108 protein-coding genes, 1 tRNA gene and 2 pseudogenes (2 of these 111 only partly in view) are annotated in these 113216 nt (G+C 72.0%); 71 read left to right on the forward strand and 40 right to left on the reverse strand.

The features are described from left to right. Positions 1-822: the 3' portion of a LysR family transcriptional regulator gene (locus LN042_RS06190; protein WP_308191770.1), read on the forward strand. It extends 144 nt beyond the left edge of the window; only the last 822 of its 966 coding nucleotides appear in the window; its start codon lies off the left edge, out of view; its stop codon occupies positions 820-822. Positions 823-861: 39 nt separating this feature from the next. Here the strand turns inward: LN042_RS06190 and LN042_RS06195 are convergent, their stop codons facing one another. Beyond that, positions 862-1071 carry a hypothetical protein gene (locus tag LN042_RS06195; RefSeq protein WP_230049214.1) on the reverse strand — a complete coding sequence of 70 codons (210 nt, stop codon included), beginning with the start codon at positions 1069-1071 and terminating at the stop codon, positions 862-864. Continuing rightward, positions 1047-1181 (reverse strand): hypothetical protein, encoded by a 135-nt coding sequence (locus tag LN042_RS37175; RefSeq protein ID WP_283843583.1) that lies wholly within the window; start codon positions 1179-1181, stop codon positions 1047-1049. The genes LN042_RS06195 and LN042_RS37175 overlap by 25 nt, the downstream gene beginning before the upstream one ends. 275 nt (positions 1182-1456) lie before the next feature. Between LN042_RS37175 and LN042_RS06200 the strand changes: the two genes are divergently transcribed. The 7 genes from LN042_RS06200 to LN042_RS06225 all read left to right on the forward strand — a co-directional run bounded on the left by LN042_RS06200 (position 1457) and on the right by LN042_RS06225 (position 5302). Continuing rightward, complete coding sequence (locus tag LN042_RS06200) at positions 1457-2452, forward strand: helix-turn-helix domain-containing protein (RefSeq protein ID WP_230049216.1); 996 nt, start codon at positions 1457-1459, stop codon at positions 2450-2452. After that, a complete protein-coding gene (locus LN042_RS06205) occupies positions 2364-2549 on the forward strand; it encodes a DUF397 domain-containing protein (protein ID WP_230049485.1) in 186 nt (61 codons plus the stop codon). The genes LN042_RS06200 and LN042_RS06205 overlap by 89 nt, the downstream gene beginning before the upstream one ends. A gap of 199 nt (positions 2550-2748) precedes the next feature. After that, complete coding sequence (locus tag LN042_RS06210) at positions 2749-3648, forward strand: hypothetical protein (protein WP_230049217.1); 900 nt, start codon at positions 2749-2751, stop codon at positions 3646-3648. Between the two features lie 173 nt (positions 3649-3821). Beyond that, positions 3822-4094 carry a hypothetical protein gene (locus LN042_RS06215; protein ID WP_230049218.1) on the forward strand — a complete coding sequence of 91 codons (273 nt, stop codon included), beginning with the start codon at positions 3822-3824 and terminating at the stop codon, positions 4092-4094. Next, entirely contained in the window at positions 4087-4695 is a 609-nt protein-coding gene (locus LN042_RS06220; protein ID WP_230049219.1) for a DUF6879 family protein, read from the forward strand. Before LN042_RS06215 ends, LN042_RS06220 begins: the two co-directional genes overlap by 8 nt. Before the next feature lie 53 nt (positions 4696-4748). Further along, the gene (locus LN042_RS37180; protein ID WP_283843584.1) at positions 4749-4883 is read left to right on the forward strand and encodes a hypothetical protein; all 135 of its coding nucleotides are present in this window, start codon (positions 4749-4751) and stop codon (positions 4881-4883) included. Positions 4884-4891: 8 nt separating this feature from the next. Continuing rightward, complete coding sequence (locus LN042_RS06225) at positions 4892-5302, forward strand: hypothetical protein (protein WP_230049220.1); 411 nt, start codon at positions 4892-4894, stop codon at positions 5300-5302. Between the two features lie 116 nt (positions 5303-5418). Here the strand turns inward: LN042_RS06225 and LN042_RS06230 are convergent, their stop codons facing one another. Both LN042_RS06230 and LN042_RS06235 read right to left on the reverse strand, forming a co-directional pair. Then, entirely contained in the window at positions 5419-6042 is a 624-nt protein-coding gene (locus LN042_RS06230; protein WP_230049221.1) for a hypothetical protein, read from the reverse strand. Positions 6043-6691: 649 nt separating this feature from the next. Continuing rightward, positions 6692-7279, reverse strand: coding sequence for a TetR/AcrR family transcriptional regulator (locus tag LN042_RS06235; RefSeq protein WP_230049223.1), 588 nt, complete (start codon positions 7277-7279; stop codon positions 6692-6694). Between the two features lie 79 nt (positions 7280-7358). On the opposite strand from LN042_RS06235, the gene LN042_RS06240 reads away from it, so the two are divergent. Next, positions 7359-8126 carry an SDR family oxidoreductase gene (locus LN042_RS06240; RefSeq protein WP_230049225.1) on the forward strand — a complete coding sequence of 256 codons (768 nt, stop codon included), beginning with the start codon at positions 7359-7361 and terminating at the stop codon, positions 8124-8126. Positions 8127-8321: 195 nt separating this feature from the next. Here the strand turns inward: LN042_RS06240 and serC are convergent, their stop codons facing one another. After that, on the reverse strand, positions 8322-9443 hold the full coding sequence (serC, locus tag LN042_RS06245; protein WP_230049227.1) for a phosphoserine transaminase: 1122 nt from the start codon (positions 9441-9443) through the stop codon (positions 8322-8324). Positions 9444-9676: 233 nt separating this feature from the next. Further along, on the reverse strand, positions 9677-10777 hold the full coding sequence (locus tag LN042_RS06250) for a citrate synthase 2 (protein WP_230049229.1): 1101 nt from the start codon (positions 10775-10777) through the stop codon (positions 9677-9679). A 386-nt stretch (positions 10778-11163) separates the two neighbouring features. On the opposite strand from LN042_RS06250, the gene pdxH reads away from it, so the two are divergent. From pdxH to fxsT, 6 genes are all read left to right on the forward strand, one after another. Beyond that, a complete protein-coding gene (gene pdxH, locus LN042_RS06255) occupies positions 11164-11787 on the forward strand; it encodes a pyridoxamine 5'-phosphate oxidase (RefSeq protein WP_230049487.1) in 624 nt (207 codons plus the stop codon). Positions 11788-12087: 300 nt separating this feature from the next. Then, a complete protein-coding gene (gene fxsA / locus LN042_RS06260) occupies positions 12088-12267 on the forward strand; it encodes an FxSxx-COOH cyclophane-containing RiPP peptide (protein WP_230049231.1) in 180 nt (59 codons plus the stop codon). A 42-nt stretch (positions 12268-12309) separates the two neighbouring features. Continuing rightward, a complete protein-coding gene (locus LN042_RS06265) occupies positions 12310-14730 on the forward strand; it encodes an FxsB family cyclophane-forming radical SAM/SPASM peptide maturase (RefSeq protein ID WP_230049232.1) in 2421 nt (806 codons plus the stop codon). After that, positions 14730-15551 carry an AAC(3) family N-acetyltransferase gene (locus tag LN042_RS06270; RefSeq protein WP_230049234.1) on the forward strand — a complete coding sequence of 274 codons (822 nt, stop codon included), beginning with the start codon at positions 14730-14732 and terminating at the stop codon, positions 15549-15551. Before LN042_RS06265 ends, LN042_RS06270 begins: the two co-directional genes overlap by 1 nt. 132 nt (positions 15552-15683) lie before the next feature. Continuing rightward, a complete protein-coding gene (locus tag LN042_RS37630) occupies positions 15684-17039 on the forward strand; it encodes a TIR-like protein FxsC (RefSeq protein WP_230049236.1) in 1356 nt (451 codons plus the stop codon). Beyond that, on the forward strand, positions 17032-21093 hold the full coding sequence (gene fxsT, locus LN042_RS06280; protein WP_283843585.1) for an FxSxx-COOH system tetratricopeptide repeat protein: 4062 nt from the start codon (positions 17032-17034) through the stop codon (positions 21091-21093). The genes LN042_RS37630 and fxsT overlap by 8 nt, the downstream gene beginning before the upstream one ends. An 11-nt stretch (positions 21094-21104) precedes the next feature. Here fxsT and LN042_RS06285 read toward each other — a convergent pair whose 3' ends face one another. The 3 genes from LN042_RS06285 to LN042_RS06295 form a co-directional block, all read right to left on the reverse strand. Continuing rightward, complete coding sequence (locus tag LN042_RS06285) at positions 21105-21980, reverse strand: alpha/beta fold hydrolase (protein ID WP_230049238.1); 876 nt, start codon at positions 21978-21980, stop codon at positions 21105-21107. Positions 21981-22018: 38 nt separating this feature from the next. Next, the gene (locus LN042_RS06290) at positions 22019-22942 is read right to left on the reverse strand and encodes a DUF4231 domain-containing protein (RefSeq protein ID WP_230049240.1); all 924 of its coding nucleotides are present in this window, start codon (positions 22940-22942) and stop codon (positions 22019-22021) included. Positions 22943-23055: 113 nt separating this feature from the next. After that, positions 23056-23805 carry a sugar isomerase domain-containing protein gene (locus tag LN042_RS06295; RefSeq protein ID WP_230049242.1) on the reverse strand — a complete coding sequence of 250 codons (750 nt, stop codon included), beginning with the start codon at positions 23803-23805 and terminating at the stop codon, positions 23056-23058. Between the two features lie 179 nt (positions 23806-23984). Between LN042_RS06295 and LN042_RS06300 the strand changes: the two genes are divergently transcribed. Continuing rightward, entirely contained in the window at positions 23985-24677 is a 693-nt protein-coding gene (locus LN042_RS06300; protein WP_230049244.1) for an iron-dependent transcriptional repressor DtxR, read from the forward strand. Positions 24678-25021: 344 nt separating this feature from the next. On the opposite strand, the gene LN042_RS06305 is transcribed toward LN042_RS06300, so the two are convergent. Next, entirely contained in the window at positions 25022-25720 is a 699-nt protein-coding gene (locus tag LN042_RS06305; protein WP_230049246.1) for a bifunctional DNA primase/polymerase, read from the reverse strand. A gap of 447 nt (positions 25721-26167) precedes the next feature. On the opposite strand from LN042_RS06305, the gene LN042_RS06310 reads away from it, so the two are divergent. Then, complete coding sequence (locus LN042_RS06310) at positions 26168-27544, forward strand: NsdA family TPR-like regulatory protein (protein ID WP_230049247.1); 1377 nt, start codon at positions 26168-26170, stop codon at positions 27542-27544. 261 nt (positions 27545-27805) lie between these two features. Continuing rightward, entirely contained in the window at positions 27806-29020 is a 1215-nt protein-coding gene (locus tag LN042_RS37195; protein ID WP_283843586.1) for a hypothetical protein, read from the forward strand. A gap of 71 nt (positions 29021-29091) precedes the next feature. On the opposite strand, the gene LN042_RS06320 is transcribed toward LN042_RS37195, so the two are convergent. Beyond that, positions 29092-30378, reverse strand: coding sequence for an ABC transporter substrate-binding protein (locus tag LN042_RS06320; protein ID WP_230049249.1), 1287 nt, complete (start codon positions 30376-30378; stop codon positions 29092-29094). A 158-nt stretch (positions 30379-30536) separates the two neighbouring features. On the opposite strand from LN042_RS06320, the gene LN042_RS06325 reads away from it, so the two are divergent. Then, on the forward strand, positions 30537-31055 hold the full coding sequence (locus LN042_RS06325; RefSeq protein WP_230049251.1) for an SCO4402 family protein: 519 nt from the start codon (positions 30537-30539) through the stop codon (positions 31053-31055). Between the two features lie 157 nt (positions 31056-31212). Continuing rightward, positions 31213-32112, forward strand: coding sequence for a formyltetrahydrofolate deformylase (gene purU, locus LN042_RS06330; protein WP_230049252.1), 900 nt, complete (start codon positions 31213-31215; stop codon positions 32110-32112). Positions 32113-32212: 100 nt separating this feature from the next. On the opposite strand, the gene LN042_RS06335 is transcribed toward purU, so the two are convergent. Both LN042_RS06335 and LN042_RS06340 read right to left on the reverse strand, forming a co-directional pair. After that, positions 32213-33370, reverse strand: coding sequence for a maleylpyruvate isomerase N-terminal domain-containing protein (locus tag LN042_RS06335; RefSeq protein ID WP_230049254.1), 1158 nt, complete (start codon positions 33368-33370; stop codon positions 32213-32215). A gap of 15 nt (positions 33371-33385) precedes the next feature. Further along, complete coding sequence (locus LN042_RS06340; protein WP_230049256.1) at positions 33386-33883, reverse strand: sigma-70 family RNA polymerase sigma factor; 498 nt, start codon at positions 33881-33883, stop codon at positions 33386-33388. Between the two features lie 312 nt (positions 33884-34195). Here LN042_RS06340 and LN042_RS06345 point away from each other — a divergent pair, with 312 nt between their 5' ends. The 4 genes from LN042_RS06345 (at position 34196) to LN042_RS06360 (ending at position 37179) form a co-directional block, all read left to right on the forward strand. Next, positions 34196-34732 (forward strand): ATP-binding protein, encoded by a 537-nt coding sequence (locus LN042_RS06345; RefSeq protein WP_230049258.1) that lies wholly within the window; start codon positions 34196-34198, stop codon positions 34730-34732. A 341-nt stretch (positions 34733-35073) separates the two neighbouring features. Next, positions 35074-35604 (forward strand): GNAT family N-acetyltransferase, encoded by a 531-nt coding sequence (locus tag LN042_RS06350; protein ID WP_230049260.1) that lies wholly within the window; start codon positions 35074-35076, stop codon positions 35602-35604. Positions 35605-35845: 241 nt separating this feature from the next. Further along, the gene (locus tag LN042_RS06355; RefSeq protein ID WP_230049262.1) at positions 35846-36175 is read left to right on the forward strand and encodes a DUF4229 domain-containing protein; all 330 of its coding nucleotides are present in this window, start codon (positions 35846-35848) and stop codon (positions 36173-36175) included. Positions 36176-36180: 5 nt separating this feature from the next. Next, entirely contained in the window at positions 36181-37179 is a 999-nt protein-coding gene (locus LN042_RS06360; protein ID WP_230049264.1) for a LacI family DNA-binding transcriptional regulator, read from the forward strand. 217 nt (positions 37180-37396) lie between these two features. On the opposite strand, the gene LN042_RS06365 is transcribed toward LN042_RS06360, so the two are convergent. Next, complete coding sequence (locus tag LN042_RS06365; protein ID WP_230049266.1) at positions 37397-38605, reverse strand: MFS transporter; 1209 nt, start codon at positions 38603-38605, stop codon at positions 37397-37399. Between the two features lie 415 nt (positions 38606-39020). On the opposite strand from LN042_RS06365, the gene LN042_RS06370 reads away from it, so the two are divergent. After that, positions 39021-40331, forward strand: a complete 1311-nt coding sequence (locus LN042_RS06370) for a dicarboxylate/amino acid:cation symporter (RefSeq protein ID WP_230049268.1) — start codon at positions 39021-39023, stop codon at positions 40329-40331. A 127-nt stretch (positions 40332-40458) separates the two neighbouring features. Further along, positions 40459-41016: a Uma2 family endonuclease gene (locus tag LN042_RS06375; RefSeq protein ID WP_230049269.1), complete on the forward strand. Its 558-nt coding sequence runs from the start codon at positions 40459-40461 to the stop codon at positions 41014-41016. 126 nt (positions 41017-41142) lie between these two features. Here the strand turns inward: LN042_RS06375 and LN042_RS06380 are convergent, their stop codons facing one another. After that, positions 41143-41346: a cold-shock protein gene (locus LN042_RS06380; RefSeq protein WP_101381817.1), complete on the reverse strand. Its 204-nt coding sequence runs from the start codon at positions 41344-41346 to the stop codon at positions 41143-41145. A 436-nt stretch (positions 41347-41782) separates the two neighbouring features. Here LN042_RS06380 and LN042_RS06385 point away from each other — a divergent pair, with 436 nt between their 5' ends. The 5 genes from LN042_RS06385 to LN042_RS06405 all read left to right on the forward strand — a co-directional run bounded on the left by LN042_RS06385 (position 41783) and on the right by LN042_RS06405 (position 46074). After that, positions 41783-42685: a menaquinone biosynthetic enzyme MqnA/MqnD family protein gene (locus tag LN042_RS06385; protein ID WP_230049491.1), complete on the forward strand. Its 903-nt coding sequence runs from the start codon at positions 41783-41785 to the stop codon at positions 42683-42685. Positions 42686-42817: 132 nt separating this feature from the next. Further along, positions 42818-44038 (forward strand): cyclic dehypoxanthinyl futalosine synthase, encoded by a 1221-nt coding sequence (gene mqnC / locus LN042_RS06390; RefSeq protein ID WP_230049271.1) that lies wholly within the window; start codon positions 42818-42820, stop codon positions 44036-44038. Positions 44039-44041: 3 nt separating this feature from the next. Further along, positions 44042-44560, forward strand: coding sequence for an imidazolonepropionase-like domain-containing protein (locus LN042_RS06395; RefSeq protein WP_230049273.1), 519 nt, complete (start codon positions 44042-44044; stop codon positions 44558-44560). A 180-nt stretch (positions 44561-44740) separates the two neighbouring features. After that, entirely contained in the window at positions 44741-45322 is a 582-nt protein-coding gene (locus LN042_RS06400; protein ID WP_230049275.1) for a hypothetical protein, read from the forward strand. A 56-nt stretch (positions 45323-45378) separates the two neighbouring features. Further along, complete coding sequence (locus LN042_RS06405; protein WP_230049277.1) at positions 45379-46074, forward strand: demethylmenaquinone methyltransferase; 696 nt, start codon at positions 45379-45381, stop codon at positions 46072-46074. A gap of 2 nt (positions 46075-46076) precedes the next feature. On the opposite strand, the gene LN042_RS06410 is transcribed toward LN042_RS06405, so the two are convergent. Further along, positions 46077-46226 (reverse strand): N-acetyltransferase, encoded by a 150-nt coding sequence (locus tag LN042_RS06410; protein WP_230049279.1) that lies wholly within the window; start codon positions 46224-46226, stop codon positions 46077-46079. A gap of 362 nt (positions 46227-46588) precedes the next feature. Here LN042_RS06410 and LN042_RS06415 point away from each other — a divergent pair, with 362 nt between their 5' ends. Beyond that, a complete protein-coding gene (locus LN042_RS06415) occupies positions 46589-47872 on the forward strand; it encodes a geranylgeranyl reductase family protein (RefSeq protein WP_230049281.1) in 1284 nt (427 codons plus the stop codon). Positions 47873-48178: 306 nt separating this feature from the next. Next, a complete protein-coding gene (locus LN042_RS06420; RefSeq protein WP_230049283.1) occupies positions 48179-49051 on the forward strand; it encodes an MBL fold metallo-hydrolase in 873 nt (290 codons plus the stop codon). Between the two features lie 30 nt (positions 49052-49081). Here the strand turns inward: LN042_RS06420 and LN042_RS06425 are convergent, their stop codons facing one another. Next, positions 49082-49249 carry a hypothetical protein gene (locus LN042_RS06425; RefSeq protein WP_230049285.1) on the reverse strand — a complete coding sequence of 56 codons (168 nt, stop codon included), beginning with the start codon at positions 49247-49249 and terminating at the stop codon, positions 49082-49084. A 134-nt stretch (positions 49250-49383) separates the two neighbouring features. Between LN042_RS06425 and LN042_RS06430 the strand changes: the two genes are divergently transcribed. Next, positions 49384-50280: an aldo/keto reductase gene (locus tag LN042_RS06430; protein WP_230049287.1), complete on the forward strand. Its 897-nt coding sequence runs from the start codon at positions 49384-49386 to the stop codon at positions 50278-50280. Positions 50281-50307: 27 nt separating this feature from the next. Then, positions 50308-50952, forward strand: coding sequence for a dihydrofolate reductase family protein (locus LN042_RS06435; RefSeq protein ID WP_230049289.1), 645 nt, complete (start codon positions 50308-50310; stop codon positions 50950-50952). A 266-nt stretch (positions 50953-51218) separates the two neighbouring features. On the opposite strand, the gene LN042_RS37200 is transcribed toward LN042_RS06435, so the two are convergent. Beyond that, entirely contained in the window at positions 51219-51905 is a 687-nt protein-coding gene (locus LN042_RS37200) for a peptidylprolyl isomerase (RefSeq protein WP_283843589.1), read from the reverse strand. A gap of 815 nt (positions 51906-52720) precedes the next feature. On the opposite strand from LN042_RS37200, the gene LN042_RS06450 reads away from it, so the two are divergent. The 21 genes from LN042_RS06450 to rarD all read left to right on the forward strand — a co-directional run bounded on the left by LN042_RS06450 (position 52721) and on the right by rarD (position 76709). Continuing rightward, positions 52721-53080 (forward strand): NADH-quinone oxidoreductase subunit A, encoded by a 360-nt coding sequence (locus tag LN042_RS06450; RefSeq protein WP_101381835.1) that lies wholly within the window; start codon positions 52721-52723, stop codon positions 53078-53080. Between the two features lie 48 nt (positions 53081-53128). Beyond that, the gene (locus tag LN042_RS06455; RefSeq protein WP_230049291.1) at positions 53129-53683 is read left to right on the forward strand and encodes a NuoB/complex I 20 kDa subunit family protein; all 555 of its coding nucleotides are present in this window, start codon (positions 53129-53131) and stop codon (positions 53681-53683) included. Continuing rightward, on the forward strand, positions 53680-54381 hold the full coding sequence (locus LN042_RS06460) for an NADH-quinone oxidoreductase subunit C (protein ID WP_230049293.1): 702 nt from the start codon (positions 53680-53682) through the stop codon (positions 54379-54381). Before LN042_RS06455 ends, LN042_RS06460 begins: the two co-directional genes overlap by 4 nt. Next, a complete protein-coding gene (locus tag LN042_RS06465; RefSeq protein ID WP_230049295.1) occupies positions 54381-55727 on the forward strand; it encodes an NADH-quinone oxidoreductase subunit D in 1347 nt (448 codons plus the stop codon). The genes LN042_RS06460 and LN042_RS06465 overlap by 1 nt, the downstream gene beginning before the upstream one ends. Positions 55728-55744: 17 nt before the next feature. Further along, complete coding sequence (gene nuoE / locus LN042_RS06470; protein ID WP_230049493.1) at positions 55745-56464, forward strand: NADH-quinone oxidoreductase subunit NuoE; 720 nt, start codon at positions 55745-55747, stop codon at positions 56462-56464. Beyond that, positions 56464-57828, forward strand: a complete 1365-nt coding sequence (nuoF, locus tag LN042_RS06475; protein WP_230049297.1) for an NADH-quinone oxidoreductase subunit NuoF — start codon at positions 56464-56466, stop codon at positions 57826-57828. Before nuoE ends, nuoF begins: the two co-directional genes overlap by 1 nt. Beyond that, positions 57825-60287: an NADH-quinone oxidoreductase subunit G gene (locus LN042_RS06480; RefSeq protein ID WP_230049299.1), complete on the forward strand. Its 2463-nt coding sequence runs from the start codon at positions 57825-57827 to the stop codon at positions 60285-60287. The genes nuoF and LN042_RS06480 overlap by 4 nt, the downstream gene beginning before the upstream one ends. Next, positions 60287-61699: an NADH-quinone oxidoreductase subunit NuoH gene (nuoH, locus tag LN042_RS06485; RefSeq protein WP_230049301.1), complete on the forward strand. Its 1413-nt coding sequence runs from the start codon at positions 60287-60289 to the stop codon at positions 61697-61699. The genes LN042_RS06480 and nuoH overlap by 1 nt, the downstream gene beginning before the upstream one ends. Positions 61700-61705: 6 nt before the next feature. After that, positions 61706-62287 carry an NADH-quinone oxidoreductase subunit NuoI gene (gene nuoI, locus LN042_RS06490; RefSeq protein WP_230049303.1) on the forward strand — a complete coding sequence of 194 codons (582 nt, stop codon included), beginning with the start codon at positions 61706-61708 and terminating at the stop codon, positions 62285-62287. Then, positions 62284-63150: an NADH-quinone oxidoreductase subunit J gene (locus LN042_RS06495; RefSeq protein WP_230049305.1), complete on the forward strand. Its 867-nt coding sequence runs from the start codon at positions 62284-62286 to the stop codon at positions 63148-63150. The genes nuoI and LN042_RS06495 overlap by 4 nt, the downstream gene beginning before the upstream one ends. Continuing rightward, entirely contained in the window at positions 63147-63446 is a 300-nt protein-coding gene (gene nuoK / locus LN042_RS06500) for an NADH-quinone oxidoreductase subunit NuoK (RefSeq protein WP_101381844.1), read from the forward strand. Before LN042_RS06495 ends, nuoK begins: the two co-directional genes overlap by 4 nt. A 9-nt stretch (positions 63447-63455) precedes the next feature. Beyond that, positions 63456-65351 (forward strand): NADH-quinone oxidoreductase subunit L, encoded by a 1896-nt coding sequence (gene nuoL, locus LN042_RS06505; protein ID WP_230049307.1) that lies wholly within the window; start codon positions 63456-63458, stop codon positions 65349-65351. A gap of 136 nt (positions 65352-65487) precedes the next feature. Next, positions 65488-67128 (forward strand): NADH-quinone oxidoreductase subunit M, encoded by a 1641-nt coding sequence (locus tag LN042_RS06510; protein ID WP_230049309.1) that lies wholly within the window; start codon positions 65488-65490, stop codon positions 67126-67128. Positions 67129-67133: 5 nt separating this feature from the next. Continuing rightward, positions 67134-68756, forward strand: a complete 1623-nt coding sequence (gene nuoN, locus LN042_RS06515; protein WP_230049495.1) for an NADH-quinone oxidoreductase subunit NuoN — start codon at positions 67134-67136, stop codon at positions 68754-68756. A 224-nt stretch (positions 68757-68980) separates the two neighbouring features. After that, positions 68981-69994, forward strand: coding sequence for a polyprenyl synthetase family protein (locus LN042_RS06520; protein ID WP_230049311.1), 1014 nt, complete (start codon positions 68981-68983; stop codon positions 69992-69994). 81 nt (positions 69995-70075) lie between these two features. Further along, positions 70076-70738 carry a response regulator transcription factor gene (locus tag LN042_RS06525; protein WP_230049313.1) on the forward strand — a complete coding sequence of 221 codons (663 nt, stop codon included), beginning with the start codon at positions 70076-70078 and terminating at the stop codon, positions 70736-70738. A 298-nt stretch (positions 70739-71036) separates the two neighbouring features. Beyond that, a complete protein-coding gene (locus LN042_RS06530) occupies positions 71037-72875 on the forward strand; it encodes a 2-oxoacid:acceptor oxidoreductase subunit alpha (RefSeq protein ID WP_230049497.1) in 1839 nt (612 codons plus the stop codon). Next, positions 72872-73915, forward strand: coding sequence for a 2-oxoacid:ferredoxin oxidoreductase subunit beta (locus LN042_RS06535; protein ID WP_230049315.1), 1044 nt, complete (start codon positions 72872-72874; stop codon positions 73913-73915). Before LN042_RS06530 ends, LN042_RS06535 begins: the two co-directional genes overlap by 4 nt. Before the next feature lie 103 nt (positions 73916-74018). Next, entirely contained in the window at positions 74019-74657 is a 639-nt protein-coding gene (locus tag LN042_RS06540; RefSeq protein ID WP_504871018.1) for a YdcF family protein, read from the forward strand. Positions 74658-74664: 7 nt separating this feature from the next. After that, on the forward strand, positions 74665-75606 hold the full coding sequence (locus LN042_RS06545; protein WP_372495678.1) for an RNA polymerase sigma-70 factor: 942 nt from the start codon (positions 74665-74667) through the stop codon (positions 75604-75606). Positions 75607-75755: 149 nt separating this feature from the next. Continuing rightward, positions 75756-76709: an EamA family transporter RarD gene (gene rarD / locus LN042_RS06550; protein WP_230049317.1), complete on the forward strand. Its 954-nt coding sequence runs from the start codon at positions 75756-75758 to the stop codon at positions 76707-76709. 19 nt (positions 76710-76728) lie between these two features. On the opposite strand, the gene LN042_RS06555 is transcribed toward rarD, so the two are convergent. From LN042_RS06555 to LN042_RS06565, 3 genes are read right to left on the reverse strand one after another with little or no spacing between them, the layout of a single operon-like run. Next, positions 76729-77628, reverse strand: coding sequence for an ABC transporter permease (locus tag LN042_RS06555; protein WP_230049319.1), 900 nt, complete (start codon positions 77626-77628; stop codon positions 76729-76731). Next, positions 77615-78619, reverse strand: coding sequence for an ABC transporter ATP-binding protein (locus LN042_RS06560; RefSeq protein WP_230049502.1), 1005 nt, complete (start codon positions 78617-78619; stop codon positions 77615-77617). The genes LN042_RS06555 and LN042_RS06560 overlap by 14 nt, the downstream gene beginning before the upstream one ends. A gap of 29 nt (positions 78620-78648) precedes the next feature. Beyond that, positions 78649-79971, reverse strand: coding sequence for a LolA family protein (locus tag LN042_RS06565; RefSeq protein ID WP_230049321.1), 1323 nt, complete (start codon positions 79969-79971; stop codon positions 78649-78651). A gap of 205 nt (positions 79972-80176) precedes the next feature. Between LN042_RS06565 and LN042_RS06570 the strand changes: the two genes are divergently transcribed. The 5 genes from LN042_RS06570 (at position 80177) to LN042_RS06590 (ending at position 86483) form a co-directional block, all read left to right on the forward strand. Then, on the forward strand, positions 80177-82753 hold the full coding sequence (locus tag LN042_RS06570) for a bifunctional FO biosynthesis protein CofGH (RefSeq protein WP_230049323.1): 2577 nt from the start codon (positions 80177-80179) through the stop codon (positions 82751-82753). A gap of 98 nt (positions 82754-82851) precedes the next feature. Beyond that, positions 82852-83265 (forward strand): MerR family transcriptional regulator, encoded by a 414-nt coding sequence (locus LN042_RS06575; RefSeq protein WP_230049325.1) that lies wholly within the window; start codon positions 82852-82854, stop codon positions 83263-83265. Beyond that, entirely contained in the window at positions 83258-83584 is a 327-nt protein-coding gene (gene trxA / locus LN042_RS06580; RefSeq protein WP_283843591.1) for a thioredoxin, read from the forward strand. Before LN042_RS06575 ends, trxA begins: the two co-directional genes overlap by 8 nt. 296 nt (positions 83585-83880) lie before the next feature. After that, positions 83881-85206: an aspartate--tRNA(Asn) ligase gene (gene aspS / locus LN042_RS06585; protein WP_230049327.1), complete on the forward strand. Its 1326-nt coding sequence runs from the start codon at positions 83881-83883 to the stop codon at positions 85204-85206. A 167-nt stretch (positions 85207-85373) separates the two neighbouring features. Continuing rightward, positions 85374-86483 carry an ADP-ribosylglycohydrolase family protein gene (locus tag LN042_RS06590; protein ID WP_230049329.1) on the forward strand — a complete coding sequence of 370 codons (1110 nt, stop codon included), beginning with the start codon at positions 85374-85376 and terminating at the stop codon, positions 86481-86483. Positions 86484-86554: 71 nt separating this feature from the next. Here LN042_RS06590 and LN042_RS06595 read toward each other — a convergent pair whose 3' ends face one another. The 3 genes from LN042_RS06595 to LN042_RS06605 all read right to left on the reverse strand — a co-directional run bounded on the left by LN042_RS06595 (position 86555) and on the right by LN042_RS06605 (position 88685). Next, positions 86555-86767 carry a DUF397 domain-containing protein gene (locus tag LN042_RS06595; RefSeq protein ID WP_230049331.1) on the reverse strand — a complete coding sequence of 71 codons (213 nt, stop codon included), beginning with the start codon at positions 86765-86767 and terminating at the stop codon, positions 86555-86557. Beyond that, on the reverse strand, positions 86742-87620 hold the full coding sequence (locus tag LN042_RS06600) for a helix-turn-helix domain-containing protein (RefSeq protein WP_230049333.1): 879 nt from the start codon (positions 87618-87620) through the stop codon (positions 86742-86744). The genes LN042_RS06595 and LN042_RS06600 overlap by 26 nt, the downstream gene beginning before the upstream one ends. Positions 87621-87953: 333 nt before the next feature. Continuing rightward, positions 87954-88685 (reverse strand): GOLPH3/VPS74 family protein, encoded by a 732-nt coding sequence (locus LN042_RS06605; RefSeq protein ID WP_230049335.1) that lies wholly within the window; start codon positions 88683-88685, stop codon positions 87954-87956. Between the two features lie 351 nt (positions 88686-89036). Between LN042_RS06605 and LN042_RS37635 the strand changes: the two genes are divergently transcribed. After that, on the forward strand, positions 89037-91688 hold the full coding sequence (locus tag LN042_RS37635) for a D-alanyl-D-alanine carboxypeptidase family protein (protein ID WP_230049337.1): 2652 nt from the start codon (positions 89037-89039) through the stop codon (positions 91686-91688). A 73-nt stretch (positions 91689-91761) separates the two neighbouring features. Here LN042_RS37635 and LN042_RS06615 read toward each other — a convergent pair whose 3' ends face one another. Together LN042_RS06615 and LN042_RS06620 are read right to left on the reverse strand one after the other, a co-directional pair. Continuing rightward, positions 91762-92532, reverse strand: a complete 771-nt coding sequence (locus LN042_RS06615) for a polyprenol monophosphomannose synthase (protein WP_230049339.1) — start codon at positions 92530-92532, stop codon at positions 91762-91764. Positions 92533-93001: 469 nt separating this feature from the next. Then, a complete protein-coding gene (locus tag LN042_RS06620) occupies positions 93002-93139 on the reverse strand; it encodes a hypothetical protein (RefSeq protein ID WP_230049341.1) in 138 nt (45 codons plus the stop codon). 119 nt (positions 93140-93258) lie between these two features. Between LN042_RS06620 and LN042_RS06625 the strand changes: the two genes are divergently transcribed. Together LN042_RS06625 and dnaK are read left to right on the forward strand one after the other, a co-directional pair. Further along, positions 93259-93331 (forward strand) — tRNA-Arg (locus tag LN042_RS06625). 191 nt (positions 93332-93522) lie between these two features. Further along, on the forward strand, positions 93523-95373 hold the full coding sequence (gene dnaK, locus LN042_RS06630) for a molecular chaperone DnaK (protein WP_230049343.1): 1851 nt from the start codon (positions 93523-93525) through the stop codon (positions 95371-95373). A gap of 162 nt (positions 95374-95535) precedes the next feature. On the opposite strand, the gene LN042_RS06635 is transcribed toward dnaK, so the two are convergent. After that, positions 95536-96540 carry a transporter substrate-binding domain-containing protein gene (locus tag LN042_RS06635; protein ID WP_230049345.1) on the reverse strand — a complete coding sequence of 335 codons (1005 nt, stop codon included), beginning with the start codon at positions 96538-96540 and terminating at the stop codon, positions 95536-95538. Positions 96541-96991: 451 nt separating this feature from the next. Between LN042_RS06635 and LN042_RS06640 the strand changes: the two genes are divergently transcribed. Next, positions 96992-97597, forward strand: a complete 606-nt coding sequence (locus LN042_RS06640) for a hypothetical protein (RefSeq protein WP_230049347.1) — start codon at positions 96992-96994, stop codon at positions 97595-97597. A gap of 109 nt (positions 97598-97706) precedes the next feature. Here the strand turns inward: LN042_RS06640 and LN042_RS06645 are convergent, their stop codons facing one another. The 5 genes and pseudogenes from LN042_RS06645 to LN042_RS06665 form a co-directional block, all read right to left on the reverse strand. After that, positions 97707-98492 (reverse strand): hypothetical protein, encoded by a 786-nt coding sequence (locus tag LN042_RS06645; protein ID WP_230049349.1) that lies wholly within the window; start codon positions 98490-98492, stop codon positions 97707-97709. A gap of 21 nt (positions 98493-98513) precedes the next feature. Continuing rightward, positions 98514-99374 (reverse strand): carbon-nitrogen hydrolase family protein, encoded by an 861-nt coding sequence (locus LN042_RS06650; RefSeq protein WP_230049351.1) that lies wholly within the window; start codon positions 99372-99374, stop codon positions 98514-98516. 149 nt (positions 99375-99523) lie between these two features. After that, a pseudogene (locus LN042_RS06655) lies at positions 99524-99811 on the reverse strand (GNAT family N-acetyltransferase); the annotation flags it as partial. An 83-nt stretch (positions 99812-99894) separates the two neighbouring features. Further along, complete coding sequence (gene murJ, locus LN042_RS06660) at positions 99895-102330, reverse strand: murein biosynthesis integral membrane protein MurJ (protein WP_230049353.1); 2436 nt, start codon at positions 102328-102330, stop codon at positions 99895-99897. Positions 102331-102726: 396 nt separating this feature from the next. Beyond that, positions 102727-103536 (reverse strand): phosphatase PAP2 family protein, encoded by an 810-nt coding sequence (locus LN042_RS06665; RefSeq protein ID WP_230049355.1) that lies wholly within the window; start codon positions 103534-103536, stop codon positions 102727-102729. A gap of 416 nt (positions 103537-103952) precedes the next feature. Here LN042_RS06665 and LN042_RS06670 point away from each other — a divergent pair, with 416 nt between their 5' ends. Next, complete coding sequence (locus LN042_RS06670; protein ID WP_230049357.1) at positions 103953-104939, forward strand: sigma-70 family RNA polymerase sigma factor; 987 nt, start codon at positions 103953-103955, stop codon at positions 104937-104939. 84 nt (positions 104940-105023) lie between these two features. Here the strand turns inward: LN042_RS06670 and LN042_RS06675 are convergent, their stop codons facing one another. The 3 genes from LN042_RS06675 to LN042_RS06685 all read right to left on the reverse strand — a co-directional run bounded on the left by LN042_RS06675 (position 105024) and on the right by LN042_RS06685 (position 106871). Next, the gene (locus LN042_RS06675) at positions 105024-105464 is read right to left on the reverse strand and encodes a hypothetical protein (RefSeq protein ID WP_230049359.1); all 441 of its coding nucleotides are present in this window, start codon (positions 105462-105464) and stop codon (positions 105024-105026) included. A 367-nt stretch (positions 105465-105831) separates the two neighbouring features. Further along, entirely contained in the window at positions 105832-106044 is a 213-nt protein-coding gene (locus LN042_RS06680) for a DUF397 domain-containing protein (protein WP_230049361.1), read from the reverse strand. After that, positions 106041-106871 (reverse strand): helix-turn-helix domain-containing protein, encoded by an 831-nt coding sequence (locus LN042_RS06685; protein ID WP_230049363.1) that lies wholly within the window; start codon positions 106869-106871, stop codon positions 106041-106043. Before LN042_RS06685 ends, LN042_RS06680 begins: the two co-directional genes overlap by 4 nt. Before the next feature lie 323 nt (positions 106872-107194). Here LN042_RS06685 and LN042_RS06690 point away from each other — a divergent pair, with 323 nt between their 5' ends. The 3 genes from LN042_RS06690 to LN042_RS06700 are packed head-to-tail and all read left to right on the forward strand — an operon-like array spanning position 107195 to position 107891. Continuing rightward, positions 107195-107419, forward strand: a complete 225-nt coding sequence (locus tag LN042_RS06690) for a hypothetical protein (RefSeq protein WP_230049365.1) — start codon at positions 107195-107197, stop codon at positions 107417-107419. Then, positions 107416-107616 carry a hypothetical protein gene (locus LN042_RS06695; protein ID WP_230049367.1) on the forward strand — a complete coding sequence of 67 codons (201 nt, stop codon included), beginning with the start codon at positions 107416-107418 and terminating at the stop codon, positions 107614-107616. The genes LN042_RS06690 and LN042_RS06695 overlap by 4 nt, the downstream gene beginning before the upstream one ends. A gap of 41 nt (positions 107617-107657) precedes the next feature. Then, positions 107658-107891 (forward strand): hypothetical protein, encoded by a 234-nt coding sequence (locus tag LN042_RS06700; protein ID WP_230049369.1) that lies wholly within the window; start codon positions 107658-107660, stop codon positions 107889-107891. Positions 107892-108061: 170 nt separating this feature from the next. Here LN042_RS06700 and LN042_RS06705 read toward each other — a convergent pair. The 3 genes and pseudogenes from LN042_RS06705 to LN042_RS06715 form a co-directional block, all read right to left on the reverse strand. After that, a pseudogene (locus LN042_RS06705) lies at positions 108062-108393 on the reverse strand (phosphatase); the annotation flags it as partial. A 24-nt stretch (positions 108394-108417) separates the two neighbouring features. After that, positions 108418-109062, reverse strand: a complete 645-nt coding sequence (locus LN042_RS06710; RefSeq protein WP_230049370.1) for a flavin reductase family protein — start codon at positions 109060-109062, stop codon at positions 108418-108420. 408 nt (positions 109063-109470) lie between these two features. Continuing rightward, positions 109471-109848: a nuclear transport factor 2 family protein gene (locus tag LN042_RS06715; protein ID WP_230049372.1), complete on the reverse strand. Its 378-nt coding sequence runs from the start codon at positions 109846-109848 to the stop codon at positions 109471-109473. Positions 109849-109976: 128 nt separating this feature from the next. On the opposite strand from LN042_RS06715, the gene LN042_RS06720 reads away from it, so the two are divergent. Together LN042_RS06720 and LN042_RS06725 are read left to right on the forward strand one after the other, a co-directional pair. Beyond that, positions 109977-110492, forward strand: a complete 516-nt coding sequence (locus LN042_RS06720) for a putative immunity protein (RefSeq protein ID WP_230049374.1) — start codon at positions 109977-109979, stop codon at positions 110490-110492. Between the two features lie 326 nt (positions 110493-110818). Continuing rightward, the gene (locus LN042_RS06725) at positions 110819-111292 is read left to right on the forward strand and encodes a phosphotransferase (protein ID WP_230049376.1); all 474 of its coding nucleotides are present in this window, start codon (positions 110819-110821) and stop codon (positions 111290-111292) included. A gap of 176 nt (positions 111293-111468) precedes the next feature. On the opposite strand, the gene LN042_RS06730 is transcribed toward LN042_RS06725, so the two are convergent. Further along, a complete protein-coding gene (locus tag LN042_RS06730; protein WP_230049378.1) occupies positions 111469-112104 on the reverse strand; it encodes a Type 1 glutamine amidotransferase-like domain-containing protein in 636 nt (211 codons plus the stop codon). Between the two features lie 551 nt (positions 112105-112655). Beyond that, positions 112656-113216 carry the 3' portion of a MerR family transcriptional regulator gene (locus tag LN042_RS06735; protein WP_230049380.1) on the reverse strand. It continues 261 nt past the right edge of the window, so only the last 561 of its 822 coding nucleotides appear in the window; its start codon lies off the right edge, out of view — the gene reads right to left on this strand; it ends in the stop codon at positions 112656-112658.

Below are 113216 nucleotides of genomic sequence, written 5' to 3' on the forward strand. Positions count from 1 at the left end.
ACCCAGTCCGCCGTCTCGCGGCAGGTCGCCGCCCTCGAGCGCGCGGCCGGGGTGAAGCTGTTCGACCGCGGCCCCGGCGGCGTCGCGCTCACGGCACCGGGCGCGACCCTGCTGCGGCACGCGGTCGTCGCGCTGGACGCGCTCGCCGCGGCCGAGCGGGAGCTGAAGGGCGTGGCGCCCGAATGCAGTGTCGTGCGGCTCGGCACCTTCCCCAGCGCCGGAACGCTCATCCTGCCGCGCACGCTCGCCGTACTGCGCCGCACCCAACCCGGCATCCGCGTCACGACGCGCGAGGCCACAACCCCGGCGCTGGTACGCGCGCTGCGGGCGCGCACGATCGACCTGGCCATCCTCGCGGTCCGCCCGCCCTACCGGCCCCTGGACGACCAGACTCCACGCCTGGAGTGCGAGACCCTCCTGGAGACGAAGCTCCTGCTTGCGGTACCGGCCGACAGCGGTCTGGGCAACCGGGACGTGGTGGACCTGGAGGAACTGGCCGGTCAGGAATGGATCGCCGGTGGATCCAACCCCGCCGAGCCGATGATGGGCGTCTGGCCGGGGTTGCCCGGACGGCCGCGCATCACGCATACCGCCCGCGACTGGCTGACCAAGCTTCACCTGGTCGCAGCGGGCAGCGGCATCACCACTGTGCCGCAGGGGCTGGCCGACGTGGTTCCCGCGGGCGTACGCCTGGTCGAGGTCCGCGGAGGCCCCGCCGAACACCGCCGGGTCGTCCTTGCCCGCCTTCCCGGTCCGCGCCCGCCGGGCGTCGCACAGGTCATCCAGGTCCTGCACCGCGAGGCGGCCCGTCGGCCTGCCTGAGAAGCCCCGGAACGAACCGCGCCTGCGGCACCTCCCAGGTCACTGGCGGAGCGCCTCGGCGATCAGCAGGAGTTCGGTGGGGAGCAGCGGGCGGAGCTGGACGAGGACGGCCCCGGTGAGGGTGACGCGGAGGCCGGCGGAAAGGTCGGCGACATCGACTTCCCGGTCCACGAGTGCGTCCTCCAACTCGTCGAGTGCGGCCCGCGCCTGGCGGATCGCGGGCATCACGGAGCGGACTTCGTCAGCCACTTGGCGTCCACCTCCCACTCGGCGCCACCGCGCTCGGGGCGGAGGTAGACGAGCCGGCGGTGGCGGTCCATGAAGGCGCCGGTGCGTCGGTTGAGCGTGTCGTAGATCAACTCCCCACGCCGTCGCGGCTCATAGGGCACTTCGGGCGGCTGCGCGCCACTGGGATCAGCCGTGGGGTACGTGGGCGCGAGGCGGGCGAGTCGCTCGGGGTGCCCGCCGCAGTTGGCGGGACAGCGGCACGGGGGGAGGCTGCGGTCGTCGGGGATGGACATCGTGGGTGGCTCTCTGTGAGGGAGGTAGTGGGGCGAACCAGGATCCGTCGGGCGAACTTGGCCGGTTCGCCTGCACGATCAGTTTCGGCGTGTGATGCTGCGGTGACAACCGGTTGCGCAAGACGCTGGAACAGATTGTTGAGGTGGCGGTCATGGCCGTGAACCTGGATGTCGTTGACGGTGGCGCCCTCGACGAGAAGCGGATGACCTGGGGGGACGTGCTGCGGATGATCCGGGAGGAACGGGGCCTCACCCAGGCGCAGCTCGCCGACCTGGTGAAGGCCCATCAGACGATGATCAGCCACCTGGAGTTGGGCAAGACCCCGCCGGACGAGAAGTGGGCACGGCTCCTCGACGAGAAGTTGGACGCCGGCGGTCGGCTGGTGATGGCGTTCAAGCTGGTGGAGCCGTACCTTGCGCAGCCTCAGGCGAAGTGGGATGCCTTCAAGGACTTCAAGAAGCTTGAGAGTCAGGCGGTCCGACTGTACGAATTCTCCACCGGCAGGATCACCGGGTTGCTGCAGAGCGAGGCATACATGCGCGCGCTCTATCGGTTGCACAATCCATGGGAGTCTGACGAGGAGATCGGCGAGCGGGTGGTCGAGAGACTTGGGCGGCAGGCCATCCTGTTCAGAGCGGACCGTGCCCGGCTGATCAACGTGATCGACGAAGCGGTGTTGCGGCGCGTGGTGGGTGGGCCCGCAGTGATGCGGGAGCAGCACGCGCACATGCTGACCATGATGCAACTGCCCAACGTCAACGTCCAGGTGCTGCCATTCGCGGCGGGGGCGGTTACTCCAGCGCCCATGAGCGGCATGACCATTCTTGAGCTGGCGAACGGTCGGAAGCGCGTGTACTCGGAAAGCCTGGCGCATGGTCATATCATCGAAAGCGCGCGCCAGGTGAGGCAGTACGTTGATGACTATGATGAGGTTCGGGCGCAGGCGCTGTCGCATGCGGCGTCTGCGGAGCTGATCCGAGATGTCATGGAAGGACTGCCGGGTGAACAGCGTCTCGTGGATCAAGAGCAGCTACTCGGGCGGCAACAGCGGCCAGTGCGTCGAGTGCGCCCCGCCGTCCGCTATCCACGGCGTCGTTCCCGTGCGTGACTCCAAGGATCCCGACGGCCCGGCCCTGGTCTTCCCGTCCCCCTCCTTCTCCGCCTTCGTGGCCGGCCTCAAGGACGGCTCGCTCGCGCTGAGTTGATCAAGACGCGGGCAGGACTGCGCAGACAGGATTGGGGCAATCGTTCGGCCTGCCCGGCGGCGGTGCGCGTAGCCGCCCTGGTCGCCTGTTCGAAGGCGAAGCGCCGTCACCCCGTGCTACCGTGCGACCACTAAGCGATAGTTGACCCCGGCGGTGTTAGCAGCACCCCGGGGTCCGGCACCAGGAGTCAGACCTCCTCATGCACGTTCACTTTATCGCGCCCGAGCGCTATGTCCGGGCGTCACACGACATCATCCGCCACCCGCGTCTGCGGGCCACCGCGAAGACCTTGCTGCTGTGGGCCATCTCGCTCCCGCCGGGCAGTCGCGACACCATCCTCACCATCGGCAAGCGCATGCCCGAGGGCCGCATGGCGGTCTCGCGAGCCCGTGCCCAGCTGATCGAGGAGGGCTACCTGCACGTCCGCCGCACCCAGGACCCGGTCGAGGGCACCTGGTCGACTCGAGTCATGGTCAGCAGCGTTCCCTTGACGGCGCCTCACGAGATCGACGCCGCCTGGCGAAGCTTCGGCCAAAACCCGGCACTCGGTGAGGGGAAGGGCCGGGTAGTCGGCACTTCCCCCCAGGTTCTGAAGACTGGAGAGAAGACCTCCCTCCCGAGCGAGACGCCTGGGGAGGGCCCCGAGGCTCCCGGCGAGCCTGACGCCGAGCAACGTGCTGCCGCCGCAAAGGTCCTCAATCGCCTGACGTCACGTCACAAGCACGTGCCGCTCGGCGTCGCCGAAGCACTGGAGCTCGCCCCACTGGTGGCCGAATGGCTCTCCCGGGATCCGGACGAACGCCGCTTGCGGGTCGCCCTGTTGTCCGACCTGCCCACTCCGATCAGCTCCCCGCTGGGCCTGTTGCGCTCGCGCCTCCAGCGCAAGATGCCGTCACTGGACGAGACGTCGCCGCAGCCGGTCGGCATGGGGGAGTGCGGCCACTGCGCCGCCCCCGTGCCGGGCGGCGGGGTTCTCTGTCGAAACTGCGCGGGAGCCGTGTCAATCTCGACCACCGCGGCCGACTCGGACGCCGTGGAGCGCAACCGGCGGGGTGCGGCCCTGGTGCGCAGTGCACTTCGGAGCGCGGCGGCTGCGTAGCAGCGGGAAGGGGAACGCGTCAGGGAGGGCCGGGACCGCTGGTGATCCGTAGGCTTCCGAACTCCTTGCGAGGCCGACCCGGTTGCGTCTCGTTAGCCACGGCATTGACGGCGAGTCAGTTCTTTGTACCGCTGGGTGTCCAGCAGATCACGCACAATGCCCGAAGGAGCGCCATGAGTTACCCCTGGGAAGCGGATCCTGACGCCGCGCTGACCCGGCGCCTGGGCAAGTCGCCGGCTGAGTTGGGCACGACCGGCGGGCGGGACGGCTGCCCGGACATCTGGGAGCTCGACAACGGTGACATCGCCGTTGTCGGCCGCGACCTGACCGAGGCCTACCAGGCAGGCGGCCTGCCCCAGGGCCTGGCCGTGGGCGCCGGTGAGCGTCTGGTGGTCATCCCCCGGATCACTCTCCTCGCTGCGAAGGCGGACCTTCCGGATGCGTGAGCTCCTCCAATCGGTTCCAGGAGACCGGCTGGCCCTCGACGCCTATCGGGCGGACTTCGCCAAGCGGGACTTCGCCATCGACGGCTGGGACTCCTGGAAGTTGGAACGCCGCCAGCACTTCGTCGAACCGGAAGACGCCAGCTGGCGGGCCTACTCCGAGGGCGACTGGGCGCGGGCACTGGAGCTCATCGAGGCCAGGCGGGGCGAGCTGCTCCAGCTCTCCCGGCTGGCTGCCGACCACGACTGCCGGTTGCTGCGTGTGCGGGTCGTCGAGTTGCCCGTCACCCCGTACCTCGTCTGGGAGCTGCACCTGCTGCGCTTGCGTGCCGAGTGCGGCGAGCTGATCCGGATCGTCGGCCCCGAGAAGATCTCCCGGTACGAGCGGAGCGGAGAGCGGCTGCCGGAGCTGATCACCCTGGGCCCGGACACCGTCTACGACATCTCGTACGACGCGACCGGCCTCGGCGACGGCGCAACCCGCTACACGGACCCCGCCGCCAGGGAGCGCGTCGCGCAGTTCATCGCCCGCCTCTACGACCAGGGTGAGGACATCGAAGCTTTCATGGCACGCGAGGGGGCCGCCCTGGCGCCGGTCACATGAGTGACGTGGCAGGGGCGGGACCGAAGGCCGCCCCAGGCAGCACCAACTCGTCGATGTCGGGGTCCGCCGGCCAGGTCGTGCAGGCCCAGAACATCCAGCGGCTGCACTTCCACCCGGCGCCCTCGCCCACCCGGCGCAGTGAGCCGGTGCCTCGGCCCAGCGGGCTGTCGACCTCGCGCTGGAGCTGAACACCCCAGTGGCGGAAGGCTACTGGCTGCTCCAGCTCGGCGCCGCCCAGCGCGCGGTCGGCTGCCCGGAGGACGCGCTCGTCTCCTATCACCGTGCAGCGGTTCTCCAGCTCCGGCTCGGCGACCGCAGCCGTGAGGCGCTGGCATGGGACGGTGCCGGACTGGCCCACCGCGACCTCGGCCGCGCTGCGGAGGCGATGGACTTCCACCGGCGCGCGGCGTCCGTGCATCGAGAGTTGGGCGACCGCTGGCACTGCGCCGTGGCACTCTGCCGCCTCGCGGACACCCTCGAAGCCACTTGCGCTCCGGCGGAGGCGCCGCAGTACAGACGCGAAGCCCTGGCGCTGCTGGGTGAATTCACCGACCCCGGCGCCATGCGGTTGCGCGAACGCCTCGGGGCCACGTCGGGCGGGGGTTGAGGGGTCGGTCCAAGCCTCACGCGTGTCAGCCCCATTTGCCCCGGAAACCCGCCCGGACCGGGAGCCCTTGGGAGGGGGCCCGGCCCGGGCGTTGTCAGCTGGGGGCTGACTCGTGATCAGGAGTGGTAGAGCTGGGTCATTTCGGTGATCTGCTGGTCGGAGTTGATCACCACGTCGTAGAAGTTGCCCATGCACTCCTCGCCCTTCGCCGGCGGGTACCTGTCGGGCTGGCTGCAGGACTGGACGTGGCGCAGGGCGGTGTCCCAGGGGACGAGCTTGAGGCCGCCGTCGTCGTAGATGATCTGCGTCTTGGCGGTGTGCGAGAAGGTGAGCACGACCGACTGGGTGGTGGCCGTCCACTGCGGGCCGTCGGGCTCGCCGGGGCCGCAGTCGGGCTTGGCGATGTACGACACGACGTGGTTCATCGCGCCGTTGACGTTGTCGACGTGGATCGCCGCGTGCCCGGGCGCGAGGGTCGGGCAGTCCGAGGGATTGGCGCTACCGGACGCACCGGGCTTGGCGGGCTTGGCGGGCTTGCCGGAGGCCGGGGCGGAAGCGGAAGCGGGAGCCGACGCTGACGCCGACCCGGAGGCGGCGGCGGACGGCGCGGCGGACGACGCCCCGGAGTTGCTGCTCTCATCCGGACCGCAGGCGGTCAGCGTGAGCACGGTGGCGGCGAGCAGGGCCGCGGCAGCGGCATGACGGACAGAAATGGTGTTCCCCCTGGATGAAACAGACACATCGTGGCGGCTCCTGACGGCTGGCCAGCAGCCGTGCACACGACTCGTACTGATGTGCGGTCAGCGTGGCACGAGCGAGAACTGTACAGGCTCTGCCGACGAAGTTGATGTTGCTCGACCCGGCGTGGCGCGGCGCGGTGTCGCGTGCGCCGGGAGCCGTCCGCGCCGTCGGTAGGGCAGGCGCCGCCCGGGTCGGCGAAGCGACGGTTCGCGGGCTCCGGTGGCCCGGTCGTCCTGGATCAGTCGACTGACGGGGGTAGCTGAGGTCGCTCGTCGGCCCCCTCGGCGGATGGGCCTGCTTGCTGCTGGGACTCGTTCTTGCCGCCCTGCCGGAGGCGGGTTCGGCGGCGGCGCGAAGAAGCCCGGCGGGGCCGAGCCCGCTCGCGACGGGAGCCGGACCGGCTCGGGCCGGCCGGATCGGTCGGATCGGTCGGACCGCCCCGATCGTCCGGGTAGGTCGCGTCCGGTGACCCTCGGTCCGCCTCCGTCCGGGCCCGCATCGCTGCCGTGGTGATCGTCAGTCCGCCTCCGGCCGGGCCCGCATCGCTGCCGTGGTGATCGTCAGTCCGCCTCCGGCCGGGCCCGCATCGCTGCCGTGGTGCTCGTCAGTCCGCCTCCGGCCGGGCCCGCATCGCTGCCGTGGTGCTCGTCAGCCCGCCTCCGGCCAGGCCCGCATCGCCGCCGCGGCCACCGCCTCCAGCTCCTCGCGCCCCGCTCCGTCCCTGGCCTGCTGGGACATCCCCTGCAGCACCGCGCCCGTGAAGCGGGCGAGGGTGGCGGGGTCGGTGGCCGGCGGCTCCTCGCCGCCGGCCACCGCCGCCGCGATCCGCCGCTCGAAGTCGGCGATGTTGGCGTTGCGGATGGCGCGCAGGGCGTCGCGCACCGCAGGGTCGCTGCAGTTGGCGGCGGCGCTGATGATCATGCAGCCGGGCGGATGCTCGGGGGCGGTGTACGCGCGGGCCGCGTCCTGGAGCATCCGGGCGATGCCGGCGCGCACGGTGGGTTCCTGGTCGAGCGCGCCCAGGCCGTAGACCTCGCCGTAGCGGGTGACGACCTCGTCGAAGAGGCGGCGCTTGTCGCCGAAGGCCGCGTAGAGGCTGGGTGGCCGGATGCCCATGGCCTCGGTGAGGTCGGCGATCGAGGTGGCCTCGTAGCCGCGCTCCCAGAACAGCTCGGTGGCGGCGGCCAACGCGGCGTCGCGGTCGAAGGAGCGGGGGCGTCCGCGGGTTCCGGTCATGGACCTAATTTTATATCGACCGCTACAGATCGCGTGCTACGGTTCTTTCCATAGTGATCGCTATAGAAAGGCGACGGCCATGGATCGGCTCACCGGCAAGACCGCCCTCGTCACGGGCGGCAGCCGTGGCATCGGCAAGGGGATCGCGCTGCGACTGGCGCGCGAGGGGGCGCTGACCGCCGTGCACTACGGCACCAACGAGCAGGCGGCCAAGGAGACGGTGGCCGAGATCGAGGCGGCCGGCGGCCGGGCGTTCGCGGTCGGCGCCGAGCTGGGCGTGCCGGGCGACGCGGCGGCGCTGTGGGCGGCGTTCGACGCCGCCCTGGCCGAGCGGGGCGCCGCGCCGGGCCTGGACATTCTGGTGAACAACGCCGGCATCGGCCTGCTCTCCCAGGTGCACGAGGTGACCGACGCGGACTACGACCAGGTCTTCGCGGTCAATGTGAAGGCGCCGTTCTTCATCGTGCAGCAGGGCCTGGACCGACTGCGGGACGGCGGTCGAGTGATCAACATCTCGTCCGGCGTGGCCCGGATCGCACTGACCGCGACGATCGCCTACTCGATGACCAAGGGTGCCCTGAACGTCTTCACCCACACCCTGGCCCAGCAGCTCGGCGGGCGCGGGATCACGGTCAACGCGGTGGCCCCGGGCATCGTGCTGACCGACATGAACCCGCAGCTGAGCGACCCGGCGCAGCGCGCGGAGTGGGGCAGCATGTCGGTCTTCAACCGGGTCGGCGAGCCCGCCGACATCGCGGACGCGGTGGCGTTCCTGGCCTCCGACGACGGCCGCTGGGTGACCGGCCAGGTGCTGGACGCCACCGGGGGCTCGCACCTGGGTGTCTGAGCCGGCCGGGTACCCTCGGGAAGCGTGGATCCCAAGACTCGTACCCGCATCGTCTCCGGCGCCCTGGGGCTGATCCTGGTGGCCGTGCTGATCGGTGCGCTGCTGGGCAAGTAGAGACGCACCGAGAACCGGCACGCCGAAGGGGCCGCTGCGCGATCGCAGCGGCCCCTTCGGCCGACTCGGGGCGGGCGACCCTCAGAGCTGTTCGACCACGTAGTCGATGCAGGCCGTCAGCGCCTGCACGTCGGCCGGGTCGACGGCCGGGAACATCGCGATCCGCAGCTGGTTGCGGCCGAGCTTGCGGTACGGCTCGGTGTCCACGATGCCGTTGGCCCGCAGCGCCTTGGCGACCGCGGCCGCGTCGACGGCGTCGTCGAAGTCGATGGTGCCGACCACCTGCGAGCGCATCGCCGGGTCGGCGACGAACGGGGTGGCGAACGAGGACTTCTCGGCCCAGCCGTAGAGGTGTCCCGAGGATTCAGCCGTACGGGCGACGGCCCACCGCAGCCCGCCGTTGCCGTTCAGCCACTCCAGCTGGTCGGCCAGCAGGAACAGGGTGGAGATCGACGGGGTGTTGTAGGTCTGGTCCTTCGAGGAGTTGTCGATCGCGGTCGGCAGGTCGAAGAACGGCGGCACGTAGCGGTCGGAGCCGGCGATCTCGTGGGCCCGCTCCAGCGCGGCCGGCGAGAAGGAGGCCAGCCAGAGGCCGCCCTCGGAGGCGAAGGACTTCTGCGGGGCGAAGTAGTAGACGTCGGTCTCGGCGATGTCGACCGGCAGGCCGCCGGCGCCCGAGGTGGCGTCCACCAGCACCAGGGAGCCGTCGCCGGCGGTGCCCGCCGGGCGGCGGACGGGCATCGCCACACCGGTGGAGGTCTCGTTGTGGGTGAGCGCGTAGACGTCCACGCCGTCCTCGGCGACCGGCAGCGGGTGGCTGCCCACCTCGCTCTTGATCACGGTCGGCTCGTCCAGCCACGGCACGGCCTTGACCGAGGAGGCGAACTTGGACGAGAACTCGCCGAAGCTCAGGTGCTGCGACTTCCGGCGCACCAGGCCGAGGGCCGCGATGTCCCAGAAGGCGGTGGAGCCGCCGTTGCCGAGCACCACCTGGTAGCCCTCGGGCAGCGAGAAGAGGTCGGCGACGCCCTCGCGCACGCGCTTCACCAGGTCCTTGACCGGAGCCTGGCGGTGCGAGGTGCCGAGCAGCGAGGGGCCGGTGGCGGCGAGGGCACTGAGGGCCTCGGGGCGCACCTTGGACGGGCCGCAGCCGAATCGGCCGTCGGCGGGCTTGAGGTCAGCGGGGATCTGAATCTGGGCCACGGGCGCAGCCTACTGCTCCCAAACCCCCTGGTCCGCCCCCTGTCCGGCCGCTGAGATGCGATCTCCAGCGGCCGGACGTGGAAGCGGGCCTGTCGGTCCGTCAGCGAACGGATCCACGAGCCGGCGCGGTCGGTGCGCGACCGGTTCGGTACACGATCAGTCCGGTGCGCGATCCGTCGGTGCGTGACCGGTTCGGTACCCGATCAGTGACGACGTGCGTGATCAGTGCGCGATCAGTGCGCGATCGACCCGTAGCCCTCGACGTCGCGCGGGCTGCGCGGGCCGGGGCCGATGTAACGGGCGGACGGGCGCACCAGGCGGCCGGTGCGCTTCTGCTCCAGGATGTGCGCCGACCAGCCGGCCGTGCGGGCGCAGGTGAACATCGAGGTGAACATGTGCGCCGGGACCTCGGCGAAGTCCAGCATGATGGCGGCCCAGAACTCCACGTTGGTGGCCAGCACCCGGTCGGGGCGGCGGCTGTGCAGCTCCTCCAGGGCGGCCTTCTCCAGCGCCTCGGCGACCTCGAAGCGCGGCGCGCCGAGCTCCTTGGCGGTGCGGCGCAGCACGCGGGCGCGCGGGTCCTCGGCGCGGTAGACGCGGTGGCCGAAGCCCATCAGCCGCTCGCCCTTGTCCAGGGTCTTCCTGACGTACGCGGCGGCGTCGCCGGTGCGCTCGATCTCCTCGATCATGTGCAGTACCCGGGACGGGGCACCGCCGTGCAGCGGACCGGACATCGCGCCGACCGCGCCGGAGAGGGCGGCGGCCACGTCGGCGCCGGTGGAGGCGATCACCCGGGCGGTGAAGGTGGAGGCGTTCATGCCGTGCTCGGCGGCGGAGGTCCAGTAGGCGTCGACGGCCTTGACGTGCTTGGGGTCCGGCTCGCCGCGCCAGCGGATCATGAACCGCTCGACGACGGTCTCCGCCTTGTCGATCTCGCGCTGCGGGACCATCGGCAGGCCCTGGCCGCGGGCCGACTGGGCGACGTAGGAGAGCGCCATGACGGCGGCCCGGGCGAGGTCGTCGCGGGCCTGGTCGGCGTCGATGTCCAGCAGCGGCTTCAGGCCCCAGACCGGGGCGAGCATGGCGAGCGCCGACTGCACGTCGACCCGGATGTCGCCGGAGTGCACCGGGATGGGGAACGGCTCGGCGGCCGGCAGGCCGGGGTTGAACTTGCCGTCGACCAGCAGACCCCAGACGTTGCCGAAGGAGACGCTGCCGACCAGTTCCTCGATGTCCACGCCGCGGTAGCGGAGGGCACCGCCCTCGCGATCCGGCTCGGCGATCTCGCTCTCGAAGGCGACGACTCCCTCAAGACCGGGTACGAAATCGGACATCACGCGGCTCCTCAGTGACGTGAGGGCCGGTCCGCCGTTGGTGGGGCGATCCGGCCGGTGACCGTTGGGTGTTTGGCACTCGGTGCCAGAGTGACAGGCACTGGGTGCATTGCGCCATACACCATGGCGGTGATGTTTCCCGGAGGAAGCTCGACCTCATGCACGCGTCCGGTGGGGACCGGGGGAATTTCCGGTGCAAACCGCCCACAATCGGACGGGCCTCCGGGCGGCTGCTGGTCAAGCGGCGGCGAGCCACCATATCTCTTGACGTCGAGATTCCACAGGAGGGGCGTCGTCTGCCGCTTGTCGTACGGGATGATGTTGACGTGCAGACCCCGGACCGCGCCCAGCCCGCGCCGCAGACCTCCGTCCCCAATCTCGCCCGGATGCGCCGTCACTACGCCGAGGAGGGGCTGTCCGAGACGGATCTGGCCCCCGACCCGGTCGCCCAGTTCAGCAGATGGTTCGCGCAGGCCGAGCGGGCCGGCGTGCTGGAACCCAACGCCATGGTGCTCTCCACCGCCGACGCCGACGGCCGGCCGAGCTCGCGCACCGTGCTGCTCAAGGGATTCGACGAACGCGGCTTCGTCTTCTTCACCAACTACGGCTCCCGCAAGGGCGCCGAACTGGCCGTCAACCCGCAGGCCTCGCTGCTGTTCCCGTGGTACGCCCTGGAGCGTCAGGTGATCGTCATCGGCCAGGTGGAGCGCACCGGACGGGACGAGACCGCCGCCTACTTCCGGACCAGGCCGCACGGCTCCCAACTCGGCGCCTGGGCAAGCGAACAGTCCAGCCCGGTCGGCTCCCGCGAGGTGCTGGAACAGCGTTTCGCCGAGCTGGAGGCGCGCTACCCGGAGGGCGAGGGGGTGCCGGTGCCGCCGTTCTGGGGCGGCTACCGGGTGGTACCGCAGAGCGTGGAGTTCTGGCAGGGGCGGCCCAACCGGCTGCACGACCGGCTGCGCTACGCCGCCGCCGAGCCGGGCTGGACGGTCGAGCGCCTCTGCCCCTGACCTCCCCGGGGCGCCCGGGCGTCGAGCCGAGAGCCTCCGGTGGTGGGTCGTGTAGACGCGACGCGGCCGAGTTACGCGGATCGGAGTAGTCCAGTCGGATGGTATTCCGTGGCCATTTCGGGCCATCGACCCGACGACGCCGCAGGTCGGCGCAGCTCGGGGGCGCCGGGCCGGACTACGGCACCTGCCGGTGTGCCCACGGGCGGTGGACGGCGGCATGCTAGGGCGCTCTGAGCGGGCTACCTTTACCCACATCGGGTGCGGTTGAATCGCATCTCTCGCTGAGAAGGATCTGACGCTATGACCACTGTCCTGACTGTCGAGCCCGCCGAGCACACCGGCCCGCAGACCGACACCCGGATCCCGCTCGACCAACTCGCCGCCCTGGGGGCCGCGGAGCTCACCGCCGCGCTGTACCGCGCACTGCCCGGCGAGGAGTCGGGTCAGGTGCCGGTGGCGGCGTTCAACTCATCGATCTGACCGATCGCCAACTGAAGACGTCCGACGGATAGTTCAGATCCCGTGCTGGTGCCGTTCGCGCAGTTCGTGCTGAAGGTGCACAGTCGCTGCGACCTGGCCTGCGACCACTGCTACGTCTACGAGCACGCCGACACCAGCTGGCGCGGCCGGCCCAGGGCGATCGGCGAGGCGGTGATCGACCAGGCGGCGCACCGGATCGCCGAGCACGCCCTGGCCCACCGGCTCCCCGCGGTGCACGTGGTGCTGCACGGCGGCGAGCCGCTGCTGGCCGGCCCGGCGCGGCTGCGCCGGGTGGCCGAGCAGCTGCGCGCCCGGCTGCCCGCCGACTGCGCGCTGGATCTGCGGATCCACACCAACGGAGTCCGGCTCGACGAGGAATTCTGCGAGCTGTTCCGCGAGTTGGGGATCAAGGTCGGCATCTCGCTGGACGGTGACCGGGCCGCCAACGACCGGCACCGGCGGTTCGCCGACGGCCGCAGCAGCCACTCCCGGGTGCTGGCCGCCGTCGAGCTGCTCCGCACCCCGCGCTACCGGGCGCTCTACGCCGGGCTGCTCTGCACCATCGACATCGAGAACGACCCGGTGGCGGTGCTGGACGCACTGCTGGAGCTGGACCCGCCGAAGATCGACTTTCTGCTCCCGCACGCCACCTGGGACGCCCCGCCGCCACGCCGCGGCGAGGAGGCCCCGTACGCCGACTGGTTGCTGACCGTCCATCGGCGCTGGCAGCGGCTGGGCAGCCCGGTTCCGGTGCGCACCTTCGACTCGATCGTCCGCACCCTGGGGGGCCGGTCCAGCCTGACCGAGTCGCTCGGCCTCGACCCGGCCGACCTGGTGGTGATCGAGACAGATGGCACCTTCGAGCAGGCGGACAGTCTGAAAACGGCCTACGACGGCGCACCCGCGACCGGTTTCGACGTCTTCGCGAACAGCCTCGACGAGGTCGCCCGGCATCCTGGCATGATGGCCCGTCAGTCAGGGCTCGCCGGGCTCAGCGAGCAGTGCCGGGCCTGCCCGGTGGTGCGCAGCTGCGGCGGTGGGCTCTACGCGCACCGCTGGCGCACCGGCGCCGGCTTCGACAACCCGTCCGTCTTCTGCGGAGACCTCATGCGGCTGATCACCACCATCCGGGACCGGGTGGCCCCCGTGCAGCCGGCGGCCGCCGGCCCGGGCACCGGACTGACCGAGGGCCAACTGGACCAGCTCGCCCGCGGCTACGGCGACGGGGCGACGGTGCGCGCCCTGGCCGCCGGCCAACTCGACCTGACCAGGCGGCTGCTGGCCGCCGTCGGCCCGGCGGCCGGCCCGGCCTGGGAGCTGCTCGCCGAGCTGGACACCGAGGCCCCGGCGGCGGTGGACGCGGTGCTCACCCACCCGTACGTCCGGGCCTGGGCGGTGCGCTGCCTGGGCGACGGCACGGGCGCGGCCGATCTCGCCCCGCTGGCCGAGATCGCCGCCGCCGCCGCGCTGCGCGCCGGGCGCAGCACCGAGGTCGCCGTGCCGGTGCGGGGCGGAGCGGTCCACCTGCCGACGCTGGGGCGGCTGCTGGTCGGCGGTGGGGGTACCTCCCGGCCGAAGGCTGGGGGAGGCACGGCGGTGCTGTGCGGCGGAGCCGCCGCGTTCACCGTGCGGGCGCCCGGCGGCGCCGAGTTCCGGGTGGCGCACGACCAGCCGGCCGACGAGCGCTGGCTGCCGGTGCGCCGGGTGGAACTGCCGGGCGGTTGGACGGTGGCCCTGGAGGACCTGGACCCCCACCGGGACAGCCACCAGTGGCCGGCCGAGCAGCGGCTGACCGGCGCGGAGCTCGCCGACTGGACCGGATCGCTGCGCGAGGCCTGGGAGTTGGCCCAGCGCGACCTGCCGCAGTACGCGGCCGGGATCGCGGCCGGCCTGAACACCATCACCCCGCTGCGCCCGGGTCCGAGCGGCCGGGACGTCAGCGCGGCCGCCCGGCAGGCCTTCGGCGCGGTCGGCATCGCCCGTCCGGCCACCGCACCGATCCTGGCGCTGCTGCTCGTCCACGAGTTCCAGCACGTCAAGCTGGGCGCGGTGCTGGACTTCCACGACCTGTTCGACCGCGCCGACCCGCGGCTGTTCGACGCGCCCTGGCGCGCGGACAAGCGGCCGCTGGAGGGGCTCTTCCAGGGCACCTACGCCCACCTGGCGGTCACCGAGTTCTGGGCCACCCGGGTGCGGGCGTACGACGGGCTGCGGGGGGAGGCGGCCGACCACGCCCGGGAGCAGCTGGCGCGCTGGCGCGGGCACACCGACCGGGCGATCGACACCCTGCTGGGCTGCGGCGCGCTGACGCCGCTCGGCGAGCGGTTCGGGCACGGCATGCGGGCCTCGTTGGACCGGCCACCGGCCCCCAGGGCGGGCGGTGCCGCCAGGCCCTCCGGACCAGCCCAGCCCGCGCCGCTGCCGTCGCCCTCCGGCGCGCCGCCCTCCGGACTGCCCGCCTGATGTCCCCGGTGGTCCGGCTGACCGCCGAGCTGCGCGCGCTCGGCGTCGGCCCCGACACCGGAGTGCTGCTGGTGCACGCCGCGCTGCGCTCGCTGGAGGGTCCGGCGCGGGACTCGGCCGCGGTGCTGGCCGCGCTGCGGGCCGCGCTGGGGCCGGCCGGCACCCTGGTCGGCTACACCGCGACCCCGGAGAACTCGCTCACCTCCCGGCTGCACACCCGCGCCACCGCCGGCCTCACCCCCGCCGAGCTGGCCGCCTACCGCGCCGCGATGCCCGCCTTCGACCCGCTGACCACCCCCAGCTCACCGACGGTCGGCCGGCTCTCCGAGGAGCTGCGCCGCACCCCGGGCGCGCTGCGCAGCGGCCATCCGCAGACCTCGTTCGCCGCGCTGGGCCCCCGGGCCGCGGAACTGACGTCCGACCACCAGCTCCCCTGCCACCTGGGCGACCGCTCCCCGGTGGGCGCGCTCTACCGGGCCGACGCGCGGGTCCTGATGCTGGGCGCCCCCCTGACCACCTGCACCGTGCTGCACCTGGCCGAGTACCGGCAGCCGGACCCGCCGCGCAAGCGCTACAGCGCCCGGGTGGCCGGGCGCGGCTGGGTGCGGTTCGACGGCGTCGACGTCGACGACCGGCACTTCTCCCGGATGCTGCCCGTCATCTGGCCGGCCCTGGACGCGCGCACCGGCCGGATCGGCGGCGCCCGGGCGGTGCTGCTGCCGGTGCGCGCGGCGGTGGACGCCGCCACCGCGTGGCTGCGGGCCGGACCGACACGCCGGGCGGCGCCGCAGACCCTGGACGGGATGCGGGCAAACTCCTGACATCTGACGGTGCCCTGACGCATGATCAGTGGGAGCAGGGCTGGCTCGGCGCTATTCCCTCCAGGAAGCCGACCTTCCTACACTGAAGCTCCCCCTGCGGGGGAGGAGCGGTCGGCGCCCGGGGGAGGCTGAGTGAACGACGCTGAAGGCGGGCGGCAGGCCTCGGCGAAGCCGCACTTCTTCCTCTCCTACGCGCACATGCCGACGGTCGGCTCGCGCAACCCCAACCTGCGGGTCAGCCAGTTCTACGAGGACCTGTGCGAGGCGGTGCTGCAGTTGACCCCACTGCCCACCTCGGATCCGGTCGGCTTCATGGACGAGACCATGCACCAGGGCGACAACTGGGCCGCCAAGATCTCCGAGGCGCTGGCCACCTGCCGGGTCTTCGTGCCGCTCTACCATCCGCGGCTGTTCCGCTCCACGCCGTGCGGGCAGGAGTGGTACACCTTCGCCCAGCGGGCCGCCAACGCCCCGGGCGGACCGGCGCACAACACCGCGATCGTGCCGGTGCTCTGGGTCGGCATGCGCGAGGGCGCGCTCCCCCGGGTGGCGGCCGAGGTGCAGTACAACCACTCCAGCATGCCGCGCGCCTACACCGACGACGGCCTCTACGCGCTGATGGCCCAACGGCACCACCAGGGGCTGTACGAGAAGGTGGTCTACAAGATCGCCCGGCGGATCGTCGACGTGGCCCTGGAGACCGTCGTGCCGGTGGTCGAGCCGGTCGACTTCACCACCAACCCCTCGGCCTTCCCCAGCCACTCACCGGCCGACGAACTCACCATCGCCGTCCTGTCGTTCAAGGACAGCGAGGTGCCCGAGCACCGCGACGCCGGCTGGTACGGCGCGCTGCGCACCGACTGGCAGCCGTACGTCCGCGGCGGTGACACCACGCTCGCCGACAAGGCCGCCCAACTGGCCCGGCAGTGCGACCTCAACCCGACCGTGCACGAATTCGACGCCCGCGCCGAACACTTGATGGAGCTGGAGCAGCCCACCGGCCCCGGCGTGCTGCTGCTGGACCGCTGGGTGCTGCAGGACCCGGCCCGGGCCGCGCTGGTGGCCGAGTTCGCCCGGCGCAACCCGGCCTGGGTGACCGTGGTCGAACCGTGGAACCGGGACGATCCGCAGTGCGCCGCCGGGACCGCAGACCTGGCGGCGCTCAGCGACCGGGTGCTGCGCCGCCGCACCGGCAGCGCCCGCCCGTCGTTCCGCCCGGTGCCCGGGGACCGGCTCGACCCGGAGGGGGTGCCCACCGCCCGCGACTTCGGGCTGGCCTTCCAGCACGCGGCGATCCGGGCGCAGAAGGCGTTCAAGGAGCGCGCACTGCCCCGGCCGCCCGGCGGCGGCGAGCCCCGGCCCCGGCTGACCGGCGCGTTCGGAGATCCGGTGCCCCCGGGCCCGCGGGGCTCGCGGACCGGCGGTCCGACCCGCCCGACCGACACCGAGCATGACGAGAGCGACCGAGGGGGAGACGACGATGCCTGAGACGTCCGACAAGGACCGGACGCGCAACCTGCGACTGGGCGGGCGCGCCTCGGCCGCCGAGGAGGTCCGGCCGCCCGAGGAGGAGCGGCAGGGCCGGATCATCACCTTCTACTCCTACAAGGGCGGCACCGGGCGCACCATGGCGCTCGCCAACACCGCCTGGATCCTGGCGGCCAACGGCCACCGGGTGCTCACCGTGGACTGGGACTTGGAGGCGCCCGGCCTGGCCAAGTTCTTCCACCCGTTCCTGGACGCGGCCGAACTCGCCGAAGCACCGGGCGTGATGACGCTGATCAACGACTACCGCGAGGAGGCGCTGCGGGAGACCGAGCTGCACGCCGACGCGCTCCTGGAACCCGAGCGCTACCAGGAGGAGCTGCGCGGCATCGGCCACCACCCGGGCTGGCACCTGGACTTCGCCAAGGTGGCCGGGCACACCGTGCCGCTCTCCTGGAGCGGCTTCCCGCCCGGCGGCGGCATCGACTTCCTGGCGGCGGGCCGCCAGGACCGCGACTACTCCGGCACCCTGGGCAGCCTGGACTGGGACCTGTTCTACGAGCGGTTCGACGGCGGGCAGTTCTTCGACGCGCTGCGCGCCGACATGCGCAAGCGCTACGACTACGTGCTGATCGACAGCCGCACCGGCCTGTCCGACACCGCCGAGATCTGCACCGTGCAGATGCCCGACGACCTGGTGGTCTGCTTCACCCTGAGCGACCAGAGCATCGACGGCGCCTCCCGGATCGCCCAGCACATCGCCGACCGCTACCGCGAGCGGCAGATCCGGATCCTGCCGGTGCCGATGCGGATCGACGACTTCGAGAAGGAGAAGGCCGACGCCGGCCGGGCGCTGGCCCGGATCCGCTTCGACGGCCTGCCGTCCGGCCTGTCCGGCGAGGAACTGGTGCACTACTGGGGCTCGGTGGAGATCCCCTACCGGCCGTTCTACGCCTACGAGGAGATCCTCGCCACCTTCGGCGACCAGCCCGGCACCCCGACCAGCATGCTCTCCGCCTGCGAACGCCTGTCCGACGCGATCACCGGCGGCGAGGTCAGCTCGCTGCCGCCGATGGACGAGGAGCTGCGGCTGCGCTACGTCGAGGCGTTCACCCGCCGCCGGCCGACCGTGCCCGCCGACATCTACCTCAGCTACGTGCCCGAGGACCGGATGTGGGCCGACTGGATCGAGTACGTGCTCGGCCTGGCCGGCTTCCGGGTGCTGCCCCGGGACATCAGCGCCGGCGCCGACCCCCGGGTGGAGACCGAGCGCTCGGTGGACGCCGCCTTCCGCACCGTCGCCGTGCTCTCGCCCGCCTACCTGCGCTCCCCGCAGGCCCGGGCGCTGTGGGAGTCGGTGGCCGGCTCCGACCCGTCCGGCACCCGGCGCCAGCTGATCCCGATCCGGGTCGGCTCCACCCCGCTGGTCGCGCCGTTCAGCACCCGCAACCCGGTCGACCTGGTCAACCTCAAGGAGCCGCAGGCGCTGGCCGCGCTGGTCAAGGCGCTGGGCAAGGAGGAGGTGCCGACGGTCGACGGCGCCACCGGGCCCAGGTTCCCCGGCACCCAGCCGGAGATCTGGAACGTGCCGCCGCGCAACACCTACTTCACCGGCCGCGCCGAGGTGCTGGAGCGACTGCGCAACCAGCTCGGCGGCGGCACCACCGCGGTGCTGCCGGTGCCGCAGACCCTCTACGGCCTCGGCGGCGTCGGCAAGACCCAGGTGGCGCTGGAGTACGCCCACCGGTTCATGGCCGACTACGACCTGGTGTGGTGGATCTCGGCCGAGGTCGAGGAGGAGATCCAGGGCCAACTCGCCGAACTGGCGCGCCGGATGGGCCGCTCCACCAACGAGCCGGTGGCGCACGCGGCGGAGATCGCGCTGGAGGCGCTGCGCCGCGGCGAGCGGGCCAAGCGCTGGCTGCTGATCTTCGACAACGCCGACGAGCCGACCGAGGTGCGCCAGTTCTTCCCCGGCGGCCCGGGCCACGTGCTGGTCACCTCGCGCAACCAGGCCTGGTCCACCGCGGCCGAGGCGCTCACCATGGACGTCTTCACCCGCCCGGAGAGCATCGACCACCTGACCAGGCGGACCGGCGGCGCGCTCGCCCACGAGGACGCCAACTCGGTGGCCGAGGCGGTCGGCGACCTGCCGCTCGCCGTCGAGGTCGCCGGTGCCTGGCTGAAGGCCACCGGCACCCCGGTCTCCGAGTACATCGCGGCGCTGCGCACCGAGGCCGCCCGGGTGCTGGAGCTGGGCCGCGCGGTCGACTACCCGATGACGGTCGGCGCCACCTGGCGGGTCTCCATCGCGCGGTTGCGCCGGCAGTCCCCGGCCGCCGCCCGGATGCTCCAGCTGTGCGCCTACTTCGCGCCCGAGCCGATCTCGATGAACCTCTTCTACAGCGACCAGATGATCCGGGCGCTGGTGCCGTTCGACCCGGGGCTGAGCGACAAGTTCCTGCTCGGGCGGGTGATCCAGGCGATCGGCCGGTACGCGCTGGCCAAGGTGGACCCGGGGGCCAACAGCATCCAGGTGCACCGGCTGGTCCAGGAGGTGATCCGCTCCGAGATGACGCCCCAGGAGCAGATCGAGACCATGCACGAGGTGCACCGGATCCTGATCGGCGCCCGCCCGGTGGTCGGCGACACCGACGATCCGGCCAACTGGCCCGCGTTCGAGGAGATCTGGCCGCACCTGTCGCCGTCCCGGGCGCACGACTGCGACGAGTCGGACACCCGCCAGCTGATGATCGACCGGGTCCGCTACCTGTGGAAGCGCGGCGAGTTCACCCAGGCCCGCCGCACCGGCCACCTGCTGGACGAGGCCTGGACCGCCAAGCTCGGCGAGGACGACCGGCAGACCCTGCTGCTGCGCTTCCAACTCGCCAACGTGATGCGTTCCCAGGGCCAGTACGCCGCCGCCATGGAGCTGGACGAGGACACCCTGGAGCGGCAGCGCCGGGTGCTCGGCGAGCACCACCCGTACACCCTGATGACGGCCGGCTCGCTGAGCGCCGACCGCCGGGCGCTGGGCGAGTTCGGCAAGGCGCTGGAGCTGGACAAGGAGATCCTGGAGCGGTTCCGCGAGCAGTTCGGCGAGGACAACCCGCGCACCCTGTCGATCGCCAACAACCTGGCCATCGACTACCGCCTGGTCGGGGACAGCGCCGCCGCCCTGGAACTGGACCAGGACACCCTGGACCGGCGCGCCCTGGTGCTCGGCCCCAAGCACCCCTACACCCTCTCCAGCAAGTCCAACCTCGCCCGCGACCTGCGCGAACAGGGCGACTACGAGTCCTCGGTGGCGGTCCACCAGGAGGTCGACGAGGCCTACGCCGAGACCCTCGACATCGACGTGCCGGAGATCCTGCGCAACGCCAAGGCGCTGGCCGTGGCGCTGCGCAAGTCCGGCCGGCAGGCGGAGGCCCGCCGACTCACCAAGGAGACCTACGAGCGCTACCTGGAGCGGTACGGCGAGAACGCGCCCGACACCCTGGCCTGCGCGCTCAACCTGGCCGCCGACTACAGCGCCGGCGGCGACAAGGACGCGGCCCGCGACCTGGCCCGCCAGGTCTACGTCGGCCACCAGCAACTCTTCGGCCAGGAACACCCGTTCACCCTGGCCTGCGCCAACAACCTGGTGATCTACCTGCGCGGCAGCGGCGGCCTCGGCGAGGCGGTGGAGCTCGGCGAGGCCACCGTGGCGACGCTGTCCCGGGTGCTCGGCCCCCAGCACCCGTTCACCCTGAACGGCATGATCAACCTGGCCAACGCCTACGGCGACCTCGGCCGGCTCAGCGAGGCCGAGGAGCTGGAGCGGACCGCCTACCGGGGCCTGTGCGACCGGTACAGCGCCACCCACCCGGACGCGGTCTCCTGCCAGGCCAACATGGCCGTCACGCTGCGCTCCCAGGGGCGGATAAACCAGGCGTCCGAGCTGCGCTCCCGCGCGGTCGCCGAGTTCATCCGGCAGCTCGGCGAGGAGCACCCCAACACCGTGTCGGCGCGCGGCTGGAAGCGGATCAACCGCGACCTGGAACCGCAGCCGGTCTGAGCCGCCTCAGCTCAACGGGGTGCTCCCGCGGCCCACTTCACGGCCGCGGTGAGCACCCTGAAGGACGCGAAGTGGGCCACCCCCGGCTCCAGGAAGAGCGTGGCGTCGGGGATGTGCGAGGCCAGCCAGCGGGAGTGGTCGACCGGCGAGAACATGTCCTCGGCGCCGTGCCAGAGCCAGGTCCTGGCGGTGATGTCCTCGACGTCGAAGCCCCAGCCGGTGGTGAACGCCAGCACGTCGTCGATCCAGCCGTCGGCGTTCTGCCGGAACGCCTCCCGGTAGTTGCGGGCCAGCATCCGGCGGATCCCGGCGTCCGAGACCACCGCCGCGTCGTTGCCGGACAGCTCCTGGCGCAGGCCGGCCAGCACGGTCGCCGGGTCGTCCCGGATCCGCCGGGCCCGCTGCGCCATGGTGGCCGCGATCCGCTGGTGGTCGCGCTCGGCGGCCCGGTAGTCGCGGATGTTGGAGGCGGTCATCCCGGCGTACCAGTCCAGTCCCTCGGCGTCCCGGGGCGCCAGGGGGACCAGCGCCGCCACTCGGTGCACCCGGCCGGGCAGCAGGGCGCCGCAGGCCAGCGCGTGCGGGGCGCCGCCGGAGCGGCCGACCACCGCGAAGGTGTCCAGACCCAGCTCGTCGGCGATGGTCTGCACGTCGGCGGCGGCCGACGCGACCCGCCGGCCGCGCTGCCGGTCCGAGCCGCCGTAGCCGGGCCGGTCGAAGGAGATCAGGTGCACGCCCAGGTTGTAGAGCACGGTCGAGCGCGGGGTCGGCCCGACCCGGCTGCCCGGGGTGCCGTGCAGCAGGAAGACCGGCCGCCCGGCCGGGTTGCCGAAACTCTGCACGGCCAGGGTCCGGTCGTCGCCGGTCTTGACCAGTCGTGGCTGCACGAAAGCGCCTCCAGAAACGTGAGGAACGGGACACCGGGTCAGTGCCCCGGGCGGACCTCGCGGCGGGCCTGCCAGGTGGTGTGCTCGCGGGAGACGGCGTCCTCGGCGTCCCGGGCGAGCCGGGCCCAGAGCTCCTCGGCGTCGGCGGCCGTCAGGTCGAGCCGACTCAGCTGGTCGCGCACCTGCTCCAGCTCGCCGGCGGCCAGCCGGTAGGCGGCGGCCAGTGGCCGGTACTGGCGCAGTTGGGCCCAGGCGGTCACCGAGAGCGCCACCGCCGAGACCGTGCCCAGCGGGTCCAGCGGCAGCGCGCCGAGCGCCCCGGGGACGGCCAGCACCAGCCCGAGCAGCGGCAGCGCGATGCCCAGCAGCTCAGTGAGCCGGCCGGCCCGGTCGCAGTAGGCGCCCTTGGCCCGGTACCAGTCGTGCTGGGCCTGCACCCGCTCCCGCAGGTAGACCTCGCGCCGCACGGCCAGCGGCTGGTCGCGCAGCGCGCGCATCGCCGCGGTGACCGAGGCGCGCCGCTCGGCGTCGGCCGGCAGCGCCGCGCTGTGCCGGAACCCGCTCAGCAGGCCGCGCAGCTGCAGCCGGTAGAGCCCCTCGGCGTCCGGCAGCGTGGTGGGCGGTGGCTGGTACGCGTCGGCCCGCACCGCGAACTTCCAGGCCAGCGTCTTGACCGACTCGGCGGCCGCCCGGCCCTCGTACCAGAGGCCCTGCGGCTGCTGCCGGGACAGCCGCAGGGCCACCCCGGCCGCGGCCAGGTAGGCGGCCGCGGCCAGCCAGCAGAGCGGGCCGCCGCCCGCGCTGCCGGCCGCGGCGGCCACCGTGAGCAGCGCCAGCTGCCAGCGGGCCAGTGTGATGGAGCGCCGCTGGCCGAGCAGCGAGGCGGAGTCGGCGACCCGGAACAGCTCCGGGAGCAGCTCGTCCTCGCGGACCGGGTCCGTGGGTCGTCCGCCGGCAGCCATCCCGTGTGCCCCCCGAGTGCGTGTCGGTGTCCGCTGCTCGAAGTATGGGCGGTCGCCGCGGCCGCGGACAGGGTGCGTACTCGCCTTTTCGCCGGGGCCCGGTTCCGCCTCGCTCAGAATGCGTAGTAGATCCGGTCCGCGTGCTCGGCCATCAGCTCGGCGTTCCAGTCGGTTCCGCCGTCCACGTTGCCCGAGCGGAACAGCGGGGGTGTGATGCCGCGTTCGGCCAGCTTGCCGACCGCGCTCACTACCACCGCCTGCATCAGTGCGCTGGTGACGATGGTGGACACCGAGCCGAACCCGGTTCCCGCTCCGGGGTGGCGGAGCTCGGCGTCACCGACCGCGACCTTGCTGTCCAGCACCACGTCGCAGTGGTCCTTGAGGTACGTGCCGGACGGGTGCCGCGAGCCGACCCGCCCCGGGTAGGCGAGCGAGGTCACCCCGACCACGTGCATGCCCCGGGCGCGGGCGTGCGCGGCCAGCTCCACGGGCATCACCTGGCAGCCGGAGAGCGAGATCACGAAGAGCAGGTCGCCGGCGGTGGCGGGGGTCAGGTCCAGGGTGGTGGTGGCCAGACCGGAGACCCGCTCCAGCGCGCTGCCCAGCGGCGCCGGCATCACGTTCACCCCGGTCATCCCGGGCACGTTCAGCAGGTTCACCACCGCCAGGCCGCCGGCCCGGTAGACCACGTCCTGGGCGGCCAGCGAGGAGTGGCCGGCGCCGAAGGTGAAGATCCGCCGGCCGTCGGCCACCGCGTCGGCCAGCAGCACCGCGGCCCGGTCGATCGGCTCGGCCTCCTCGGCGCGGACCCGCCGCAGGTGGGCCACCGCGGCGTCGAAGTACTGCCCGACCAGATCGCTCATTCGATCGTCCCCTGGGTCGCCCCGAGTCGGTGGAGAAAGGTACGGCCAGCACGCTGCTGCCTGCCCGGGCCCGCTGTCAACACTGCCCGACCGGGTGGGAAGCCCGCACGGGCGGGCTCGGTTATCAGTGCGGTAGGTCAGAATTGGCGGTAGACCTCGAGGGAACGGAGCCGGCGGCGATGTCTGGGCTGATCGATACGACTGAGATGTACCTTCGCACCATCCTTGAGTTGGAGGAGGAGGGCATCGTTCCGATGCGTGCCCGGATCGCCGAGCGGCTGGAGCAGAGCGGTCCCACGGTCAGCCAGACGGTCGGTCGGATGGAGCGGGACGGCCTGCTCCAGGTCGCCGGCGACCGCCACCTGGAGCTCACCGAGGACGGGCGCCGGCTCGCGGTGCGGGTGATGCGCAAGCACCGGATCGCCGAGTGCCTGCTGGTCGACGTGATCGGCCTGGAGTGGGAAGAGGTGCACGAGGAGGCCTGCCGCTGGGAGCACGTGATGAGCGAGCAGGTCGAGCGCAAGGTGCTGAAGATGCTCGGCCACCCGACCCAGTCGCCGTACGGCAACCCGATCCCCGGTCTGGACGAGCTCGGCGATACCAGGGCCGAGGGCGAGGGCTACGACGCCGCGCTGGTGACCCTGGACGCGCTGCGGCCCGGTGACGGCGGCGCCCGCGTGGTGGTGCGCCGGATCGGCGAGCCGATCCAGACCGACGAGGAGCTGATGCGCACGCTGCGCCGGGCCGGGATCCGCCCGGGCGCCACGGTGCGGGTCGCGTCGTCGGTGGACGGGGTGCTGGTGGGCTCGGGGGCGGACGCCGCCGAGCTCGGCAAGGACATCGCGGCGCACGTCTTCGTGGCGCGGGCCTAGCCGTCCGCCCGCGGGTGTGCGTCCGGGCCCGGCACGTCCCCGCGTGCCGGGCCCGGACCCCCCGGTCCCTCCCGATCCCCCGCCGCCGCCGACCGGCTTCCCCGTCCGGTCGTCCCCTCGGCTCCCCCGGTCCTTGCGCTTCCCCGATCCTTGCTGCCTGGCTGCCACCTCCGGGTCGATTTGGTGCGAAAGCGTTACGCAACCAATCATCCCCGCCCCAAGGAACGCCAATCCTGTCAAGCCGTCACCCAATCGAGCGGCTTGTCGAACAGGGGGTCCGGGTACACCGGTCTGTTACGGCGAAGCCTGCCTGACGCTCCGCCAGTCGACCGGCAGGGGCCGGCTCAGGGTCCCGGCCAGGGGGCGGCCCGGCGGCAGGCGTAGGCCAGCGAGCCGACCAACTGCACCGCGTCCGGCAGCCAGCGGTTGGCGAAGGACGGCGGCCGGGCCCACTGGGCGAAGCCGTACGGACCGAGCCGGGACGGCGGCGCCACGATCCAGTCGCCCTCGCCGCGCCCGGTGAGGTCCAGCCGGTCCGGCGCCCAGCCGAACCGCCGCAGCAGCTCCGGGAGTTTGGCCAGGGTGCCGGGCGGCGCCAGGAAGAGCAGCCGGCGGTCGCGCCGCCCCGGCTCGGCCGGCGCCGACAGCACCGGGCCGAACTGCAGCTGCATGCGCTCCATCCGGGTCAGCGCCAGGCAGCCGGCCGTCACCGACACGTCCAGCACGTCGAACGACCGTCCGGCCGGCAGCAGGATCGCGGCCTGCGGATCCTCCGTCCACCAGTTCCGCACCCGGGTGGGGCCCGCGCTGGCCAGCCGCTGCCAGTCGTGGTCCGCCGGGTGCGCGCCCGGTCGCGAGCAGTGGGCCGCCCGGCAGGAGCAGTACGGCCCGCCCTCGCCGTCGACCAGGTGGGTGCCCGGCACCACCTCCCAGAGCCAGTCCTCCGCGTACCGGATCGCCTCGGTCAGCAGCGGGGATGCCGCCGGCGGGGAGGTCGCCGCGCCGCCGCAGCCGTGCTCAGGGATTCCCGGGTGCTCGTCCACGCGCTACTCAACTGGTGGCGGTGGGGCGGGTTACGGGCCGACTCCGGGCGTGTGCGCCGCGCCCGGGTTTGTCACTCGAAACGGTGATCGCGGCGACCGGGCCGCGGGCGCCGCCCGGGTCGGCGCGGTGGCGCGCCCTGGCGCGGAACGTGGCGCTCCGAGGGCGTTGATCCGGTGGTCGTCCGGTGTCCGTCCGCAGTTCGAGGGACGGGCGCAGCGGGGGCGCACAGGAGCATTTTCCCGGGCGCGCATGGGGAACAGGTCGTCCGCATGGGTATCCCGATGGTGTCGTAGATCGCTAACCTGGCCTCAAGTTCCTTCACTGGCCGGGTAGTCGGCACGCCGTTCGGCACTGCGCGATCGGTGCCGCGCGAGCGGTCGGCCGGCACCAGAGCAGCAGAGTCGACGCCTGCCGGCGCAGCCGGGGGCGCTGGGGAGGCGAAGCCCATGGCCGCGAGACCACTCGTCGCACGACAGCCCAACGAGCGTCTGCAGCAGCTGATCCAGGAGGCGAGCTGCTCCAACGCGGGTCTGGCCCGCCGGGTCAACCTCTGCGGCGCCGAACACGGGCTCGACCTGCGGTACGACAAGACCTCGGTCGCCCGCTGGCTGCGCGGTCAGCAACCGCGCGGCCAGGCACCGGCGGTGATCGCCGAGGCGCTCGGGCGCAAGCTCGGCCGCGGCGTCACGGTCGAGGAGATCGGCATGGCCGACGGCAAGAACCTGACCTCCGGGGTCGGGCTGCAGTTCGCCGCCACCCTGGCCGGGGCCGTGGAGCAGGTCTGCGAGCTGTGGCGCAGCGACGTCAGCCGGCGGGACTTCCTGGGCGGCGCCTCGGTGGCCGCCTCGGCGCTTGTCGAGCCCAGCCGGGACTGGCTGATCACCCCGCCCGACCCGGTGGTGGCGCGCACCGGCGGACCGCGGGTCGGTCCGTCGGACGTGGCGGCGATCCGGGCCACCACCGAGATGCTGGTCGACCTGGACCACCGGTTCGGCAGCGGCCACGTCCGCCCGGTGGTGGTGCACTACCTGAACAGCGTGGTCTCGGGGCTGCTCACCGGGGGCTACCGGGAGGAGACCGGCCGTCAGCTGTTCGCCGCGGTGGCCCGGCTGACCGAGCTGGCCGGCTACATGGCGGTGGACACCGGGCAGCCCGGGCTCGCCCAGCGCTACTACATCCAGGCCCTGCGGCTGGCGCAGGCCGCCGACGACCGCGGCTACGGCGGCTACGTGCTGGCAGCCTCGATGAGCCACCTGGCGGCCACCCTGGGCAATCCGCGGGAGATCGCCCAACTGGCCAGGGCCGCCCAGGAGGGCGCCCGTTCGGTCGCCACACCGACCGCGATGGCGATGTTCTACGCCGCCGAGGCCCGCGGCCACGCCCTGCTGGGCGACGTCCGCTCCTGCGAGCTGGTCGCCGCCAAGGCGGTGGCGGCGATGGAGAAGCGCGACCCGGAGCAGGACCCGGACTGGATCGCGCACTTCGACGAGGCCTACCTGGCCGACGAGTTGGCGCACTGCTACCGCGACCTGGAGCACGGCAAGCAGGCCGAGAAGCAGGCCCGGATCGCCCTCGACCTGCATCCGGTCAGCCGGGTGCGGCGCCGCGCGGTGGACCTGGTGCTGCTGGCCACCGCGCAGCTGCAGCAGCGCGACATCGAACGCGCCTGCGAGACCGGGGTGCAGGCGGTGCGGCTGCTCGGCGGGCTGCGCTCCAACCGGGGCGTGGAATACCTGGACGACTTCCGGCGCCGGCTGGAGCCCTACCGGGACCACCGGGTGGTGCGGGACTTCCACCAGCGCGCGGAGGTGGAGGCGGCGTGACGGTCTGTCGGCGGCCCGGTGTCCGAGGGTTTCCGGCACCCGCCCGCGTGGTCACCCGAAGCGGTGAACCGGTAGCGTGGGCCGGAGGTTCCGAGGAACTCCAGCAGCAGTGGTCCGCCGTCAGTGAAAACGCGCGGAAGAACCGAGGAAGGCCCGGGTGCTCTCACCGGACAGACAGCGCGGGCGGTCCGCACCATCGACCGCCCCCTCGACGCTGACCGCTCCGGTGCGCCCACGGCCGTGCACAGGTGAGGATTCGCGTTGAGCCAGCGCCGCTCGTACCCCAACTCCGGTGACTTCAACCTGGACGACCTGTTCCGTCCGGAGCCGGCCGCGCCGCCGGGACCGCCGGTCGTCCCGGGGCAGGGCAGTCCGGAGCCGGGCGGACCCGAGTACCTGGCGCCCGGACAGACCTGGCACGACCAGCCGACCCAGCTGGCCGGCCAGCCGGTGGCCGAGACCCAGGCCCTGCCGCCCTACCCGACCAGCGATCCGGCGGGCGGCTTCCCGGGCGACCCGTCCTCGGGGGCCCAGCAGTCCTTCGGCGGGCAGCAGTCCTTCGGCGGCGGGCCGTCGTACGGCGGGCAGCAGTCGTTCGGCGGCAACCAGTCGTTCGGGGGCCAGCAGTCGTTCGGGGGCAACCAGTCCTTCGGGGGCAACCAGTCGTTCGGCGGCAACCAGCCCTTCGGGGGCCAGCAGTCGTTCGGTGGGCAGCAGTCCCCCGGGAGCCGGCAGTCGTTCGCCGGCCGGCCCGGTGGCCATCCGGCGGCGAGGCCGGACGAGGCCCCCCGGCCGGGCCGGGCGGGCGGTCGGTCGGTTGGCGGCGGCGGGGTGCCCCGCAAGGCGGTGATCGGCGGCCTGGTCGCGGTCTGCGCGGTCGGCGGGATCCTGGTCGCGGTGCTGGTCGGCGGCGGTGACAGCCCCAAGCAGCCGCGCCAGACCCCGGTGGCCGAGGCCTCGACGGCCGGCTCCCCGTCGGCGTCGGCCGGCAGCAGTGCCGGCGCCGGCACGTCCGCGCTCAGCGCCGACGCCCAGGCGCAGGCCCAGGCACTCTCCGGCCTGCTGAGCCAGGCCAGTGCCAGCCGCCAGGCGGTGGTCGGCGCGGTCGCCTCGATCGGCAAGTGCGACAACCCGGCCGCCGCCCAGCAGGCCCTCACCCAGGCCTCCGGGCAGCGCAAGGGGCTGCTGACCACGCTGGCCTCCCTCAAGGTGGACAAGCTGCCGACCGGCCCGACGCTGGTCCAGCAGCTCACCCAGGCCTGGCAGGCCTCGGCCAGCGCCGATGACGCCTACGCGGCGTGGGCGGGCGACGCGGTGACCGGCTGCGACCCCAACAAGGTGGGGGGCGACGCGCACAAGCAGGCCGGCGACCAGGCCAGTGGGACCGCCAGCAGCGCCAAGAAGCAGGCCGCGGCCACCTGGAACGCGATCGCCGGCCAGGCCGGCCTGTCCACCCTGGGCGACGCCCAGCTCTGACCCCGCACCGGCCCGCCCTGGCGGGGCGTCAGGACGGGCCGCTGGTCAGCCGGTCGGCGGCGGGCCACTGGTCAGTCGGTCGGCGGCGTGCCGCCGGTCAGCACCCAGCGGACGTCGGTGAACCCGGGCTGCTGCTCGACCAGTCGACCGCCCCGCACCTGCTGGAAGGTGACCGACGTGTTCACCAGGCGCGGCGAGTCGGCGCTGGCCAGCAGGTTGGCCAGGCCCCAGTTGAGCGGCGGGGTGGCGCCGCCGGTGTCGATCGGCGTGCCGCTGTCCAGCACGTCGCGCAGCGAGTGGCTGTTCGCCGGCCGGCCGTGCCCGATCCGCTGAACCGCCTGTAGGAAGACCTGGTAGGCCACCCAGGTGGTCTGCACCCCGGGGTCGGCGGTGTCGATGGTGGCGTCGGCCGCGGCCCGGGTGCGCACGATGGCCCGCAGCGGGTCCCACACCTGGGACGCCTCGGGCGGGAACCAGCCGACCGCGTAGGCGTCGGCGAGCGGGCCGGCGTCGCCGCCGGTGGAGTCCACCACCGACTGCTGGAAGCTGCCGATCACCGAGAACAGCCGGGTGTTGCGGTGGGGTTGCCGACGCAGCGAGTCGAGCAGGTTGAGGGTGGGCAGCGGACCGAGCGCCGCGGTGACGCAGTTGCCCGGCGCGTCGGAGCCGATCGCGGTCTGCGCGACCTGGGTGTAGTCGGTCGACTTCTCCTGGGCGCGGACGTCGGTGAGCTTGACGCCGGCCGGGGCGAGCGCGCTGCCCAGCGCGCCCGGCAAAGTGTCGCCGGCCGGGGTGTCCGGCCGGATCAGCGAGACGGTCCGGCAGCCGGCCCCGACCAACTGCCGCCCGCTGCCGGCGATCAGCGCCGGGGTGCCGCCGGAGACGGGGTAGGAGAGCGGGCTGCTGAACTCGGGGTTGGAGAGGCCGTAGCCGCCGATGAACGGGATCCTGGCGTTCTCCAGGACCGGCATGAAGATGTCGCCGTACTGGCTGTAGGAGCCGACCACGGCGATCGCGCCGGCGTCCACGGCCTGCTTGGCGCAGGCGGCGGCGCCGTCGGAGGTGTTGTGCTCGTTGCAGGTGAGCACCCGCAGCCGGTGCCCGGCCACCCCGCCCTGGGCGTTGACCTCGGCGCCGATCGCGGTGGCCAGCTGGGCCATGCCGGGCCGGTCGGTGGAGCCGGAGTTCCAGGGGGCGAAGGTGAACACGGTGAGCTCGGTCCCCGGGCCCGAGGCGTCGGCCTTGGCGGCGCAGCCGGAGCTCGCGAGCACGGCCGGCAGCAGTGCCGCCGCGGCCGCCAGGGCCAGCGGGCGCCCGGCGCGGCGACCGCGCCGCGGTGCCCTCGGTGCAGCGGTCATGTCGGCTGTCCCCCAATGCGGCCGTGATATCGGCCCCAGCCTTGCGGGGCGTCCGCTCCACGAGTGGGCAACTCGTTCAACGAGCGGTTAACCGGAGATGAACTCAAGGGCCGGACGCGTGTAGAACCTGTTCGCGCGGGAACGTACGATCGTCTGCCATGGCGGTCAGCACAGAAAACTCCAACGGCTCTCCCCTGAACCCTTCTCGTCCGGGGCGCCGCTCCAGCACCATGGGCAGCATGCCGCTCAACGACCTGCCCTGGTGGCGCTGGCGCGCCCGCCTGCGTTCCGCCCTGCACATGCTCGCCGACCCGGCCTTCCAGCAGGAGTACTGGGCCACCGGGCGGGACGGCTACGGGGATGTCACCGACGCCGTCTACCGCCTGGTCGAGGACAGTTGGCTGGACCGCTGGTCGGCGGAGAAGTACATCGGTGCCGTGGTGCGCGACGCCGACGAGGCGGCCCTGGTGGACGCCGCCGTGCTGCGAGTGCTGCGGATCCTCCACGAGGTGGGCGCGGACGCTCCGTCCGCCGCCTACCTGGGCCACCCGGACTGGCCGGCCGCGGTGGCCGCCGCCCGGGCCGCCCACGAGCTGCTCAGCACCAACGACGGCGAGGACCCGGACGCCCCGCCGCGTTCGCTCGAAGTGCTGAGGATCCTGACGCGGATCGGCTGACCCGGGCCCGGCTGTGCCAGGCTTGGCCCTCACCCCTCCCTCCTGCCCGCCGGCGGACCGGGAGGACCCCCGGCCGGTGGGCCGGGGGCGCCCCCAGCCGGCGGGCAGGGGCGAGGGGCCCAGACCAGCGGACGAACCGGAAACGAGGACCGAGAGCGTGGCGCAGCAGACCGCGGCCGAGCCGACCCAGTACGTACTGACCCTCTCCTGCCCGGACAAGCAGGGGATCGTGCACGCGGTCTCCAGCTACCTCTTCATGACCGGATGCAACATCATCGACAGTCAGCAGTTCGGTGACCGGCACGGGGACACCTCCCGGCCGGAGGCCGGGGGAGGGCTGTTCTTCATGCGGGTGCACTTCTCGGCCGAGCGCCCGGTGACCGTGGAGAGCCTGCGGGCCAGCTTCGCCGCGATCGGCGCCTCCTTCGGGATGGAGTGGGCGATCCACCCCGCCGAGGCGAAGATGCGGGTGATCCTGATGGTCAGCAAGTTCGGGCACTGCCTCAACGACCTGCTGTTCCGCACCTCGATCGGGGCACTGCCGGTGGAGATCGCCGCCGTGGTCTCCAACCACACGGACTTCGAGGAGCTGACCGCCTCGTACGGCGTGCCGTTCGTGCACATCCCGGTGACGGCGGAGACCAAGCCGGCGGCGGAGCGCCGACTGCTGGAGCTGGTCGACGAGCAGGACGTCGAGCTGGTGGTGCTGGCCCGCTACATGCAGGTGCTCTCGGACGACCTGTGCAAGGCGCTCTCCGGCCGGGTGATCAACATCCACCACTCCTTCCTGCCGAGTTTCAAGGGCGCCAAGCCGTACCACCAGGCGCACGCCCGCGGCGTGAAGCTGATCGGTGCAACCGCCCACTACGTGACGGCCGATCTGGACGAGGGCCCGATCATCGAGCAGGAGGTGGCCCGGGTGCAGCACGACGTGACGCCCGATCAGCTGGTCGCGCTCGGCCGGGACGTCGAGAGCCAGACGCTGGCCCGCGCCGTGAAGTGGCACAGCGAGCACCGGGTGCTGATCAACGGCAACCGGACCGTGGTCTTCGCCTGACCGCCTGACCGCCTGACGCCTGACCGCCTGCCCGCCTGACCGTCGCCCAGCCGCCCGCGGTGGGGCAGCGGTGGGCCCACGGCGGGGCAGGGCGGTGGGCCTACGGCCGGGAGAGCAGCGGCACCGCCGCCAGCACCTCCCGGATCGCCGCCCGGTCGCCGTACTCGCCGACCGGCAAGTGCTCCGGATCCCGGTGCGCGGCGGCCAGCTGGCAGAACTCCACGCCGTCCATCACCAGTTCGGCCACCGGCTCGACGGGCGGCTGCTCCGGGGCGGTCGACCGGCCGTCCAGCGGGATCAACCACTGGCCGGCCGCCGGGCCCTCGATCACCAGCCGCACCGTGCGCCCCGGGCCGGGGGCGCCCTCCGGCTGCCAGGCCGGGGGAGCGGGCGCGGACCCGGGAGCGGGCCCGGGGCCGGCATAGGCGGCCTGGCGGCGGCCGACCAGCGCGCCGGGCAGCTGCCTGGCGGCCAGGTCGACCATCTGCCGCAGGTGACCCGGGGCCGGCTGGGCGTACGGGTAGGCGACCGCACGGGCCACGTCCTCACCGTGCATCCAGGTCTCGAACGCCCGGTCGATGAAGGCGTCGCGCACCGGCAGGGCGGTGAAGCCGTAGTCCACCGGCAGGTCACCGGCCTCCGGCACCGCCCCGCGCAGCAGCGCCTGCGACTGGGCCCGCCAGAACTGCCGCACCTCCTGCGGGGAGTGCGCGGCATGCTCGGCGGCCAGTCGCTCGCCGCGGTCCAGCAGCCCGCCCCACGGCGCCGGCCCGCTCGCCTGGGCGGGCACCCGGGGCCACGCGGAGCCACCCGGGTCCGGCAGGCCGAGCGCGGTGCCGACCAGCCCGTCCAGTGCCGCCAGGTGGCAGAGCACCTCGGCCGGACGCATCCGCAGCGACCCGCCGCGCCACGGCAGTTCGGCCAGCTCCTGCCACTCGGCCGGCCCCAGGTCGCGCAGCAGCGCGTCCAACTTGGCGGTCTCGGCGGCGAACGGTGCCGCCCAGCCGGCCAGCGGGTGCTGCGCCGCCCGACGGTTCAGGCAGAAGTCCAGCACCTGCTGGCGCAGCCCGTCCGGCTGGTCCAGCGGATCGTCCAGGCTCAGCCGGCCGGCGGCCCGGCGCAGCCGTTCGCCCTCCTCGGCGCACTCGGCGCAGCCGAGCAGGTGCCGCTCCACCTCCGCCGCCTCGTCAGGGAGGCAGGCCCGCAGCGCCCAGGCGCCGAGCAGACCGCGCAGCGCTTCGTGCTCCTGCTCAGTCATCCCGCACGTCCCCCGTCACGAGCCGAACTCAAGTTCGTTGGCGAGCAGTTGCAGACCCAGACGGAGCCGCTGGCGGGCCGCCTGCTCGCTGATGCCCAGCTGGCGCGCGGTCTCCTGGTAGGTCCGGCCGTCGTACCAGGTGGTCTCCAGGGTCTCGCGCAGCGCCGGCGGCAACGCGGCCACCACGTACTGCGCCTGGGCGGCGGCGGCCCGCTGGTCGATCTCCTCGGAGCGCAGGTCGGCCCGCCGCAACCGCTCCACCGCTCGTCGGTGGGTCAACTCGCCGACCCAGGAGCGCAGCGAGCGCTCGCCCGGGTCGAACTCCTCCGGGTGCTCCCAGAGATGGCCGAAGACCTCGCGGGTGAGCTGCGCGGCCGCCTGCTCGTCACCCAGGATCCGGCCGGCCAGGCCGTGCACCAGTGGTGACAGCTGGTCGTAGAGCTCGCCGAGCGCGCTCTCCTCGCCGCGGGCCAACCGCGACCGCATCTGCTGGTCCCAGTCCGGAGCGGTCATGCGTCCACCGTATAGCGGCAGCCGGTGCCGGGGCGGGGATTGTAGGAATAACACTTCTCTCCGGCGACATCCCGCCGCCGCGTGGCCGCCACTGGCGGGCGGCTCCCGGGGAGTAGTTTTCACCACACCGTTGCGAAGGTCGTTGCGATGCTCGGCCGGGCGAACGGACCAGTATGCGCCGGGCTGTCCCCCGATCGCTGGAATATGCCCGAAGCGGTTGTCCGGCCCGGATTCCGCGAATCATCCTGGGGCCTGAACGGGGCGACGACATGGGCAGTCCAACCGGTAGCTCGTCATGCAGGTGGTGGAGCGGTGCAGGTGGTTCAGGAACAGCTCGCGGTGGCCGCCGACCCCGCCGAGGTCGGCCGGGCCCGGCGGTGGGTCCGGGGCAGGCTGCTCGACCTCGGGGCCGATCCGGCGGCCGGCTACGCCGAGACGCTGGTGCTGCTGGTCTCCGAGCTGGTCACCAACGCCGTGGTGCACGCCGGGAGTCCGGCGGTGCTGCGGCTGGTCTGGTCGCGGGACGAGGGGCCGGTCCGGGTGGAGGTCGCGGACGCCTCCGGCACGGCACCGCAGCCCCGGCACGCCTGCCCGGGGGCGACCAGCGGGCGCGGGCTCGAACTGGTGGAGCTGCTCGCGGCCCGCTGGGGCTGGTGCCCGAAGGCCGGCGGGAAGCTGGTCTGGTGCGAGGTGGACCGGACCGACCTCGTCGACGGCACGGCACCGCGGGAACCGGCGCCCTTACTGCTCGACCGTCCGCTTGACCGTGTACAGACGGCTGATTCTCGATCATCCCAAGGCCGAAACGGGTCGCAACCATTCCGAATTTCGGATGAACCATTGACGTGACGTATCGGGCTGATCACCCTTGGGGCAGCTCTCCGTTGCGAGGGGATGCCAAGGGGCTGCCGTGCCAGTGGAAATGACGGTCAGTCACGCCTTGGCGAGTGCGGGGCGCCCGGCAGTGCGGGTCAGGGCCCGTACCGGTGGCAGCTCGGGACGGGAGGCCCGGGCTGCCACCGCGGCTCCTCCGCCGACCGGCCGGTCGGTCTGTCGGTGCCCACGGTCGCCGATGCCCTGCTTCTCGGACGGTCCGGCCGACGCTCGGACATCGGTTCTCGGGTGTTCCGTCCGGCTCCGGGGCCGCCGACCAAGCCGGAACGTCACCGCCGCCCGATAGGCTCGGGCGCATGTCGCTGCGCTTCACGCTGGACCCCGAGCTCACCCCCGGACTGCGGGCCGAGATCGTCACGCTGTGGACGGAGGTGAGCAACGCCGGGGGCGCGGTGGGGTTCGTGCCGCCGGTCACCGAGGACGACGTCCGACCGACTGCCGACCAGCAGTTCGCGGGGGTCGGCGCGGTCGGCGACCCCGACGCCGACCGGCTGCTGGTGGCCCGGGAGGACGGGCGGCTGGTCGCGGTGCTCTTCTTCGAGAGCATGCGGTGCGGCCTGATGGACCACTGGCGGCTGCTGAAGCGCCTGATGGTCGATCCCAAGCAGCAGGGCCGCGGCTACGGCCGGGAGCTGCTCGCCGAGGCCGAGCGGATCGCCCGCGGCTGGGGCCTGGCCGGCCTGCGGCTCACCGCGCGCGGCGGTCAGGGCCTGGAGCGGTTCTACACCGCATGCGGCTACACCGAGGTCGGCCGGGTCCCCGGGGCGATCCGGGTGGCCCCGGGTGACGACCGCGACGACATCACCTTCTGGCGCGCGTTCGACTGACGGCACTACTGGCGCGCGTTCGACCGACGACCCGGCCGGCGCGCATCCGCCTGACGGCCGGTGTCCCGCCAGACGGCCGGTGTCCCGCCTGACGGCCGGTGTTCTCTGACGTCCGGTGTCCCGCGTGATGGCCGGTGTCCCGCCCGCCCGGGGAGCCGGGCGGGCCGCTCATGATCGGTCCGGCGGGCATGCTTCACTGGGAGACCTGCCGTACCCGCGCCACCCACGAAGGAAGCCACCCGTGAGCAGCAAGAAGCACGCCACGCTCCGTTACACCTCGCTGCGGGCCAGCATCTTCCTCGCCTGCCTGCTGGTCTTCGCCCTGCTCGGGCACTTCGGCGTGATCCCGGTGACGGGGTCCCTCGGCTCCATCCTCCTGCTGATGCTCGCCGTGATCGCGTCGGCGCCGATCAGCTACGTGCTGCTGAGCAAGCAGCGGGACGACATGTCCGAGCAGATCGTCACCGGTGTCAGCAGCCTCAAGAACCGCGCCAAGCAGCGGATCGCCGAGCAGAACGCCGAGGAGGACGCGGCCGACGAGGCCGCCCGCGCCGCCGCCGGCCAGCAGTAGCCGCCATGCCCGGCACCCCGGCCCGCCGCCCCACCGGCCGCGACGTCGCGCAGCTGGCCGGCGTCTCGCAGGCCACCGTCTCGCTGGTCTTCTCCGGCGGCGAGGCGAGCCATCGGGTCTCCGCCGCCACCCGGCAGCGGGTCCTGGACGCCGCCCGCGGCCTGGGCTACCGGCCGCAGGCGGCCGGGCGGCAGCTGCGCCTGGGCCGCAGCGGGATGGCGCTGCTGGCGGTGCCCAATCTGCAGGGGCCGTTCTTCGGCCGGGTGCTCACCGGGGTGGAGGAGGAGGCGGCCCGGCACGGCCTGGCCGTGGTGGTCAGCTCCGGCTGGAACGCCGCCACCCTGGCCGAGGCCGCGACCACCAGCCGGTTCGACGGCCTGCTGATCTGCTCACCGGACGACAGCCAGGTCGGCGAGCTGCCGCCGGGCACCCCGGCGGTCTTCCTGGACGCCGATCCGGCGACGGCCGGCGGCGCCCCGACCGTCGAGCTCGACCTGGCCGCCGGCATGGCCGCCGCCGTGTCCCACCTCACCGCACTGGGCCACCGCCGGATCGGCCGGCTGCGCTCCGCGCTCAGCGCCCACACCTTCCGGGTCCGGCAGGCCGCCTTCGAACGGGCCGCCGCCGGTCTCGAGGTGCTGGAGTACCAGGTCGAGCTCAACCAGGGCGAGTCCGCCGCCCGGACCGTCGCCACGGAACTGCTCTCCCGGCCCGACCGCCCGCACGCCGTGCTCTGCGACGACGACGTGGTCGCCTCCGGCGTCTACCAGGCCGCCGCCGACCTGGGGCTGCGGATCCCGGCGGACGTCTCGGTGATCGGCATCGACAACGTCTCCATCGCCGGGCTGCTCACCCCGCCGCTCACCACCGTGGACCTGCCCGGTGAGCGGCTCGGCCGCACCGGCATCTCCGCCCTGGCCGCCCTGCTGGCGGGCGAGCGGCCGAAGGCCGTCGCCCCGCTGCCCACGGCCTTGCTGGTCCGGGCGTCGACGACCGGCGCATAGCGGGGCCGGGGTGCCCGGTGACGGGGGGCCAGGCGGTGAGCGGGAACGGGAGAGCGCGTAGTAGCCCGGTGACCAGGGGGGCCACGGGGTGTGGAGCTGTCGGCGGGGGTGAGCCGTGGTGCGCCGCCCAGGGCGACCCCGCTGAGCGTGCACCGGGCGACGGCGGTCAGCGCTCGGCGGCCGGTGGCGGGGACCGCGCGCTCGAGCGCCCGGGCGGTCAGGCGGTGACCAGGGGTGCCGCCAGGCCGGGTGCCACGGGGGCGTGGAGCTGTCGGCGGGTGGCGAACAGCAGGGCGCCGCCAAGGGTCACCCCGCCGACCGCGCACCAGGCGACGGCGGTCAGCGAGTCGGCGACCAGCGCGCCGGAGACCGCGTAGCCGAGCGCGTTGCCGGTGGCGAACAGGGTGACCAGCCAGGCGAACGCCTCGGTCACCGTGCCGGTCGGCGCCAGCTCGGCGACCAGCACGAACGCGGCGGCCAGCAGCGGCGCCAGGCCGATCCCGGAGACGAAGGCCAGCGCGACCATCGGCCACGGGCCGGGCATCAGGAGCAGCGGCAGGTAGCAGGCGGCCATCCCCAGGGCCAGCGCCCAGGTGCGGGTGGCGGTGGAGCTGCGCCAGCGCATCGCACCGTAGCCGAGTGCGCCGAGCAGCCCGGCGAAGGCGGCCACCGCGAGCAGCAGGCCCGCGCCGCCGGGCAGGGCGCCGTGGTGCCGTTCGGCGTAGGCGATGAAGAGCACGTTCTGTGCGCCGACCGTCCAGCCGGCACCGGCCAGGCCGATCAGCAGCAGCACCAGCCCCGGTGAGCGCAGCGGGCCCAGCAGCCCCGCGCCGTGCTCGCGCGGCGGGGCCTGCCAGCGGCGGGCCGGTGCCGCGCCGGCCACCACCAGGGAGCCCAGCAGTCCCAGCACGGCGGCAGTCCACAGGGCGGCCACCGGACCGGCCGTGCCGGCGATCGCGGCGACCGCCAACGGTCCTGCCACATAAAGGATCTGCTGCGACGCGGAGTCGAAGGCGTAGGCGGTGTCGAGCTGCTCCCCGGCGACCACGTCCGGCCAGAGCGCGCGCAGGCAGGGCTCCAGCGGCGGCATCGCAAGCCCGGCCGTCGCCGCGCCGCCGATCGCGGCCGGCGCGCTGCCGGGCGCCAGGGCCAGCAGGGCGTAGCCGCAGCCCGCCACCAGGGCGGAGCAGAGCAGCACCCTGGGCTGGCCGGTGCGGTCGACGATCCGGCCGAGCACCGGGCCGCCGATGGCGGCCGCGAGGGCGTAGGCAGCGGTGGCCAGGCCGATCCTGGTGTAGGGGGCGCCGGCCTGACGCAGCGCCAGGGCGATCACCAGACCGGTCATTCCGGCGGGCAGCCGCCCGAGCAGGGTGCCGGCCAGCAGACGGGTGACGTGCGGGGCACGGAGCAGGGCGAGGTAGCCCACGGGGGTTCTCCCGGGGTCGTGGGGCGGGGAGGCTCCTGCAAGTTATACGTATAACCAGATCAGGTCAACCGCGCCCGGCCCGGCCCGACCGGACCGTTCGTGTCCACTCGTTGTCCACATGTCAAACTTCTACTTTGAACAACTCAAAGCTTCACTGCTAATGTGTCGGCCATGACCACCTCCGACGCGCCCCGGCGGCAGCACATGAGCGGCTCGCTCATGTCGCGCGCCGCTTCGCGTCCGGGCGGGGTCACCGTGGTGTCGTGCCGCGCCGGCTCGTGTCGCGTTCCGAGCTGTAGCTAGGCGGCGTACCGCCCGCTCCCGGTCGCCCGTTCGACCGGAGCCCCTCCTTCCGCGTGCGCCGCCCCGCCTCCGACGCCTCCCTCCCCGCCAACCCCCCCGGAGTAGCACCCCCATGTCCACACCCGCGCCCACGGCCCTCAGTCGCCTGCGCCGCACCCCGTTCTGGGTGCAGATCGTCGCCGGCCTGGTCCTCGGCGTCGCGCTCGGCTTCATCGCCCGGCAGAACGACGTCTCCTGGCTCACCACCACCCTGGACACCATCGGCAAGACCTTCATCCAGCTGCTCAAGCTGGCCGTGCCGCCGCTGGTGTTCACCGCGATCGTGGTCTCCGTCGCCAACCTGCGGCACGTCACCAACGCCGCGCGGCTGGCCGTGCGCACCCTGCTCTGGTTCGGCATCACCTCGCTGATCGCGGTCGGCATCGGCCTGGCCATCGGCCTGCTCACCGACCCGGGCACCGGCACCCACCTGTCCACCAGCGGCCTGAAGGCCCCTCAGGACTCCGGCTCCTGGGTCGACTTCCTCACCGGGATCATCCCGACCAACATCGCCGACGCCTTCCTCAAGGTGAACGTGCTGCAGATCGTCTTCCTGGGCGTGGTGGCCGGTGCCGCCATCCTCAAGATCGGCGCCAAGGCCGAGCCGATCCTGAAGCTCAGCGAGTCGCTGCTGGAACTGGTCCAGACCGCCCTCTGGTGGGTGATCCGGCTGGCCCCGCTCGGCACGCTGGGCCTGATCGGCAAGTCGGTCGCCCTGTACGGCTGGAACCTGCTGCGCCCGATGGCCACCTTCACCGCCGACATCTACGTCGGCTGCGCGCTGGTGCTCTTCGTCGTCTACTCGCTGCTGCTGCGCTTCGTCGGCGGCCTCAACCCGGTGCGCTTCTACCAGGGCGCCTGGCCGGCGATCCAGCTGGCCTTCGTCTCGCGCTCCTCGGTCGGCACCCTGCCGGTCACCCGCCGGGTCACCGAGCGCCTGGGCGTGCCCGGGGAGTACGCCAGCTTCGCGGTTCCGTTCGGCGCCACCACGAAGATGGACGGCTGCGCGGCGATCTACCCGGCGATCGCGTCGATCTTCGTCGCCCAGGTCTACGGCATCCACCTGGGCATCGGCGACTACCTGCTGATCGCCTTCGTCTCGGTGATCGGCTCCGCCGCCACGGCCGGCCTCACCGGCGCCATCGTGATGCTGACCCTGACCCTGTCCACCCTGGGCCTCCCGCTGGAGGGCGTCGGCCTGCTGCTGGCCATCGACCCGATCCTGGACATGATGCGCACCGCCACCAACGTGGCCGGTCAAGTCGTCATCCCGGTCCTGGTCTCCGCTCGCGAGAAGACCCTCGACCTCGCCGCCTACGACACCCCCGGGGAGTTCTACGACGAGGACCCGGCCGAGCCGGCGCCGGTCGCCGCTGCCGCCTGAGTACCGAGACCACCCCTTCGGGCCCCCGGATGTCCTGCGACGTCCGGGGGCTCGCTCGTTCGTGTGAACGGGGCAACGGTGCCGAGCGGGTGGGCGTTACGGTGACCGAGGACCGGGAGGAGGCGCCATGAGCGCAGAACGGGCGCGGGAGTACCGCGTCGATGACCTGGAAGCGGCGTTGAAGCTGTCTATCCGCCATATCCACGGTGATCGGGCGCAAATCGTCGAGGGAGTGATCGATCTCGTGTCGCCGAGCTGGGACCACGAGTCCGTGGCCGACATCATCCGGGAGCAGCTCGGCCCGAAGGCACGTGAGCTGGGCTTGCGGATGGGATCCGGTGACATCGACCTGCCGGGCAGCAACAACTGGTACATCCCGGATATCGCCGTGGTGCCACGAGAGTTGGTCAAGGGTGCCAAGGCCCTGCTGCCCGATCAGACCCTGCTGGTGGTGGAGGTGACGTCGGAGTCCAACGGGGATACCGACCGGGTCGTCAAGCGCCGCCGCTACGCCGAGTACGGCGCGCCCCTCTACCTCCTGGTGGACCGTCAGGAACGCAGCTGCACGCTCTTCTCCCAGCCGGGGGCGCTGGGCTACACCATGGCGGTCGGTCCGCTTCCGTTCGGCGCGTCCGTCGAACTCCCCGAGCCCTTCGGGCTGGCGCTTCGGACCGACGAGTTCTGAACCGGAGAAACGGCAGGGGGCCCGGTGCGGGCCCCCTTGGTACTGCTATTCCGTGCTCGTGGGGCCCTGACGGACCACCGGCGGACCCGCGGTGAGGCCCGGAGCGATCAGGTGATCAGCAAGTGATCAGACTGCGGTGACGTTCTCCGCCTGCGGGCCCTTCGGACCCTGGGTCACGTCGAAGGTGACCGCCTGGTTCTCCTCCAGCGAGCGGAAGCCGCTGGCGTTGATCGCGGAGTAGTGGACGAAGACGTCCGGGCCGCCGCCCTCCTGGGCGATGAAGCCGAAGCCCTTCTCAGCGTTGAACCACTTGACGGTTCCCGTGGCCATGCCGTTCTCCTTGCGAGGGACGTGGTGGACACCACACGTGTTGTGGCATCCGGTCCGCTGCGCTGATCGCCCCGCCTCCGGACCCGGGTCCGGAGTTTTTCGCACAGTGTTGCAATGCTGAAAAACTACAAAAAGCCTGCGGTTACATGCTCCGCAGGCTTCAAGTACTGCAAGGGGAATCAAACTGCAACTGAGTGAAACGGTAGCACGGAGGCGCGGCCCCGACCAGGGGTGTCCGAAGGTGCGGGAGGGGCGTGTCGGCGGCTGCCGAAGTGTGTCGGGACAGGCCTGTCGGCGGGTTGCCGGGGCCCGTCGGGAGAGGTGCGCCGGTGCCCGCCGAAGCGTGTCGCAAGGGGGTCCTGACGGATGGCCGAGGCCCCGGGCATACCCTGCGAAGACGGCACCGACAGGCAAGAGGGAGCACGCAGTGGCCGATCTGGTGGAACGCAGCGACGAAGGCCGCACCCGGACGCGCGAGGCCGTGAGGACGGCCCGCCCGAGGGTCGGCCACATCGAGTTCCTGAACTGCGTCCCCCTCTACTGGGGGCTCGGCCGCACCGGCGCCCTGCTCGACCTCGACCTCACCCGGGACACCCCGGAGAAGCTCAGCGACCAACTGGTCGACGGCCGGCTCGACCTCGGCCCGATCACCTGCGTGGAGTACCTGCGGCACGCCGACGAGCTGGTGGTGCTGCCGGACATCGCGGTCGGCAGCAACGGCCCCGTGATGTCCTGCGTGATCGTCAGCACCGTGCCGCTGGACCAGTTGGACGGCCGCCCGGTGGCGCTCGGCTCCACCAGCCGCACCTCGGTGCGGTTGGCCCGGCTGCTGCTGGAGGAGCGCGAGGGCGTGCGTCCGGAGTACTTCAGCTGCCCGCCGGACCTGGACGCGATGCTCGCCCGGGCCGACGCCGCCGTGCTGATCGGGGACCCGGCGCTGCGGGCCACCCTGGAGGCGGACCGGCACCCCGAGCACACGGTGCACGACCTGGGGCAGATGTGGCACGAGTGGACCGGCCTGCCGTTCGTCTTCGCGGTCTGGGCGGCCCGCCGGGAGTTCGTGGAGCGTCAGCCGGCCCTGGTGGCGGCCCTGCACCGGGCGTTCCTGGAATCCCGGGACATCTCGCTGCTGGAGGCCGACCGGGTGGCCGCGCACGCCGCCCGCTGGGAGGGCTTCGACGCCCCGGTGCTGGAGCACTACTTCCGGGAGGCGCTGGACTTCTCGCTCGGCGAGGCGCAGCTGGCCGGGATCGCCGAGTTCGCCCGCCGGGTCGGCCACGACAGCGGGTTCGCCCCTGATGTGACGGTCCGCCTGCTGGCCGACAGCCGGACGGCCTGAGCCGGCGGCCGAGCGGCGTCCAGGGGCCGGGATCCGCGGGGCGGCAGTGCTCCGGAGGCGGCCGAACCCGCTGGCGTAGGCTGGTTCGGTCGTTCCACCCCTTGATGCACCCGGAAGAAAGAAGGCCGCCAGGTGACCGAGCTCGCCGCGCCCCACGCCGCGCCCAGCAGCGACCTGCAGGCCGTTCTCGACCGGGCCGCCGCCGGAGGCCGGATCACCCCGGAGGAGGCGCTGGAGCTCTACCGCTCGGCGCCGCTGCACGCCCTCGGCGCCGCGGCGGACGCCGTGCGCCGCCGCCGGTACGCGGGCGTCGAGCACATCGCCACGTACATCATCGAACGCAACATCAACTACACCAACGTCTGCGTCACCGCCTGCAAGTTCTGCGCCTTCTACGTGCCGCCGAAGAGCGACAAGGGCTGGTCCCGCGACCTGGAGGAGATCCTGCGGCGCTGCGCGGAGACGGTGGAGCTGGGCGGCACCCAGATCATGTTCCAGGGCGGCCACCACCCGGACTACGGCGTGGAGTACTACGAGCGGGCGTTCTCCGCGATCAAGGCCGAGTTCCCGCAGCTGGTGATCCACTCCCTCGGCGCCTCCGAGGTCGAGCACATGTCGCGGATCTCCGGCGTCTCCATCGAGGAGGCGATCACCCGGATCCACGAGGCCGGCCTGGACTCCTTCGCCGGCGCCGGTGCCGAGCTGCTGCCGGAGCGTCCGCGCAAGGCGATCGCCCCGCTCAAGGAGTCGGGCGAGCGCTGGCTGGAGATCATGGAGACGGCGCACGGCCTCGGCGTCGAGTCGACCTCCACCATGCTGATGGGCACCGGCGAGACCAACGCCGAGCGGATCGAGCACCTGCGGATGATCCGCGACGTGCAGGACCGCACCGGCGGCTTCCGGGCCTTCATCCCGTACACCTACCAGCCGCAGAACAACCACCTCAAGGGCTCCACCCAGGCCACCGTCTTCGAGTACCTGCGGATGATCGCCATCGCCCGCCTCTTCCTCGACAACGTGGCGCACATCCAGGGCTCCTGGCTGACCACCGGCAAGGAGGCCGGCCAGCTGTCGCTGCACTACGGCGCGGACGACCTGGGCTCCGTGATGCTGGAGGAGAACGTGGTCTCGGCGGCCGGGGCCAAGCACCGCTCCAACCTGACCGAGCTGATCCACCTGATCCGCACCGCCGACCGGGTGCCCGCCCAGCGCTCCACCACCTACGAGCACCTGCGGGTGCTGGACGACCCGGCCAACGACCCGGTGGACCCGCGGGTCGCCTCGCACATCGCCTCCACGGCGATCGAGGGAGGGACGGCGCACCCCGAGCTGAAGATCCTCGCGAACGACTGACCGATGCTCACTCTGCACCGGGGCGCGGTCGACGCCGTGCTGGTCCAGGACGACCGGATCGCCGCGCTCGGGCCGGCCGCCGAGCTGGCCGCCGCGCACCCCGGTGCGCGGGTGCGGGAGTGGCCCGGCGGCCGGATCACCGGCGGGCTGGTCGAGCCCGCCGCCGTGGAGCTGCTGGAGCGCCGCTACCACCCGGACCCGCGCGAGGGGATCGGCACCGAGCCCCGCGAGCTGCCCGCCGGCCTGTCCGAGCCGGCGCTGGGCGGCAGCGCCCGGCGCGGGCTGCAGGCCCTGCTCGCGCGCGGGGTGACGGCGGTGGTCGGGCCGTTCACGGTGCCCGTGGTGCGGACCGCGGTGGCCCGCTCGGGGCTGGCGGTGGTGGCGGCCGACGCGCCGTTCGACCGTGAGGTGGTGGTCGGCGGTCGAGCGGACTTCGCCGTCCTCGGCCTCGGGGGCGCCGCCGGCGACCGCTGCCTGGCCACCGTACTGGCCGGTAGGATCGTCTTCCGGGGCCGGGGCTGAGCTGCTGCGGGTAGCTGCCGGACGCCTCGTCAGGCCGCGAACTCCGCAGCCCGCGAAGGCGCCTGACGCCGCCTGGCAGTGGCCCATCCGGCTGACAGCGGTTACGATCCCGGTCGGCCCGTCAACCGCTCTCCCCGGTCGGTGCGGCCTCCACACGTCCCCGGTGGAAAGCCAGGTCAGTTGCGATATCCGTCCGCGTCCGCCGCCCCCAGGATCGGCCGTGGCTGGTACCTCGCCGCGGTGCTCAGCGCGGTGGTGGCGGTCGGCATGTGCCTGCTGGGCTGGCGCCAGAGCGAGCTGGCCGACAAGATCGGCGCGCACCCGGTCCAGGTCCAGGGCACCGTCACCCGGCTCCCGGGCGGCAGCGGCACCTACAGCGGCATCAGCTACGTGGTGAACGGACGGCAGCGCAGCGCGGAGGACCTCCCGCTCCCGCCCGGCGCCAAGGTCGGCGACCAGGTCTGCCTGCAGCACGCGGCCGGCGACGCGGGCGCGGTGCGGGTGTGCGACCAGACCTATCCGCAGGCGGCCGGGGTGCGGATGGCCCAGATCAGCGTGCCGGTGGCGGTGCTCTTCTGCCTGCTCTGCGTGCTGCGGATCCGCCGCCACCACCGGCACACCGCACGCTGGACGGAACGCCGCAACCAGGTGCTCGCCACCGTCGCGCTGGCCACCGAGGCGCTGGCCGAGGGCATGCCGGCGATCACCGACGGCAAGCGCTCCCGGCGCCGCCACAAGGCGGCCCGCCGCGCGGCGCGCTGAGCCCGCCGCGGCACCCCTCGGCGGCGCCAGCGGTGCCAGGGTGAAGAATGGGGCGCGTGACCCGAGCCAACCTGGACAAGCAGCCCCACGAAGTCGCCGCCATGTTCGACGACGTCGCGGCCAAGTACGACCTGACCAACGAGGTGCTCTCGCTGGGCCAGGCCCGGTTCTGGCGGCGCGCCGTGGCGGAGGCCGTCGCGGCCGGCCCGGGGCAGCTGGTGCTCGACCTGGGGGCCGGCACCGGCACCTCCTCGCTGCCGTTCCTGGCGGCGGGCGCCGACGTGGTGCCCTGCGACTTCTCGATCGGCATGCTGAGCGAGGGCAAGCGCCGCCACCCGGAGCTGGCGCTGACCGCCGGTGACGCCACCCGGCTGCCCTTCGCGGACGACTCCTTCGACGCGGTGACCATCTCCTTCGCCCTGCGCAACGTGCAGGAGACCGAGGGCGCGCTGCGCGAGATGCTGCGGGTCACCAAGCCCGGCGGCAAGGTGGTGATCTGCGAGTTCTCCACCCCGACCTGGGCGCCGTTCCGCACCGTCTACACCGAGTACCTGATGCGCGCCCTGCCCCCGGTGGCCACCCGGGTGAGCAGCAACCCGGACGCGTACGTCTACCTGGCCGAGTCGATCCGCGCCTGGCCCGACCAGCCCGCCCTCGCCGCCAAGCTGCAGCAGGCCGGCTGGCAGAAGGTCGCCTGGCGCAACCTCACCGGCGGCGTCGTGGCGCTGCACCGGGGCTTCAAGGCGGCCTGAGGTCACCCGGGGAGCGGCAGCCGCAGGATCAGCCGGTCGTCGCCCGGGCCGAAGCAGCCGGTGTGCTCGTGCAGCAGGGAGAAGCCGGGCGAGCGGTAGATGTGCAGCGCCACGTCGTTGTCCCGGTCGACGCTGAGCCGCACTTCGCGCACCGGGTCCTTCTGTCGGCATATCTGCCAACTTGCTTGCTACTAGGGTGCAATGACGTTTCCTCAGGTGTCAGGATCGCGCGAGACACCGCTGGGGCCACCGGTCACTCACAGAGGCGCTCGACCTGATCGACGACAACTGGTGCTCAGCGAGGACAAAGTGGCCCGGCGGCGGCAGTGCTTCGAGGACCGGTGGGCGACGGCCGGTCCGCTGGACGGTGAGCGGCCGGTGAACGCGGACACTCCGCTCGGCGCAGGGGACACTCCGTCCGGTGCGGAGGCCACCCCGTAGACTGCCGAGGACCGTCCAGCGCTGCCCAGTAGCGCTGACAAGCAGCGCTGTAGTGGCTCAGGAGTGTGCGCAGGTGACCGAGAACGCCGTCGAGAGCAGTGCGGACGTCATCGTGGTCGGCGCCGGCCCGGCCGGATCCGCCACCGCCTACTACCTGGCCCAGAGCGGGCTGGACGTGCTGCTCCTGGAGAAGACGGAGTTCCCGCGCGAGAAGGTCTGCGGCGACGGCCTGACCCCGCGGGCCACCAAGCAGCTGGTGGACATGGGCATCGACGTCTCCACCGACAACGGCTGGCTGCACAACCGCGGCCTGCGGATCGTCGCCGGCGGCATCAAGCTGGAGCTGGACTGGCCTGAGCTGTCGTCGTTCCCCGACTACGGCCTGGTGCGCAAGCGCGCCGACTTCGACGAGCTGCTGGCCCGTCAGGCCGAGAAGGCCGGCGCCAAGCTGTACGAGCGCTGCAACGTCTCCGGCCCGGTGATCGACGACCGCACCGGCCGGATCACCGGCGTGACCGCCAAGCTCGGCCCCGAGAAGCGCGAGGTGACCTTCCGGGCCCCGCTGGTGGTCGCCGCCGACGGCAACTCCACCCGGCTCTCCATCGCCATGGGCCTGCACCGGCGCGAGGACCGCCCGATGGGCGTGGCCTACCGCACCTACTTCAAGTCGCCCCGCAGCGACGACGACTACCTGGAGTCCTGGCTGGAGCTGTGGGACGAGCGCGGCGGCCAGCGCAAGCTGCTGCCCGGCTACGGCTGGATCTTCGGCATGGGCGACGGCACCTCCAACGTCGGCCTCGGCATCCTGGACTCCTCCCCGGCCTTCGGCGAGCTGGACTGGCGGGAGGTGCTGAAGCGCTGGGTCGCCAACATGCCCGAGGAGTGGGGCTACACCCCCGAGAACATGACCGACCCGATCCGCGGCGCCGCCCTTCCGATGGCGTTCAACCGCCAGCCGCACTACACCCGCGGCCTGCTGCTGGTCGGCGACGCGGGCGGCATGGTCAACCCCTTCAACGGCGAGGGCATCGCCTACGCCATGGAGTCCGGCCAGATCGCGGCGCGCACCGTCATCCAGGCCCAGGCCCGGGTCACCGCGGGCGGCCGGGAGCGGGCGCTGCAGGGCTACCCGGCGGTGCTGAAGGACGTGTACGGCGGCTACTACTCGCTGGGCCGCGCCTTCGTGAAGCTGATCAGCAACCCCAAGGTGATGCAGCTCGCCACCCAGCGCGGCCTCACCCACCCCATGCTGATGCGCTTCACCCTGAAGCTGCTCGCCAACCTGACCGACCCGCAGGGCGGCGACGCGATGGACCGCATCATCAACGGCCTCTCCCGGGTGGCGCCGAACGCCTGACGCCCGACGCGGCGTCAACCCACCGGTGCGCGCTGCCCCACGGGTGCGCACTGCCCCCGGTACGCACTGCGCCGTCTGCTCGCCCGGGCCAGGCCGTTCGCCTGCCTGCCCCGGGCGGGGGCGGCGGTCCGCGGATCGCTCACCGCGGAGCGCCTTCCGTCACCCGATCCGGTGACAAAAGCCCTGCAGAGCAACCCCGCTGGTGAACAACAAGACCCGTGCCCCCTTCCACTTCGCCCCCGGCACGAGCAACCCTGGAGTCGAGGCCGTTCGGCCGACCGATCCCACCAACCCCAGGGGGCCGTCATGGATGACGACTGGTACGTGGACGACCGTTGCACCAACTGCGACGTGGCGCGGCAGCTCGCGCCCGGACTGATCGGAGAGGTCGACGGACGCTCCGAGATGCTCCGCCAGCCGCGGGACGCCGCCGAGTCGGCCCAGGTCAACGCCGCCGCGTTCGCCTGCCACACCCGCTCGATCCGGCACCGGGACCGCCCGCTGGACCAGGCGGCGGATCCGTTCCCGCTGGCGCTCGACGATAACGTACTGCTCTGCGGCCACAACTCACGGGAGACCGCCGCCGCCAACTCGTACCTGCTGCGCCGGCCGACCGGCACCCTGATGATGGTGGACACGCCCCGCTGGTCCGAGCGACTCGCGGCCCGCTACGAGGAGTCGGGGCCGGTGACCGACGTGCTGCTGACCCACCGGGACCACGTCGCGCACGGCCGCCGGTACGCGGACCGGTTTGGCGCGCGGCTGTGGATCCACGAGGGCGACCTGGAGTTCGCGCCCGACGCCGACCGGGTGCTGCGCGGCACCGATCCCATCGAGGTCGCCGACGGAGTGGTCGCCCACCCGCTGCCCGGACACACCGAGGGCAGCGTCCTCTACGTCGCCGACCAGCGGTACTGCTTCAGCGGCGACAGCCTCTACTGGTCGCGCACCAAGGGCGCGCTGTCCGTCGCCGAGCACGTCACCTGGTACTCCATCGAGGCCCTGGCCGCCTCGCTGGCCCGCGCCGCGCCGCTGCTGCGCTTCGAATGGGTGCTCCCGGGGCACGGCGACCGCCGGCGGCTGCCGGCCGGGGAGATGGCCGAGCAGCTGCGCGCGCTGACCGCCCACGTGGCGGGGCTGCGGCCGCGGCCGGTCGACTTCACGGCCCATCAGTGGTGACCGGCGGCGGTTCGACCGCCCGGGCGGCCGTCAGAGCGCGGTGAGGAAGTCGCGCACGGCGGCCGCCAGGGCGTCCGGTGCGGTGGTGGGGATCAGGTGGTCGGCGTCCAGCTCGGTGACCGCGGTGCCGGGGCGGTGGGTCCCCACTGCGGTGCGGTTGAAGACTGAACGGTACGCAGGGTTTATCCACTTGGTCAATCCGCTTGGATAAGCACATCGGTGAACGCCCGGGCGGACCCCAGTCGATGCAGTCCTCCCGGTCATGTGACGTCCCGTCGACCGCCGTGCTCGTGTCCGCCCCGCCGACCCGTGCGCCCGGGCAGCATCCAGGCATGGCTGCGACGACTCCGTACCTCACCCTCCACAACGGCGTCCGGATGCCCGCACTGGGCCTGGGCGTCTACCAGAGCCCGCCAGGGGAAACCGTGCACGCGGTCTCCTCGGCGATCGCGGCCGGCTACCGGCTGGTCGACACTGCCGCCGCCTACGGCAACGAGCGCCAGGTCGGCGAGGGAGTCCGCCGCTCCGGCATCGACCGCGACGAGATGTTCGTGACCACCAAGCTGTGGATCGGCGACTACGGGCAGGACGCCGCACTGCGCGCCTTCGACCTCAGCCTGCACAAGCTCGGCCTGGAGTACGTGGACCTGTACCTGCTGCACTGGCCGGTGCCCGGCGACTTCGACGCGACGGTCGCCGCCTGGCGGTCCGTCGGCAAGCTGTCGGCCGAGGGCCGGATCCGCGCTGCCGGGGTGTGCAACCACGCTCCGGCCCACCTGCGGGAACTCATCGACCGCACCGGGATCGTGCCGGCCGTCAACCAGGTCGAGCTGCACCCGCACTACAACCAGCGGGAGTTGCGCGCCGCCAACGCCGCCCTGGGCATCGCCACGCAGTGCTGGTCCCCGCTCGGCGGCGTCAAGGTGTACTGGCCCGCCGATCCGGACCGCGTCGACAGCCCGCTGAGCAGCCCCGCCGTCGTCGACCTGGCCGCCCGCCTGGGCCGCACCCCCGCCCAGGTGATCCTGCGCTGGCACATCCAGCACGGCCTCTCCCCGATCCCCAAGTCCGTGCGCGAGAGCCGGATCGCGGAGAACGCCGCCATCTTCGACTTCTCGCTCACGGAAGCCGAGATGGCCACGATCGACGCCCTCGACACCGGCGTGCGCGGCGGACTGGACCCGGAGCGGGTCGACACGGCGATGTTCCCGCAGCAGGTGGCCGAGTGAGCGGCCCCCCGGCAGTACGGTGGGGCCATGTCGCTGGTACGGGTCCACAACTTCTCCGTCTCCCTCGACGGCTTCGCCACCGGTGAGGGCCAGAGCATGGAGGCGCCGTTCGGCCATGCCGGCACGCGGCTCCACGAGTGGTTCTTCGGGACCCGGACGTTCCAGGCGATGCAGGGCAAATCCGGTGGCAGCGCCGGGGTCGACGAGGCGCTGGCGGCCGCCTGGCGCCCGGGGATCGGCGCGGAGATCATGGGGCGCAACAAGTTCGGCCCCCAGCGCGGCCCTTGGCAGGACCACGAGTGGCAGGGCTGGTGGGGGGACAATCCGCCGTTCCACACGCCGGTGTTCGTGCTGACCCACCACCCGCGCCCGTCGGTCGAGATGGCCGGCGGCACCACCTTCCACTTCGTCGACGCCACCCCGCAGGAGGCGCTGCGGCAGGCCCGCGAGGCTGCCGGCGGCCTGGACGTGCGGATCGGCGGCGGCCCCAGCACGGTGCGCGACTTCATGGCCGCCGACCTGGTCGACCACCTGCACGTAGTCGTCGTCCCGATCGTGCTGGGCCGCGGCGTACGGCTCTGGGACGGCCAGGAGGCGCTGGAGGAGCGGTTCGACGTGGAGTCGGTGACCACCCCGAGCGGGGTCACCCACCTGACCTTCACCCGCCGCTAGTGCCGGACCAGTACGAGACCAGGCACACGGTGCCGTTCGGCAAGTCCATCGCGTTGCCCGCCCCGGTGGGCATCGACCTCGACACCGAGCCGCTGGAGAACTGGGTGCGCTGACCACCGGCCCCGAGCCGGGTCAGGCCGGGCGGAGGCGGCGCGGCACACCACCGCGACGCCCCCGGTGGCCGGGCGCCGCCCACCCGGCGGGTGCCGCGTCGCCCGCCGGCAAGGGGTGGCGGGCGAGCGGGGCAGTCCGTCCCGGGGCCCGCGTCAGTGCTTGGTGATCTGCACCGCGTGGATGTCGACCGGGAGGGTCGGGAAGCCGTCGCCGGGCCCGTTCTGGTCGTCCTCGCCGGCGGCCGCGATCTTCCGCAGCACGTCGAGTCCGGCGGTGACCTTGCCGAACGGGGTGTAGGCGGGCGGGAGCTTGGTGTCCTGCCAGACGAAGAAGAACTGGCTGCCGTTGGTGTTGGGGCCCGCGTTGGCCATGGCGACGGTGCCGGCGGGGTAGGTGGCGCCGGCCAGGTTCTCGTCGTTGAAGGAGTAGCCGGGGCCGCCGGAGCCGGTGCCGGTCGGGTCGCCGCACTGCAGCACGAAGATGCCCTTGGTGGTGAGCCGGTGGCAGTGCGAGCCGTTGTAGTAGTGATGGTCGCTGAGGAACCGGAACGAGAAGGTGGTGCACGGCGCGGCGGTGGTGAGGGCCTGGAAGGTCACGTTGCCCTGGCCGGTGTGCAGGGTGGCGTGGTACGGCTGGGCGGCCTTGACCGGGTCGAAGACCGGGATGCCCTTGAAGTCGTCCGCCGGCACCGCCTTGGTGAACCCGCAGTCGGCGGCGGCCACCGGTGCGGCGGCGGCCGGCTTGGCGTCCGGGGTGACGGTCGCGGCGGAGGCGGCGCTGGTCGCGGCGAGCACCAGGGTGGCGGCGGCCGCCGCGACGGTGAGGCGGTTCCGGGGCATCTGACGGCCTTTCCAGGGAGTCGGCAGGGCGGTGCTGCGATGTCATGTGCACAACCTCCCTGCCCAGCAGTCCCGTTGTTCATTCCTGCCGGTTCCGGCGCATCGCCTTCCGCACGCCGCGGCGCGGAATGCGAAGCGTTTCACAAGCCCCCGGAAGGAACGTCGGCGATCGGACCGGCGGACCGATGCCGCCCCCGGCTGGGTGGCGTCCAGCAGGTGCCCCATCAACCGAGCCGCTGCCGTCGGGCCTGCTTCGCCGCCTGGCGGGCTCGGGCCGCAGCGTCGAACCCGCCGCCGGCTCCACGGGCAGCCGGCCGCTCGGCAGCGGCCGCGCGCGCCAACCGCTCGACGTGGTCGCGCAGCGCGGTGTTGACCGTCGCACCTCGTGCGCTTGTGAAGCAACGGTCAAGCGGGCGCCCCTGGCCGTGCTCACTCGGGAGGGTGGGTCTCATTAGCATGCGAAGGTTAACCATCGAAATTTGCCAAGATCGCCGCATAGTTGATATAGGAACGTGGCTCTGACCAGCCATGCGACCATAAAAAGTGACTGTTTGCGATCATCTGGGATCGTTGCGTTCATATCTCGCGACTTGTCATCATGGCTAGCGGTCTGCGGGGTGGCGCAGATCACAAAGATCGTCGCGAACCGCGTGTCGCAGATCACAAGCGAACGGGCATAGGATGCGCTCGATCCAGGGTTTGTGAACTGCCTCACATGAGGTGGATCCCGGGAACTGGATCACCGGATCACCCAAGCGTGACCCGGCGGTTCCGATCTGCAGTCAAGGACGACTGGACGGAGGGAGCGACGGCAGATGAATGCCTACGCGCCGATCCTCGTACTCGGTGCCATCGCGGCGGCGTTCGCGGTCGGCTCCGTCGTGATGGCCTCGCTCACCGGCCCGAAGCGCTACAACCGGGCCAAGTTGGAGGCCTACGAGTGCGGCATCGAGCCGACCCCGCAGCCCGCAGGCGGCGGCCGGTTCCCGATCAAGTACTACCTGACGGCGATGCTCTTCATCGTCTTCGACATCGAGATCGTCTTCCTCTACCCGTGGGCGGTCAGCTTCGACGCCCTGGGGATCTTCGGGCTGGTCGAGATGCTCCTCTTCATCGCCACCGTCTTCGTCGCCTACGCCTACGTCTGGCGACGCGGCGGCCTGGAGTGGGACTGACGTCCCGCAGCGGGTCCGACCTGCCAAACCACTGAGAGGGATGGGTAGATGGGAATCGAGGAGAAGCTGCCGAGCGGCTTTCTGCTCACCACGGTGGAGAACGCCGCGGGGTGGGTGAGGAAGGCCTCGCTCTTCCCGGCCACCTTCGGACTGGCCTGCTGTGCCATCGAGATGATGACCACCGGCGCCGGCCGCTACGACCTGGCCCGGTTCGGCATGGAGGTCTTCCGCGGTTCGCCCCGGCAGGCCGACCTGATGATCGTCGCCGGTCGGGTGAGCCAGAAGATGGCGCCGGTGCTGCGCCAGGTCTACGACCAGATGGCCAACCCCAAGTGGGTCATCTCGATGGGTGTCTGCGCGTCCTCGGGTGGCATGTTCAACAACTACGCGATCGTCCAGGGGGTCGACCACATCGTCCCCGTGGACATCTACCTGCCGGGGTGCCCACCGCGCCCGGAGATGCTGATGGACGCGATCATCAAGCTGCACGAGAAGATCCAGCGCGAGCCGCTGGGCGTGAACAAGCGCAAGGCGCAGGAGCTCGCCGAGGAGCAGGCGCTGCAAGCCGTCCCGACCAGCGAGATGCGGGGGCTGCTGCGATGAGCGACGAGAAGGTCCCCGAGACCAGGAAAGAGATCCCGGTCGAGGTGATCGGCCGGCGCAAGGGCATGTTCGGCGCCCATGACACCGGCGACACCTCGGGTTTCGGCGGTCTCAGTGCCGCCATCGTGCTGCCCGCGCCCGCCGAACGGCCGTACGGCGGCTGGTTCGACGAGGTCGCCGACGAGCTCGAGGGCGCCCTGGAGGAACAGGGGCTGGCGGTCGGTCGGGTGATCGAGAAGACCGTGGTGGACCGCGGCGAACTCACCTTCCAGATCGCCCGCGAGCACCTGCTGCAGACCATGCGGACGCTGCGCGACGACCCGGCGCTGCGCTTCGAGCTCTGCCTCGGGGTGAGCGGGGTGCACTACCCGTCCGACCGCGGCCGCGAGCTGCACGCGGTCTACCAGCTGCGCTCGATCACCCACGGCAGGCTGATCCGGATCGAGGTCACCGCGCCCGACGCCGACCCGCGGATCCCGTCCGTGGTGAGCGTCTACCCGACCAACGACTGGCACGAGCGCGAGGCGTACGACTTCTTCGGCATCGTCTTCGACGGTCACCCGGCGCTCATGCGGATCATGATGCCGGACGACTGGCTGGGCCACCCGCAGCGCAAGGACTACCCGCTCGGCGGCATCCCCGTCGAGTACAAGGGCGCCCAGATCCCGGCGCCCGACCAGCGGAGGTCGTACTCCTGATGCCCAACCAACCCGAGAACCCGGCCGACTTCGAGCAGGCAGGCTCGCGCGAGACCACCGAGGGGCGGGTCTTCACCGTCACCGGCGGCGACTGGGGCGAAGTGGTCGACGCCGTCGCCCGGGCGGACGACGAACGCATCATCGTCAACATGGGTCCGCAGCACCCGTCCACCCACGGGGTGCTCCGGCTGATCCTGGAGATCGACGGCGAGACGGTCAAGGAAGCCCGGTGCGGAATCGGCTACCTGCACACCGGGATCGAGAGGAACCTGGAGTTCCGCTCCTGGGTGCAGGGCACCACCTTCGTGACCCGGATGGACTACCTGACCCCGATCTTCAACGAGGCCGCCTACTGCCTGGCCGTGGAGAAGCTGCTCGGCATCACCGATGACGTTCCCGAACGGGCCAATGTCATCCGGGTGTTGATGATGGAGCTCAACCGGATCTCCTCGCACCTGGTCTGCCTGGCCACCGGTGGCATGGAGATCGGCTCCACCACACTGATGATCTACGGCTTCCGGGACCGCGAAGTCATCCTGGACGTCTTCGAGTTGGTCACCGGCCTGCGGATGAACCACGCGTACGTCCGCCCCGGCGGCCTGGCCCAGGACCTGCCGCCCGGCGCGGTCGACCAGATCCGCGAGGCGGTCCGCACGCTGCGCTCCCGGATGCACGAGTACGACAAACTCGCCACCAACAACCCGGTGTTCAAGGCCCGCCTGGTCGACGTCGGCTTCCTCGACCTGCCCGGCTGCCTGGCCCTGGGCGCCACCGGCCCGATCCTGCGGGCCACCGGCCTGCCGCACGACCTGCGCAAGTCGGACCCCTACTGCGGTTACGAGAACTACGACTTCGACGTCGCGGTGGCCGACACCGCCGACTCCTACGGCCGGTTCCTGATCCGCCTGGAGGAGATGAAGCAGTCGCTGCGGATCGTCGAGCAGTGCCTGGACCGGCTGGCCCCCGGACCGGTGATGGTGGCCGACAAGAAGATCGCCTGGCCGGCCCAACTCGCGGTCGGGCCCGACGGCATGGGCAACTCGCTGGACCACATCAGGGAGATCATGGGCACCTCGATGGAGGCCCTGATCCACCACTTCAAGCTGGTCACCGAGGGCTTCCGGGTGCCGGTCGGCCAGGCCTACGCGGCCGTCGAGTCGCCCAAGGGCGAACTCGGTGTCCATGTGGTGAGCGACGGCGGCACCCGGCCCTACCGGGTGCACTTCCGCGATCCGTCCTTCACCAATCTGCAGACGATGGCGGCGATGTGCGAGGGCGGCCAGGTCGCCGACGTGATCGTGGCGGTGGCCGGGATCGACCCGGTGATGGGAGGCGTGGACCGGTGAGCAATGTGGAACTCGGCCTGCCGGCGCTGCCGGCCAAGCCATATCCGCCCGAGGTGCACCAGCGGCTGGCGGCCGACGCCCGGCAACTGATCGCCCGCTATCCGCAGTCGCGGTCCGCGCTGCTGCCGCTGCTGCACCTGGTCCAGGCCGAGGAGGGCTTCGTCAGCGCCACCGGGATCCGGTTCTGCGCCGAGCAGTTGGAGCTGACCACGGCCGAGGTCACGGCGGTCGCCACCTTCTACAGCATGTACCGCCGCCGGCCCGCCGGCCAGTACCACGTGGGGGTGTGCACCAACACGCTGTGCGCGGTGCTCGGCGGCGACCAGATCTTCGCGGAGCTCAAGGAGCACCTGGGGATCGGCAACAACGAGACCACCGAGGACGGCGCGGTCTCACTGGAGCACATCGAGTGCAACGCCGCCTGCGACTACGCGCCCGTGGTGATGGTCAACTGGGAGTTCTTCGACAACCAGACCCCGGACAGCGCCAAGCAGCTGGTCGACGACCTGCGGGCCGGCCGGGAGGTGCGGCCCACCCGCGGCGCCCGGCTCTGCACCTTCAAGGAGACCGCCCGGCTGCTGGCCGGGTTCCCCGACGAGCGGCCCGGCGCGGTCGACGAGTCCGGCGCCGGCGGCGCCCCCAGCCTGGCCGGCCTGCGCCTCGCCAAGGGCGAGCAACTGCCCGGCACCCCCGGCGCCCGAGTGGTCTCGCCGCGCAACGAAGGGACGGAAGCGTGATGACCGCCACCGAGCCGGCCGAGAAGCTGCTCACGCCCGTGCTCTCCGCCTCCTGGGACGACCACAAGCCGTGGTCCCTGGAGACCTACCGCCGCCACGAGGGCTACCAGGGGCTGCGCGCGGCCCTGGAGATGACGCCCGACGCCGTGATCGCCCTGGTCAAGGAGGCCGGCCTGCGCGGCCGCGGCGGCGCCGGCTTCCCCACCGGCATGAAGTGGCAGTTCATCCCGCAGAACGACGGCAAGCCGCACTACCTGGTGGTCAACGCCGACGAGTCAGAGCCCGGAACCTGCAAGGACATCCCGCTGCTCTTCGCCAACCCGCACGCGCTGATCGAGGGCATGGTGATCGCCTCCTACGCGATCCGCTGCGACCACGCCTTCATCTACCTGCGCGGCGAGGTGGTCCCGGTGCTGCGACGGCTGCACGCCGCCGTCGCCGAGGCCTACGCCGCGGGTTACCTCGGCAAGAACATCCTGGGCAGCGGCACCGACCTCGACATCACCGTGCACGCCGGGGCCGGCGCCTACATCTGCGGCGAGGAGACCGCGCTGCTGGACTCGCTGGAGGGCCGGCGCGGACAGCCCCGGCTGCGTCCGCCGTTCCCGGCCATCGCCGGCCTCTACGCCTGCCCGACCGTGGTGAACAACGTGGAGTCGATCGCCTCGGTGCCGCCGATCCTGGCCCGCGGCAAGGAGTGGTTCACCTCGCTGGGCACCGAGAAGTCCCCGGGCTTCACGCTCTACTCGCTCTCCGGGCACGTCACCAACCCCGGTCAGTACGAGGCGCCGCTCGGTGTGACGCTCCGCCAGCTGCTGGACGTCAGCGGCGGGGTCCGGGCCGGTCACCGGCTCAAGTTCTGGACCCCGGGCGGCAGTTCGACGCCGATGTTCACCGACCAGCACCTGGACGTGCCGCTGGACTACGAGCACGTCGGCGCGGCCGGCTCGATGCTCGGCACCAAGGCGCTGCAGGTCTTCGACGAGACCACCTGCGTGGTCCGCGCGGTCACCCGGTGGACCGAGTTCTACGCCCACGAGTCCTGCGGCAAGTGCACCCCGTGCCGCGAAGGCACCTACTGGCTCGTCCAGTTGCTGAACCGGATCGAGGCCGGCCAGGGCCTGCCCGGCGACCTGGAGAAGCTGCTGGACATCGCCGACAACATCAACGGCAAGTCCTTCTGCGCCCTCGGCGACGGTGCGGCCAGCCCGATCGTCTCCTCGCTGCAGCACTTCCGCGCCGAGTACGAGCAGCACCTCACCGAGCGCCGCTGCCCGTTCGACCCGGCCGCCGCCACCGTCTGGGCCGACAGCCCCCGGGCCGCCGCCCCCAAGCCCGCCACCGAGAGGGAGGTGCACGCGTGACCGTCACAGAGCCCGGGACGGCCAAGACCGAGGTCGAGCTCGTCACGCTCACCATCGACGGCGTCCAGGTCCAGGTCCCCAAGGGCACCCTGGTGATCCGGGCCGCCGAGCAGATCGGCACCCAGGTGCCGCGGTTCTGCGACCACCCGCTGCTCGACCCGGCCGGCGCCTGCCGCCAGTGCATCGTGGAGATCGAGGGCCAGCGCAAGCCGGTCGCCTCCTGCACCATCCCGGTGACCGAGGGCATGGTGGTCCGCACCCAGGTCACCTCCCCGGTCGCCGAGAAGGCCCAGCGCGGCGTCATGGAGCTGCTGCTGATCAACCACCCGCTGGACTGCCCGGTCTGCGACAAGGGCGGCGAATGCCCGCTGCAGAACCAGGCGATGTCCAGCGGCCAGGCCGACTCCCGGTTCGACGGGATGAAGCGCACCTACGAGAAGCCGGTCCCGATCAGCAGCCAGGTGCTGCTGGACCGGGAGCGCTGCGTGCTCTGCGCCCGCTGCACCCGGTTCTCCCAGCAGATCGCCGGCGACCCGTTCATCGAGCTGGTCGAGCGCGGCGCCCTGCAGCAGGTCGGCACCGGCGAGGGCGACGACTTCGAGTCGTACTTCTCCGGCAACACCATCCAGATCTGCCCGGTCGGCGCGCTCACCTCGGCCGCCTACCGGTTCCGCTCCCGCCCCTTCGACCTGGTCTCCTCGCCCAGCGTCTGCGAGCACTGCGCCTCCGGCTGCTCGCTGCGCACCGACCACCGGCGCGGCAAGGTGATGCGGCGCCTGGCCGGCGAGGAGCCCGAGGTCAACGAGGAGTGGAACTGCGACAAGGGCCGGTTCGCCTTCCGCTACGCCCAGCAGCGCGACCGGCTGACCAGCCCGCTGGTCCGGGATCCGGCCACCGGTGACCTCGTCGAGACCTCCTGGCCGCAGGCGCTGGCCGCCGCCGCCGAGGGGCTGCGCGGCGCCCGGGCCGGGGTGCTCACCGGCGGCCGGGTCACCGTCGAGGACGCCTACGGCTACGCCAAGTTCGCCCGGGTGGTGCTCGGCACCAACGACGTCGACTTCCGGGCCCGCCCGCACAGCGCCGAGGAGGCCGACTTCCTGGCCGCCGCGGTCGCCGGGCTCGGCGTCGACCTGGGGGCCGGCACCGGGGTCGGCTACCGGGCGCTGGAACAGGCCCCGGCGGTGCTGCTGGCGGGCTTCGAGCCCGAGGAGGAGTCGCCGATCGTCTTCCTGCGGCTGCGCAAGGCGGCCCGCAAGGGGGGCCTCAAGGTCTTCGCGATCGCCGACCACCGCTCCCGCGGCCTGGCCAAGCTGGGCGGCACGCTGCTTTCCGCGGCCCCCGGTACCGAGCCCGAGTGGCTGGGCGCGCTGGCCGAGCAGAGCGGCCTGGAGAACGAGGCCGGGGAGGCCGCCGAGCTGCTGCGCCGGCCCGGCGCGGTGATCCTGGTCGGCGAGCGGCTCGCCCAGATCCCCGGCGCCCACACCGCCGCACTGCGCCTGGCCCACGCCACCGGCGCGCGGCTCGCCTGGATCCCGCGCCGGGCCGGGGAACGCGGTGCGCTGGAGGTCGGCGCGCTGCCCGGCCTGCTGCCCGGCGGCCGCCCGGTCACCGTGCCGGCGGCCCGCGCCGAGGTGGCCGCCGTCTGGGGCGTGCCCGAGCTGCCGGCCCGCCTCGGCCGCGACACCGGGCAGATCCTGGCCGCCGCCGTGGCCGGTGACCTGGACGCCCTGCTGGTCGGCGGATTCGACCCGGACGACCTGGCGGACCCGCAGCTGGCCGACGAGGCGCTGGCCCAGGTCGGCTTCGTGGTCTCGCTGGAGCTGCGACCGTCCGCCGTCACCGAACGGGCCGACGTGGTGCTGCCGGTGGCCGCCGTCGCGGAGAAGGCCGGCACCTTCCTCGACTGGGAGGGCCGGGTGCGGCTCTTCGAAGCCGCCCTCAAGCCGGACCAGTTGATGCGGCACCAGCCGAACTCGGACCTCCGGGTGCTGAACATGCTGGCTGACGCCATCGGGCAGCGGCTCGGACTCCCCGACATCCGGGCGGCCCGCCGCGAACTGGACCGGCTCAGCCCGTGGACCGGCGACCGCCCGGCAGCCCCGGCCGGTCATCCGCTGCCGCTGCCCCGCCCGGCCACCGGGCAGGCGGTGCTGGCGGGTTGGCGGCTGCTGCTGGACAACGGCACCCTGCAGCAGGGCGACGAGCACCTGGCCGGCACCCGGCACCGGGCGGCCGCCCGGTTGTCGCCCGGCACCGCCGCGGAGATCGGCGCGAGCGGCGGGCGGCTGCGGATCACCGGCCCGAGCGGCTCGCTGGTGCTGCCGCTGGACATCAGCCCCGAGCAGCCCGACCGCACGGTCTGGGTGCCGATCAACTCCAGTGACCCGGGGGCCTACCGCGCGCTCGGCACCACCGTCGGTCACCTGGTGACCATCGCTCCGGCAGGGGAGGAGGAGTAATGCCCACCTGGACAACGACCGCTGCGGCCAACTACGAGACGCTGAGCTACTTCGGCCACGACCCGTGGTGGCTGGTCCTGCTGAAGGCGGTGTTCTGCTTCGCCTTCCTGGTGGTCACGGTGCTGATCGCGATCGTCTGGGAGCGCAAGGTCGTCGCCTGGATGCAGCTGCGGATCGGCCCCAACCGGCACGGGCCGTGGGGACTGCTGCAGTCGCTGGCCGACGGTGTGAAGCTGGCGCTCAAGGAAGACCTGGTGGTCGCCAAGGCCGACAAGGTGGTCTACGTCCTGGCGCCGATCGTCTGCGCGATCCCGGCCTTCATGGCGTTCGCGGTGATCCCGTTCGGCCCGGCCAACGACGAGATCTCGATCTTCGGCACCCGGACCCCGATGCAGCTCACCGATCTACCGGTGGCGCTGCTCTACATCCTGGCCACCGCCTCGATCGGGATCTACGGCATCGTGCTGGCCGGCTGGTCCTCCGGCTCCACCTACCCGCTGCTCGGCGGCCTGCGCTCGTCGGCGCAGATGATCTCCTACGAGATCGCCATGGGCCTGTCGTTCGCCGCGGTGTTCATCTACTCCGGCTCCATGTCGACCTCGCAGATCGTCAGTTCGCAGCAGCCGACCTGGTTCGCGGTGCTGCTGCCGGTCTCCTTCATCGTCTACGTCATCGCGATGGTCGGGGAGACCAACCGGGCACCGTTCGACCTGCCGGAGGCCGAGGGCGAGCTGGTCGGCGGCTTCAACACCGAGTACAGCTCGCTGAAGTTCGCGATGTTCATGCTGGCCGAGTACGTCAACATGGTCACCGTGTCGGCGGTCGCCTCCACCCTCTTCCTGGGCGGTTGGCGGGCCCCCTGGCCGATCACCGCCTTCTGGACCGGCGCCAACCACGGCTGGTGGCCGCTGCTCTGGATCGTGCTGAAGATCCAGCTGCTGCTGTTCTTCTTCATCTGGCTGCGCGGCACGCTGCCCCGGTTCCGCTACGACCAGTTCATGAAGCTCGGTTGGAAGGTGCTGATCCCGGTCTCGCTGGTCTGGCTGGTGATGGTGGCCGCCGTCCGGGCGCTGCGCAACCAGGGCGAGCAGTTCGGCTCGGTGGTGCTCTACGTGGGCGCGCCGATCTGCGCGGTGCTGCTGCTCTCACTGGTCTGGGACGTCTTGCGCCGCAAGGAGAAGCCGCAGCCCGACGGCACGGCGGCAGCCGGCGAGCCGCACGGGGGCCCCTCCCGGCCGGCGGCCGGGGGCACGTTCGACCCGATGGCGGGCGGCTACCCGGTGCCGCCGCTGCCGGGCCAGCAGCTGCCGCCGGTGCCCCGCCGGCGCAGCCGGGTGCCGCAGGCGCAGCCGCCCGCCGACGAACCACTGCAGGACGCGCTCAACGGCGCCAACCAGTCCGAAGGGAGCTGATCCGACATGTCCGAGCCCGAGCAGCACGACAAGCCGTCGTTGCTGGGACCGGCCGCAGGCTTCGGCGTGACCTTCACGGCCATGTTCAAGAAGCGGCTGACCGAGCAGTACCCGGAGCAGAAGAAGCCCACCGCCCCCCGCTTCCACGGCCGTCACCAGCTCAACCGGCACCCGGACGGCCTGGAGAAGTGCGTCGGCTGCGAGCTGTGCGCCTGGGCCTGCCCGGCCGACGCGATCTACGTGGAGGGCGCCGACAACACCGAGGAGGAGCGCTACTCGCCGGGCGAGCGGTACGGCGCGGTCTACCAGATCAACTACGCCCGCTGCATCCTGTGCGGCCTGTGCATCGAGGCCTGCCCGACCCGGGCGCTCACCATGACCAACGAGTACGAGCTGGCCGACTCCTCGCGCAAGGACCTGATCTTCACCAAGGAGCAGCTGCTGGCCGGCCTCACCGAGGGCATGGTGGCGCCGCCGCACGCCATGTACCCCGGGACCGACGAGGGTGCCTACTACCGGGGCGAGGTCCACGAGGCCGCCCCCGGGACCGTCACCCAGGAGAAGCACGAGCGCGAGGTGACCCCATGACCTCCACTGGCGAGGCGGTCCAGTTCTGGGTGCTGGCGGTGATCGCGGTCGGCGGTGCGCTGGGCATGCTGACCATGCGCAAGGCCGTGCACAGCGCCCTCTGCCTGGCCGCCACTATGCTGGCGCTGGCCGTCTGCTACCTGGCCCAGGGCGCGGTCTTCCTGGGCGTGGTGCAGATCGTCGTCTACACCGGCGCGATCATGATGCTCTTCCTCTTCGTGGTGATGCTGGTCGGCGTCTCCACCGCCGACAGCCTGAAGGAGACCCTCAAGGGCCAGCGGGTCGCCGCCGTGCTCTGCGGCCTGGGCTTCGGGGTGCTGCTGATCGCCGGCATCGCCAACGCCAAGCTCAGCCACTTCACCGGCCTGGCCGAGGCCAACGCCGAGGGCAATGTGCAGGGCCTGGCCCGGCTGATCTTCACCAAGTACGTCTGGGCCTTCGAGGTCACCGGCGCGCTGCTGATCACCGCCGCGGTCGGCGCCATGGTGCTGACCCACCGCGAGCACGTGAAGCCGCCGCTGACCCAGCGCCAGCTGGCCGCCGAGCGGGTCAGGGAGAACAAGCAGGTCACCCCGCTGCCGGCGCCCGGTGTCTACGCCCGGCACAACGCGGTGGACATCGCCGGCCTGCTGCCCGACGGCTCGATCGCCGAGAACTCGGTGATGAGCACCCTGCGCGAGCGCGGCCAGGTCCGCGACGTCAGCCACGAAATGCTGCGCCGGATGGCCGAGTTGGAGAACCGCACCGCCGACTGGCTGGGCCGGCCGTCCTCCGAGCGGCCGCGCCCGGGCACGCCGCCGTCGCCGCGGGCCGCGCTGGAGACCGTGCCGAACAACGAGTCGCCGTCCGAGGAGGCGGAGTGAATCCGGTCAACTACCTGTACCTCGCGGCCCTGTTGTTCACCATCGGGGCCGCGGGGGTGCTGATCCGGCGCAATGCCATCGTGCTGTTCATGTGCGTCGAGCTGATGCTCAACGCGTCCAACCTGGCCCTGGTCACCTTCTCCCGGCTGCACGGCAACCTGGACGGCCAGATCATGGCCTTCTTCACCATGGTGGTGGCCGCGGCCGAGGTCGTCGTGGGCCTGGCCATCATCGTCAGCATCTTCCGTACCAGGCACTCGGCTTCGGTCGACGACAGCAACCTGATGAAGCTGTAGGGGCCCCAGGTGAACTCACTCATCCCGCTGCTCATCGCAGCGCCGTTGGCCGGTGCTGCCCTGCTGCTGCTCGGCGGCCGCCGGCTCGACCGGTCCGGCCACTGGATCGGCGTGCTGGCAGCCGCCGTCTCCTTCGCCTTCGGGCTGGTCCTGTTCTTCCAGATGCTCGGTCGGCCCGTCAGCCAACGGGCCGTCGACGTCAAGCTGTTCAGCTGGATCTCGGTGGGCGGCTTCCAGGCGAACGCCGCCTTCCAACTGGACCAACTGTCGATCGTCTTCGTGCTGCTGATCACCGGGGTCGGCAGCCTGATCCACGTCTACTCGGTGGGCTACATGGCCCACGACGAGCGGCGGCGGCGCTTCTTCGGCTACCTCAACCTCTTCCTGGCGGCCATGCTGCTGCTGGTGCTGGCCGACAACTACCTGCTGCTGTACGTCGGTTGGGAGGGTGTCGGGCTCGCCTCGTACCTGCTGATCGGCTTCTGGCAGCACAAGGTGAGCGCGGCCACCGCGGCCAAGAAGGCGTTCATCGTCAACCGGGTCGGCGACGTCGGACTCTCCATCGCGATCATGCTGATGTTCACCCAGTTCGGCAGCTTCACCTTCAGCCAGGTCTTCGCCGCCGCGCCGCAGGAGAGCCGCGGTGGACTCACCGCGATCGGCCTGCTGCTCCTGCTGGCGGCCTGCGGCAAGTCGGCCCAGGTGCCGCTGCAGAGCTGGCTCGGGGACGCCATGGAGGGCCCGACCCCGGTCTCCGCGCTGATCCACGCGGCCACCATGGTGACCGCCGGCGTCTACCTGATCACCCGCTCGAACGCGATCTTCGACCTGGCGCCGGACGCGCGGCTCGCGGTGGTCTGCGTCGGCGCGGTCACCCTGCTCTACGGTGCGATCGTCGGGTGCGCCAAGGACGACATCAAGAAGGCGCTGGCCGGCTCGACCATGTCGCAGATCGGCTACATGGTGCTGGCCGCCGGGCTCGGCCCGATCGGCTACGTCTTCGCCATCATGCACCTGGTCACCCACGGCTTCTTCAAGGCCGGGCTGTTCCTCGGCGCGGGCTCGGTGATGCACGGCATGAACGACGAGGTGAACATGCGCTACTACGGCGGGCTGCGCAAGCACCTGCCGATCACCTTCGCCACCTTCGGCCTCGGCTACCTGGCGATCATCGGCTTCCCCGGGCTGTCCGGCTACTTCTCCAAGGACAGGATCATCGAGGCGGCCTTCGCCGAGGGCGGCACCGAGGGCTGGATCCTGGGTCTGACGGCCCTGGTCGGTGCCGCGGTCACCGCCTTCTACATGACCCGCATCATGCTGATGACCTTCTTCGGCGAGCGGCGCTGGCAGCCGGACGGCAAGGGCGAGCTGCCGCACCCGCACGAGGCACCGAGGGTGATGACGCTGCCGATGATCGTGCTGGCCGTCGGTTCGGTGCTGGCCGGTGGGCTGTTCACCATCAACGACGCCTTCGTCAACTGGCTGACCCCGGTGACCGGGCACAGCGAGGGCAACTCCCCGCTGTCGTCCGGCACGGTCACCCTGATCACCATCGTCTGCATGGTGGCCGGCATCGGCGTCTCCTACCTGGTGTACGGACGCAGCGCGGTGCCGGTCAACCCGCCGGTCGGCTCGGCGCTCACCCGGGCGGCCCGCCGCGACCTGCTGCAGGACGACATCAACCACGCCCTGCTGGTGCGCCCCGGCTCGGCACTCACCGCCGCGCTGGTCTACTTCGACGTCAAGGGCCTGGACGGCGTGGTCAACGGGGTGTCCGCCACCATCGGGGGCCTGTCCAGCCGGGTGCGCCGGGTGCAGAACGGCTACGTCCGCTCCTACGCCCTCTCCATGTTCGGCGGCACGCTGGTGCTGGTCGCCACGACTCTCCTGATGAGGTCGGTATGAGGAAATTGGCTGTGTGTCAGGGGGGTTCCGGCATGAGCGAGCGGTGCGCGGACCCCCGGCCGAAGGCTGGGGGAGAGGCCGTCGTCACAGGGCGCGCACCGCGCTCCGCGCCCGCCGGGCGAAGCGAGGTGGCCGCATGAGCTTCCTGCTCACCGCCACCTGCGCCGTCCCGGCCGTCGGGGCGGTCGTCACCGCCGCACTGCCCGCCGGGACCACCGAGGCCCGCCGGCGGACCAGCCGGGCCACGGCACTCGGCTTCTCGGTCGCCGCCCTGGTGCTGGCCGCGGTCATCGCCGCCAGGTTCTCCCCGGACGGCCCGCGGTACCAACTCACCGAGTCCTACAGCTGGATCCGCGCCTTCGGGATCAGCTTCTCGTTCGGCGTGGACGGGATCGGCGCGGTGCTGGTGCTGCTCACCGCGGTGCTGGTGCCGCTGGTGATGCTGGCCTCCTGGCACGACGCCGCTCCGGACAGCGGCGACTCCGTGGCGGGCACGCCCGCTCCCGACGGCAGCTTCGAGAACAACAGGCGCACCCAGGGCTTCTTCGCGCTGATCCTGGCCGTCGAGGCGATGGTGCTGGTGTCCTTCCTGGCCACCGACCTCTTCCTGTTCTACGTCTTCTTCGAAGCCATGCTGATCCCGCTGTACTTCCTGATCGGCGGCTTCGGCGACCGGGCCGGCGGGCCCGAGCAGGCCCGGCAGCGCTCCTACGCCGCCGTCAAGTTCCTGCTCTACAACCTGCTCGGCGGCCTGGTGATGCTGGCCGCGGTGATCGGCTTCTACGTCATCGCGCGCGACCAGAACCAGGGCACCTTCGACCTGCAGGCGCTCACCAGGGCGATCGCCGACGGCAAGCTGGTGATCGACTCGAGCGCGGAGAAGGCGCTCTTCCTCGGCTTCTTCTTCGCCTTCGCGGTGAAGGCGCCGCTCTGGCCGCTGCACACCTGGCTGCCGAACGCGATGGGCGAGTCCACCGCCGGAACCGCCGTGCTGATCACCGCGGTGGTCGACAAGGTCGGCACCTTCGCGATGCTGCGGTACTGCCTCGGCCTCTTCCCGAACGCCTCGAAGTTCTTCGCCCCCGGGATCCTGGTGCTCGCGGTGATCGGGATCCTCTACGGCGCGCTGCTGGCGGTGGGTCAGAAGGACATCAAGCGCCTGATCGCCTACGCCTCGATCTCCCACTTCGGCTTCATCATCATGGGCATCTTCGCGATGACCAGCCAGGGCCAGAGCGGTGCCACGCTCTACATGGTCAACCACGGGATCTCGACGGCGCTGCTGATGCTGCTCGCCGGCTTCCTGATCTCGCGGCGCGGCTCCCGGCTGATCGCCGACTTCGGCGGGGTGCAGAAGGTGGCCCCGGTGCTGGCCGGCACCTTCCTGATCGGCGGCCTGGCCACCCTGTCGCTGCCCGGACTCGCCCCGTTCGTCAGCGAGTTCCTGGTGCTGGTCGGCACCTTCACCCGCTACCCGGCGCTCGGCATCATCGCCACCCTGGGCATCGTGCTCGCCGCGCTCTACGTGCTGGTGCTCTACCAGCGCACCATGACCGGCCCGGTCAAGGCGAGCGTCAGCGGCATGCCGGACCTGAAGGCGCGTGAACTGCTGGTCGCCGCACCGCTGATCGCGCTGACCATCGCGCTCGGCGTCTACCCCAAGCCGCTCACCGACCTGGTGAACCCGGCGGTCGCCGACACCCTCGTCCAGGTCCACCGGACCGATCCGGCCCCGGTCCACCCGGTGGCCGCCACCCCCGGAGGTGTGACCAAGTGAGCCTGATGACCCTTGCCGCGAGCGGCAACACCCCCAGCATCCCGGCGCCGCAGATCGAGTACGGCCAGCTCTCCCCGATGCTGATCGTCTTCGGCACCGCCGTGGTGGGCATCCTGCTGGAGGCCTTCCTGCCCCGGCGGCTGCGCCACCCGGCCCAGGTCGGCGTGGCGCTGCTCGGCCTGGCGGGCGCCTTCGCCGCCGTGCTGGTGCTGGCGATCCAGGGCTACGGCGGCACCAGGAGCGGGCTGCTGGCGATGGGCTCGGTGGCGCTGGACGGGCCCGCGCTCTTCCTCCAGGGCGTGATCATCCTGGCCTCGGTGCTCGCCGTGCTCAGCTACGCCGAGCGCGGCCTCGACCCGAGGATCGACGGCGTGCCGCAGGACCCGTTCACCGCCCAGGCGGCCGCCACCCCCGGTGGCGAGCAGGAGCAACTGGCCACCCGGGCGGGCTTCGCCACCACCGAGGTCTACCCGCTCACCCTGTTCGCGGTCGGCGGCATGCTGCTCTTCCCGGCCGCCAACGACCTGCTGACCATGTTCGTGGCGCTGGAGGTCTTCTCGCTGCCGCTCTACCTGCTCTGCGCGCTGGCCCGGCGCCGCCGGCTGCTCTCCCAGGAGGCGGCGGTCAAGTACTTCCTGCTGGGCTCCTTCTCCTCGGCGTTCTTCCTGTTCGGCAGCGCCCTGCTGTACGGCTACTCGGGCAGCTTCCGGCTGCCCGAGATCGCCGACGCGATCTCGGGCACCGCCCCGATCACCCCGGCGCTGGCGAACACCACCCAGAACGACGCGCTGCTGCTGATCGGGCTGGCGATGCTCGCGGTCGGCCTGCTGTTCAAGGTCGCCGCGGTGCCGTTCCACGCCTGGACGCCCGACGTCTACCAGGGCGCCCCGACCCCGGTCACCGGCTTCATGGCCGCGGCCACCAAGGTCGCCGCGTTCGGCGCGCTGCTGCGGGTCTTCTACGTCGCCTTCCCCGGCGTGCGCTGGGACTGGCGCCCGGTGATGTGGGGCGTCGCGATCCTCACCATGGTGGCCGGTGCGGTGCTGGCGGTCACCCAGCAGGACGTGAAGCGGCTGCTCGCCTACTCCTCGATCGCGCACGCCGGCTTCCTGTTGACCGGCGTGATCGCCACCAACCGCCAGGGCATCGCCGCGGTCCTGTTCTACCTGCTGGCCTACGCCCTGGTCACCCTGGGCGCGTTCGCGGCCGTCACCCTGGTGCGCGACTCCCGCGGCGAGGCGACCCACCTGTCCAGCTGGGCCGGGCTGGGGCGGCGCTCGCCGCTGCTGGCCGCGGTCTTCGCGCTCTTCCTGCTCTCCTTCGCCGGGATCCCGCTGACCGCGGGCTTCACCGGGAAGTTCGCGGTGTTCCAGGCCGCGGCGGCGGGCGGAGCCATCCCGCTGGTGATCGTCGGTGTGCTGAGCTCGGCGGTGGCCGCGTTCTTCTACATCCGGGTGATCGTGCTGATGTTCTTCTCCGACCCGCAGCCGAACGGGCCCGCCGTGGTGATCCCGAGCACCGCGACGGCGACGGTCATCTCGGTCGCGGTGGCCGCCACCCTGGTGCTCGGCCTCGCGCCGCAGTACTTCCTGGACCTGGCGTCCAAGGCGTCGATGTTCGTCCGTTGATGCGCGCGGCGGGTCGGCGGCGGGTCGAGGGACCCTTGTCCGTCCGCTGAACGAGCCGTGAACAGCCGGGTCCGGGGCGTTCGACCCCGGGCCCGGCGGCGCGTTCCCCGCCTTACCCGCACGCCCGTACAGTGATCCATTCGTGACCCGATACGCTGCTGGTGATGGCAGCGGCCGCAACAGGGACCGGACCGCATGATCGACCGGCGACAGGAGTGGTCTTCGTGACCGTCGTAGGAGGACTCTTCGGGCTCAGCGTGGAGGACCGCGATCTGACCCGTGACGTCCAGGCCGGAATGGAGGCGGTGGAGGCCGCCCTCGCCGAGGCCGTCAAGAGCGACATCCCGTTCATCACCGTCACCGCGAGCCACCTGATCGAGGCCGGCGGCAAGAGGTTCCGCCCGCTGCTGGTGATGCTCGCCGCCCAGTTCGGCGACCCGACCGCGCCCGGCGTGGTGTCGGCCGCCGTGGTGGTGGAGCTGACCCACCTCGCCACCCTGTACCACGACGACGTGATGGACGAGGCCCCGGTGCGCCGCGGGGCGCCCAGCGCCAACGCCCGCTGGGACAACTCGGTGGCCATCCTCACCGGTGACTTCCTGTTCTCCCGGGCCTCCCAGGTGCTGGCCGACCTCGGCCCGGAGGCCGTCCGGATCCAGGCCGACGCCTTCGAGCGGCTGGTCACCGGCCAGATCCTGGAGACCGCCGGCCCGCAGCCCGGCAGCGACCCGCTCCAGCACTACCTCGACGTGATCGCCGGCAAGACCGGCGCGCTGATGGCCGTCTCCGGCCGGTTCGGCGCCATGATGGCCGGGGCCGAGCCGTGGATGGTGGAGCTGCTCACCGAGTACGGCGAGAAGATGGGCCTGGCCTTCCAGCTCGCCGACGACGTGCTGGACATCGCCAGCGACGGCCACGAGTCCGGCAAGACCCCCGGCACCGACCTGCGCGAGGGCGTGCCGACCCTGCCGGTGCTGCTGCTCGACTCCATGCCGCTGGACCAGAGCGACCCCGAGGACGCCCGGCTGCGCGAACTGCTGCAGCTCGACCTGACCGATGATCAGCGGCACGCCGAGGCGCTGCGGCTGCTGCGCCGTCACCCGGCGCTGGAGCACGCCCGCCGGGAGACCCTGCGGTACGCCGAGGAGGCCCGCGCGCTGCTCGACCCGCTGCCGGACTGCCCGGCCAAGGCGGCGCTGCAGGGTCTCTGCGACGCGGTGGCGATCCGTACCATGTGACCCGCTGCCAGTGGCTCGGGCCACTGCTGCTCGCTCGGGCCGCCGCTGCTCGCTCGGGCCACTGCTACCGCTGGGGGACTCATGCTGCGCGTCGTGATCGCCGAAGACTCGGTCCTGCTCCGGGAGGGCCTGACCCGGCTGCTCACCGACCGCGGCCTGGAGGTGGTGGCCGGAGTCGGCGACGGCGAGGCGCTGCTGGCCGCGGTGGCCGAGCTGGCCGCCGGCGACGGTCTGCCGGACGTGGTGGTCGCCGACGTCCGGATGCCGCCCACCCACACCGACGAGGGGGTGCGCGCCTGCGTGGAGCTGCGCAGGCGCCACCCCGCGCTGGGCGTGCTGGTGCTCTCCCAGCACGTCGAGCAGCAGTACGCCGCCGAGCTGCTGGCCTCCTCCACCCGGGGCGTCGGCTACCTGCTCAAGGACCGGGTGGCGGAGGTCCGCGAGTTCGTGGACGCGGTGCGCCGGGTGGCCGAGGGCGGCACCGCGCTGGACCCGGACGTGGTGCAGCAGCTGTTCAGCCGCAGCCGTCGGGGTGACGTGCTGGCCGGGCTGACCCCGCGCGAGCGCGAGGTGCTGGCGCTGATGGCCGAGGGCCGCACCAACGCAGCGATCGCCAAGCAGCTGGTGGTCTCCGACGGCGCGGTGGAGAAGCACGTCTCCAACATCTTCCAGAAGCTCGGCCTGGGCCAGAGCTCGGAGGACCACCGCCGGGTGCTGGCGGTGCTCACCTATGTGAACTCCTGATGTGAACTCCTGATCGAACCGGGTAGTACTCCCCGGTGCCCGGGAGACGGTTGTACGCGTCTGATTGCGCTACTTGCCCGCCTGGGAAATCGCGACCCGCATAGGATGCGATCAGTGCACCAGGCGGACGGAGCACACGGCTCGCGCCCGCGGCTGGTGCCCCTGAGGGAGGTCCGCGGCAGTGACCAGCGAGGTCGATCAGGTAGAGGCGGCAGGCGGCGACCCCGGTGGCGCCGACCGGGCTGCGGAGCGCACGTCGTCGGACGCGCCGTCCCGGCGGGACAAGCCGGTCCGCCGGGTGGACAGGGTGATCATCCGGTTCGCGGGGGACTCGGGTGACGGAATGCAGCTGACCGGTGACAGGTTCACCTCGGAGACGGCGGCGTTCGGCAACGACCTGTCCACCCTGCCGAACTTCCCGGCCGAGATCCGTGCTCCCCAGGGCACCCTGCCCGGTGTGTCGAGCTTCCAACTCCACTTCGCCGACCACGACATCCTCACCCCCGGGGACGCGCCCAACGTGCTGGTCGCGATGAACCCGGCCGCGTTGAAGGCGAACCTGGCGGACCTGCCGCGCGGCGCGGAGATCATCGTCGACACCGACGAGTTCACCAAGCGCGCGCTGGCCAAGGTCGGCTACGCGGCCGACCCACTGGCCGACGGCTCGCTCTCCGGCTACCACCTGCACAAGGTTCCGCTGACCACGCTCACCCTGGAGGCACTGAAGGACAGCGGACTGCAGCGCAAGGACGCGGGCCGGGCGAAGAACATGTTCGCCCTCGGCCTGCTGTCCTGGATGTACCACCGCCCGACCGAGGGCACAGAGAAGTTCCTGCGCGGCAAGTTCGCCGGGAAGCCGGCCATCGCCGAGGCCAACATCAAGGCGTTCCGGGCGGGTTGGAACTTCGGTGAGACCACCGAGGACTTCGCGGTCTCCTACGAGGTGCCGCCGGCCAAGCTCCCGGCCGGCACCTACCGCAACATCTCCGGCAACCTGGCGCTCTCCTACGGGCTGATCGCGGCCGCGCAGCGCTCCGGGCTGCCGCTCTTCCTCGGCTCGTACCCGATCACGCCGGCCTCGGACATCCTGCACGAACTCAGCAAGCACAAGAACTTCGGCGTGCGGACCTTCCAGGCGGAGGACGAGATCGCGGGCATCGGCGCCGCGCTGGGCGCGGCCTTCGGGGGCGCGCTGGGGGTCACCACGACGTCGGGGCCGGGGGTGGCGCTGAAGTCGGAGACCATCGGCCTGGCGGTCTCGCTCGAACTCCCGCTGCTGGTCGTCGACATCCAGCGCGGTGGCCCGTCCACCGGTCTGCCGACCAAGACCGAGCAGGCCGATCTGCTGCAGGCCATGTTCGGCCGCAACGGTGAGGCGCCGGTGCCGATCGTCGCGCCGGCCACTCCCGCGGAGTGCTTCGGCGCCGCGCTGGAGGCGGCGCGGATCGCGGTCACCTACCGGACGCCGGTGATGCTGCTGTCCGACGGGTACCTGGCCAACGGCTCGGAGCCGTGGCGGATCCCGGCGGTGGACGAACTTCCGCTCATCTCCCCCGACTTCGCGAGTGAGCCCAACGCGGAGGGCGGCGCGTTCCACCCGTACCGGCGCGACCCGCGGACCCTGGCCCGGCCGTGGGCGGTGCCCGGCACGGCCGGCCTCGAGCACCGGATCGGCGGGATCGAGAAGCAGGACGGCACCGGGAACATCTCCTACGACCCGGCCAACCACGACCTGATGGTCCGCACCCGGCAGGCGAAGGTCGACGGCATTGCCGTTCCCCGACTGGAGGTTGACGATCCGTCGGGTCGCGCCCGGGTGCTGGCGATCGGTTGGGGTTCGACGTACGGGCCCATCACCGCGGCCGTGCGCCGGGTGCGCGCCGACGGCGGCGAGATCGCCCAGGCGCACCTGCGCAACCTCAACCCCTTCCCCGCGAACCTGAGTTCGGTGCTCCGCGGGTACGACAAGGTGATCGTCCCGGAGATGAACCTCGGCCAACTCGCCCTCTTGCTGCGCGCGAAGTACCTGGTGGACGCCGAGTCCTACAACCAGGTGCGCGGACTGCCCTTCAAGGCGGCGCAGTTGGCGGACGTGTTGTGGGCGGCGATCGGCACCCTGGACGGAGAGACCCGATGAGCGACTTCCCTGCCCTGCACCTGGTCCCCAAGGCGGACGCGCCGCAGACCGCCAGGGACTTCAAGACCGACCAGGAGGTGCGCTGGTGCCCCGGGTGCGGTGACTACGTGATCCTCAACGCGGTGCAGTCCTTCATGCCGGAGCTGGGGATCCGGCGCGAGAACACCGTGTTCATCTCGGGCATCGGCTGCTCCTCGCGCTTCCCGTACTACATGAACACCTACGGCGTGCACTCGATCCACGGGCGCGCACCGGCGATCGCCACCGGGCTGGCCACCTCGCGCCGGGACCTCTCGGTGTGGGTGGTGACGGGTGACGGCGACGCCCTCTCCATCGGCGGCAACCATCTGATCCACGCCCTGCGCCGCAATGTGAACCTCAAGATCCTGCTCTTCAACAACCGCATCTACGGCCTCACCAAGGGCCAGTACTCACCGACCTCCGAGCTGGGCAAGATCACCAAGTCCACCCCGATGGGTTCGCTGGACGCGCCGTTCAACCCGGTCTCGCTCGCCCTCGGCGCCGAAGCCACCTTCGTCGCCCGGACCATCGACTCCGACCGCCCCCACCTCACCTCGGTCCTGCGCGCGGCTGCCCAGCACCAGGGCACGGCGCTGGTGGAGATCTACCAGAACTGCAACATCTTCAACGACGGAGCCTTCGACGTCCTCAAGGACGCCGCCAGCGCCGAACGCGCCCTGATCCGCCTCACCCACGGCGAGCCCATCGCCTTCGGCACCCGGGGCGTCTTCCGCCACCCGTCGACCGGCGAGCTCGAAGTCCGCGAGGTCACCGACGCCAACCGCGCCGACCTCCTGGTCCACGACGCCCACTCGCCCAGCCCGGTCACCGCCTTCGCCCTCTCCCGCCTGGCCGACAACGACACCCTGCACCAGACCCCGGTCGGCATCTTCCGCGACGTCGACCGCCCGGTCTACGACACCCTGATGGCCGACCAGCTGGAGGCGGCGGTGGCGCAGAAGGGCCCGGGCGACCTGGGCGCCCTGCTGACGGGCAGCGACACCTGGACGGTCGCCTGACACCGCGCGGCCGGCCCTGTGCGGTGATCGGCGGGGCCGGCCCTGTGCGGTGATCGGCGGGGCCCGGCCGCGCGGTGCTGCCCGCCTGACGGACAATCGTCCTGTGGTCACCGACGCCCAGCACCGCGACGCCCGGACACTCTGGGGTTACCTCCGGCTGCAGCATGTCCTCCGGCCCTGCGACGCGGCGATCGGGTTGGGTGGGCATGACCTCGGGGTGCCCGTGTGTGCCGCCGAGTTGTACCACCGGGGGCTGTTCCCGACGGTGGTGTTCAGTGGTGCCCGGAACCGCGTGAGGCCGGAGCTGTTCCCGCAGGGCGAGGCGGTGCGGTTCCGGGAGCGGGCGCTGGAGCTCGGGGTGCCGGAGACGGCGGTACTGCTGGAGCCGAGGGCGACCAACACCGGTGAGAACATCAGGTTTTCGCGGGCACTGCTGCCCGGCGTCCGGTCGGTGCTGCTGATTTCGATGCCGACCATGGAGCGGCGCGCCTACGCCACCTGCCGGAAGCTGTGGCCGGAGGTCGAGGTGCTGTGCGCCTCGGCGCCACGGGAGTTGGGCGAGTACCTGGCGGCCGTTGGCGACGAGGGCCACGTCATCGACATGCTCGTCGGTGAAGTGCAGCGGGTGATCGAGTACCCGGAGCGCGGCTTCACCATCGAGCAGCCCGTTCCGGAGGAGGTGCGCGCCGCCTACCTGCGCCTGCGCCGCGCCGGGTTCGACACCCGGCTCAGCAACTCCTGAGGCCCGGTTGCCCGGTTCGCGCGGGCACTGGCAGCCTGAAACCGTGATCAACGTTGAGCACGAGGACCCCTTCTTCCAGCACCGCCGACTGCTGTTCGGCACCGCCTACCGGATGCTCGGCAGCGTGGCCGACGCCGAGGACATCCTGCAGGACGCCTGGCTCAAATGGGCCGAGACCGACCGGTCCACCGTGCGGAACCCGCGGGCGTACCTGGTGCGCACGGTCACCAACCTCTCGCTGAACAAGCTGGGTTCGGCGCGGGCCCGCCGTGAGGCGTACGTCGGCCCCTGGCTGCCCGAGCCGCTGCTCACCACCCCGGACGTCGCCGAGCGCGCCGAGCTGGCCGAGTCCGTCTCCCTCGCCATGCTGGTGGTGCTGGAGACGCTCAGCCCCCTCGAACGGGCCGTGTTCGTGCTGCGCGAGGTGTTCGGCTACGCCAGCGGCGAGATCGCCGAGGCGCTGGGCAGGAGCGAGGCCGCGGTCCGGCAGACCGCGCACCGGGCGAAGGCGCACGTGGAGGCGCGGCGGCCGCGGTTCGAGACGGATCCCGGGCAGCGCCGGGAGGTGACCGAGCGGTTCCTGGCGGCGTGCCTGACCGGCGAGGCGAGCCGGGTGATGGAGCTGCTGGCGCCCGAGGTGACGTCGTGGTCGGACGGCGGCGGGGTGGTCCGCGCGGCCCGGCGGCCGCTGCACGGGCCGGACCACGTGGCGCGCTGGCTGCTCGGGGTGCTGCGCAAGCCCGATATGGCGGGCGTGTCCTGGAGCTTCGAGTGGATCAACGGCGAGGAGGGGCTGCTCCTGCGCGCCGCGGACGGCACGGTGCGGGGCTCGATCGGCTTCGACGTCCGCGACGGCGTGGTCTGCGGCCTGCGGGCGCAGCTGAATCCGGCGAAGCTGGCCGGGTTGACCCGGTCGGAGCCGTTCGACCCGTCGGTCGGGGGGAGCTGAGCGCGTCGTACCACCTGCTGGGCGCCGGCCGTCCCACTTGCTGGGAGCCAGGTGTGAGTCAGGACCTAAACAACCTTACGGAGATGACAGGGGCCTCCTCCGCCAGCTACGGTCAGCTCGATCGTGTGCTGCGTGGAGGAGAGAACGTGATGCCGCAGGAGAGTCGGAGCGAGACCGGCAGGGGACTCTGGTACGGCTTCGCCGCCTATGGCATCTGGGGGCTCTTCCCGCTCTACTGGCCGCTGCTGGAACCCAGTTCGGCCACCGAGATCCTGGCCGACCGGATGGTCTGGTCACTGGTCGCGGCGGTGGCGATCCTGGCGGTGCGCCGGCACTGGGCGTGGCTGCGCCCGCTGCTCAAGCAGCCCCGGCGGCTGGCGCTCAGCGCGCTGGCCGCCGTGGTGATCGCGGTCAACTGGGGCGTCTACATCTGGGCGGTCAACGCCGGACACGTGGTGGAGACCAGCCTCGGCTACTTCATCAACCCGCTGGTGACCATAGCCGCCGGCGTGCTGCTCCTTGGTGAGAGGCTGCGCCGGACCCAGTGGATCGCCGTCGGGATCGGCGTGCTGGCGGTGGCCGTGCTCACCCTCGGGTACGGGCGGCTGCCGTGGATCGCGCTCGTCCTGGCGTTCAGCTTCGGCAGTTACGGACTGCTGAAGAAGAAGGTGGCGCTCGGCGGTCTGGAGAGCTTCGCGCTGGAGGCGGGCTTCCTCTTCCCGTTCGCGCTCGCCTACCAGGTCTACCTGGCGCTGACCGGCCACTCGACGTTCAGCCACGGCGCCGGCCACAGCGCGCTGCTGATGCTCACCGGGCCGATCACCGCCGTGCCGCTGCTCTGCTTCGGCGCCGCCGCGATCCGGCTGCCGCTCTCCACCATCGGGCTGATGCAGTACCTGGCGCCGGTCTTCCAGTTCGTGATCGGGATCGCCTACGACCACGAGACCATGGCACCGGCCAACTGGGCCGGTTTCGGGCTGGTCTGGGTGGCACTGCTGCTGCTCTCCTGGGACGCCCTGCGCCGGACCCGGCCCCCGGTGGCCGCGCCGCGGGCGGCAGCGGCAGAACGTCCGGTCGAGGAGGGCGTACCCTCCGGACGGTAGCGTTTGCGTCGTCAGGCGATCAGGCCGTGATGTCCCGCGAGCTGAACCGCGCCCAGGCCGCCGCCCCGAAGACGGCCACGTAGAGCGCCTGCAGTCCGAGGTCGTGCAACACCCCGTCCCAGTAGACCGGGTGCCGCAGCAAGTCGGCGAAGGTCAGCCAGTAGTGCGTGAACAGCCACGGCTGGATCGCGGCCAACTGCGGGATGGTGTCCAGCACTTGGACGATCACGACCAGCCCCACCGTGCCGGCCATCGCGGCGATCCCGCTGCTCGTCAGGGTGGAGATGAACAGTCCGATCGCCACCAGTCCGGACAGCGAGACGGCCACCACGGCGGCGATCAGCACCATCCGCAGCAGCGACTCGCCGAGCGAGACGGTGTCCCCGGAGAGCAGCACCACCTTGCCGACCGGGAACAGCACCGACCCGGTGATCAGCCCGGTCAGCGCCACCGCCAGGGTGGCCGCCGCACAGAAGGCCAGCGCGGCGGTGAACTTGGCGGCGAGCAGCCTGATCCGCCCGGCCGGCGCCACCAGCAGGTAACGCAGCGTGCCGGAGGTGGCCTCACCGGCCACCGCGTCGCCCGCCACCACACCCACCGTCATCGGCAGGAAGATCGGCAGCGCGACGGCCAGCGAGGTGAAGGTCAGGAAGACGCCGTTCTGGGTGACCTGGGCGAGGAAGGGCGGGCCGCCGTCGCCGCCGCCGTGCAGGCCGCCGGTCTCGATCTTGACGACGACGCCGATCAGCACCGGCAGCGCGGCCAGCGCCCCGAGCAGCGCCATGGTGCGCACCCGGCGGAAGGTCAGCAGCAACTCGCTGCGGAACAGTGCCAGGAATCCGGACACCGTCGCCCGATCCGGCCCGGCGGCCACCCGAGGAGCGGCCCCGGCGGCTTCAGCGGCCTCAACCAGCGACATCGAATCCCTCTCCGGTCAGCGCCACGAAGGCGTCCTCCAAGGTGCCCCGCTCCAGTCCGAAACCGCGCACCCGCACCCCGGCCGCGATCAGCGCGGCGCACAGCTCGGGCAGCGACTCGTCCAGCGAACCGACCGGCGCGACACCGCTCGGATCGCCCTCGACCCGCCCGTCCAGCTGACCGTGGATCACCTGGATGGCCGTCACCCGGTGCGCCGCCAGCACCTCGGCCGCCCGCTCGGTGTCGGCAGTCCGCACCACCAGCCGCCCCTGGGCCCGGGCGGCCAGCTCGGCCACCGTGCCCTGCACCACCAGCCGGCCCTTGGACATCACGGCGGCATGGGTGCAGACCTGCTCGATCTCGTCCAGCAGGTGGGAGGAGAGGAAGACGGTGGTGCCCTCGGCGGCGACCTCCCGGACCAGCGCCCGGATCTCCCGCATGCCCTGCGGATCGAGGCCGTTGGTGGGCTCGTCCAGCACCAGCAGCTCCCGCGGCCGCAGCAGCGCCGAGGCCAGCCCGAGCCGCTGCTTCATGCCGAGTGAGTACGCCCGGGCCTTCTTGCCGGCCGCGGCCGACAGGCCCACCCGCTCCAGCGCCTCGGCGACCCGGGCGGAGCGGGTGCGCGGGTCGGAGGTGGGGTCGGCGGCGTCGAACCGGACCAGGTTGTCCCGGCCGCTGAGGAACCCGTAGAGCGCCGGGCCCTCGATCAGCGCGCCGACCCGGGGCAGCACCCGGCCCAGCGACTGCGGCATCGACTCGCCGAGCACCGTGGCGACGCCCGCGCTCGGCGCGACCAGGCCCATCAGCATCCGGATGGTGGTCGTCTTGCCGGAGCCGTTGGGCCCGAGGAACCCGAAGACGCTGCCGCGCGGCACGGTGAGGTCCAGCCCGTCGACGGCGAGCTGCCGGCCGAACCGCTTGGTCAGGCCCCGGGTGCGGATCACCGCCGCGCCGCCGACCGGGGCCGGAGCTTGCCCGCCCCGGCCCCGCACCGCGGTCTCCGGGCTCGGAGACCGCGCCACTACTTCACCCCGGCCGCGGCCTGCAGGACCGGCAGCGTGACGGCGCCGGCGTAGACCCGGTTGTCGTCGGTGACCAGCACGTTGATCACCTTGGTGCTGATCAGCCTGCCGCCGGCCACCGGCTTGCCCAGCGACTTGACCAGCTCGGCCGGGTTCTCGAGGCCCCTGGGGGCCTTGCCGTGGGCCGGCTGCCCCGCACGGCTCGAACCACTGCTCGAACCGCTGGGCGAACCGTTGGGCGAACCGCTGGCCGGCAGCTGGAAGGAGACCACCGTCGTCCAGTCCTGGCCGGTCACCTTGACGTCGTTCCCGCCGTGGCCGGCCGACCCGCCCTGCCCGTCCCGCTGGTGCGCACCGGCCGGCTGCTCGGTCACCTTGGCGCCCTTCGGCGGGGTGAACTGCCAGGTCGAGGCGGCCGGGTGGTCGAACGAGACGTCGGAGAAGCGGCTGTCGAACACGGTGCCGCCCGAACTCGCGGTGGCGGTCACGGCCAGCGGGGTGCCGGTGGCCGAGTCGATCGCGACCTTCACCTCGCCGATCGTCGAACCGGACTGCCTGGGTTTGACGCTCAGCTGGTAGGCGCTGCGCCCGGCCACCCTGGCGGTGCCGGCCACCGTGATGTCGGAGTTCGCCGCGTTGTCCGCGAGGAACCGCTGGGCGGCCTGCTGCGGGGTGTCGGGCACGTCGCCCGGCAGCTGACCGGGGGCGTCCGGCCGGCCCTGGCGCAGCCCGGTGTAGTGCACGGCCTGCTGGCTGCCGCTGTCCCAGGCCCAGGCCTGGTCGCCGTTGTGGATCAGGTCGTACTCGGCCAAGTCCTCCACCAGGGAGACCCGCTGCCTGTCGGGCCCGTCGGTCGCGATCCGCAGCGTGTGGCTGCCGCCGAGCAGCGCGGAGAGCCGGCTGGTCGGGTCGGCGCCGGAGTCGTCGTGCGCCTTGGCCTGCCCGCCGCCGGCCGCACCGGCCGTGCCGGCCACCCCGGCGGCCCCGCCGCCGTGCTGCACGAAGGCCAGCAGCTCGGCCGGCACGCCCAGGTCGGTGGAGACCCGGACGGTGCCGCTGAGCGCCTGGGTCCGTCCTCCAGCCTCCGGCTGGGAGGTGCCCCCACCGAGCACCTTGGTGACCAGCTGTTCGGCCGTCACCTGCGGCAGCGCCGGCGCGCTGTCGCTGGCCAGCGCCGGCACCACGGCGATGCCGGTGGCGGCGAGGGCCGCGACGGCCACCGGCACCATGACCCGCAGCGCCGTGCGCCGGCCGGCCCGGTACGGAACGCCGATCGGCTCGTCCGCACCGGGCGGTTCCTCGAATCCTGCGTGTTGCGTCATCGGTTCAGCCCCTCCATCGCCCGCTGTCACTGTTCGGGCGGTTCGCCAGTGCCACGTGGCTCGATGACATCCATTAGAGACCGGCCGGGCCCCCGGGGCATCGCCCACCAGGGCCAGAACGCAGTACACCGCAGGATTTAGTCAACCCTGAGAATCCCTCAGGGTCGTCGACCTCGGGGTACGCCTTCTGACGTATGGTCGGCCCATGGATGCGGCAGAGCACAGGCAACCGACCGAGACCGCGATGCGCCGGGCGTTGCGTCGGGCCAGAGACGGAGTGGCGCTGGACGCCGCCGAGGCCGCGGTGCTGCTCCAGGCCCGGGGCGCCGACCTGGCCGCGCTCTGCGCCGTCGCGGGCCGGATCCGGGACGCGGGGCTGGCCCAGGCCGGCCGCCCCGGTGTGATCACCTACTCCAAGAACGTCTTCGTCCCGCTCACCCGGCTCTGCCGGGACCGCTGCCACTACTGCACCTTCGCCACCGTCCCGGGCAAGCTGCGGCGGGCCGGGCACGGCCTCTACCTCTCCCCGGACGAGGTGCTGGAGATCGCCCGCCAGGGCGCCGCGCTGGGCTGCAAGGAGGCGCTCTTCACGCTCGGCGACCGCCCCGAGGACCGCTGGCCCGAGGCCCGCGAGTGGCTGGACGCGCACGGCTACGACGACACCATCGCCTACGTCCGCGCGATGGCGATACGAGTGCTGGAGGAGACCGGCCTGCTGCCGCACCTCAACCCCGGGGTGCTGGCCTGGACCGACTTCCAGCGGCTGAAGCCGGTCGCGCCGTCCATGGGGATGATGCTGGAGACCACCGCCGAGCGCCTCTGGTCCGAGCCGGGCAGCCCCCACTACGGCTCGCCGGACAAGGAGCCGGCGGTGCGCCTGCGCGCCCTGGAGGACGCCGGGCGCAGCGCCGTCCCGTTCACCACCGGGCTGCTGATCGGCATCGGCGAGACCCACCAGGAGCGGGCCGAGTCGATCCTGGCGATCCGCTCGGTGGCCCGGCAGTACCACGGCATCCAGGAAGTGATCATCCAGAACTTCCGCGCCAAGCCGGACACCGTGATGCGGTCCCGGCCGGACGCCGAGCTGACCGAGCTGGCCGCCGCGATCGCGGTGACCCGGCTGGTGATGGGTCCGTCCGCCCGGATCCAGGCGCCGCCGAACCTGGTGGCCGGGGAGTACCAGCAGATGATCGACGCCGGCATCGACGACTGGGGCGGGGTCTCGCCGGTGACGCCGGACCACGTCAGCCCGGAGGCGCCGTGGCCCGCGATCGAGCAGCTGGCCGCCCGCACCGCGGCCGCCGGCTTCGAGATGCGCGAGCGGCTCACCGTCTACCCCGAGTACGTGCTGCGCGGCGAGCCCTGGCTGGACCCGCGGCTGCGGCCGCACGTCGACGCGCTGGCCGACCCGGCCACCGGCCTGGCCCGCCCGGACGCGCCGGTGGTCGGCCGCCCGTGGCAGGAACCGGAGGACCTGCCGGCCGCCGCCGGCCGCACCGACCTGCACCGCACCATCGACACCCAGGGCCGCAGCCACGACCGCCGGGCCGACTTCGAGGAGGTCTACGGCGACTGGGAGGCGCTGCGCGAGCAGGTCGCCAAGATCCCCACCGGCAGGCTGGACGGGGACGTCCGGGCCGCCCTGGCGGTGGCCGCCGACGACCCGGGGAAGCTGACGGATGACCAGGCACTGGTCCTCTTCCAGGCCGACGGCCCGGCCCTGGACGCGCTCTGCGCCATCGCCGACGCGGTGCGGCGGGACGCGGTCGGCGACGAGGTGACCTACTGCGTCACCCGGAACATCAACTTCACCAACGTCTGCTACACCGGTTGCCGGTTCTGCGCCTTCGCCCAGCGCCGCACCGACGCCGACGCCTACACCCTGTCGCTGGAGCAGGTGGCCGAACGGGCCGCGCAGGCCTGGGAGGTCGGCGCCACCGAGGTGTGCATGCAGGGCGGCATCCACCCCGACCTGCCGGGCACGGCCTACTTCGACATCGCCCGCGCGGTGAAGGAGCGGGTGCCGGGCATCCACGTGCACGCCTTCTCGCCGATGGAGGTGGTCAACGGCGCGGCACGGACCGGCCTCCCGATCCGCGACTGGCTGGTCCGGGCCAAGGAGTCCGGGCTGGACAGCATCCCGGGCACGGCGGCGGAGATCCTGGACGACGAGGTGCGCTGGGTGCTGACCAAGGGCAAGCTGCCCGCGGCCACCTGGGTGGAGGTGGTCACCACCGCGCACCGGCTGGGCCTGCGCTCCTCGTCCACCATGATGTACGGGCACGTGGACACCCCCGCGCACTGGCTGGGCCACCTGCGGCTGCTGGCTCGGATCCAGCAGGAGACCGGCGGGTTCACCGAGTTCGTCACGCTGCCGTTCATCCACACCAACGCGCCGGTCTACCTGGCCGGGATCGCCCGCCCCGGGCCGACCCACCGGGACAACCGGGCGGTGGTGGCGATGGCCCGGCTGCTGCTGCACCCGCACATCCGCAACGTCCAGACCAGCTGGGTGAAGCTGGGCGCGGACGGCGCCGCCGAGATGCTCCGCAGCGGTGCCAACGACCTGGGCGGCACCCTGATGGAGGAGACCATCTCCCGGATGGCCGGCTCCGCCTACGGCAGCTACAAGTCGATCCGCGAGCTGGAGGCGATCGCCGCCGCCGCCGGCCGTCCGGCCCGCCAGCGCACCACCGACTACGGCGAGGTGCCGGCCGAGCGCCGGGCCGCCGCGCTCGCCTCGGACGGCCACCTGCCGCAGCTGCTGCCGGTGCTGGACTGAGCCGCCGCCGAGGACGCTGGCGTTGACGTCGGCGTCAAGGTCTACCGTCGACCGAGGCACCTCCCGGCGGGGGCCGGGGAGAGCGGGAGGCAGGCGCGATGCGGATCGGTGAGCTGGCGGCACGGGCGGGGACCACCACCCGGACGCTGCGGTACTACGAGTCGCGCGGCCTGCTCACCGCGCGGCGCAGCGGCAACGGCTACCGCAGCTACGGTGAGGCCGAGTTGCAGCTGGTCCGGCAGATCCGCCTGCTCCAGGACTTCGGGTTCGAGCTGGAGGACACCCGCCCGTTCGTGGAGTGCCTGCGGGCCGGACACCCGGAGGGCGACTCCTGCCCGGCGTCGCTGGAGGTGTACCGGCGCAAGCTGGCCGAACTCGACGCCTGCCTGGCCCGGCTCGGCGAGGTGCGCGAGCAGGTCGCCGGCCAGCTGGCCCGGGCCGAGCTGGCGGCGGCCACCGCCGAGCCGCGCTGCGAACTGACCGACGAGTGGAGGAACGAGGACGATGGCTGACGGACTGACCCAGGTGACCGACGCGACCTTCGCCGACGAGGTGCTGGGCAGCGACCTCCCGGTGCTGGTGGACTTCACCGCCGACTGGTGCCCGCCGTGCCGGCAGATCGCCCCGGTGCTGGCCGCGGTGGCCGCCGAGGAGGCGCACCGGCTCAAGGTCGTGGCGGTGGACGTGGACCGCAACCCGCAGACCCAGGCGGCCTACGGAGTGCTGTCGATGCCGACCCTGATGGTGTTCCGCGGCGGGCAGCCGGTGAAGTCGATGGTGGGCGCCCGGGCCAAGACCCGGCTGCTGCGTGAGCTGTCCGAGGTGCTCTGACGGGTCCGTCCGGCAACGCGCCGCGAATCCCGTTGCGGTTCTCCGTGGGCGATCCCTATGCTCGGTGCCCCGACACGGCGACGGAGACGAGTAGCCGCGGGAAAATGCGAGCCGAGAGAGCCGCCGGCAGCTGTGAAGGCGGACTCGCACCCCGTGGCGAAGACACTCCCGAGGGTCGGCAGGCACGACCGAATGAGGCCGCCGCCCGCGGGCGGCGGTGAAAGCGCGGTGGCACCGCGAGTCACCCTTCTCGCCCGCGCTTCCAAGGGATCAGCCGAGGTCCGCGGAGGACTGCGATGATCCACCCCACCGAGAGCACCACCCGCACCCTGGTCCGCGACCTGCGTTCGCGGATCGGGCGGACCGTCACCGTCTGCGGCTGGGTGCAGACGTCACGCCTGCAGAGCGTGATGCAGTTCGTCCTGGTCCGCGACCACACCGGCACCGTCCAGGTGACCCACCGGCGCGACGGCGGTGAGGTGGAGGCCGTGCTGGACGGCGCCGCCACCGAGTCCGCGGTCCGGGTGACCGGCCGGGTGGTCGACAACCCGGTGGTCAAGCTGGGCGGCCTGGAGCTCGTCCCGGAGGCGGTCGAGGTGGTGGCGCCGGCCACCGCTCCGCTGCCGATCGACGAGCAGTCGGGCCCCGAACACCGCCTGGACTGGCGGTTCCTGGACATCCGCCGGCGGCCCGCCGCCCGGTTGGGCTTCACCGTGGCCGCCACCCTGGAGCAGGGCCTGCGCGAGTACGCCCAGGCGCACGGCTGTACCGAGCTGCACACCCCGAAGCTGATGGGCACCGCCTCCGAGTCCGGTGCCGAGGTGTTCCGGGTCGACTACTTCGGCGGCAGCGCCTACCTCGCCCAATCCCCGCAGTTCTACAAGCAGATGGCGATCGCCTCCGGGATCGACCGGGTCTTCGAGGTCGGCCCGGTCTTCAGGGCCGAGCCGTCCTACACCTCCCGGCACGCCACCGAGTTCACCGGGGTCGACGTGGAACTCGGCTGGACCCGCGACGCGGAGGAGGTGCAAGCCTTCGAGGAGGGCATGATCGCGCACGCCCTCGGGCTGGTGGCCGAGCGCCACGGCACGGAGATCCGGGCGGAGTTCGGGGTCGAGGTGACCGTGCCGACGACGCCGTTCCCGAGGCTCGCCATGGCCGAGGCGCAGGAGCTGCTGCGCGCCGCGGGCTGGGACCGGGAGGGTGCGAAGACCGACCTCGACCCGGAGGGCGAGCGGCTGCTCGGCTCGCTGGTGCGGGAGCGGACCGGCCACCAGTTCGTCTTCGTCACCCACTACCCGGCGAGCATCCGGCCGTTCTACCACGCCCGCCCGGGGGGGCGGCCGGACCTGACGCTCAGCTTCGACCTGCTCTGGCAGGGCCTGGAGGTCACCACCGGCGCGCAGCGCGAGCACCGCTACGACGTGCTCACCGCGCAGGCCGCCGAGAAGGGCATGTCGCTGGAACCGCTCACCGACTACCTCAACTGCTTCCGCTACGGCTGCCCGCCGCACGGCGGCTTCGGGATGGGCCTGAGTCGGATGCTGATGGTGCTGCTCGGCCTCGGTTCGATCCGGGACGCGGTCTTCCTGTTCCGCGGGCCCAATCGGCTGACGCCCTGAGGCACCGGCTCGTGTGACGGAAGCGAGTCCTGTGACGGAAACGAGTCCTGTGACGGAAACGTGTCTTGTGACGGACCCGTCGCAACCGGGCACCTCGACGAACTACAGTGCGAGGCGCCCGGGCGGCCCCGGGCGCCGTACCGCCGCCCAGTGAAAGGCGCTCATCCGTGATACCCCTGTGGTCGCGTGCCCAGCAGCAGGACTACCGCAGCCGCGTGCGCGGAGTGCTGCTCGGCGGGGCGCTCGGCGACGCGCTCGGCGCCGGCATCGAGTTCGACTCGATCGGGGCGATCCGCGCCGCCCACGGCCCGGACGGCGTCACCGGCCTCACGCCCGCCTACGGGCGGCGCGGGGCCGTCACCGACGACACCCAGATGGTGCTGTGGACCGTCGACGGCCTCATCCGGGCCCATGTCCGGCAGGCCGTCGGCGGCTGGCACCCGCCCACCGACGTGCAGCACGCCTATCTGCGCTGGGCCGCCACCCAGGCCGACTGGGGCCCTGACGAGCGCCGGGCCGACCTGGGCTGGCTGGGCCGCGAGGAGTGGCTCTACGCCCGGCGGGCACCCGGCCAGGCCTGCCTGTCCGCGCTCACCGGCCCGGACGCCGGGCGGCTCGGCACCCTGGCGCAGCCCAAGAACCCCGATTCCAAGGGCTGCGGCACGGTGATGCGGGCCGCGCCGTTCGGGCTGCTGATCGGCTGGGATCCGGCGCTGGTGTTCCAACTCGCCGTTGAATGCTCGGTGCTGACCCATGGGCACCCCACCGGCTACCTGTCGGCCGGCGCCCTGGCGGTGATCGTCCACAGCGTGCTGCGCGGCGGCACGGTGGAGGAGGGCGTGGAGCTGGCGCTGGCGCTGCTGGCCGAGCGGCCGGACCACCTGGAGACGGCGGAGGCGCTGCGCGGGGCGCTGGCGGCCGTGCGCGCGGGCGAGCCGTCGGCGCGGCGGGTGGCCGCACTGGGCGAGGGTTGGGTGGCCGAGGAGGCGCTGGCGATCGGGGTGTACTGCGCGCTGGTGGCCGAGGACGTGCGCTCGGGGCTGCTGCTGTCGGTCAACCACTCCGGGGACAGCGACTCGACCGGGACGGTCTGCGGGAGCCTGCTGGGCGCGCTGCACGGGGAGACGGCGCTGCCGGGGGAGTGGCTGGCCGAGCTGGAGGGCCGGGGCACCATCCTGCAACTGGCCGACGATCTGGTGCTGGAGCTCAGCCAGGGGGCCGAGTTGCACGGTCCCGGCGCGGGGCCGGCCTGGCGGGAGCGCTACCCCGTGGGGTGAGCGGCAGCGCAACCGCCAGGCCGGATCCGTGACTTGTCCGTTGCCTTGCTCAACTCGCCGAAGCCGCAGGGTCAGCAGCCACCGAAACGTCCGCCGGCCGCCGCGCCGGCGAAGGCCCGCCAGGCGGACCGGGAGAAGTGCAGCCGGGGGCCCGCCTCGTCCTTGGAGTCCCGCACCGCCACCACGGCCGGTGCCGGTTCGGCGACCTCCACGCAGTTGCCGTTCGGGCCACTGTGGCTGCTCTTGCGCCAACTCGGTTCAGCGGTCTGGACCTTGAATCGCATTCTCGTATGCCTCCGCATAGGTATTGATCAACGACCGGGATTCGGCGACCCCGAACGCGGCCGCGCGCAGGTGGTCGTAGAGACCGGTATAGCGGCGGACATCCTGGTCCTTCTCCAGATAGAGGTCGCTCGTCACACCTTCGAAGTAGACGACCGTCGAATCGGCTGACTCGGGGAACTCCAGGAGGGAGAATGTCCCGGTCATGCCCGGGTGGGCGCCGTACTGGAACGGCACCACCTGGATGTTGACGTTGGCGCGCTCGCTCACTTCCAGCAGCTTGCGCATCTGGCCGGCCATCACCGCCGGCCCGCCGACCTCGCGGGCCAGCACCGCCTCGTCTATGACCGACCAGAAGCTGGACAGTTGGTCCTCGCCGGAGAGCCGGTCCTGCCGCTTGAGCCGCACCTCCACCCGCTGCCGCATCGCCTCCATGGTGGTGTCCGGCTGGGTGCCGAGCACCGACGCCTCCGCGTACTCGCGGGTCTGCAGCAACCCGGGCACGAAGGACGACTCGTAGGAGCGGATCGAGTACGCCTCCATCTCCAGGCCGATGTAGACGCTGTACGGGATGTCGCCGAAGTCGTTCCACCAGCCGCGCTGCTTGGACTCCTTGGCCATCTCCATCAGGCTGTTGCGCAGCTTGGCGTCGGTGACCTCGTAGACGTCGCACAGGTCGCGGACGTCGCGCGGGCTGATGCTGCGGCGGCCGTTCTCCAGGCGGCTGATCTTCGACTGCGAGACGATCAGGCGCTCGGCGACCTGCTCGGCCGTCATGCCCTTCTGCTCGCGCAGTCGGCGCAGCTCAGCGCCCAGCCTCCGGCGCCGGACTGTGGGATTGACGCTGGCGGACACATCGACCTCCGGCAGTACCTCTGGGGTGGATGGCGGTGCGGGATGGTGCACGGCCGGTGCGGCGGAGCCGGCCGGTGTGTCGCCCGCTCGCCCTCGGCTTTCAGCAGCATGGCACTCCCGGCGGCAATGCCGCCGGGATATGCGCCCTCCAGCCCCCGACTCTGCCGAAATCCGGCGGAGTCGGGCGCCGGAGTGGTATGGGCCGCAACGACGGCGGGGCGGCCGCCCCGCCGCAGCTGCGGAGACGACCGCCCCGGAGACCTGTGCCAGGCGGTGTTGGGCTCCTCGGCCGGTCGGCGGGGCAAGGACCCGTCGGCGGGCTGGGAGGGAGGTTCAGCGGGCGCCGACCCTGCCCGCCACCACCGAGCCGCCATGGGACCCGACGGAGCCGTTGCGGGCCGCCGGTGCCCTGCCCGTGGCGCCGGGGCGGGACTGCTGGACCGGTAGGCCGTTCTGCACGTCCATCACGGCGTGCGCGACCATCCCGCCGAGCGGGTCGTAGCGGATCAGGTCGCGCAGCCGTGACCGCGACGACCTGCCCTCGTTGCCGGGGTAGAGGTGCTTGCCGAGGCCGACGGCGTGCGCCAGCGCGGCCAGTGCGGCAGTCCGGGGGTCCGGTGGCACCCCGGTGCGGATCGCGGTGTCGAGGCGCTGCTTGATGGCGGCGTTGGTGCAGTCGTCCGACGCCTGGTAGCGCGTCGTCGGCAGCACACCGCACACCTGCCCCGGCACGGCGGCCACCATGCCGCACCGCTCCAGGTGCGCCAGGTAGGTCTGCCGCAGCCCCAGCCGGGGCCCGCCGATCCAGTGCGCGGCACGCACCGGACTGCCGCGGCGGCGCAGCAGCTCCAATGCGTGGTCCAGGGTCGGATCGCCGGTCGGGCGGGCCAGGATCACGGCGATCCGGTCTCCGTCCGGGACGATCCGTCCGGCCAGGGACAGCTCGACGAGCTGCGCCCCGGCGAGTCCGAGGTCGAGGGTCTGCGGCTGTGCCGTGGTACCCGTGGCCGGGTCCAGGGCGAGCAGCAGGAGTTCCTCGGGAATTGTTCTACGACTCTTGCCCATCCAAGCCTCCCCGCGTGGATGAATGACAGCGTGACGCCTCTCACACGGACTTGTCGAGTACGCCTCCGAATCGTGACCTTGCCCGGGGAACTACCCGTCGATGCCTGGAATCGCCGTGCCAGGACTGCCCGATGGCGCGGAACCGGCGCCCGGTGTGCGGATGTCCTTGCCGATGCGGAGTCAGATGCACGCAATAACCGCCGGTGGAACGGGGTGTGGCGGGCAGCGGACGGCTCGCGGCTGGCGGAGACTGTAGCGGTGCAGCGGACGGACCTGGTCCGTGGCACCGCGCGTCGGCATGCGGAGACGGCATGCGAAGTACGTATGTGACCAACGAGGAGGTCGGGAGACGTGGGCGAGGCCCCGGAGCAGGTGAAGGACGGGGAGCGGGAGGAGCCCGCAGGCGGTGCCCAGGCGGTGCCGCCGGAGCCGGCCGCGGTGTCTGACGGTGGCTTGACCGTTCATCTGCGCGTCCGTGATGCGGACAGCGCGACCACCTTCCTGCGGGTGCCCGTGGCGGAGTCGGAGCCCGGGTCGGAGGAGCCGGCCGAGCCGAAGGCGCAGGCAGTCGATCCGCGTCTCGCGATCCGGGACGGCCGGCCGGCCGACGGCGAGACGGAGGCGGTGGCGGCCGACGGCGCCGCGGCGGAGCCCGGGACAGTGGCCGGGGCCGAAGCCGGGGAGCCTGTCGAGGAGCCTGCCGAGGAGGACGCGGAGCCCGAGGAGCAGGTCGCTCCGGTGGGGGGCAAGGCACCTGAGGAAGAGTCCGAGGAGACGTCGCACGAGGAGCCTGAGGGCGAGTCGAAGAGCGCGTCCGCGCAGGAGCGAGCCGGGGAGGAAGCGGACGAGGCGGACGAATCGTCGGACAACTCCGGGGAGTCCGCGGGAGAGCCCGAGGAGGAGTCCGCGGGGGAGCCCGCGGCGGCAGTCGACGAGGAGTCCGAGGACGAGTCGTCGGAGATTGCCTCACCATCGGGTGATACAACGTCAACTAAGGCCCCACTGGCCACCCCGGTCACCGCCGGAGCCACCAAGGGCGCTTTCGGCCCGGCTCCCGATCTCGCCGAGGAGCCACCGGCCGCCGAGTCCGACCCCAGGGTGACCGGCGAGCGGGATGCCGACCGCACGATGGTGCTGGCCTCGCCCGCCGCCAAGGCCTCGAAGCCCGGTGCCAAGGCAGCTCCCGAGCCTGCCGCCGAGCCTGAGGCCAAGGCGACCGGCACGCGGGATGCCGACCGCACCATGGTGCTGGCCTCACCCGCCGCCAAGGCCTCGAAGCCCGCCGCCAAGGCCTCGAAGCCCGCCGCCGAGGCCGCCGCCGAGCCCACCGAGCCGGACGCCGAGCCCGCCGAGCCTGAGGCCAAGGCGGCCGGCAAGCGGGATGCCGACCGCACCATGGTGCTGGCCTCACCCGCCGCCAAGGCCGCCAAGGCCGCCGAGCCCGGCGCTGAGCCCGGCACCAAGGAGGCTGGCAAGCCCGACACCAAGCCCGCCAAGAAGGCGGCCGCCGAGTCCGGCACCGAGTCCGACCCCAAGGCGACCGCCGAACCGGACGCCGAGGACGCCGAGCGCACCGCGGTGCTGGCCTCGCCCGTCGCACCGGCGGCCAAGCGCACCGTCTTGTCGTCCCCGGCCCCGGCCAAGGCCGCCAAGCCCGCCACCGAGCCGGCCCCGGCGACCCCCGCTGCCGCCGCACCCCCCACCGCCCAGCCCCAGTCCCAGCCCGCCCCGGCGGCCCAGCCCCAGCCGGCCCCCGCCGGTGTCCCGCGCATCCCCCCGGTCCGCCGGGCCCTGCGCGGCGCCGTGCTCTGGGGTCTGGTCGCCATGCTGGTGATCGGCGCCCTGGTGGCCGCCCAGCTGCTGCGCCCGCTGCCCGCCCCCAAGCTCCAGCTGAGCGCCCCCACCTCCTACACCTTCACCGGCGACCCGGTGGCGCTGCCGTGGCCGACCAAGGGCCAGGCCGCCGCCGAGGTGGTCGGTCTCGGCCCGCTCGGCAGCTCGGGGCCGGACCACCACCCGGTGCCGATCGCCAGCGTGACCAAGGTGATGACCGCCTACCTGGTGCTGAAGGCGCACCCGCTGAAGCCGGGCGAGTCCGGCCCGACGATCACCGTGGACAAGGCCGCCGCCCAGGAGGCCAACGATCCCGACCAGTCCAGTGCCAAGGTGGTCGAGGGCCAGCAGATCAGTGAGTACGAGGCACTGGAGATGCTGATGCTGCCCAGCGCCAACAACATCGCCCGGCTGCTGGCCCGCTGGGACACGTCCGGGTCCGAGCAGGACTTCGTCAAGCAGATGAACCAGCAGGCCGCCGCCTTCGGCATGACCGACACCACCTACGGGGACCCGGCCGGCTACAACTTCGCCGTCACCAAGAGCACCGCCAAGGACCAGTTGAAGCTCGGCGAACAGGTGATGGCCAACGAGGTCTTCCGGGGGATCGTCTCCGAGAAGCGGACCATCATCGCGGGCGACACGATCAAGAACACGAATGAGCTGATCGATCCGAACACCGGGGTGATCGGCGTGAAGACGGGCTCCTCCAACCCGTCCCTCAGCTGTCTGATGTGGGCGGCGACCAAGGACGTCGGCGGCACCCAGCAGTTGCTCCTCGGGGTGACCCTGGGCCAGCCGCCGACGGCCACCGACGACGTGATCAAGGCCGCCCAGACGGTCAGCGCGAAGATCATCTCGGCGGGCCAGTCCGCCGTCACCGGCAAGACCCTGGTCAAGCAGGGCGACCAGGTCGGCTACGTCTCGGACGGCCTGGGCGGCAAGGTGCCGCTGGTGGCGGCCAAGGACCTGGTGGTGCCGGGCTTCACCGGCGTCGCCACCACCGTGGCCTTCCAGCCCTCGGGCAGCCTCGGTCACAGCGCCGCCGCGGGCACCCAGGTCGGCGTCCTGACCGCCGGCAGCGGCCCGGGCCAGGTGCAGGTCCCGGTCACCCTGCAGCGCGACCTCGCGCCGCCGCCGATCCTCACCCGCCTCACCCGGCTGGGCTGACGCCCGCCGGAACGCGGCGCGGCCCGCACACACCACCGGGTGTGTGCGGGCCGCGCCGCTGTCGTCCTGCGTCCTACCGGCGCTTCTTCCGACCGGTCAGCTTGGCGAACCGGGCCTGCGTGCCCCAGACGGTGACCCGCCAGAGCGCCTCGAACACGATGTTCTTGCTCATCTTCGAGGCGCCGTGCTCGCGCTCGACGAAGGTGATCGGCACCTCCGCGACCTTGAAGCCGTTGCTCACCGTGCGGAACGCCAGGTCTACCTGGAAGCAGTAGCCGGCCGAGGCGACCTGGTCCATGCCCAGACCCAGCAGGGTCTCCTTGCGGAACGCCCGGTAGCCGCCGGTGACGTCCCGGATCGGCACGCCCAGCATCAGGCGCGAGTAGGTCGAGCCGCCGCGGGAGAGCAGCAGGCGCGACTTCGGCCAGTTGACCACCCGGCCGCCCGGCACCCAGCGCGAGCCCAGCACCAGGTCGGCGCCGCGCAGGCCGCCCAGCAGGCGGTAGAGCTCCTCCGGCTGGTGCGAGCCGTCGGCGTCCATCTCGACCAGCACGTCGTAGCCGTGGTCGATGCCCCAGCGGAAGCCCGCCAGGTAGGCGGCCCCGAGGCCCTCCTTGCCCTTGCGGTGCATCACGTGCACGTTGCCGTCGACCGCCGCCATCTTGTCGGCGACCTCACCGGTGCCGTCCGGACTGTTGTCGTCGGCGACCAGGACGTGCACCTCGGGGACGGCCGCGCGGACCCGGGAGACGATCCTCTCGACGTTCTCGATCTCGTTGTAGGTGGGGATGATGACCAGCACCTTGCCGAGATCGGCGAAGGAGGTCTCCAGGGGCGCAGTCACACTAGAGCCTTTCAAGGTTGCGCCCGCGTCCAGCCTGGACCACGGGGGTGTCTTGCCAAGAGCCGATGGTAGCGACCCGAAATGGGTGCTGGTTAGCCAGCCCGAGACCGGCCCCGGCCTGGGCTGCTTACCAGCGGTGATGCGGACGTGACGCGGCCGGTCCCGCGCCGGCGTGACGGGCGCAACAGCTGACTGTCCGTCGCCCGGTCCGCGTCGTCCTCATGTCCGTCGTCCAGGGCCGTCGCCGGGTTCGAGCCGCCCCCGTACCCGCCACCGACCGACCGGTTCACCGCCCGCTCCCGACCCCGCTCCCGACCCGCCGCCGCGCCCGCCTGACGCCCCGTCGACCCCCCGTCAGCCCGTCATCCGCCCGATCACCCTTCCCCCGTCCCCGCCCCGCCCCCGTCCCCGCCCCCGTCACTCCGCCCCCGTCTCCCTGCCCCGTCCCCCTCCGTACGTCCCGTCCCCGTCAGCCCGACCAGCCGTCCTCACCCTCCTGGCGGTCCTGGGCCAGCGACTCCTTCAGTCCGTCCAGCAGGAGGACGAAGTTCTCCAAGTCCCCGCTCTGCAGTCCTTCAGTCCCCGGCGTCCCACTCGTCTCACTCATACCAGCGACGCTAGCCGCCACCGATCAACAACGGATAAGCGCAACGCCGGGCGGACCGATCACCCTTCGTAATCGACCTTTTCCTCCGGCCGCGATCCGCTAGGCTGTCGGATGCGTGAGCCCCAGTAGCTCAGGGGATAGAGCACAGCTCTCCTAAAGCTGGTGTCGCAGGTTCGAATCCTGCCTGGGGCACGGCACGCGAGGCCCCCTCAGGCAGCCGCCTGAGGGGGCCTCAGCCGTTCCGGGGCGCGGTCGGCGTCCCGGGGCCGGGCACCGGGGTCCGCGGCCGGCCCGCGCACCGATGTGCGGCGGCGCGCGTAGGGTGGAAGTACTGGCCGGTTGTTCCTGGGCACCGTGGTGGTGCCGCGGAGAGGAGGCCTGCGATGGCTCGCGCGGTCGGTATCGATCTCGGGACCACCAACTCGGTGGTGTCCGTCCTGGAGGGTGGCGAGCCCACCGTCATCGCGAACGCGGAGGGGGCGCGCACCACCCCGTCGGTGGTGGCGTTCGCCAAGGGCGGTGAGGTGCTGGTCGGTGAGATCGCCAAGCGGCAGGCGGTGACGAACGTGGACCGCACCGCCCGGTCGGTCAAGCGGCACATGGGCGAGGCCGAGTGGCGGTTCCCCGAGAAGGGGGACGTGGACGGCAAGCGGTACACCGCGCAGGAGATCTCCGCCCGGGTGCTGCAGAAGCTCAAGCGGGACGCGGAGGCGCACCTGGGCGAGCAGGTCACCGACGCGGTGATCACGGTGCCGGCGTACTTCAACGACTCCCAGCGCACCGCCACCAAGGAGGCGGGCGAGATCGCCGGGCTCAAGGTGCTGCGGATCATCAACGAGCCGACGGCCGCCGCGCTCGCCTACGGCCTGGACAAGGGGAACGAGCAGACGGTGCTGGTCTTCGACCTCGGCGGCGGCACCTTCGACGTCTCGCTGCTGGAGATCGGCGAGGGCCTGGTGGAGGTCAAGGCCACCAACGGGGACACCCACCTCGGTGGTGACGACTGGGACCAGCGGATCGTCGACCACCTGGTCACCCAGTTCAAGAACTCCTACGGCGTGGACCTCTCCAAGGACAAGATGGCGGTGCAGCGGCTGCGGGAGGCCGCGGAGCGGGCCAAGATCGAGCTGTCCGCGGCGACCGAGACGCAGCTCAACCTGCCGTACATCACGGCCTCCGCGGAGGGCCCGCTGCACCTGGACGAGAAGCTCACCCGGGCCCAGTTCCAGCAGCTCACCGCCGATCTGCTGGAGCGCTGCAAGAACCCGTTCCACCAGGCCGTGAAGGACGCCAGGATCGACGTCTCGGACATCGACCACGTGGTCCTGGTCGGCGGCTCGACCCGGATGCCCGCGGTGACCGAGCTGGTCAAGGAGCTGACCGGCGGCAAGGAGCCCAACAAGGGCGTCAACCCGGACGAGGTGGTCGCCATCGGTGCCGCGCTGCAGGCCGGTGTGCTGAAGGGCGAGGTCAAGGACGTCCTGCTGCTCGACGTCACCCCGCTGTCCCTGGGCATCGAGACCAAGGGCGGCATCATGACCAAGCTGATCGAGCGCAACACCACGATCCCGACCAAGCGCTCGGAGATCTTCACCACCGCCGAGGACAACCAGCCCTCCGTGCAGGTGCAGGTGTTCCAGGGGGAGCGCGAGATCGCGGCGTACAACAAGAAGCTCGGGATGTTCGAGCTGACCGGCCTGCCGCCGGCGCCGCGCGGCCTGCCGCAGATCGAGGTCACCTTCGACATCGACGCCAACGGGATCATGCACGTCGGTGCCAAGGACCTCGGCACCGGCAAGGAGCAGAAGATGACCGTCACCGGTGGCTCGGCCCTGCCGAAGCAGGACATCGACCGGATGGTCCACGAGGCGGAGGAGTACGCCGCCGAGGACCGGGCCCGCCGCGAGAGCGCCGAGACCCGCAACCAGGCCGAGCAACTCGTCTACACCACCGAGCACTTCCTCAGGGACAACGCGGAGAAGATCCCCGCCGACGTGCGGGCCGAGGTCGAAGCGGCGGTGGCCGAGCTGAAGGAGCGGCTGAAGGGCGAGGACATCGCCGCGATCCGCACCGCCAGCGAGCGGCTCGCGGCGGTCTCCCAGAAGCTCGGCCAGGCCATGTACGGGCAGGCGCAGCAGCCGGGCGGCGGGGCCGGCGGCACCGCCGCGGCCGGCGGGTCGGCGGAGGAGGTCGTCGACGCCGAGATCGTCGACGACGACAAGCGCGAGGAGTGACGCCCGGGTGCGGTGAACTCGGCTCGGGCGGCGCCCGGTCGGCGTGCCGGGCGCCGCCCGGCGTACTGACCCGCCCGGCGCGCTGGGCCAGCCTGGCCGGTGCACCGGGTCCGCCCGGCGCGCTGGGCCTGGCTTGCGTACGGTCTGGTCGGCGCGCCGGACCTAGTCCGTGTATTGTGCGGGCGGCGGCTGGACTTCGGGCCGGCCGGGCACGTAGGGCCTGATCCACTTGTTGTAACTCGTGGTCCAGTAGCCCTTGTTGCGGTAGTCCTCCAGGACCTGGTCGATCCAGGAGGCGAGGTCGCCCTCGCCGAGGGAGGTGGCGACGCCGTAGGGCTCGTCGGAGAGCTGGTCGCCGACCACGGTGGTCTGCGGATCCTGCGCGGCGAGGCCGTAGGCGATGGCGTCGTCGGTCAGGACGGCGTCCGCCTGGCCGAGTTGGAGTTTCACCAGGCAGTCCAGTTCCTGGGCGGCCGTGACCAGCGCGGCCGCGTGGTACTGCTGGCCGGACTTCGGCAGCTTCAGGTCCGCGCCCAGCAGCTGGGAGGCGGTGGAGTTGTCGGCCGTGCACACCCGCTTGCCGTTCATCGCGTCCGGCCCCTTCTCCCCGGGGTGCGCCTGGGAGCTGGGTATCAGCACCCGCTGTCCGGCCTCGAAGTAGACCGTGGACATGGCCACTTGGCCGCGCCGGTCGCAGTTGATCGTCATGGTGTGCACCACGAAGTCCACGTGCTGGTCCCCGGTGGCGTTGAGGCGCGGGATGCGCTGGTCGTCGTCGAGTGCAACCCAGTTGATCTTCGGGTTGCCGGGCAACGACTGCGCGATCGCGGTCGCGAGGTCGATGTCGAACCCCTGGGGCTTGCCGTCCGGCCCCAGGAAACCCCAGTGGTAGTCGTTCAGATCCACCCCGATGGTGACCGAGCCCTTCTGCTGGATCGCCTTGATGGTTGCCCCGTCCGGGTTCTCGGCCGGCTTGAACGGGCTCGCCTTGCAGTGCGGGTCGGCGGGGTTCGCCGCCGTCTCGGCTCCGGCCGCGAGCGCCCGCCCGGGCGTCGCCACCGAGCCTGCGGTGGTGGCGGTCGGCGGGCTCGCCGGCCCGGCGGTCAGGACCGCCACCAGGACCGTTCCGGTGAGTGCCAGTACTCCGGTGGCCGTGTGCAGCCGCATGGGTTGCCCTCCCGCATGTCGTCCCGACCCTCGCCAAGTATGGCGCGGAAGTGGAGATGTGACTCTGCGTCGGATCATCTCGACAAGAACCCGTGGGCACTTGGTGAGCGCCGGCAGTCACAGGACGCCGTGCGCGGTGCGGACGGTTCCCAACGGCCGGTGGCGGCGGGAAGGCCCGGCAACCGCGCAACCGGGCCGCTGCGCAACTGCGTAACTGCGCAACCGCGTAGCGGCCCGGCTGCCCGGCGGCCACGGGTGCGGCCCCGTGGTGGCGCCCGGCCGCCGGCGTTCCCGCCCGGCCGCGCCGGTGACGCACGGTGCTCCCCGAGACGGACTACGTCCTGTCGCAGGGTGGCGCCCGGCCACGTCTAATCGGAAACCGAAGCTCCCGGCTGCGCGTGTCGGATGCGTGACGCCGGCCCGAACGACGGCAAGTCCGAAAGGATCACCGATGCCCCGATCCCGGCGACACCCGCCCACCCGTGCCGCGGCCATGACCGCGGCCGGCGCCCTGGCGGTCGGCGCCGCGCTCGGGCTGGGCGCGTGCAGTTCCTCGTCGAGCACCTCCTCGTCCCCCAGCCCGAGCGCACCGGTCACCGGGAGCTTCTCCGGGAGCGTGCCGTCGGCGCTGCAGTCCCGCGCCTCGGCGGGCCTGTCCTCCGCGTCCATCGCCTCGGCCTCCCTCACGGCCCGCGCGTCCGCGTTCGCCTCCTCCGCGAGCGCCGAGGTCACCCGGCAGCAGGCGGCGTACCAGAGTGCCCTGGCCAATGTGTCCGGCAGCGGCAACGCCGTCGGCGACGTCACCCTGACGGGCGTTCCGCTGGCCCAGGCGGGCGGCCTGAACGCCGTCATCGTCAACATCACCAACAGCACCGGCTCGGCCACCTCCTACGCCGTCCAGATCGACTGGAAGGACTCCGCCGGGAACGTCGTCGACTCCGACGTCGTCGGCGCCGAGAACCTCGCCGCCGGTGGCCACGCCAGTCCCACGGCCTTCAGCCGGAAGGACGTCGGCACGGCCCTGACGCCGGTGGTGGCCAAGGCCCAGCGCTACTGAGCGCGCGGCGCGGCCGGCCGCCGGAGCGGCCCGGGCGGTGGCTCAGGGCGGGTGGCTCAGGGCGGGTGGCTCCGGCGAGGGGCTCAGGGCGGGTGGACCGGCGGGTGGCTCAGGGCGGTGGAGGTGCGGTGCGGCCCTTGCGGTGGTCGCCGCGCAGCACCAGGGCCGGCGCGGTGTCGTCGTAGGCGCCGCAGGCGGTGGCCGACCAGGGGGAGAGGTGCTGCGGCAGGGCGTAGTACGGCACCAGCACCCACCGGGTGCGGTGCCAGGCCCGCCGCACCGTCAGCAACGCCGGGAGCACGTCCGGCAGCTGGCCGGCCAGGATGGCCAACCGGCACTGCTCGCACCCCGGCCGGCGGTCCGCGGCGGCCTGCTGCGGGCTGACCCGGCGCCGCGCCTGCTTCTTGGTGCCCTTCGGTTTGCGGACCACCGCGGGCCCGTGCAACGGGTTGTAGAAGCAGCGGGGCTGGGCCGCCGCCGTCGGCCGCCGCAGCGCCAAGCGCTCGTGCGCGGCGGCCAGCCGCTCCACCGCGCGCTCGGCCAGCACCACGGCGGCGGCCAGGTCGGGCAGGTCGGCATCGTCGTCGTCCAGCAGCTTCCCGGCCGCCTGGTAGGCCTCCACGGCCCAGAGGTACGCGGCCCCGGCGGGGCCGGTGGCCAGCTCCGCGGGGAAGTCCGGCTCGGCGGCCCGCATGACGTCGCCGACCAGGGCCACCCGCTCGGCGGCGAAGCCGCGCAGCCGCTCGCGCAGGACACGCCACTCCTGCAGCACCGCCTCCTGCTGCTCCCGGGTCATCCGTCGGCGCCCGCCGTCGCCCCGACCGCGGGCCGACCCGGCCGCCGGGCCCGGCTCCCGGCTGCCCAGCAGCCGCAGGAACCACCAGTGCCGGAACATCCCAGCCCCCTCCTCGGTCCGTCAGGCCACGGTGACCCGGGTGCGCGGGCGGTCGGCGATGGCGGCGTCGCGGTCGGCGATGTCGGCCAGCATCGTCAGCTCGGCCCGGACCTCGCGCAGCACCACCGGGTCGAGCTCCGCGACCGCCAGCCCGGCCGTGGTCTCGCCCGCGTCGGCCAGCAGGTGCCCGTCCGGCCCCCAGACCGCGCTGCCGCCGCAGGTCTCGAAGCTACCGGTGGCGCCGATGTGGTTGGCCAGCAGCACGTAGCAGGTGTTGTCCAGGGCCCGGGCCGGGAACCAGACGGCCCGCTGGGTGCGCCCGCCGCCGGTGCTGAACAGGGCACCCACGAGGTAGGCGTGGCAGCCGTCCAGCGCGGCGGCGCGGGCGTGCTCGGGGAAGCCGGAGTCGTAGCAGATGCCCAGGCCGAGCCGCCAGCCGTCCAGCTCCACGGTGCAGCCGGCCTCGCCGGCGGCGAAGATCTTGGGCTCAACGCCGAACTGGTGCTGCTTGTCGTAGCGCGTGACCAGCGCGCCGTCCGGGCCGAAGACCAGCGCCGAGATCCGCAGCACGCCGACCGCGTCCCGGGTGGCGGCGCCCACCACGGCGGCGGTGCCGGTGGTCCGGCAGGCCTCGGTGATCGGGGCGAGCCGGGGATCGTCCTCGGTCACCGCGTGGCGCAGCGGGTCGGCGTCGATCAGCTCCGGCTCGTAGCCGGTGAGGAACTTCTCGGCGAACACCACCAGGCGGACGCCGTCGGCGGCGGCCTGTTCGATCAGCGCGGCGGCCCGGGCCGCGTTGGCCTCGACGTCGCCGGCGGTGACGAGGGACTGGGCAGCGGCGATCCGCAGCGGGGTGGCGGGGAAGGACTGATCAGCTGTCATGTGCGATCAGCCTAGCCCCGTGCCGACCAGCGGTGACACTGCCCCAGGGGCCGTGGGGCCGCCTCAGCGCTCCCGCCGCGGGTCGCAGTGCTCCCGCCGCGGGTCGCAGCGCTCCTGTCCGCCGCCCGCGGAGCAGTGAGGCCTCGGACTCACCCGGACGGCGTGACCGGCGACCACATGCCGAGCCACTGCTCGGCGCCCCAGGCCTCGTACCGCTCCACCTCAGTGAACCCCAGCTTCGCCGCGAGACGCATCGAGCCGCCGTTGGCGCTCTGGGTGGCGAGCAGCACCGGCTCGCCGGGAAGCGCGCCGGCGAGCCAGCCGAGTGCCGCCGCGCACGCCTCGGTGGCGTACCCGAACCCCCACGCCCGCGGCAGGAACAGGTAGCCGAGGTTGGCCTTCCCCGCGGCAGCCGGGCGATGGTTCCCCGCTGCCCTCCCGCACCCAGCCTCGCCGCCTGCCGCTCGCTGTCCGCCGATCGCCGCCCGCCGCTCGCTGTCCGCCGATCGCCGCCCGCCGTCTAGCGCCGGCGACGCCGTCCCGCGCCCGCCACCGCGGGCTCGGGCTCCACCGGGAACGGCAGCCGCAGCTTGCGGGCCAGCGGCGCCACCGTGCTGCCGACCCCGAACGGGCGGGCCAGCAGGAAGAGCGAGGCCAGCACGGCCATCGAGCCGACACCCAGCCCGATCCCGTTGCCCAGCGTCGACATCACCACGGACCCGCCGCCACCGAGCATCCCGGTGACCGCATCGGCCAGGAAGTGGCCGACCAGCGCACCCGGCAGGCACGCCAGCACCAGGCCCAGGTGCAGCCCGAAGACCCGCCGCCCGTCCAGCCCGCTGCGCATCTGGCCCCGCACCGCCGCCCGGAGCACCTCCGCGCGGTGCTCCGGGTCCTCGGGGGCACTGGGCAGCTTGCGCAGGCGCTTGGCGAGGGCGAGGCCGGTCACCGTCATGTTGATGATGCACGCGATGCTCTGGGCGCCGGCCATGCCGACGATGATCCAGCGCGGGCTGAAGACCTCGAACGCCAGGAACGAGAAGAGCAGGTTGGAGCTCGAGGAGACGACGGTCAACCAGAACGGGGTCCGCGCGTCGCCCATCGCGTAGAAGCCGCGGGCCAGCGCGTACTGGGTGCAGAAGAACGGGATGCCGATGGCGAAGACGAGCAGCGCCTCCGAGATCACCGCCATCAACGTGGCGTCCTTGTGGCCGTAGCCGTAGGCGAGGTGCGTGATCTGGCCGGAGAAGGCGACGAAGAGCACCGTGGCCGCGATGATCATGGCGGCCGAATTGCGCAGCACCCGCGCCAGGTCAGAGCCGATCTTCTGCAGGTTGCCCTCGGTGGCGGCCCGCGACATCTGCGGCAGGATCGCCGTCACCATCGAGATGGTGATCACGCCCTGCGGCACGTAGAAGAGCGTGCTGGCGTAGGTGTAGGGAGCGTTGCCGACGCTCCTGAGCCCTATCTTCGAAGCCATCTGATCCACGCTGGTGGTCAGTGCGGTGATCTCGGTGAACGCCACCTGGGTGACCACCACCATCAGCACCGCCCAGGTTGCGGCACGCACGGGTGCGCCCAGACCCGCTCCCCGCCAGTCGAAACGTGGGGTCCAGCGGAACTTGGCGGCCTTCAGCGAGGGGAGCAGGCCGAGCGCCTGGATGGCCACGCCCAGTGCGGTGCCGACGCCCAGCAGCATGGTCTGCCCGCTGGTGACCTTGCCGATGCTCTGGGACTGACCGCCAATGACGATGTAGAGGCCGAAGACCGCGATCGCCACCACGTTGTTGAGGATCGGCGTCCACATCATGGCCGCGAACCTGTTGCGGGCCGTGAGCACCTGGCCGAGCAGGGTGAAGAGTCCGTAGAAGAAGATCTCGGTCAGGCAGTAGCGGGCCATGGTGATGGTCCAGGCCCGATCCGTTCCGTGCCAGTCCGGGGCGTAGATGCTGACCAGCCAGGGCGCGATGAGCACGGCGACCACGGTGAGCACGCCCAGCGCGACCGTGCACAGGGTGAGCAAGCGGTCGGTGTAGGCGACACCGCCATCGGGGTCGTGTTTGGCGGCCCGCACCAGCTCCGGAACGAAGATCGAAGCGAGTACACCGCCGATCAGCATCTGGAAGACGACGTTGGGCAGCGTGTTGGCCACGTTGAAGGCACTGCCGAGCTGGTCACCGCCGAGCGCGGCGACCAGCACGGCGCTGCGCACGAAGCCGAGGCCGCGCGACGCCAGCGTGCCGACCGCCATGACCAGACTGTTGCGGTTGTTCGTCGCCTCCTCGGACGGCGCCGGCTCGGCCGCCGGCTCGGCGTCCTCCCGCTGCCTGGGCAGGCCCGGGGCGGCCGGCGGAGCCGGGTACGCGTCCTGGGCCGTGATGGTGCGCAGCGTCATGGTCGGCGGATCGTTGAAGGTGTGCGGCAGTCCGTAGTCGGCGGGCAGCTGGTACGGCTCGGAGACGTGGTACTCCTGCGGATGCTGCGGCCCCGGGTACGGCTGGTACTGCGGGTACTGCTGCGGCTGCTGAGGTCCCTGTTGCGGGTGGTGCTGCGCCTGCTGCGGCCACTGCTGCTGGTAGGCGGCGTTCGGGTCCTGGTACGGATCGCCGTACTGCTCCGGGGCCGCCTGGTACTGCGGGTACGCCTCCTGCGGCGCCGGGTACCCGTAGTCCGGCTGCTGATAGCCGGGGAGCTGCTGCGGTGGCTGGTCGTAACCCGCCTGCTGCTGGTGACCCGCCTGCTGCTCGTAACCCGCCTGCTGTCCGTAGCCCGGCGGCTGCTCGTAGCCCTGCTCGCCGTAGCCCGGCTGCTGCTGCTCGTAGCCGTACGGGAAGGACTGGCCCTGCTGCCCCGGCTGGCCCTGCGCAGGCATCGCCGGCTGCGGCTGCTGGGCCGCCCCGTACGACTCGGGCTGACCGTACGAACCGTACGGCTCGCCTGCCGTGTGCGTGGTCATCGGACTCCATAGCTCGGTTGCCTGGGCAGGTGCTGCTGCGGGGTGCCGCAGTGCAGTGCTCGGTTCCCCGAGCCGGGCATAGGTACACCCAGCCGAAGCAGTCTGCCCTACCCGGGCACCTCATGGGGAACCGAGTGCCTTGTGGCAGGGGTCTCGGGGACGCGATCCGGACGTTTCCGCAGGCGGCAAGCGGCTCAGCGCTTACGGCGAATTGGGCGGTTTTGCTTGGTCTTTGTGGTGTTTTGTCCAGATTTCCATCACCCAAGAATTGATCATGGTCATCAATTCGAGTGACCGTACCCCGACTGTCGGTGCGCACGGAGCGCGAGTGTGAGCTATCTCACTGATCGTCAGCTGTCCGGTGGCGGCCCGGGTGAGGGCGACAACTGTCCGGCTTCAGCTGTCCGGTGAGTCCAGGTACTCCGGCTCCGGGAGCTCGGGGAAGGGCACGGCAGACGCCAGCACGCTCTGCACCCGCGGCCTGGTGCGCCAGTTCACCCGGCGCACGTCCCGGGAGAGCGCCCCGGGGCGCCACAGCTCCACCGCCACCGTGGTGCCGCCCAGCACCGCGGCGGCCAGGAGCCAGCCGCCCAGCACATCGCTCGGCCAGTGCACGCCGAGCGCGATCCTGGTGAACCCGACCAGCACGCTGGCCAGTACCCCCACCGTCGAGCAGGCGATCCTGGCCGGCCGGTCGACCCGCGGCCAGACCAGGGCGACCAGGGTGGCGCCGGTGATCGCGGCGGCCATCGCATGGCCGGACGGGAACGACGGGTCGGGGGCGGACGCCACCGGGTCCGGCCAGCTGGGCCGCGGCCGGTCCACCGCGAGCTTCACCGCCCACTGCACGCCCCAGCCCACCAACGCCTGGGCGGCGGTCCAGCCGGCCAGTGTGCGGGCGCCGATCGCCCACAGCCAGCCGGCGGCCAGGCCGAGCAGACTGCGCATGATGACCGGGCCGCCGAGCGTGGTGATCGTCTGCATCGAGGCGGTGAACGCGGTGTGGCCCCGGGCGAACCGGTGCAGCCCGCCCGTCCACGCGTGGTCCAGCCGCGCCAGCGGGACCCAGTCGGCCTCGATCAGCCCGAGCAGCAGGCCGAACAGCGCGAGCGCGCCGAACGCGACCACCGCGTAGCGCGGCAGACGGACGCGCAGCGTCGGCTGCGCCTCTCCGGAGCGGCGGTCCCCGCCTGTGGTCAGGTGCATGCCTGTCACCTTCCCAGGCGGGCAAGACGATCCGATGGGCGATGCATCGCGATTCGGCATCTTTTGCGCGGCTGCGGCGTTGCACCGAGGAGCGACTTGAGTGATCCGAGCGACGCTGGAACCGGGCCCGAGGCCCCGCCCCGGCGCATGCTCGGCGTGCGGCCCCCGCTGGGTGGGATGCGCCCAGGAGCCCACGCTGCGCGTGCGGTTGCTTGCAGACCGTCGAACTCCGAGTGAAGGCGAGCAGGATACTGCATCGCTGGAAGAACTCGGGTGGACTTGGGAATTCTGTCCGGTTTCTGTTCGTTGGATCGTTACGTGCGAGGCCCCCGGGGTCCCGCATCGCAGTCAGGCGTGTAGCCGTCGAACACACCGCCGCGAGACCAGACCCGGGCATCAACAGCAAGGGAGCAAGCATGGCCACCCGTGCCGTCGTTCGCGACAGGGCCGACCGGACTCGTACGGCCCGCCCGACCAACCTCGAGGCCGACCGCGACCTGGTCGGCATGTACCTCGACGAGATCGCCAGGACGCCCCTCCTCGATGCCGCCGAGGAGGTCGAGCTGTCGCTGCGCATCGAAGCCGGCGTGTACGCCCAGCACCTGCTGGACGAGGCCGACGACGGCGAGGCCCCGCTGCCCGAAGGCGTGACACGCGAGGAGTTGGAGGCGATAGCCGCCGACGCCGAGCGGGCGAAGGACGTCTTCATCCGTTCCAACCTGCGCCTGGTGGTCGCGGTCGCCCGGCGCTACCCGCGCAGTGGCCTGCCGTTGCTCGACCTGATCCAGGAGGGCAACGCCGGCTTGGTCCGTGCGGTGGAGAAGTTCGACTACGCCAAGGGCTTCAAGTTCTCCACCTACGCGACCTGGTGGATCCGCCAGGCGATCACCCGCTCGATCGCCGACCAGTCGCGCACCATCCGGCTCCCGGTCCACCTGGTCGAGGAGCTCGGCCGGATCCGCCGGGTGCAGCGCGAGAAGTCCAAGGAACTGGGCCGCGAGGCCGAGCCCGCCGAGATCGCGGCCGAGCTCGACACCACCGAGGAGCGCATCAAGGACGTGCTCGACTGGGCGCGCGACCCGGTCAGCCTCAACATGGCGGTCGACGACGAGGGCGAGACCCAGTTCGGCGACCTCGTTGAGGACACCGGCGCCGTCTCCCCGGAGGACGCGGTGCTCGTGATGCTCCGGCGCGAGGAGTTGGACGACCTGATCGGTCGGCTCGACGATCGCACCGCCTCCATCATCCGCTCCCGTTACGGCATGGAGGACGGCCGTGAGCGCACCCTCACCGAGGTCGGCAAGCAGCACGGCCTGACGCGTGAGCGGATCCGCCAGATCGAGAAGCACGCGCTCGCCGAATTGAAGAAGATCGCCGGGCACGCGGGCTTCGAAGCCGCCTGACGGGCCGCGGCGACATGCCGGTGTCCCGGCTCGCTCCTGGGGACCGGGACACCGGCATGCGGGTTCAGCAGTCGTCAGGCGGGGTCAGTTGCCGATCGCTCCACCCCAGACGGCGTTGCCGACCGGGCACTTGAGCGCGAAGTTCCACTCGCCGCCGTAGTACGCGCCGGAGATGTACCGCACGCCGTTCGAGCAGTCGACGTACGGGCGGTAGCTGTTGCCGTTGCACGTCTCGTAGAACCACGCGCCATTGGTGTGGCCGTTCCAACAGCTGAGGTTCTGCGGCGCGTGGGCCTCGCCCGAGACGGCGGGCTCCGCGCTCTCCGCAGTGGCCGAGGGATCGGTCGGCGTGGCCGTGGTGGTCAACGGCGAGGTCGCCGACTGCGCGGTGGCGTGGACCGGCTGCGCCTGGATGATGGCCAGCGGCTCGTCCGCCGCGTTCGCCATCGGGGTGAACGCGCCGACGGCCGCGAAGGCGAGGATCGTGGTGGTGCCGATCGCGCCCAGCGTCTTCCTGAATGCCATGTCGTTGCACTTTCGTTTGAGGCATGACTGGTGTTGATGCATCGACAGGGGGCGCCCGCCTGCGGATCCGCCCCGGATAGCCAGGGCGCAAGCCACGTTAGGTCGGCCGTCGCGGGCGGACGGTGGGACACGCCGGGGAGATGCTACGCATACGCTCGATTGGCTCTGGGATCAGGATGGGTGGCTTGCTGAAGGCCAGCGTTGGCTCTGGGGCCAGCACTTGGGCCCGGAGAGCCTTCGGCTCTTGCCTTCATGATCGAACTCCCGCTCGCTGGTCGGAGGATGGGTGCTCTACCGCTGACCGAGCGACGGCATGGAGGGACCCTCTGGCTCGTGGCCAGAGGGTCCCTGCTCTGCGGGGGGCGGTTCAGGCGGCGCCGAACGCGCCGTGCTTCACGCCCTGGACGAAGGCGGTGAAGCCCTCGGCGGTGAAGATGAGGGCGGGGCCGTCGGGGTTCTTGGAGTCGCGGACGGGGACGGTGCCCTGCGCGGCGAAGGCCGGGGCCCACTCGATGCACTCGCCGCCGGTCTGGCTGTAGGACGACTTCACCCACGTGGCCTCGGCAAAGGTGATGCTCATTCAAGTCCCTTTCGGACAGCACGAATCCTGTCGAGCGAAGCCACCGTGGCGAGCGACTCCACCACGAGTTGATCGTAGTCTCTTTCCCATGCGGCACATGTGAGTCGGCCGCGCTCCAGATAGCCGCGCGCATGAGTCTCGCCGTACCCGACCACCGACCGGTCTGGCAGGGTCAGTAGCACAATGGGGAAGGTGAAGGGGTTCAACTCTCCCAGGCTCAAGGGTGCCACCTGAAGGGTGATGTTGGGTCGATCCGCCAAGTCGATCACGTGATCCAACTGGCGTGCCATCACCTTGGGCCCGCCGATGAGACGGTTGATGCAACCCTCGTCGACCACAGCGTGCACGCGTGGCGGATTGGCTCGGTCGAGCACGCGCTTCTGCCGCGCGGCGAGGAAAACGACGTACTCCTCGGCCTGAGCTTCGGTTTTGCTTCCGCGTCGCACTGCTGCCCTTGCCAGCGCCCCGGCGTACTCGGGGGTCTGGAACAGTCCCGGGATCAGCGAGGTCTGGTACGTCCGAAGTTGTCGGCATCGCCCCTCGGCGTCCATGTACTCTTCGACGCCCTCCAGCAGGCTCGCGCGGTCGATCCGGCGCCACATGTCGTAGAACGCCTGTCCGGTGCCGAAGGTCTCATCGGCCTTCACTGCGAAGTGTTTTGTGGGGGAGCGCTGTCCTCTTTCGAGGTACGAGATCAGCGTGTTCGAGTAACCCATGCGCTTTGCCAGTTCGTTCTGGGACCAACCGCGCTGCCGCCGCAACCTGCGCAGTTCCGTGCCGAAACGCAGAACCGGAGATGAGACGACGTCAAGTTCCTGTTCGGACATGCCGAATGCCACCCCTTCACGCGACCAGATTGTCAACGTGGAAACACTGGAGATCGTACGTCGCGATGACGATTCTGAGTAGTGGATCGACTACTGAAAGGAGTCGTCATGAGCGCATGCCCTCCCCCCGCGCGCCCGTACGCCCCCCAACTCGGAGAGCTCGTCCGGGATCTCACCACCGGACGCGTCGGGACGTACATGGGCCCCGGCTACGAGAAGCGTCCTACCGTGTACCTTCGGCCGCCGCGCGGCGGCTGTGAGTGGGAGGTTGCCGCCTCCGACATCGAACCCGCCGACGGCTCCCGTGCGGGGCAGTGACGTCCATGTCCTCCCGCACCGCCCACGTCGCCGTCGCCACCGTCACCGCGCTCGCCGTCAGCCTCGGCGCGGGCCTGACCGTGGCCCTGCTCCTCGCCGCCTCTCCGCTCTCCACTCGGGTGAGCGCCTTCTGCTGCACCGCAGCCGCGCTGCTCACGGTGTGCGTGATCGCCGGTGGACCGCTCTTCGACCGGACCGAGCGCCGCCGTACCCGCGGGGCCCGCCGATGAGTGGCTGGACGATTCCCCTCCCGCCCAACGACCTGTGGGGCCCGGGTCACTGCCACTGCTGCTCCCGCTTCACCCTGGTCGCCCCGGGGCCGCTGATCGCGACCAAGGGCGGGCTGCAAGTCGCCGTCCCCTGGTGTCTGTTCGGCTTCGAACGCGCCAACCGCATGGTCCACCGCGCCGCCCTGCGCGCCACCTGAGCGCACGCCCCCTCACCACCCGGCAGAAACAGGACCCGCTCATGAAGAACAGAGCTTCGTTCGACCACCAGGCCGCCCTCGCCGACCTGCACGCCCTCGGCCGCGCCCTCGATGCCCAGGTGACCCAGCAGGCCGGCCCCGCCGCCCCGGACCTCGACGCCACCCTCACCGCGATGAGGCAGGTGCACGCCGACATCCTCACCAACCTCTCTCGCGCCCAGCGCGCCGCCCGCACCCGCACCCGCACCCGTACCCGCAGGGGACTACCCGCCTGATCCCCACTGACCGCCGACACCGCCGACTCCAGCACGAGTCGGCGGTGTCCTCCCGTGTCCCGGCCGGCATCGAAACCCGCCCTCTACGCCCGCCGGACCCGGTTCTCCGCGATCAGACCGCCGGTTGCCCGATCCAGGGTGACCGGGGCGCTGGCTCTGATGCTTCGTGCAGCACCGAGCTGCTCGGCGGTCGGTAGGTGGGCACGGCCGACGGTTCGCCTTCCGCCACTGCGGCGGCGTGCACAATGACGCTCGGGACGGGCAGCCCCGTCCGTGCGAACCTCCCGCTCACTCGGTGCTCATGGTCGGAGGCCGCGAGCGCCCACGCCCCGGACGGCGAAGTGCCCAGCAGCTCCGAGGCGCCGTCGAAGGCCGTATGGGCGCCCGACGGGTAGACCTCAGCCGCGTCCAGTCGGTAGCGCCCCGCCCACGTTGCCCAGACCGGGCGCTGGTTGTCCACGGCGTCGATCAACGTGCCGTCGACATCGAAGAGGACGAACATCAGTGATGACACGACCGGGGTGGCTCAGCTGGATGCCGGGTCGAGCTGGTGCCGCAGCTTCGGCATCTTCCATCCCCGGGCCAGGCCCGACGGATGGACGTTGCGCCCGCCGCCGAAGAACTCGCAGAACTTCATGATCAGCGGGTCCCAGCCGAGCGGATCGATGTAGTGCGTCCCCGGGATGACCAACTGCTCCTCCACATGGGCGCGGAGCACCTCCACCTCGAAGGCGCTGCAGTCCGGGTTGCCGGCGAGCGGGTGCACCGCGATGAGCCGGCACTCCAGCTGGATCGGGCACTCCGCGACCCGCGGCGGCGCGACCAGCTCCGACGCCTGTTCGGTCAGTCGGGCCAAGGAGAACTTGTCCGGCTCATAGCGGTAGCCCCGCTCCGCCTTGAAGTCCGAGAGGACGGGCGTTCCGGTGACGAGTGCGATCCGGTCGACGGCATCGGCCATCGACGATGACGGCAGGTTGAGCACGCACTCGCGCTCACGCAGCAGGTTCGCCGTGGTCTGGTGGCTGTTGGCCAGACCGAGCACGCAGGACTGGCCGAGCCACCAAGCGGAGGACATCGGGGCGAGGTTGGCGGTGCCGTCCTCGTTGCGCGAGCTGATCAGCACCACCGGAGTGCCGAAGTACAGCACCTTGAGCCCGGGCACGACGTGCATGTGTACACCTTTCACGGAGTGTGCGTCGGACGGACTCGCGATCGGAAGCGCGAGCCGTCAACGACTCTGCCCGGGGCGGTCGCACGCCGCTGGCGGTAATCGGACCCTGCGGTCGCGCCGCCCTGCGCGCTACCTGAGCGCAACACTTCCCGTACTGGACCGCCGCTTCCCGGCACCCCACGCAAACCCAGGCACCGCACCGCTACCTGCGCCGGCGCAACGCCAACGCCCCGCCACCCCGACGTACTTGCCGCCCAACACAAGGAACGCGCCCGCCAACCGCAGCGAGAAGGGCATCCGCTGGGGCGGACGCCCCCTCAACGCCGCAGCCTGACCCACCGCCAACCGCAGCTCCGGAGCGCCGAATGGGACAAGCCCTCACGAGAAGGACAGCGGCAGAGGGACGACTCAGGAGGCGGACGGCCCGATCTCCCCCGCAAAGACGATGAACTGGTCGATGAGGCTCCGTCGCAGATGGACGACGTCCGTTCCCGCCAGGCGGGGACCTCCATCCGGCGTGGTGAAGACCCACTGGTACCGGGCCCACTCGTCAGGCATGTCCACCGCCGAGCAGCGCACCATCGTGCCGGTCCCCGCCGGGTGGTGCCGGATGTCCAGCACGAACCGCTCGACCGCTGCGATTCCTTCGCTGCGACCCAACGGTCCCCAGAAGACCACGTCTGAGGTCAGGGCCTGGGAGAGCAGGGCAGTCACATAGCTGTCGTCCGAGGCGTTGAACGCGGAGATGAAGGTGTCGATCGCAGAGCGTGCCGTCTCTTCCTGCATGCCCCAGTAATACCAGCCATTGCGCGTGTGCTCGTCCCGCGAGCCGCCTTTCGATCCCGGTGGACCATCCCGGTCACAGCCCTGGCTCGACCTTGATGGGTGGCATGGCGTCGAAGTACGGTCGAAGGGTGATCCTTCCCAAGGACCGCGACCCGCGCTTCACCACCATCCGCCGCGGCGGCACGCTCACGGACCCCGACCACCGGCTCCTGGCCAGCTGGGCGGCCGCGTGCGCGGAGCACGTGCTGCACCTCTTCGAGTCCGTGCAACCGTCGGATCCCCGGCCCCGCCAGGCGATCGAGCAGATCCGGGCGTGGGCCCGCGGAGAGATCAGGATGTCTGAATCCCGCGCAGCGGGCGGCCACGCCATGGCGGCGGCAAGAGTGTTGAGCGGAGCGGCTCGCCATGCGGCGTTCGCTGCCGGCCAGGCCGCGGTGGTGGCGCACGTCGCCGCACACGAACTGGGTGCTGCGGCCTACGCGATCAAGGCTGTGCGTGCGGCGGCGCCCACGGGCGAGGCCGAAAGCGCGGGACGGCTCGAATGCCGCTGGCAGCGCGCACAGCTCCCGGCTGCGATTCGCGAACTCGTCCTGGACGACCAGCGTTTGCGCAACGAGATCTGCTGGTCGGTCTTCGACTGCTGACGGGCCCCTGATCGTCGCGCGCGCCTCGCATCACCCACCGGGCTGCTCACGGAGCCGACGTCGGCTGGCGCTGGAGGAAGGGACCCGATGGCGTCCGGTCAGGCGGGTGCTCGGTCGGGGCGTCTGTTGGCCACCAGCGCCGACAGCAGCCCCGGGAAACCGTTCATCTCGAAGAGCGGGCTCGCAGTCACCGGCCAACTCGCGGAGCAGACTGCGAAGTTGCATCCCGCCGACGGCTCGCATTAGCGAGCTCGTTCCGCCTGCCAGGTTCGGCCTGTTGCAGCGCGCCCGCGCGCGCCGGTGATCGAAGGGTCGCCAAGGGGGAGTTGAAGTTCGAGCAGGACTTGGTGCGCGCGCTGCTGCGGGGCCGGCACCCGGACTTCGCGGACCTGGAACTGAGTGACGTCGACGGCGGCTGGGACAACCAGCAGTGGCGACTCGGTGAGGAGTTGGCCGTGCGCTTGCCGCGCACCGAGCGGGCTCCGACGCTGCTGCGCACGGAGCAGACCTGGTTGCCGGCGTTGGGCGAGCGCCTGCCGCTGCCGATCCCCACGCCGGTGCGCATCGGTCAACTGTCGAACCTGTTCGGGCACACCTGGTCGATCGCGCGCTGGGTCGACGGTGAGCCCGCCGATCGTGCGCCGATCACGCGCACCGAGTCGGCCGAGGCCCTCGCCGGGTCTCTGCGGGCGCTGCACCAACAGGCGCCGGCTGAGCGTGCCCGTTCTCCTTCCAGAAAGCCTCCATCGCGGGCCGGCTCGAAAGTTCCAGGCAGTCCGCTTCCTCCGCCCCGGGATTGACTTCCCACCGCCATTCCGGGCCGAACGACATAGGGCTGGGCGGCAGTTGAAGGAGAGCGCGGGCCACCTTGCGCGCTGGGCCTCAATGAACCGGACGACCCGCTCCCTGAACGAGGAAACGCGCAGGGAGCAGTTGGTGTAGAAGCCCGTGATCTCCGCCGAACTCCTATTCTCCGTCAGATGATCCGCGATTCGTCACCGTCGATCAGGAGGACCTGTCCGTCGCGCAGGGTGCGGTGCGGGACACCGTCCGACCGGTACCGCTCGGCGACTCGCCCGCAGAGTCCCGTCTCGGGGTGCCCGGGGGAGTCGACGTGCGGGACGAAGGCGTGGTCGAGGATCCCCAGCCCGTCCCACACCGGTTCGTCACCCCACGCCTCGGTAACACTCTGCGGGTTGTCGCAGAGCTCCAGTCCGCGCAGGCTCGGGGCCAGCACGCAGGGGCCGGCGCTGTATCCCGCGTAGACGATCGTGTCCTCGCGAAGACGCCCGGTCAGCGCGGTGTCAGCCCCACTCCGAGCCATTGCGTAGCGCAGCACGAAAGCGTTCCCGCCGCGGACCCAGACGGCCGGAAACGCCGCGAGTGCGGTTGCGACCTCGCTCCCCGGCCGGTCGAAGTATTCCCGGAGGTCAACCTCCCGAGGCCGGAAGCCCAGCTCGCGCAGGGCCCCCGTTTCGAGCTCGACACCCACCCGCCGGACCTCAGCAGGCGCGGCGTCCATGGCATTGGCGATCACGGCGATCTCACCGGCCTCCACCCGGAGGAGCTCGAGCAGCCGGTCTGGGCGGTCACCGATACGGAAAGACGACAAGTACAGGCGCACTGTCGGACCTTAGCGCGCTGCCCGGGCCGCAGCTGCGCCGCGAATGCGCCGGAAGGCACCGGCGATGTCGGCGATGTCATCGTCGAAGCGCGACCGAGCGTGGATCCGCACGCCGCATGCCGAATCGAACTCTCACAGAACCAGCCGGGCAGCGCAGCCCGGGCAGTTCCTCAGCCACCACTGGTCGGTCGGCAGCGCCGGGACGCCTCCAGGGCCAGCACCTGTTGCACGGTCAGGTCGAGCCGGGCGACCGCTTCACGCACGCCGACCGTCTGCGGATCCGCCCGCTCCGATGTCGGCTCCTCGAGGATCCGGGCGAGCCACTGTGCACGGTCAGGTCGTCGAGGTAGTCCTCGAGGTCCCAGGTGTGGCCCGCCGCGCGACCCACGGCCCACGGCGGAGCGCTGCCATCGCTCATCGGTCTGCAACATGGTTCCGCTGTCCGCTGCTGTGCCCTCCTTTCGGGTTGTTTCAGGGTTCGCGGGACTGCGGCTGAGTGGCCGGATGGCCAGGCCCGGCCACTCAGCGCGCGATCGCGGTCAGGCCCTGGTCACCGGTGCCTGGAGTTCCGTCACCCAGTCGTCACGGTTCTCCGGGCACTCCAGGCTGATCTCCCGGGGGTAGCCGACGGAACGGTAGCCGTTGCCGTCGATCCAGCGCGCCAGCGTTTGGGCGGTGGGCAGCACGCTGTCCATCGAGCCGCGGTGCACGATGGTCGCCGCCTGCTCGAGAGGCGGCAGGTCGAGCACCCGGAAGGCACCGTCCTGGAGGTCAGCGGAGACCTGGACGGCAGCGTGAACGCTGATCCGGCCGTCGCCCTCCGGGGCGTCCTCGTAGTAGGCGACGCCGGGGCCCGTCGCAGGGACACCCGCCGCGGCCAGGAGCCGGAAGAGCTCGTCGTAGAGCGGCCCGATGACGGGCCCGATGTCCTCGGGCCCGAAACTCGCGGCCGTCGCGGTCAGCTCCGCCACCCGGACGGCTGGGATGCTCTTGATGACGACGTCGTTCGTGGGCATGTGCCCCTCGCTCTCGATTGCTCGGAGTCTTGCCTCGACCTGCACCAGCCGCAGCGCCGCCGCGGTCATCGCGCTCTCCAGCTC

Source organism: Kitasatospora humi (assembly GCF_020907985.1).
Classification (GTDB): Bacteria; Actinomycetota; Actinomycetes; order Streptomycetales; family Streptomycetaceae; genus Kitasatospora; species Kitasatospora humi.

Excerpts from the sequence above, each read along its gene's own strand:
- LN042_RS06210 (WP_230049217.1), top strand. The coding sequence starts at position 2,749 with ATGCACGTTCACTTTATCGCGCCCGAGCGCTATGTCCGGGCGTCACAC.
- LN042_RS06215 (WP_230049218.1), top strand. The coding sequence starts at position 3,822 with ATGAGTTACCCCTGGGAAGCGGATCCTGACGCCGCGCTGACCCGGCGC.
- LN042_RS06220 (WP_230049219.1), top strand. The coding sequence starts at position 4,087 with ATGCGTGAGCTCCTCCAATCGGTTCCAGGAGACCGGCTGGCCCTCGAC.
- LN042_RS37180 (WP_283843584.1), top strand. The coding sequence starts at position 4,749 with ATGTCGGGGTCCGCCGGCCAGGTCGTGCAGGCCCAGAACATCCAGCGG.
- LN042_RS06235 (WP_230049223.1), bottom strand. The coding sequence starts at position 7,279 with ATGACCGGAACCCGCGGACGCCCCCGCTCCTTCGACCGCGACGCCGCG.
- LN042_RS06240 (WP_230049225.1), top strand. The coding sequence starts at position 7,359 with ATGGATCGGCTCACCGGCAAGACCGCCCTCGTCACGGGCGGCAGCCGT.
- LN042_RS06250 (WP_230049229.1), bottom strand. The coding sequence starts at position 10,777 with ATGTCCGATTTCGTACCCGGTCTTGAGGGAGTCGTCGCCTTCGAGAGC.
- pdxH (WP_230049487.1), top strand. The coding sequence starts at position 11,164 with ATGCGCCGTCACTACGCCGAGGAGGGGCTGTCCGAGACGGATCTGGCC.
- fxsA (WP_230049231.1), top strand. The coding sequence starts at position 12,088 with ATGACCACTGTCCTGACTGTCGAGCCCGCCGAGCACACCGGCCCGCAG.
- LN042_RS06270 (WP_230049234.1), top strand. The coding sequence starts at position 14,730 with ATGTCCCCGGTGGTCCGGCTGACCGCCGAGCTGCGCGCGCTCGGCGTC.
- fxsT (WP_283843585.1), top strand. The coding sequence starts at position 17,032 with ATGCCTGAGACGTCCGACAAGGACCGGACGCGCAACCTGCGACTGGGC.
- LN042_RS06290 (WP_230049240.1), bottom strand. The coding sequence starts at position 22,942 with ATGGCTGCCGGCGGACGACCCACGGACCCGGTCCGCGAGGACGAGCTG.
- LN042_RS06295 (WP_230049242.1), bottom strand. The coding sequence starts at position 23,805 with ATGAGCGATCTGGTCGGGCAGTACTTCGACGCCGCGGTGGCCCACCTG.
- LN042_RS06300 (WP_230049244.1), top strand. The coding sequence starts at position 23,985 with ATGTCTGGGCTGATCGATACGACTGAGATGTACCTTCGCACCATCCTT.
- LN042_RS06310 (WP_230049247.1), top strand. The coding sequence starts at position 26,168 with ATGGCCGCGAGACCACTCGTCGCACGACAGCCCAACGAGCGTCTGCAG.
- LN042_RS06320 (WP_230049249.1), bottom strand. The coding sequence starts at position 30,378 with ATGACCGCTGCACCGAGGGCACCGCGGCGCGGTCGCCGCGCCGGGCGC.
- LN042_RS06325 (WP_230049251.1), top strand. The coding sequence starts at position 30,537 with ATGGCGGTCAGCACAGAAAACTCCAACGGCTCTCCCCTGAACCCTTCT.
- LN042_RS06335 (WP_230049254.1), bottom strand. The coding sequence starts at position 33,370 with ATGACTGAGCAGGAGCACGAAGCGCTGCGCGGTCTGCTCGGCGCCTGG.
- LN042_RS06340 (WP_230049256.1), bottom strand. The coding sequence starts at position 33,883 with ATGACCGCTCCGGACTGGGACCAGCAGATGCGGTCGCGGTTGGCCCGC.
- LN042_RS06350 (WP_230049260.1), top strand. The coding sequence starts at position 35,074 with ATGTCGCTGCGCTTCACGCTGGACCCCGAGCTCACCCCCGGACTGCGG.
- LN042_RS06360 (WP_230049264.1), top strand. The coding sequence starts at position 36,181 with ATGCCCGGCACCCCGGCCCGCCGCCCCACCGGCCGCGACGTCGCGCAG.
- LN042_RS06370 (WP_230049268.1), top strand. The coding sequence starts at position 39,021 with ATGTCCACACCCGCGCCCACGGCCCTCAGTCGCCTGCGCCGCACCCCG.
- LN042_RS06375 (WP_230049269.1), top strand. The coding sequence starts at position 40,459 with ATGAGCGCAGAACGGGCGCGGGAGTACCGCGTCGATGACCTGGAAGCG.
- LN042_RS06380 (WP_101381817.1), bottom strand. The coding sequence starts at position 41,346 with ATGGCCACGGGAACCGTCAAGTGGTTCAACGCTGAGAAGGGCTTCGGC.
- LN042_RS06395 (WP_230049273.1), top strand. The coding sequence starts at position 44,042 with ATGCTCACTCTGCACCGGGGCGCGGTCGACGCCGTGCTGGTCCAGGAC.
- LN042_RS06420 (WP_230049283.1), top strand. The coding sequence starts at position 48,179 with ATGGATGACGACTGGTACGTGGACGACCGTTGCACCAACTGCGACGTG.
- LN042_RS06430 (WP_230049287.1), top strand. The coding sequence starts at position 49,384 with ATGGCTGCGACGACTCCGTACCTCACCCTCCACAACGGCGTCCGGATG.
- LN042_RS06435 (WP_230049289.1), top strand. The coding sequence starts at position 50,308 with ATGTCGCTGGTACGGGTCCACAACTTCTCCGTCTCCCTCGACGGCTTC.
- LN042_RS37200 (WP_283843589.1), bottom strand. The coding sequence starts at position 51,905 with ATGCCCCGGAACCGCCTCACCGTCGCGGCGGCCGCCGCCACCCTGGTG.
- LN042_RS06450 (WP_101381835.1), top strand. The coding sequence starts at position 52,721 with ATGAATGCCTACGCGCCGATCCTCGTACTCGGTGCCATCGCGGCGGCG.
- LN042_RS06455 (WP_230049291.1), top strand. The coding sequence starts at position 53,129 with ATGGGAATCGAGGAGAAGCTGCCGAGCGGCTTTCTGCTCACCACGGTG.
- LN042_RS06460 (WP_230049293.1), top strand. The coding sequence starts at position 53,680 with ATGAGCGACGAGAAGGTCCCCGAGACCAGGAAAGAGATCCCGGTCGAG.
- LN042_RS06465 (WP_230049295.1), top strand. The coding sequence starts at position 54,381 with ATGCCCAACCAACCCGAGAACCCGGCCGACTTCGAGCAGGCAGGCTCG.
- nuoF (WP_230049297.1), top strand. The coding sequence starts at position 56,464 with ATGACCGCCACCGAGCCGGCCGAGAAGCTGCTCACGCCCGTGCTCTCC.
- nuoH (WP_230049301.1), top strand. The coding sequence starts at position 60,287 with ATGCCCACCTGGACAACGACCGCTGCGGCCAACTACGAGACGCTGAGC.
- nuoI (WP_230049303.1), top strand. The coding sequence starts at position 61,706 with ATGTCCGAGCCCGAGCAGCACGACAAGCCGTCGTTGCTGGGACCGGCC.
- LN042_RS06495 (WP_230049305.1), top strand. The coding sequence starts at position 62,284 with ATGACCTCCACTGGCGAGGCGGTCCAGTTCTGGGTGCTGGCGGTGATC.
- LN042_RS06510 (WP_230049309.1), top strand. The coding sequence starts at position 65,488 with ATGAGCTTCCTGCTCACCGCCACCTGCGCCGTCCCGGCCGTCGGGGCG.
- nuoN (WP_230049495.1), top strand. The coding sequence starts at position 67,134 with ATGACCCTTGCCGCGAGCGGCAACACCCCCAGCATCCCGGCGCCGCAG.
- LN042_RS06525 (WP_230049313.1), top strand. The coding sequence starts at position 70,076 with ATGCTGCGCGTCGTGATCGCCGAAGACTCGGTCCTGCTCCGGGAGGGC.
- LN042_RS06535 (WP_230049315.1), top strand. The coding sequence starts at position 72,872 with ATGAGCGACTTCCCTGCCCTGCACCTGGTCCCCAAGGCGGACGCGCCG.
- rarD (WP_230049317.1), top strand. The coding sequence starts at position 75,756 with ATGCCGCAGGAGAGTCGGAGCGAGACCGGCAGGGGACTCTGGTACGGC.
- LN042_RS06555 (WP_230049319.1), bottom strand. The coding sequence starts at position 77,628 with ATGTCGCTGGTTGAGGCCGCTGAAGCCGCCGGGGCCGCTCCTCGGGTG.
- LN042_RS06565 (WP_230049321.1), bottom strand. The coding sequence starts at position 79,971 with ATGACGCAACACGCAGGATTCGAGGAACCGCCCGGTGCGGACGAGCCG.
- LN042_RS06570 (WP_230049323.1), top strand. The coding sequence starts at position 80,177 with ATGGATGCGGCAGAGCACAGGCAACCGACCGAGACCGCGATGCGCCGG.
- LN042_RS06575 (WP_230049325.1), top strand. The coding sequence starts at position 82,852 with ATGCGGATCGGTGAGCTGGCGGCACGGGCGGGGACCACCACCCGGACG.
- trxA (WP_283843591.1), top strand. The coding sequence starts at position 83,258 with ATGGCTGACGGACTGACCCAGGTGACCGACGCGACCTTCGCCGACGAG.
- aspS (WP_230049327.1), top strand. The coding sequence starts at position 83,881 with ATGATCCACCCCACCGAGAGCACCACCCGCACCCTGGTCCGCGACCTG.
- LN042_RS06595 (WP_230049331.1), bottom strand. The coding sequence starts at position 86,767 with ATGCGATTCAAGGTCCAGACCGCTGAACCGAGTTGGCGCAAGAGCAGC.
- LN042_RS06605 (WP_230049335.1), bottom strand. The coding sequence starts at position 88,685 with ATGGGCAAGAGTCGTAGAACAATTCCCGAGGAACTCCTGCTGCTCGCC.
- LN042_RS06620 (WP_230049341.1), bottom strand. The coding sequence starts at position 93,139 with ATGAGTGAGACGAGTGGGACGCCGGGGACTGAAGGACTGCAGAGCGGG.
- dnaK (WP_230049343.1), top strand. The coding sequence starts at position 93,523 with ATGGCTCGCGCGGTCGGTATCGATCTCGGGACCACCAACTCGGTGGTG.
- LN042_RS06635 (WP_230049345.1), bottom strand. The coding sequence starts at position 96,540 with ATGCGGCTGCACACGGCCACCGGAGTACTGGCACTCACCGGAACGGTC.
- LN042_RS06640 (WP_230049347.1), top strand. The coding sequence starts at position 96,992 with ATGCCCCGATCCCGGCGACACCCGCCCACCCGTGCCGCGGCCATGACC.
- LN042_RS06645 (WP_230049349.1), bottom strand. The coding sequence starts at position 98,492 with ATGTTCCGGCACTGGTGGTTCCTGCGGCTGCTGGGCAGCCGGGAGCCG.
- LN042_RS06650 (WP_230049351.1), bottom strand. The coding sequence starts at position 99,374 with ATGACAGCTGATCAGTCCTTCCCCGCCACCCCGCTGCGGATCGCCGCT.
- murJ (WP_230049353.1), bottom strand. The coding sequence starts at position 102,330 with ATGACCACGCACACGGCAGGCGAGCCGTACGGTTCGTACGGTCAGCCC.
- LN042_RS06665 (WP_230049355.1), bottom strand. The coding sequence starts at position 103,536 with ATGCACCTGACCACAGGCGGGGACCGCCGCTCCGGAGAGGCGCAGCCG.
- LN042_RS06670 (WP_230049357.1), top strand. The coding sequence starts at position 103,953 with ATGGCCACCCGTGCCGTCGTTCGCGACAGGGCCGACCGGACTCGTACG.
- LN042_RS06675 (WP_230049359.1), bottom strand. The coding sequence starts at position 105,464 with ATGGCATTCAGGAAGACGCTGGGCGCGATCGGCACCACCACGATCCTC.
- LN042_RS06680 (WP_230049361.1), bottom strand. The coding sequence starts at position 106,044 with ATGAGCATCACCTTTGCCGAGGCCACGTGGGTGAAGTCGTCCTACAGC.
- LN042_RS06685 (WP_230049363.1), bottom strand. The coding sequence starts at position 106,871 with ATGTCCGAACAGGAACTTGACGTCGTCTCATCTCCGGTTCTGCGTTTC.
- LN042_RS06690 (WP_230049365.1), top strand. The coding sequence starts at position 107,195 with ATGTCCTCCCGCACCGCCCACGTCGCCGTCGCCACCGTCACCGCGCTC.
- LN042_RS06695 (WP_230049367.1), top strand. The coding sequence starts at position 107,416 with ATGAGTGGCTGGACGATTCCCCTCCCGCCCAACGACCTGTGGGGCCCG.
- LN042_RS06700 (WP_230049369.1), top strand. The coding sequence starts at position 107,658 with ATGAAGAACAGAGCTTCGTTCGACCACCAGGCCGCCCTCGCCGACCTG.
- LN042_RS06710 (WP_230049370.1), bottom strand. The coding sequence starts at position 109,062 with ATGCACGTCGTGCCCGGGCTCAAGGTGCTGTACTTCGGCACTCCGGTG.
- LN042_RS06715 (WP_230049372.1), bottom strand. The coding sequence starts at position 109,848 with ATGCAGGAAGAGACGGCACGCTCTGCGATCGACACCTTCATCTCCGCG.